The organism is Streptomyces sp. MNU76 (assembly GCF_020982545.1).
Taxonomy (GTDB): Bacteria; Actinomycetota; Actinomycetes; order Streptomycetales; family Streptomycetaceae; genus Streptomyces.
This window is the reverse complement of record NZ_JAJKLK010000023.1, coordinates 113,393-213,951: the sequence shown is the minus strand read 5'-3', so window position 1 is coordinate 213,951 and position 100,559 is coordinate 113,393. Positions and strand designations below refer to the sequence as shown.

The 100,559-nt window shown below is 69.6% G+C and carries 97 protein-coding genes, 2 tRNA genes and 12 pseudogenes (1 of these 111 cut by a window edge); 57 read left to right on the top strand and 54 right to left on the bottom strand.

Translation table 11 applies throughout. The annotated features are described in order from the left end of the window. Window positions 1-230, top strand: a 230-nt coding sequence (locus E4N62_RS38440) for a hypothetical protein (protein WP_230222070.1), incomplete at its 5' end; no start/stop codon positions are given. Beyond that, window positions 227-625 carry a hypothetical protein gene (locus E4N62_RS38435; protein WP_230222068.1) on the top strand — a complete coding sequence of 133 codons (399 nt, stop codon included), beginning with the start codon at window positions 227-229 and terminating at the stop codon, window positions 623-625. The genes E4N62_RS38440 and E4N62_RS38435, both read left to right, overlap by 4 nt. Before the next feature lie 291 nt (window positions 626-916). On the opposite strand, the gene E4N62_RS38430 is transcribed toward E4N62_RS38435, so the two are convergent. Then, window positions 917-1,606, bottom strand: a complete 690-nt coding sequence (locus tag E4N62_RS38430) for a DUF4386 domain-containing protein (RefSeq protein ID WP_230211609.1) — start codon at window positions 1,604-1,606, stop codon at window positions 917-919. Between the two features lie 89 nt (window positions 1,607-1,695). Here E4N62_RS38430 and E4N62_RS38425 point away from each other — a divergent pair, with 89 nt between their 5' ends. After that, a complete protein-coding gene (locus tag E4N62_RS38425; protein WP_230211610.1) occupies window positions 1,696-2,379 on the top strand; it encodes a TetR/AcrR family transcriptional regulator in 684 nt (227 codons plus the stop codon). A gap of 251 nt (window positions 2,380-2,630) precedes the next feature. On the opposite strand, the gene E4N62_RS38420 is transcribed toward E4N62_RS38425, so the two are convergent. From E4N62_RS38420 to E4N62_RS38385, 8 genes are all read right to left on the bottom strand, one after another. Next, the gene (locus tag E4N62_RS38420; RefSeq protein WP_230211611.1) at window positions 2,631-3,470 is read right to left on the bottom strand and encodes a transposase family protein; all 840 of its coding nucleotides are present in this window, start codon (window positions 3,468-3,470) and stop codon (window positions 2,631-2,633) included. Between the two features lie 52 nt (window positions 3,471-3,522). After that, on the bottom strand, window positions 3,523-3,849 hold the full coding sequence (locus E4N62_RS38415; protein WP_230211612.1) for a hypothetical protein: 327 nt from the start codon (window positions 3,847-3,849) through the stop codon (window positions 3,523-3,525). 342 nt (window positions 3,850-4,191) lie between these two features. Then, window positions 4,192-5,652, bottom strand: a complete 1,461-nt coding sequence (locus E4N62_RS38410) for a cell wall metabolism sensor histidine kinase WalK (protein WP_230222066.1) — start codon at window positions 5,650-5,652, stop codon at window positions 4,192-4,194. Beyond that, entirely contained in the window at window positions 5,649-6,389 is a 741-nt protein-coding gene (locus E4N62_RS38405; RefSeq protein WP_230222064.1) for a response regulator transcription factor, read from the bottom strand. Before E4N62_RS38405 ends, E4N62_RS38410 begins: the two co-directional genes overlap by 4 nt. Before the next feature lie 180 nt (window positions 6,390-6,569). Next, complete coding sequence (locus E4N62_RS38400) at window positions 6,570-6,752, bottom strand: hypothetical protein (RefSeq protein WP_045555929.1); 183 nt, start codon at window positions 6,750-6,752, stop codon at window positions 6,570-6,572. A gap of 98 nt (window positions 6,753-6,850) precedes the next feature. Continuing rightward, complete coding sequence (locus tag E4N62_RS38395) at window positions 6,851-7,954, bottom strand: S1C family serine protease (protein ID WP_230222062.1); 1,104 nt, start codon at window positions 7,952-7,954, stop codon at window positions 6,851-6,853. Window positions 7,955-8,188: 234 nt separating this feature from the next. Next, window positions 8,189-9,211 carry a LacI family DNA-binding transcriptional regulator gene (locus E4N62_RS38390; protein ID WP_230222060.1) on the bottom strand — a complete coding sequence of 341 codons (1,023 nt, stop codon included), beginning with the start codon at window positions 9,209-9,211 and terminating at the stop codon, window positions 8,189-8,191. 94 nt (window positions 9,212-9,305) lie between these two features. Beyond that, entirely contained in the window at window positions 9,306-10,085 is a 780-nt protein-coding gene (locus E4N62_RS38385) for a response regulator transcription factor (protein WP_230222058.1), read from the bottom strand. A gap of 159 nt (window positions 10,086-10,244) precedes the next feature. On the opposite strand from E4N62_RS38385, the gene E4N62_RS38380 reads away from it, so the two are divergent. The 7 genes and pseudogenes from E4N62_RS38380 (at window position 10,245) to E4N62_RS38350 (ending at window position 15,858) form a co-directional block, all read left to right on the top strand. Continuing rightward, window positions 10,245-11,189, top strand: a complete 945-nt coding sequence (locus E4N62_RS38380) for an alpha/beta hydrolase (protein ID WP_230222056.1) — start codon at window positions 10,245-10,247, stop codon at window positions 11,187-11,189. A gap of 31 nt (window positions 11,190-11,220) precedes the next feature. Next, a complete protein-coding gene (locus E4N62_RS38375) occupies window positions 11,221-11,475 on the top strand; it encodes a MoaD/ThiS family protein (protein WP_184892340.1) in 255 nt (84 codons plus the stop codon). Between the two features lie 10 nt (window positions 11,476-11,485). Further along, window positions 11,486-12,747, top strand: a pseudogene (locus tag E4N62_RS38370) (hypothetical protein). A gap of 323 nt (window positions 12,748-13,070) precedes the next feature. Continuing rightward, complete coding sequence (locus E4N62_RS38365; protein ID WP_230222054.1) at window positions 13,071-13,805, top strand: DUF2993 domain-containing protein; 735 nt, start codon at window positions 13,071-13,073, stop codon at window positions 13,803-13,805. A gap of 456 nt (window positions 13,806-14,261) precedes the next feature. After that, complete coding sequence (locus E4N62_RS38360; protein ID WP_230222051.1) at window positions 14,262-15,101, top strand: sulfurtransferase; 840 nt, start codon at window positions 14,262-14,264, stop codon at window positions 15,099-15,101. A gap of 96 nt (window positions 15,102-15,197) precedes the next feature. Continuing rightward, complete coding sequence (locus tag E4N62_RS38355; protein ID WP_184892349.1) at window positions 15,198-15,488, top strand: DUF1416 domain-containing protein; 291 nt, start codon at window positions 15,198-15,200, stop codon at window positions 15,486-15,488. 109 nt (window positions 15,489-15,597) lie between these two features. Then, window positions 15,598-15,858, top strand: coding sequence for a DUF3099 domain-containing protein (locus E4N62_RS38350; protein WP_184892351.1), 261 nt, complete (start codon window positions 15,598-15,600; stop codon window positions 15,856-15,858). Window positions 15,859-15,930: 72 nt separating this feature from the next. On the opposite strand, the gene E4N62_RS38345 is transcribed toward E4N62_RS38350, so the two are convergent. Continuing rightward, window positions 15,931-16,293, bottom strand: a complete 363-nt coding sequence (locus E4N62_RS38345; RefSeq protein WP_184892353.1) for a DsrE family protein — start codon at window positions 16,291-16,293, stop codon at window positions 15,931-15,933. On the opposite strand from E4N62_RS38345, the gene E4N62_RS38340 reads away from it, so the two are divergent. The 5 genes from E4N62_RS38340 (at window position 16,292) to E4N62_RS38325 (ending at window position 19,975) form a co-directional block, all read left to right on the top strand. Then, window positions 16,292-17,230: a hypothetical protein gene (locus E4N62_RS38340; protein WP_230222049.1), complete on the top strand. Its 939-nt coding sequence runs from the start codon at window positions 16,292-16,294 to the stop codon at window positions 17,228-17,230. The two genes, E4N62_RS38345 and E4N62_RS38340, sit on opposite strands and share 2 nt — an antisense overlap. Before the next feature lie 266 nt (window positions 17,231-17,496). Continuing rightward, window positions 17,497-18,072, top strand: coding sequence for an FABP family protein (locus tag E4N62_RS38335; protein ID WP_230222047.1), 576 nt, complete (start codon window positions 17,497-17,499; stop codon window positions 18,070-18,072). A gap of 159 nt (window positions 18,073-18,231) precedes the next feature. Further along, complete coding sequence (locus E4N62_RS49835) at window positions 18,232-18,531, top strand: restriction endonuclease subunit S (RefSeq protein WP_374117172.1); 300 nt, start codon at window positions 18,232-18,234, stop codon at window positions 18,529-18,531. Window positions 18,532-18,561: 30 nt separating this feature from the next. After that, window positions 18,562-18,999, top strand: a complete 438-nt coding sequence (locus E4N62_RS38330) for a Fur family transcriptional regulator (RefSeq protein ID WP_230222045.1) — start codon at window positions 18,562-18,564, stop codon at window positions 18,997-18,999. A gap of 10 nt (window positions 19,000-19,009) precedes the next feature. Then, complete coding sequence (locus E4N62_RS38325; protein WP_230222043.1) at window positions 19,010-19,975, top strand: folate-binding protein YgfZ; 966 nt, start codon at window positions 19,010-19,012, stop codon at window positions 19,973-19,975. A 57-nt stretch (window positions 19,976-20,032) separates the two neighbouring features. Here E4N62_RS38325 and dtd read toward each other — a convergent pair whose 3' ends face one another. Further along, window positions 20,033-20,458: a D-aminoacyl-tRNA deacylase gene (gene dtd, locus E4N62_RS38320; RefSeq protein ID WP_230222100.1), complete on the bottom strand. Its 426-nt coding sequence runs from the start codon at window positions 20,456-20,458 to the stop codon at window positions 20,033-20,035. 216 nt (window positions 20,459-20,674) lie between these two features. Here dtd and E4N62_RS38315 point away from each other — a divergent pair, with 216 nt between their 5' ends. The 3 genes from E4N62_RS38315 to E4N62_RS38305 all read left to right on the top strand — a co-directional run bounded on the left by E4N62_RS38315 (window position 20,675) and on the right by E4N62_RS38305 (window position 23,977). Continuing rightward, window positions 20,675-21,316, top strand: a complete 642-nt coding sequence (locus E4N62_RS38315) for an AmfC protein (RefSeq protein ID WP_230222040.1) — start codon at window positions 20,675-20,677, stop codon at window positions 21,314-21,316. A gap of 160 nt (window positions 21,317-21,476) precedes the next feature. Further along, window positions 21,477-22,742: a GNAT family N-acetyltransferase gene (locus tag E4N62_RS38310; protein WP_230222038.1), complete on the top strand. Its 1,266-nt coding sequence runs from the start codon at window positions 21,477-21,479 to the stop codon at window positions 22,740-22,742. Window positions 22,743-23,134: 392 nt separating this feature from the next. Next, window positions 23,135-23,977 (top strand): winged helix-turn-helix domain-containing protein, encoded by an 843-nt coding sequence (locus E4N62_RS38305; RefSeq protein WP_230222036.1) that lies wholly within the window; start codon window positions 23,135-23,137, stop codon window positions 23,975-23,977. A gap of 84 nt (window positions 23,978-24,061) precedes the next feature. Here the strand turns inward: E4N62_RS38305 and E4N62_RS38300 are convergent, their stop codons facing one another. After that, window positions 24,062-24,253 carry a hypothetical protein gene (locus E4N62_RS38300; RefSeq protein WP_230222033.1) on the bottom strand — a complete coding sequence of 64 codons (192 nt, stop codon included), beginning with the start codon at window positions 24,251-24,253 and terminating at the stop codon, window positions 24,062-24,064. A 202-nt stretch (window positions 24,254-24,455) separates the two neighbouring features. On the opposite strand from E4N62_RS38300, the gene E4N62_RS38295 reads away from it, so the two are divergent. Together E4N62_RS38295 and E4N62_RS38290 are read left to right on the top strand one after the other, a co-directional pair. Further along, window positions 24,456-25,319 carry a GntR family transcriptional regulator gene (locus tag E4N62_RS38295; protein ID WP_230222031.1) on the top strand — a complete coding sequence of 288 codons (864 nt, stop codon included), beginning with the start codon at window positions 24,456-24,458 and terminating at the stop codon, window positions 25,317-25,319. Then, window positions 25,268-26,086, top strand: a complete 819-nt coding sequence (locus E4N62_RS38290; RefSeq protein ID WP_230222029.1) for an HAD family hydrolase — start codon at window positions 25,268-25,270, stop codon at window positions 26,084-26,086. The genes E4N62_RS38295 and E4N62_RS38290 overlap by 52 nt, the downstream gene beginning before the upstream one ends. Here E4N62_RS38290 and E4N62_RS38285 read toward each other — a convergent pair. Next, window positions 26,077-26,265: a hypothetical protein gene (locus E4N62_RS38285; RefSeq protein WP_230222027.1), complete on the bottom strand. Its 189-nt coding sequence runs from the start codon at window positions 26,263-26,265 to the stop codon at window positions 26,077-26,079. The genes E4N62_RS38290 and E4N62_RS38285 overlap by 10 nt on opposite strands. Before the next feature lie 169 nt (window positions 26,266-26,434). Between E4N62_RS38285 and E4N62_RS38280 the strand changes: the two genes are divergently transcribed. Further along, window positions 26,435-27,316 (top strand): winged helix-turn-helix domain-containing protein, encoded by an 882-nt coding sequence (locus E4N62_RS38280; RefSeq protein WP_230222025.1) that lies wholly within the window; start codon window positions 26,435-26,437, stop codon window positions 27,314-27,316. Here E4N62_RS38280 and E4N62_RS38275 read toward each other — a convergent pair. Then, window positions 27,297-28,052: an HAD family hydrolase gene (locus E4N62_RS38275; protein WP_230222023.1), complete on the bottom strand. Its 756-nt coding sequence runs from the start codon at window positions 28,050-28,052 to the stop codon at window positions 27,297-27,299. The two genes, E4N62_RS38280 and E4N62_RS38275, sit on opposite strands and share 20 nt — an antisense overlap. 176 nt (window positions 28,053-28,228) lie before the next feature. Between E4N62_RS38275 and E4N62_RS38270 the strand changes: the two genes are divergently transcribed. The 3 genes from E4N62_RS38270 to E4N62_RS38260 all read left to right on the top strand — a co-directional run bounded on the left by E4N62_RS38270 (window position 28,229) and on the right by E4N62_RS38260 (window position 32,483). After that, on the top strand, window positions 28,229-29,311 hold the full coding sequence (locus E4N62_RS38270; RefSeq protein WP_230222021.1) for an aminoglycoside phosphotransferase family protein: 1,083 nt from the start codon (window positions 28,229-28,231) through the stop codon (window positions 29,309-29,311). A 141-nt stretch (window positions 29,312-29,452) separates the two neighbouring features. Beyond that, complete coding sequence (locus E4N62_RS38265; RefSeq protein ID WP_230222019.1) at window positions 29,453-31,909, top strand: aminoglycoside phosphotransferase family protein; 2,457 nt, start codon at window positions 29,453-29,455, stop codon at window positions 31,907-31,909. Further along, window positions 31,902-32,483 (top strand): TetR/AcrR family transcriptional regulator, encoded by a 582-nt coding sequence (locus E4N62_RS38260; RefSeq protein WP_230222017.1) that lies wholly within the window; start codon window positions 31,902-31,904, stop codon window positions 32,481-32,483. Before E4N62_RS38265 ends, E4N62_RS38260 begins: the two co-directional genes overlap by 8 nt. A gap of 93 nt (window positions 32,484-32,576) precedes the next feature. Here the strand turns inward: E4N62_RS38260 and E4N62_RS38255 are convergent, their stop codons facing one another. From E4N62_RS38255 to E4N62_RS38245, 3 genes are all read right to left on the bottom strand, one after another. After that, a complete protein-coding gene (locus E4N62_RS38255) occupies window positions 32,577-33,479 on the bottom strand; it encodes a nitroreductase/quinone reductase family protein (RefSeq protein WP_230222015.1) in 903 nt (300 codons plus the stop codon). 451 nt (window positions 33,480-33,930) lie between these two features. Next, a complete protein-coding gene (locus tag E4N62_RS38250) occupies window positions 33,931-34,533 on the bottom strand; it encodes a DinB family protein (protein ID WP_230222013.1) in 603 nt (200 codons plus the stop codon). A gap of 210 nt (window positions 34,534-34,743) precedes the next feature. Then, entirely contained in the window at window positions 34,744-35,637 is an 894-nt protein-coding gene (locus E4N62_RS38245; protein ID WP_230222011.1) for a GNAT family N-acetyltransferase, read from the bottom strand. 646 nt (window positions 35,638-36,283) lie between these two features. On the opposite strand from E4N62_RS38245, the gene E4N62_RS38240 reads away from it, so the two are divergent. The 4 genes from E4N62_RS38240 to E4N62_RS38225 all read left to right on the top strand — a co-directional run bounded on the left by E4N62_RS38240 (window position 36,284) and on the right by E4N62_RS38225 (window position 39,832). Then, complete coding sequence (locus E4N62_RS38240; protein ID WP_230222008.1) at window positions 36,284-36,826, top strand: hypothetical protein; 543 nt, start codon at window positions 36,284-36,286, stop codon at window positions 36,824-36,826. A 94-nt stretch (window positions 36,827-36,920) separates the two neighbouring features. Beyond that, window positions 36,921-37,757 (top strand): DUF4097 family beta strand repeat-containing protein, encoded by an 837-nt coding sequence (locus E4N62_RS38235; RefSeq protein ID WP_230222006.1) that lies wholly within the window; start codon window positions 36,921-36,923, stop codon window positions 37,755-37,757. Between the two features lie 228 nt (window positions 37,758-37,985). After that, window positions 37,986-39,026 (top strand): ATP-binding cassette domain-containing protein, encoded by a 1,041-nt coding sequence (locus E4N62_RS38230; protein WP_230222004.1) that lies wholly within the window; start codon window positions 37,986-37,988, stop codon window positions 39,024-39,026. After that, entirely contained in the window at window positions 39,023-39,832 is an 810-nt protein-coding gene (locus tag E4N62_RS38225) for an ABC transporter permease (protein WP_230222002.1), read from the top strand. Before E4N62_RS38230 ends, E4N62_RS38225 begins: the two co-directional genes overlap by 4 nt. A 40-nt stretch (window positions 39,833-39,872) precedes the next feature. Here the strand turns inward: E4N62_RS38225 and E4N62_RS38220 are convergent, their stop codons facing one another. Then, the gene (locus E4N62_RS38220) at window positions 39,873-40,079 is read right to left on the bottom strand and encodes a hypothetical protein (protein ID WP_374117168.1); all 207 of its coding nucleotides are present in this window, start codon (window positions 40,077-40,079) and stop codon (window positions 39,873-39,875) included. A 197-nt stretch (window positions 40,080-40,276) separates the two neighbouring features. Between E4N62_RS38220 and E4N62_RS38215 the strand changes: the two are divergent. Both E4N62_RS38215 and E4N62_RS38210 read left to right on the top strand, forming a co-directional pair. Continuing rightward, a pseudogene (locus E4N62_RS38215) lies at window positions 40,277-41,690 on the top strand (NF041680 family putative transposase). Between the two features lie 69 nt (window positions 41,691-41,759). Further along, window positions 41,760-42,470, top strand: coding sequence for an IS30 family transposase (locus E4N62_RS38210; RefSeq protein ID WP_268270301.1), 711 nt, complete (start codon window positions 41,760-41,762; stop codon window positions 42,468-42,470). Here E4N62_RS38210 and E4N62_RS38205 read toward each other — a convergent pair. Then, window positions 42,377-42,850, bottom strand: a pseudogene (locus E4N62_RS38205) (transposase); the annotation flags it as partial. The gene E4N62_RS38210 and the pseudogene E4N62_RS38205 sit on opposite strands and share 94 nt — an antisense overlap. A gap of 216 nt (window positions 42,851-43,066) precedes the next feature. On the opposite strand from E4N62_RS38205, the gene E4N62_RS38200 reads away from it, so the two are divergent. The 3 genes from E4N62_RS38200 (at window position 43,067) to E4N62_RS38190 (ending at window position 44,917) form a co-directional block, all read left to right on the top strand. After that, window positions 43,067-43,615 (top strand): helix-turn-helix domain-containing protein, encoded by a 549-nt coding sequence (locus tag E4N62_RS38200; protein ID WP_230222000.1) that lies wholly within the window; start codon window positions 43,067-43,069, stop codon window positions 43,613-43,615. Window positions 43,616-43,743: 128 nt separating this feature from the next. Then, window positions 43,744-44,349 carry a hypothetical protein gene (locus tag E4N62_RS38195; protein WP_230221998.1) on the top strand — a complete coding sequence of 202 codons (606 nt, stop codon included), beginning with the start codon at window positions 43,744-43,746 and terminating at the stop codon, window positions 44,347-44,349. A gap of 223 nt (window positions 44,350-44,572) precedes the next feature. Then, window positions 44,573-44,917, top strand: a complete 345-nt coding sequence (locus E4N62_RS38190) for a DUF2516 family protein (protein WP_230222095.1) — start codon at window positions 44,573-44,575, stop codon at window positions 44,915-44,917. Window positions 44,918-44,966: 49 nt separating this feature from the next. Here the strand turns inward: E4N62_RS38190 and E4N62_RS38185 are convergent. From E4N62_RS38185 to E4N62_RS38175, 3 genes and pseudogenes are all read right to left on the bottom strand, one after another. Then, window positions 44,967-46,442, bottom strand: a pseudogene (locus E4N62_RS38185) (SpoIIE family protein phosphatase); the annotation flags it as partial. A 451-nt stretch (window positions 46,443-46,893) separates the two neighbouring features. Then, entirely contained in the window at window positions 46,894-48,009 is a 1,116-nt protein-coding gene (locus tag E4N62_RS38180) for a C40 family peptidase (protein ID WP_230221996.1), read from the bottom strand. 451 nt (window positions 48,010-48,460) lie between these two features. After that, window positions 48,461-49,362, bottom strand: a pseudogene (locus E4N62_RS38175) (class I SAM-dependent methyltransferase). A 267-nt stretch (window positions 49,363-49,629) separates the two neighbouring features. Between E4N62_RS38175 and mshA the strand changes: the two are divergent. Both mshA and E4N62_RS38165 read left to right on the top strand, forming a co-directional pair. Then, entirely contained in the window at window positions 49,630-50,970 is a 1,341-nt protein-coding gene (gene mshA, locus E4N62_RS38170; protein WP_230221994.1) for a D-inositol-3-phosphate glycosyltransferase, read from the top strand. 62 nt (window positions 50,971-51,032) lie between these two features. Beyond that, on the top strand, window positions 51,033-51,548 hold the full coding sequence (locus tag E4N62_RS38165) for a YbjN domain-containing protein (protein WP_215456404.1): 516 nt from the start codon (window positions 51,033-51,035) through the stop codon (window positions 51,546-51,548). On the opposite strand, the gene E4N62_RS38160 is transcribed toward E4N62_RS38165, so the two are convergent. Beyond that, on the bottom strand, window positions 51,493-52,353 hold the full coding sequence (locus E4N62_RS38160; protein ID WP_230221992.1) for an AraC family transcriptional regulator: 861 nt from the start codon (window positions 52,351-52,353) through the stop codon (window positions 51,493-51,495). The two genes, E4N62_RS38165 and E4N62_RS38160, sit on opposite strands and share 56 nt — an antisense overlap. A 151-nt stretch (window positions 52,354-52,504) precedes the next feature. Here E4N62_RS38160 and E4N62_RS38155 point away from each other — a divergent pair, with 151 nt between their 5' ends. Beyond that, window positions 52,505-52,963 (top strand): DUF2000 domain-containing protein, encoded by a 459-nt coding sequence (locus E4N62_RS38155; RefSeq protein WP_230222093.1) that lies wholly within the window; start codon window positions 52,505-52,507, stop codon window positions 52,961-52,963. A gap of 17 nt (window positions 52,964-52,980) precedes the next feature. Here the strand turns inward: E4N62_RS38155 and E4N62_RS38150 are convergent, their stop codons facing one another. After that, a complete protein-coding gene (locus E4N62_RS38150; protein ID WP_230221989.1) occupies window positions 52,981-54,387 on the bottom strand; it encodes an MFS transporter in 1,407 nt (468 codons plus the stop codon). A 225-nt stretch (window positions 54,388-54,612) separates the two neighbouring features. Here E4N62_RS38150 and E4N62_RS38145 point away from each other — a divergent pair, with 225 nt between their 5' ends. Then, window positions 54,613-55,374 carry a phosphoglyceromutase gene (locus E4N62_RS38145; RefSeq protein WP_184892423.1) on the top strand — a complete coding sequence of 254 codons (762 nt, stop codon included), beginning with the start codon at window positions 54,613-54,615 and terminating at the stop codon, window positions 55,372-55,374. Window positions 55,375-55,460: 86 nt separating this feature from the next. Here the strand turns inward: E4N62_RS38145 and E4N62_RS38140 are convergent, their stop codons facing one another. The 7 genes and pseudogenes from E4N62_RS38140 to E4N62_RS38110 all read right to left on the bottom strand — a co-directional run bounded on the left by E4N62_RS38140 (window position 55,461) and on the right by E4N62_RS38110 (window position 61,438). After that, window positions 55,461-55,628 (bottom strand): hypothetical protein, encoded by a 168-nt coding sequence (locus tag E4N62_RS38140; protein ID WP_230221987.1) that lies wholly within the window; start codon window positions 55,626-55,628, stop codon window positions 55,461-55,463. Window positions 55,629-56,196: 568 nt separating this feature from the next. Beyond that, window positions 56,197-57,414, bottom strand: coding sequence for a site-specific integrase (locus tag E4N62_RS38135; protein ID WP_230221985.1), 1,218 nt, complete (start codon window positions 57,412-57,414; stop codon window positions 56,197-56,199). Further along, window positions 57,414-57,650: an AlpA family transcriptional regulator gene (locus E4N62_RS38130; protein WP_230221983.1), complete on the bottom strand. Its 237-nt coding sequence runs from the start codon at window positions 57,648-57,650 to the stop codon at window positions 57,414-57,416. Before E4N62_RS38130 ends, E4N62_RS38135 begins: the two co-directional genes overlap by 1 nt. Then, entirely contained in the window at window positions 57,643-58,878 is a 1,236-nt protein-coding gene (locus E4N62_RS38125; RefSeq protein WP_230222092.1) for a replication initiator, read from the bottom strand. The genes E4N62_RS38130 and E4N62_RS38125 overlap by 8 nt, the downstream gene beginning before the upstream one ends. 10 nt (window positions 58,879-58,888) lie before the next feature. Beyond that, a pseudogene (locus tag E4N62_RS38120) lies at window positions 58,889-60,179 on the bottom strand (IS256 family transposase). Window positions 60,180-60,289: 110 nt separating this feature from the next. Next, complete coding sequence (locus E4N62_RS38115; RefSeq protein WP_230221981.1) at window positions 60,290-60,895, bottom strand: hypothetical protein; 606 nt, start codon at window positions 60,893-60,895, stop codon at window positions 60,290-60,292. Window positions 60,896-60,928: 33 nt separating this feature from the next. Then, a complete protein-coding gene (locus tag E4N62_RS38110; protein ID WP_230221979.1) occupies window positions 60,929-61,438 on the bottom strand; it encodes a matrixin family metalloprotease in 510 nt (169 codons plus the stop codon). A gap of 858 nt (window positions 61,439-62,296) precedes the next feature. Between E4N62_RS38110 and E4N62_RS38105 the strand changes: the two genes are divergently transcribed. Then, window positions 62,297-62,417, top strand: a tRNA-Arg gene (locus E4N62_RS38105). Between the two features lie 54 nt (window positions 62,418-62,471). Here the strand turns inward: E4N62_RS38105 and E4N62_RS48290 are convergent. The 3 genes and pseudogenes from E4N62_RS48290 to E4N62_RS38095 all read right to left on the bottom strand — a co-directional run. After that, window positions 62,472-62,597, bottom strand: a pseudogene (locus E4N62_RS48290) (oxidoreductase); the annotation flags it as partial. 122 nt (window positions 62,598-62,719) lie between these two features. Next, a complete protein-coding gene (locus tag E4N62_RS38100) occupies window positions 62,720-64,462 on the bottom strand; it encodes a hypothetical protein (RefSeq protein ID WP_230221976.1) in 1,743 nt (580 codons plus the stop codon). After that, window positions 64,399-64,617: pseudogene (locus tag E4N62_RS38095) on the bottom strand (NUDIX domain-containing protein); the annotation flags it as partial. The pseudogene E4N62_RS38095 and the gene E4N62_RS38100, both read right to left, overlap by 64 nt. Window positions 64,618-65,014: 397 nt before the next feature. On the opposite strand from E4N62_RS38095, the gene E4N62_RS38090 reads away from it, so the two are divergent. Continuing rightward, on the top strand, window positions 65,015-65,560 hold the full coding sequence (locus E4N62_RS38090; RefSeq protein ID WP_230221974.1) for a GIY-YIG nuclease family protein: 546 nt from the start codon (window positions 65,015-65,017) through the stop codon (window positions 65,558-65,560). A 257-nt stretch (window positions 65,561-65,817) separates the two neighbouring features. Here E4N62_RS38090 and E4N62_RS38085 read toward each other — a convergent pair whose 3' ends face one another. The 3 genes and pseudogenes from E4N62_RS38085 to phoU all read right to left on the bottom strand — a co-directional run. Then, a complete protein-coding gene (locus tag E4N62_RS38085) occupies window positions 65,818-66,117 on the bottom strand; it encodes a TPMT family class I SAM-dependent methyltransferase (protein WP_230221972.1) in 300 nt (99 codons plus the stop codon). Between the two features lie 154 nt (window positions 66,118-66,271). Further along, window positions 66,272-66,520 carry an SCO4226 family nickel-binding protein gene (locus E4N62_RS38080; protein WP_230221970.1) on the bottom strand — a complete coding sequence of 83 codons (249 nt, stop codon included), beginning with the start codon at window positions 66,518-66,520 and terminating at the stop codon, window positions 66,272-66,274. 687 nt (window positions 66,521-67,207) lie between these two features. Beyond that, window positions 67,208-67,891, bottom strand: a pseudogene (phoU, locus tag E4N62_RS38075) (phosphate signaling complex protein PhoU); the annotation flags it as partial. 299 nt (window positions 67,892-68,190) lie between these two features. On the opposite strand from phoU, the gene E4N62_RS38070 reads away from it, so the two are divergent. Beyond that, a complete protein-coding gene (locus E4N62_RS38070; protein WP_230221967.1) occupies window positions 68,191-69,507 on the top strand; it encodes a cell wall metabolism sensor histidine kinase WalK in 1,317 nt (438 codons plus the stop codon). Next, window positions 69,504-70,184, top strand: a complete 681-nt coding sequence (locus E4N62_RS38065) for a response regulator transcription factor (RefSeq protein ID WP_009340348.1) — start codon at window positions 69,504-69,506, stop codon at window positions 70,182-70,184. The genes E4N62_RS38070 and E4N62_RS38065 overlap by 4 nt, the downstream gene beginning before the upstream one ends. 133 nt (window positions 70,185-70,317) lie before the next feature. Here the strand turns inward: E4N62_RS38065 and E4N62_RS38060 are convergent, their stop codons facing one another. After that, on the bottom strand, window positions 70,318-71,010 hold the full coding sequence (locus tag E4N62_RS38060) for a copper chaperone PCu(A)C (protein WP_230221965.1): 693 nt from the start codon (window positions 71,008-71,010) through the stop codon (window positions 70,318-70,320). 104 nt (window positions 71,011-71,114) lie between these two features. Between E4N62_RS38060 and E4N62_RS38055 the strand changes: the two genes are divergently transcribed. The 7 genes and pseudogenes from E4N62_RS38055 (at window position 71,115) to E4N62_RS38025 (ending at window position 78,420) form a co-directional block, all read left to right on the top strand. Then, window positions 71,115-71,300 carry a hypothetical protein gene (locus E4N62_RS38055; protein WP_230221963.1) on the top strand — a complete coding sequence of 62 codons (186 nt, stop codon included), beginning with the start codon at window positions 71,115-71,117 and terminating at the stop codon, window positions 71,298-71,300. A gap of 339 nt (window positions 71,301-71,639) precedes the next feature. Then, window positions 71,640-72,122, top strand: coding sequence for a CarD family transcriptional regulator (locus tag E4N62_RS38050; RefSeq protein ID WP_003953493.1), 483 nt, complete (start codon window positions 71,640-71,642; stop codon window positions 72,120-72,122). A gap of 339 nt (window positions 72,123-72,461) precedes the next feature. Beyond that, window positions 72,462-73,238 (top strand): 2-C-methyl-D-erythritol 4-phosphate cytidylyltransferase, encoded by a 777-nt coding sequence (gene ispD, locus E4N62_RS38045; protein WP_184892435.1) that lies wholly within the window; start codon window positions 72,462-72,464, stop codon window positions 73,236-73,238. Window positions 73,239-73,296: 58 nt separating this feature from the next. Continuing rightward, window positions 73,297-73,790 (top strand): annotated as a pseudogene (gene ispF / locus E4N62_RS38040) (2-C-methyl-D-erythritol 2,4-cyclodiphosphate synthase). Window positions 73,791-74,044: 254 nt separating this feature from the next. After that, window positions 74,045-75,448: a cysteine--tRNA ligase gene (gene cysS / locus E4N62_RS38035; protein ID WP_230221961.1), complete on the top strand. Its 1,404-nt coding sequence runs from the start codon at window positions 74,045-74,047 to the stop codon at window positions 75,446-75,448. Between the two features lie 158 nt (window positions 75,449-75,606). Then, window positions 75,607-76,548 carry a 23S rRNA (guanosine(2251)-2'-O)-methyltransferase RlmB gene (rlmB, locus tag E4N62_RS38030; RefSeq protein ID WP_230221959.1) on the top strand — a complete coding sequence of 314 codons (942 nt, stop codon included), beginning with the start codon at window positions 75,607-75,609 and terminating at the stop codon, window positions 76,546-76,548. A 120-nt stretch (window positions 76,549-76,668) separates the two neighbouring features. Continuing rightward, window positions 76,669-78,420, top strand: a complete 1,752-nt coding sequence (locus tag E4N62_RS38025) for a DoxX family protein (protein WP_230222090.1) — start codon at window positions 76,669-76,671, stop codon at window positions 78,418-78,420. A gap of 480 nt (window positions 78,421-78,900) precedes the next feature. Here the strand turns inward: E4N62_RS38025 and E4N62_RS38020 are convergent, their stop codons facing one another. The 3 genes from E4N62_RS38020 to msiK form a co-directional block, all read right to left on the bottom strand. Next, window positions 78,901-79,632: a nucleotidyltransferase family protein gene (locus E4N62_RS38020; RefSeq protein WP_230221957.1), complete on the bottom strand. Its 732-nt coding sequence runs from the start codon at window positions 79,630-79,632 to the stop codon at window positions 78,901-78,903. A gap of 100 nt (window positions 79,633-79,732) precedes the next feature. Further along, a complete protein-coding gene (locus E4N62_RS38015) occupies window positions 79,733-80,197 on the bottom strand; it encodes a hypothetical protein (protein ID WP_230221955.1) in 465 nt (154 codons plus the stop codon). Window positions 80,198-80,438: 241 nt separating this feature from the next. Next, window positions 80,439-81,575, bottom strand: coding sequence for a diacetylchitobiose ABC transporter ATP-binding protein MsiK (gene msiK, locus E4N62_RS38010; protein ID WP_230221952.1), 1,137 nt, complete (start codon window positions 81,573-81,575; stop codon window positions 80,439-80,441). Window positions 81,576-81,808: 233 nt separating this feature from the next. Here msiK and E4N62_RS38005 point away from each other — a divergent pair. Then, window positions 81,809-81,882: transfer RNA gene (locus E4N62_RS38005), tRNA-Thr, on the top strand. Window positions 81,883-81,984: 102 nt separating this feature from the next. On the opposite strand, the gene E4N62_RS38000 is transcribed toward E4N62_RS38005, so the two are convergent. The 5 genes from E4N62_RS38000 to E4N62_RS37980 form a co-directional block, all read right to left on the bottom strand. Next, entirely contained in the window at window positions 81,985-82,539 is a 555-nt protein-coding gene (locus E4N62_RS38000) for a tyrosine-type recombinase/integrase (RefSeq protein ID WP_230221950.1), read from the bottom strand. Between the two features lie 160 nt (window positions 82,540-82,699). Continuing rightward, entirely contained in the window at window positions 82,700-82,969 is a 270-nt protein-coding gene (tatA, locus tag E4N62_RS37995) for a Sec-independent protein translocase subunit TatA (protein WP_230221948.1), read from the bottom strand. A 39-nt stretch (window positions 82,970-83,008) separates the two neighbouring features. Beyond that, window positions 83,009-83,590 (bottom strand): TerD family protein, encoded by a 582-nt coding sequence (locus E4N62_RS37990; protein ID WP_230221946.1) that lies wholly within the window; start codon window positions 83,588-83,590, stop codon window positions 83,009-83,011. A 70-nt stretch (window positions 83,591-83,660) separates the two neighbouring features. Next, window positions 83,661-84,479, bottom strand: coding sequence for a hypothetical protein (locus E4N62_RS37985; protein ID WP_230221944.1), 819 nt, complete (start codon window positions 84,477-84,479; stop codon window positions 83,661-83,663). A gap of 120 nt (window positions 84,480-84,599) precedes the next feature. Beyond that, window positions 84,600-85,175 carry a TerD family protein gene (locus E4N62_RS37980; RefSeq protein ID WP_230221942.1) on the bottom strand — a complete coding sequence of 192 codons (576 nt, stop codon included), beginning with the start codon at window positions 85,173-85,175 and terminating at the stop codon, window positions 84,600-84,602. Window positions 85,176-86,098: 923 nt separating this feature from the next. On the opposite strand from E4N62_RS37980, the gene E4N62_RS37975 reads away from it, so the two are divergent. Genes E4N62_RS37975 through E4N62_RS37965 form a run of 3 tightly spaced genes read left to right on the top strand, consistent with a single transcriptional unit; the run spans window position 86,099 to window position 87,919 of the window. Next, a complete protein-coding gene (locus tag E4N62_RS37975; protein ID WP_230221940.1) occupies window positions 86,099-86,530 on the top strand; it encodes a BlaI/MecI/CopY family transcriptional regulator in 432 nt (143 codons plus the stop codon). Window positions 86,531-86,579: 49 nt separating this feature from the next. Beyond that, window positions 86,580-86,984 (top strand): BlaI/MecI/CopY family transcriptional regulator, encoded by a 405-nt coding sequence (locus tag E4N62_RS37970; RefSeq protein ID WP_230221938.1) that lies wholly within the window; start codon window positions 86,580-86,582, stop codon window positions 86,982-86,984. A 5-nt stretch (window positions 86,985-86,989) separates the two neighbouring features. Then, window positions 86,990-87,919 carry a M56 family metallopeptidase gene (locus E4N62_RS37965; protein ID WP_230221935.1) on the top strand — a complete coding sequence of 310 codons (930 nt, stop codon included), beginning with the start codon at window positions 86,990-86,992 and terminating at the stop codon, window positions 87,917-87,919. A gap of 73 nt (window positions 87,920-87,992) precedes the next feature. Here the strand turns inward: E4N62_RS37965 and E4N62_RS37960 are convergent, their stop codons facing one another. The 4 genes from E4N62_RS37960 to E4N62_RS37945 all read right to left on the bottom strand — a co-directional run bounded on the left by E4N62_RS37960 (window position 87,993) and on the right by E4N62_RS37945 (window position 90,228). After that, window positions 87,993-88,256: a GlsB/YeaQ/YmgE family stress response membrane protein gene (locus E4N62_RS37960; protein ID WP_230221934.1), complete on the bottom strand. Its 264-nt coding sequence runs from the start codon at window positions 88,254-88,256 to the stop codon at window positions 87,993-87,995. 30 nt (window positions 88,257-88,286) lie between these two features. Further along, window positions 88,287-88,742 carry a tellurite resistance TerB family protein gene (locus E4N62_RS37955; RefSeq protein WP_230221932.1) on the bottom strand — a complete coding sequence of 152 codons (456 nt, stop codon included), beginning with the start codon at window positions 88,740-88,742 and terminating at the stop codon, window positions 88,287-88,289. 112 nt (window positions 88,743-88,854) lie between these two features. Then, entirely contained in the window at window positions 88,855-89,916 is a 1,062-nt protein-coding gene (locus E4N62_RS37950) for a sporulation protein (RefSeq protein WP_230222088.1), read from the bottom strand. 90 nt (window positions 89,917-90,006) lie between these two features. Further along, entirely contained in the window at window positions 90,007-90,228 is a 222-nt protein-coding gene (locus E4N62_RS37945) for a hypothetical protein (RefSeq protein ID WP_230221930.1), read from the bottom strand. Between the two features lie 448 nt (window positions 90,229-90,676). Between E4N62_RS37945 and E4N62_RS37940 the strand changes: the two genes are divergently transcribed. Together E4N62_RS37940 and E4N62_RS37935 are read left to right on the top strand one after the other, a co-directional pair. Then, the gene (locus tag E4N62_RS37940) at window positions 90,677-92,011 is read left to right on the top strand and encodes a hemolysin family protein (protein ID WP_230221928.1); all 1,335 of its coding nucleotides are present in this window, start codon (window positions 90,677-90,679) and stop codon (window positions 92,009-92,011) included. Next, window positions 92,008-93,033, top strand: a complete 1,026-nt coding sequence (locus E4N62_RS37935) for a hemolysin family protein (protein ID WP_230221926.1) — start codon at window positions 92,008-92,010, stop codon at window positions 93,031-93,033. Before E4N62_RS37940 ends, E4N62_RS37935 begins: the two co-directional genes overlap by 4 nt. 216 nt (window positions 93,034-93,249) lie before the next feature. On the opposite strand, the gene E4N62_RS37930 is transcribed toward E4N62_RS37935, so the two are convergent. The 3 genes from E4N62_RS37930 to E4N62_RS37920 all read right to left on the bottom strand — a co-directional run bounded on the left by E4N62_RS37930 (window position 93,250) and on the right by E4N62_RS37920 (window position 97,305). Then, window positions 93,250-94,545: a hemolysin family protein gene (locus E4N62_RS37930; protein WP_230221924.1), complete on the bottom strand. Its 1,296-nt coding sequence runs from the start codon at window positions 94,543-94,545 to the stop codon at window positions 93,250-93,252. A 38-nt stretch (window positions 94,546-94,583) separates the two neighbouring features. Beyond that, window positions 94,584-95,468, bottom strand: a complete 885-nt coding sequence (locus E4N62_RS37925; RefSeq protein WP_230221922.1) for a universal stress protein — start codon at window positions 95,466-95,468, stop codon at window positions 94,584-94,586. 805 nt (window positions 95,469-96,273) lie between these two features. Beyond that, window positions 96,274-97,305 carry a TerC family protein gene (locus tag E4N62_RS37920; RefSeq protein ID WP_230221920.1) on the bottom strand — a complete coding sequence of 344 codons (1,032 nt, stop codon included), beginning with the start codon at window positions 97,303-97,305 and terminating at the stop codon, window positions 96,274-96,276. Window positions 97,306-97,699: 394 nt separating this feature from the next. Between E4N62_RS37920 and E4N62_RS37915 the strand changes: the two are divergent. Both E4N62_RS37915 and E4N62_RS37910 read left to right on the top strand, forming a co-directional pair. Next, window positions 97,700-98,432 (top strand): annotated as a pseudogene (locus E4N62_RS37915) (ion transporter); the annotation flags it as partial. Window positions 98,433-98,873: 441 nt separating this feature from the next. After that, window positions 98,874-99,137: a hypothetical protein gene (locus tag E4N62_RS37910; protein ID WP_230221918.1), complete on the top strand. Its 264-nt coding sequence runs from the start codon at window positions 98,874-98,876 to the stop codon at window positions 99,135-99,137. Between the two features lie 25 nt (window positions 99,138-99,162). On the opposite strand, the gene E4N62_RS37905 is transcribed toward E4N62_RS37910, so the two are convergent. Then, window positions 99,163-100,041, bottom strand: a complete 879-nt coding sequence (locus tag E4N62_RS37905) for an aminoglycoside phosphotransferase family protein (RefSeq protein WP_230221916.1) — start codon at window positions 100,039-100,041, stop codon at window positions 99,163-99,165. Between the two features lie 101 nt (window positions 100,042-100,142). On the opposite strand from E4N62_RS37905, the pseudogene E4N62_RS37900 reads away from it, so the two are divergent. After that, window positions 100,143-100,559 (top strand): annotated as a pseudogene (locus tag E4N62_RS37900) (NAD(P)/FAD-dependent oxidoreductase) (its annotated part continues 263 nt past the right edge of the window); the annotation flags it as partial.

Here is a 100,559-nt window from a genome sequence, read left to right as displayed (position 1 = left end):
TGATCGACCAGCTGATCGAGCAGCTGGCCTCGGAGCAGCCGACGGCGGAGCAGATCGCGGAGCGGGTAGCCGCCACCCGCAAGGTCCTGCGTGAGCGCATGGGATGCACGCTCACCGACGAAGAGTTCGACAACGGGCCCGACGTCCTGGCCAACATCTACGCGATGGCTGCGGAGAAGATGCACTCCGGCCGACAGACGACGCGCTCCGACCAGGGGCGCGCCGCGTGATCGTCCTCGACACGGACGCGGCCCTCGCGCTCGCTCGTGGCCACGAAGCCCTGCACCGGCTCGTCGACAACGTCGCGCACACCCCCGGTGACTGGTTGCACATCCCCTCACTGTGCCTCATGCGGGCAGAGGAGAAGGACGAGGGCGTCGGGCGGGCACTGCTCGCGCTGCCGGGCGTCCAAGTGGACTCACTCGGGCAGACAGCCGCGGTCACGGTGGGCGGGATGGTCCGTGACGGATGGGGCGGAGCCGACACCTGCCACGCCCTCTACGTCGCCACGCCGCATCTGGAGACGGGAGGCATGTCCATCATCCTGACCGGACGCGAGGACGACTACCCGCCGGGCGTACTCGCCATCGACATCGACTCCCCGGGAATGCTCGGCCTCCACTGAGCCCTGTGCATCGTGAAAACTGCACGTCAATCGGCCTGGTGTGCGTAGGCATCGGGAGGCTCGGGCAGGTCCGGGGCGGCAGTCCACCGACAAGATCGTCCGTCAGCGGGCGACCTCGCGGTTCGTCAGGACCAGCAGGGTTCGCGGCAGAGCACGAGGACGATGTTGTCCTCGGCCGACTGTGTGTCGGGCAGGACACCACCGACCCGCGGGGGCTGCGTGTCATCACAGCCGTCAAGTAAGGCGGCGGCCAGCAACCACGCAGCGCACCGGAACGGTTCGTACGCGCTGTCAGGTGAGGCGGCGTAGACCGCGGAGCAGGAGCCAGCCGATCATCCAGAACTCGCCGACCGTGGCGGGCACAACGAGGAGTTCCGCAATCGGACCGGCGGACGGGGCGAGGTAGGTGACGAACACGCTCAGCAGGTAGCCGACTCCGCCGGCGACGAGGATCCAGCCCAGCGGTCGCGGTGTCCAGCCGGAGCGTAGAGCCGCGAGGCCCATGGGGATGAGCCAGAGTCCGAAGAAGACGTTGCCGACGCCCCATATGTTCTCGCTGATGAGGTACATGAGCTGGCTGGTGTCCTCGCCGACCGGGTCGAGTGCCGCGTCGAGCGCAGTGGCGAGGAACGCGGCGCTGCCGAGTATGGCCACGGCGTTGACGGTGCCGAAGACGGCGGTTGCCCCGGCGGCGAACGGGTCGACCGGCCGGAAGAGCCGGTAGAACCACAGCGCGGCCAGCACCTGGGTCACCACAATCGCCAGCTCCAGGGCGATGCCGGTCCGGGCGAGGGTCTCGTGTTCGAGGAGCTGGGTGAGTGTGCCCGCAGGGTCGTCCTGGTCGAAGAGCTGTGGGCGGATGACCAGGAAGCCAAGCATGCCGCTGATGCCGAGACCGAGGTAGAGCAGGCCGGTGACGCGAGCCGTGGCAGGGTCGGGCTGTGCTGCCGTACTCGTATCCGGGGTGGCGGTAAGAGCCATCGTATCTCCAGGTGAGAGAAGCCTTACCGTGTAAGGACACCATACGTTGTAAGGTGACGGCAAGAGGCTTGAGTGAGGAGTACGACGGCGTGACCCCGAGACCGGCGCGGAAGTCCCTGAGCCGCGAGCGTGTGCTGGCGGCGGCTATGCGGCTGGCGGACAGCGAGGGCCTGAGCGCGGTGACCATGCGCCGCCTCGCGTCCTCACTCGGAGTGGAGGCGATGTCGCTCTACCATCACCTGCCCGGCAAGGAAGGGCTGCTCGACGGGCTGGTGGAGGCAGTGGTCGCGGAGGTCCGGGCCGAGACCGTACGGGCCGGGCAGGAGGGAGGCGGCTGGCGCTCGGAGCTGCGGAGCCGGTGCCTGACCGCGCGCGAGGTGATGCTCCGTCACCCGTGGGCTCCGGGGCTCATAGGCTCGCGACGGGTCATCCCGGTCAGTCTGTACGGCTACTTCGAGGAGGTTCTGGCGACCCTGATCTGTGGCGGGTTCTCCTACCACCTCGGCCACCGGGCGCTGCACGCCCTCGGCAGCATGGTGCTCGGGTTCGCTCAGGAGCTGTTCAGCCCTGCCACGGCTGACGGCGACGTCGACACCGACGCCGCCGAGGAGGACCTCGCCGTGATGGCCGACGCATTTCCGCACCTCACGGCCATGGTGTCGGCCGAGTTGCACGATGCCGACGACCCGACGCTCGGCTGGTGTGACAGTCAGGCGGAGTTCGAGTTCACGCTCGACCTGCTCCTGGACGGCCTCGACCGCGCCCGTCGCTGACAGGGCCTGTGGCCGTGGACGGCCGCCAAGGCCCAGCCCTGTTTGTGGAGTACGCTGCAACCGGGAGCGCAGGCGCCTATGCAACCCGGTTGGCCCGCCCGTGTGCAGGTCACCGGGCCCGCGCCGCAGCCCGCACCAGCGGACTTGCTGGGCAGCCTGTTCCGCCTTCCGGGGCCATTGCCGACCATTGAGCACTGTGCTCGGGAGGCTCGTGCTGGTCGCGGGCGGATGACTTCGGTGTAGATCACCGGTCAGCGGGCAACTTCACGGTTCGTCAGTACCAACAAAGCCCTGACCAGCGTGGTCGCCCACTTCGGGTCGGTGCGGACCTTGCCCAGGACCCTCCAGTTCTTCAGGTGGGCGAAGCCGTGCTCGACCGGGGCACGGACCGCGGCCAGCGCCTTGTTGGACAGCTTCTGACCTCGGGTCAGAGGCCGGTTCCGGGCGGCCTTGTAGCCGGTGATCACCGCCGGGTCGGCGTCCGGACCGCTGTCGTCGAGGCCGACGAACCCCAGGTCGGCGATCGCACCGAGGCCGGCAGCCCGCAGGTGGGCGGTGAGCTTGCCGTGACGGCAGGCGGTGATCTCCGAGGTGCGTCCGGGACGTGCGGCGGAGACCCAGATCAGCCGGCCCTTGTCATCGGTGAGCGCGATCACGAGCAGGCCGTGGCATTTGTGCTTGCCGGAATAGTTCTTCCGGTTCGCCATGCCGGTACGGCGCCGGGTGCGTATCAGGGAGCCGTCCAGCAGTACGACTCCGCCACCCTTTCGGGCGATCTTCTTCAGCGCGCGGTCCAGGCGCGGGGCACGGGTGGCCAGCAGGCCGACGACTTCCCGCACCCACCGGGTGACGGTGGTGCGGTGGATGCCGTTGCCACCGGCCAGGTCGCCGGGCCGCTGGTCACAACGCAGGACCGCCAGCACGATGCCGGCGATCTTCCCGGCGGGCAGCGCCCGCCACCGCGAGCCGATCTTCTTCAGATGACCGCGTATCAGGTCGGCGAGCCAGTTCAAGGTCGCGCTCGACAACGGCAGGCGGGCGGTGTAAACAAGGCCGTCAGGACTCTCGGCGAGACTGTTGTTTTTCTTCACACCAAACTCAACTGCCGCCGAAGGCCCGCCAGTTACGGCCAGCCCCGCGCGGCTACGAACGTGCGGTGAACCGCCCGTCGGGACGCTTGTGCAGCCAGCCGCGGTCGGCGAGCTTGGTCATCTTCGCCCGCAACGGCTCCAGCTTGCCGCGCACCGAGGCGTCCAGGCCCAGCCGCTCGCCGACCGCCCTGACCTGCACCGGGCCGTCGGCCTCCCGCACGATCGCCAGGATCTTTCGGTAGTCGCCGGGCAGCGCGCCCTCATCGGCCGCGTCGCTGCGGTGCGGGATGAGCAGGACTGCCCGCCCGGCTACCTTCGCCGATACCGGAGCGACAGCCTCGGCGTCGGCCTGAGCCTGCTCGGCCAGGCGGTTCAACACCCGCTCCGCGATCGCCAGTTCGTCCCGCTCGACCTAGACCTCCTGAAGCTGCTTGGTCAACTCCTCGGCGAGAGCGTACGGTTCGTTCCGGCGAGCGGTGATCCACTGCCGCTCCTGCATCCCGGGCCCTCCCGCGATCTCATGGCGTGCCGACCTGCCGACGGATCGTAGGCGGGGGCAGGTCGTGGGCGCAGCCGAACCCGGCATCCCGCCGGAACCAGACTCGCCCGATGATCTACACCAAGGTCATCTGCCGCCGACCGGCGCGAGTACCCCAGTCGTCATTCACACCAGGCCCACGACCTGCGACTTCACGATGCACACCACTCACTGAGGTCAGACCTACGGCGTCCCCGGCGGAGCCGTCGGCGCCCCCGGCAACCGCACCGTCGCCAGCGTGCCGCCGCCCTCAGCTCGTGACAAGGACACCTCGCCGCCCGCCTGCTCCACCGTCCGCGCCACGATCGAGAGGCCCAGGCCCGAGCCCGGGAGGGAACGTGCCGACGGGGAGCGCCAGAAGCGGTCGAAGACGTGGGGGAGTTCGGCGGCCGGGATACCGGGGCCGTGGTCGCGGACCGTGAGGACACCCGCGTCAAGGGCGACCTCGATCGTGCCGCCCTCGGGGCTGAACTTCACCGCGTTGTCGAGGATGTTGACTATGGCCCGCTCCAGCGCGGACGGTTCGGAGCGGACGTACCAGGGGTTCAGGTCCGCCGTGATGGTCAGCTCGGGACCGCGCAGGCGAGCCCGGCGCAGGGCCGCCTCCACCGCCTCCTGGAAGTCGACGACCTGGAGGTGCCGGCCGCCCTGCTGACCCGATTCCGAGCGAGACAGCTCCTGCAGGTCACCGATCAGCGAGGCGAGTTCGGTCATCTGGGCCGTCACCGAGGCGAGCAGGGCCTTGCGGTCCTCGGCCGGGATCGGGCGGCCCGTCTCCTCGCTCCGGGTGAGGAGTTCGATGTTCGTGCGGAGGGACGTCAGGGGCGTACGGAGTTCGTGGCCCGCATCCGCGATCAGCTGTCGCTGCAGGTCGCGGGAGCTCGCCAGCGCGCTCGTCATCGAGTTGAAGGAACGGGAGAGGCGGGCGACCTCGTCCTCGCTCTCCTCCTCCACAGGGATGCGGATGCTCAGATCCTCGGTGCGCGCCACGTGCTCGACCGCCTCGGTGAGCTTGTCGACGGGGCGCAGGCCCGCCCGGGCCACGGCCAGGCCGGCCGCTCCGGCGCCGACGACTCCGATGCCGGAGACGACGAGGAGCAGCAGCGCCAGCTCGTTGAGCGTGGACTGGGTGCCCTTGAGGGGGAGGGCCACGACGTAGGCGGTGCCCGGCATCGCGTACTGGCGCTCGCCGTTGTCGAGGACGAGTGCTGTGGCCAGTACGCGCACCGGGTTGCCCTCGCTGTCGGTGCCGTTGCGGATCGTGCCGCGCTTGATCCTGGGGTTCGCGGCCTCTTCCTTGTCGCTCTCGGCGACGTTCACCACGCCCGTGGAGTTGGGGAAGACACACGTCGTGCCGTCCGTGGTCACCACCTGGGAGTAGCCCTTGTTCTTCGGCCCCCAGTACGACTGCGACGGCGCCTCGGGGCAGGCGGTGAGGACGGCGTCCTGCACCATCTGCTCGGGCAGCGCCCGGCTGGCCATGGCCTCCAGATCGTTGTTGACCTCCTCGTACAGCTTGCCCTGCACGATGAACCAGCACGTCACCGACACCGCCGCCACCGCGAACGCCACCGCCGCCGCGACCAGCATCGACAGTCGGGCGCGGATGGGCAGGGAGCGATAGCGGCTCAGCAGCCTCTTCACTCCGCGCCGCCCTGTCGCAGGACGTACCCCACGCCCCGCACGGTGTGGACGAGCCGCGGCTCACCGCCCGCCTCGGTCTTGCGGCGCAGGTACATGACGTACACGTCGAGGGAGTTGGAGGAGGGCTCGAAGTCGAAGCCCCAGACGGCCTTCAGGATCTGCTCGCGGGTGAGGACCTGGCGCGGGTGCGCCATGAACATCTCCAGGAGCGTGAACTCCGTGCGGGTCAGCTCCACGGGGCGCCCACCCCGCGTGACCTCCCGCGTCGCCAGATCCATCCGCAGGTCCGCGAAGGTGAGCGCCTCGTCCACCTCGGCGCTCTGGGCGACGGCCGCCGCGTACGAGCTGCGGCGCATCAACGCGCGGACCCGGGCGAAGAGTTCGTCCAGCTCGAACGGCTTGACCAGGTAGTCGTCCGCGCCGGCGTCGAGCCCGGTGACCCGGTCGCCGACCGTGTCGCGGGCGGTGAGCATCAGGATCGGCGTGGTGTCGCCCGCGCCGCGGATCCGGCGGGCTGCCGTCAGCCCGTCCATCCGCGGCATCTGGACGTCGAGGATCACCAGGTCCGGCCGGTACGCGGTCGCCTTCTCCAGCGCGTCCGCGCCGTCGACGGCGACCTCGGTGTCGTAGCCCTCGAAGGCGAGGCTGCGCTTGAGTGCGTCGCGTACCGCCGGCTCGTCGTCGACGATGAGGATGCGCTGGGGTTCGGGGGCGCGGGCGCCTTCGGCGGAGCTCATGTGGTCTTCGTTCCTCGGAAGCGGTGGATTGCGGGGGCCGGGGCGCCGTGGGGGGTCTCGTGCGTTGCCTGGTGCGGGTCCGGTGGGGCTTCTCGCGCAGTTCCCCGCGCCCCTGACGGGGCGCGCGCGGGTTCGCCCTAGCCTTGCACGTCCCCTGGCCGCGCAGTAGTCCGTACCGGATCAGCCGCGAACCGTGCGTCGGCGCGGGCGCGCGGCCGTGTTGCGACGGGCCGGGGCATGGGTGGCCGCCACCTCGGGGGCCCGCGTCACCGCCGGGTGAAGTTCGGCCGCCACCGCGAGGGCGAGGCCCAGCCCGGCCGGGTCGACGGCGGTTGCGACGGTGTGGGAGACCTGCGTGATCATGTCGAACTCCTTGGACTCAGCGGGACGGAGGGGAAAGACCTACTCGGAGGGGAAAAGATCTGCTCGGAGGGGAAAAGGCCTGGTCGGAGTGTCGGACCTCAGTCAGACCCGCCCGCCCGCAGCGTGCTCAGGTCGGCCTTGACCGTGTCGATCGGGATGGCGAAGCCGAGGCCGACGCTGCCGGCGCTGGAGGAGGTGGCGTCCGCGGCGGAGTACATCGCGGAGTTGATGCCGATGATGTTGCCGTTCATGTCGATGAGGGCACCGCCGGAGTTCCCGGGGTTGAGCGAGGCGTCGGTCTGGAGCGCCTTGTACGTGGTGGTCGAGGAGCCGGTGTCACCGTTGAACTGCCGACCGCCGAACTCGAACGGCCACTGCCCGCCGCCACCGCCCTGCTGCTGACCCTGGCTCTCGTCCGTCGAGACCGTGACGTCACGGTCGAGCGCGGAGACGATGCCGCTGGTCACGGTGCCGGTCAGACCCTCGGGGGAACCGATCGCCACGACCTGGTCGCCGACCTTGACCCCGGCGGAGTCGCCGAGCATGGCGGCCTTCAGCCCGGAGGCGTCCCGGAGCTTGATGAGGGCGAGGTCCTTCTTGCTGTCGGTGCCGACGACCTCGGCCGTGTAGGACTTGCCGTTGCTGGTCGTCACCTTGATCTGGGAGGCGCCGGAGATCACGTGGTTGTTGGTGACGATCTCACCGTCGCTGGTGATGATCACACCGGAACCGGTGGACTCACCCGCGTTCGAGGTGGCGTTGATCTCCACGATGCTCGGGCTGACCGCCGAGGCGACCCCGGAGACCGTGCCCTTCTGGCTGGTCGGCACCACGCTGGTGCTGGTGGAGCTGGAGGCCACGGTGTCCGTACCGGTCAGCTCCTGGATGCCGTACGCCGTACCGCCGCCGATCGCCGCCGCGACGAACGCCACGGCCGCGAGCAGTGCGATGGGGCCCCGGGTACGCCTTCTCGACGTGGGCGCGGAGGACACCGGCTCGGTGAGGAGCGCGGTGGGGGCGGCCTGCGCCGCGGTCGCGGTCGCCGGGTCGTACGCCGGCGGGGGCGGCCACTCCGGGTTCGCGGGGTTCACGGGGTTCGCCGGGTTCAGCGGGGCGGAGGCGTGCTGCTGCTCCTGGTACGGGTTCTGCTGACCCTCGTACGGGTTCTCGTACTCGCCGCTGCGGCGGAAGCTCTCGGTCATGACTCAGAGCCTGCCGCCCGACCATGAGACCTTCCTGAGTGCTCCCTGAGAACCCCGGCAGAACCTCGTTCGCCCCATATAAAGGCGCGGGGGCCCGCCGGCAAGGGAAACAGAGGGCGGCCGACGGTCATGCCACGGAACGTGGCTCCGCCGCGCGGGCCCGATCAGCCACGACGAACCCGCGTCCGACCCCGCACCCCAACCCCTACGGCGCTCTCCGCAAGCCCGGCGGAGCTACTCGCACCCGCACGACCGTCGAGCGACCAGCTTCGACGGGAACAGCTTCACCCGCTCGCGCCGGGACCCGGCCACCCGGATGCCGTCGTCCAGCACCAGGTCCACCGCGGCCCGGGCCATGCCCGTACGGTCCGTCGCGATCGTCGTCAGCGGCGGGTCCGTGAGCGCCGCCTCCTTGACGTCGTCGAACCCGGCCACGGCCAGCTCGCCCGGCACCTCGATGCGCAGCTCGCGCGCGGCCCGCAGCACCCCGATCGCCTGGTCGTCGGTGGAGCAGAAGATCGCCGGGGGCCGGGCCGGGCCCGACAGCAGCTCCAGCGCCACCTGGTACGCGTCGTAGCGGTTGTAGGGCGCCTGGAACAGCCGCCCCTCCGTGGAGATCCCCGCCTCGTCCATCGCCCGCCGCCAGCCCTCGACGTGGTCGGAGACGGGGTCGCCGACCAGCGGGGTCTCGGCGAGGCCACCCATACAGGCGACGTACGCGTACCCGTGGGAGAGCAGATGGTCGACGGCGAGCTTCGCGCCGCCGATGTCGTCGGTCACCACGGCCACGTCGTCGATCGCCTCGGGCCGCTCGTGCAGCAGCACGACCCGCGCGTCCCACGCGTCTATCTCGGCGGCGGCGTTGTCGTTGAGGGCGTGGCTGACGAGGATCAGGCCGGAGACGCGCATCCCGAGGAACGCCCGCAGATAGTGGACCTCGCGCTCGGCGACGTAGTCGGTGTTGCCGACGAGCACCATCTTTCCGCGCTCGGCGGCGGCCTGCTCCACGGCGTGGGTCATCTCGCCGAAGAAGGGCTGGCGCGCGTCCGGCACGATCATGCCTATGAGATCCGTACGCCGGGAGGCCATCGCCTGGGCGACTCGGTCCGGGCGGTACCCCAACTCCTTGATGGCGGCGAGGACACGCTCGCGCGTGGCCGGTGCGACCGGCCGGGGTCCGTTGTTGATGACGTAGCTGACGACGGCGGTCGATGTTCCCGCCAGTCTTGCCACGTCATCCCGAGTCACCTTGGCCACGCGCGGAGTCTACGCGGATGGACCGCCCCTGGGCAGGGCGTACGACGGCGCACCTGTGAGTTACCTGTGCGTACGCCGCCCGGGGTGTCCGTCACTACGCCTCGGCCGGGATCTCCACGGCGTCCAGGGGCGCCGTCTCGTCCGCATCCGCCGCCTTTGAGAGGGCGGCCTTGGCCTTCGCCTCGTCGCCGACGCGCTCCGCCTTCTCGGGCGTAACGAATCGATAACCGACGTTCCGGACGGTTCCGATCAGCGACTCGTGCTCGGGGCCGAGCTTGGCGCGCAGCCGCCGTACGTGCACGTCGACCGTCCGCGTACCGCCGAAGTAGTCGTAGCCCCAGACCTCCTGGAGCAGCTGTGCGCGGGTGAAGACGCGGCCCGGGTGCTGGGCGAGGTACTTGAGGAGCTCGAACTCCTTGAAGGTGAGGTCGAGGACGCGCCCCTTGAGCTTGGCGCTGTAGGTCGCCTCGTCCACCGAGAGGTCGCCGTTGCGGATCTCCATGGGGGAGTCGTCGTTGACGATCTGCTGCCTGCCCATGGCCAGCCGCAGGCGCGCCTCGACCTCGGCCGGGCCGGCCGTGTCGAGGAGCACGTCGTCGATGCCCCAGTCGGCGGTGACGGCTGCGAGACCGCCCTCGGTCACCACGAGGATGAGGGGGCAGCCCGGCCCGGTGGAGCGCAGCAGCTGACACAGGCTGCGGACCTGCGGCAGGTCACGGCGCCCGTCGATGAGGATGACGTCGGCACCGGGGGTGTCGACGAGAGCCGGGCCTTCCGCCGGGGCCACGCGCACGTTGTGCAGCAGCAGGCCGAGGGCTGGAAGCACCTCCGTGGAAGGCTGGAGGGCGTTGGTCAGGAGCAGCAGAGAACTCATACGTCTGGTTCCTCCTCGGTCCCTGCGAGGACGCGTGTGGCGGGCGCTCGTACAGCTGCGGTCACCTGGCGTTTTTCCGCTCGTATACAAGCTTGCCTAAAGCACGAAAGGACCCGGGGGCGACATTGCCCGAGTCCTCTGTCCAGCAGAATAGCCCACATGAGTGCTGGTCCGGCAGGCCATGTGACGCGATCTTTCGACATTCCGAACTCTGAGACGGCCGATCGAACCCTTTCGGGGCCGCCGCGAACCTCTTTGCGCAGGTTTCTACGGACTGACGACGGGGTGAATATCGAGGCCGTATACGATCCAAAATCCGTTGTATACAACGGCGCGGAAGACGCCGGAACTCCACCTTCCGGCCACCTCGCCGACCGCTTCGACCGTGCCGACCGTCCCGTGGACCAGGCCGGCGACCACCCCCTCGCCATCGTCGTCGCGCACGGCTTTACCGGGGACGCGGATCGCCCGTACGTTCGAAGGGTGGTGGAGGCGTTCGCCCGCCACGCCTCCGTCGTCACCTTCTCCTTCCGGGGCCACGGAAGATCCGGCGGCCGCTCCACGGTCGGCGACCGCGAGGTGCTCGACCTCGCGGCGGCGGTCCACTGGACCCGTGAACTCGGCCACACGCGCGTCGCCACCGTCGGCTTCTCCATGGGCGGCTCGGTCGTCCTGCGCCACGCGGCCCACCCCGACGCGGGCACCGACGCCGTCGTCTCGGTCAGCGCCCCCGCCCGCTGGTACTACCGGGGCACGGCCCCCATGCGCCGGGTCCACTGGCTCATCACCCGCCCCGAGGGCCGCCTCCTCGGCCGCTACGGCTTCCGCACCCGTATCCACCACCGCGACTGGGACCCCGTTCCCCTCTCCCCGGTGCAATCCGTGCCCCTCATCGCCCCGACGCCCCTGCTGATAGTCCACGGCGACCGCGACGGCTATTTCCCGCTCGACCACCCGGAGATGCTGGCCGCGGCGGCGGGTGACGACGGTGAACTCTGGCTGGAACGGGGCATGGGCCACGCGGAGAACGCGGCGAGCCCGGAATTGCTGGGGAGGATCGGGGAGTGGGTGGTGAAGGGGGTCGCGGTCAGGGGCGTAGCCTGACCCCGTCACGACTCATACAAGAGGAAAGCAGATGCCAAAGGGCACCGTCCGCTACTGGGCCGCAGCCAAGTCCGCAGCCGGCGTCGCCGAGGAGCCCTACGACGCGGCCACCCTCGCGGACGCCCTGGACGCGGCCCGCGACCGCCACCCCGGCGAACTCGTCCGCGTGCTGCGGCGCTGCTCGTTCCTCGTCGACGGAAACCCCGTGGGTACCCGTGCGCATGAGACGGTACGTCTGGCCGAGGGCGGCACGGTCGAGGTGCTCCCGCCGTTCGCAGGAGGGTGACCCCCACATCATGAGCAACCAGCCGCACGGGTACGAGGGCCACCAGGGGCAGCAGGGTCACCAGGGCCAGCAGGGTCAGTCGGAGCATCAGGCCCAGCAGGGGCACCAGGGTTACGACGCGTACCAGCAGCCGCATGCGCATCCCCACGCGCAGCCGCGGCCGCAGCCGCAGCCGCATTGGCAGGGGTACGACGAGAGCCAGGGCGCCCACGCCCAGCAGTACACCCAGCAGTGGGAGGGCCAGACCTGGGAGACCCAGATCCAGCCCCAGACCCCTCCCGCCGCCACCAACCTGACGGAGACGGCGTACCTGCCCCAGCAGTCGGCCGCCCCGAGCGGGCAGTACGGCGGCGGCCAGTACGCCCCTCAGGCCCAGGCGCAACACCATGCCCAGGTCCCCCATGCCCAGGCCCAACACCAACACCAGCCTCAGGTGGAGCCCCGGGGGCAGGCCGGTCCGGAGGTCGGTGCGGAACCCGCGGCCGGTTACGGTCCGCCCACCCTCACCGGCAACGCCCGGATCACCGACGCCCAGCGGGCGCGGGCCGAGGGCCGGTCGCCGATCATCGAGCCCGGGATGCAGCCGGCGCTGATCACGGCCGTCCTGGGTCTGCTGCTGGCCGGGGCCGCCGCGGTGGGGGAGTACGCCCTCGCCGTACCCCTCGTCGTCCTCCAGGCCGTGACCGCGGCGGGCTGGTTCCGGCTGAACGGCATGTGGCCGGCCCGGCAGGGCATCGTGCTGGCCTTCGCGGGCGCCCTCGCTGCGGACGCGGCCCTCTTCGCGGCCGGCCGGGAGCACGCGCCCGCCGCGATCCTCGGGACGCTCGGGGTGTGGGTGCTGCTCGGCATCGTGCTGGGGCTGCGCAGCCACGCGGACCCGGACGAGCGGATGTACGGACTGATGGCGACGGTGGCCTCGTCGGCACTGGCGATCATCGCGACCGGCTATCTGGCGGCCGTGGCGGACGCGGTGACGGTGGGCGGGGGCGCGGTCGCGGTGGCCGTCCTGGCGCGGGCGTTGCCGCTGCCGACGCCGCCTCGGTGGTGGTGTCGCTGCTGGCGGCGGCGGGGCGGGATCGCGGTCGGGAGTGCGACCGGGTTGGGTGCGGCTGGGGCGTTGCTCGGGGTGGGGCCGCGTTGTGTGCGCTCATCGGCCACCGGGTCGCCAGCTATGACTACCCCTCCCGTTTCGTGCACTTCACCGCGGGTGTGGCCCTGCCGCTGGCGGCGGCGGCCCCGGCGGTCTATCTGCTGGGCCGCGCCCTCGTCTGACCCGGCGTTTTTCGCCCCCGCCGCCCCTACCCGTCCCATCCCCAGGCTGCGCGCCCCTTCGACCCCGCGTCAAAGACTCGGGGCTCCGCCCCGGACCCCGGTCGCGCAGTTCCCCGCGCCCCTGAAAAGGGGCGCAGCCCCAGGGATGGGACGGGTAAGGGCGGCGGGGGCGAGGAAAGCCGGGAGGCGCGCCGGGGGCTCCTGTCACAGGTGATCAACAACGCGCACGAACCCACCCCTTTCCGACAGCCCCACGCTTACCCTCGGGTAGAACGGCCACCGGCCCGCGGCCGTCAAGCGGACAACGTGGGGAACACCGAGACATGCGCGCACTGCGAATACTTGTCATCGTCGTCGTGATCCTGGGCGGCCTCTTCGTCGCCGCGGACCGCCTGGCCGTCGGTTTCGCCGAGGACGAGGCGGCCCAGCAGCTGAAGGCCAGTGAGGGCCTGACGACCACCCCGGACGTGTCCATCAAGGGCTTCCCCTTCCTCACCCAGGTCGCGGGCGGCGAACTCGACGACGTCGAGGTCGGCATCGAGAACGTCGAGGCGAGCACCGGCAGGCCCGGCGAGAGCATCCGCATCGCCGACCTGCAGGCGAACATGCGCGGCGTCGCCTTCTCCAGCGACTACACCTCCGCCACGGCCGACAGCGCCACCGGCACCGCGACCATCGGATACGACGAACTCCTCAAGGCCGCCAAGTCGGAGCCCACCGACGTCGGCCTCGGCTTCACGGCCCGCGTCGTCGGCCTCTCCGACGGCGGCAAGGGCAAGATCAAGGTCAACGTCGAGATCGACCCGCCTGCCCTCGACCCCCAGACCGTCTCCGTCCTCAGCACCGTCAGCGTCAAGGGCGACACGGTCGAGGTGCAGGCCGACTCCCTGCCCAGCCTGGGCGGCGCCGGCCTCGCCGAGAACGTCGTCCGTTCCATCACCGACTTCCAGCAGGCCATTGACGACCTCCCCGGCGGCGTCAAGCTCGACAAGGTCGAGGCCGCGCCGGACGGCGTGGAGATCACGGTCAAGGGTTCGAACGTCAAGCTGGCGGGGTAGGACGAGGATCGGCTGGCCCTCGGCGGCCTGCGGCGGAACGCGCTTTTCGGACGCGGCGGCGTCCGCGGCCGCGTCCGAAAGGCGAGACGCCGCCGTCCGTACCGTAGATGTGACGACGACTACAGAGGCCCGGTCGCCCCGCCACCGCAGCCCCGACAGTCACGTCATCCCACATTCCGGACGATCGCGTCTCAGAATACGACATGCCGGTGACACGCCCGCCTGTCCGTCCCTACGATCGACACTCATGAAGCGACAGGCGGATCTCACGAAGCGGCGGGCAGTAGACCTGTGCCGCGTCGCCGCCATGCTCTGTCGCACCTTCTGAGCGACGGAATCTGCCGCCGCGTTCCCCGATGCCCGCCCTGTTCCAGCCAGGGCCCACCCCTGCGCGCCCCCGGCCGAACCGCCGGAGGCACCCGCACACCGCCGCAACTGCCCCGGAGGAGAAAGAGCATGAGCCGCAGCGACGTCCTGGTCGACGCCGACTGGGTCGAGGCCAACCTCGACGACCCGAACATCGCCATCGTCGAGGTCGACGAGGACACCACCGCGTACGAGAAGAACCACATCAAGAACGCGATCCGGATCGACTGGACCAAGGACCTCCAGGACCCGGTCCGCCGTGACTTCGTCGACCAGGAGGGCTTCGAGAAGCTCCTGTCGGAGAAGGGCATCGGCAACGACACCCTCGTCGTCCTCTACGGCGGCAACAACAACTGGTTCGCGTCCTACGCCTACTGGTACTTCAAGCTGTACGGCCACGAGAACGTCAAGCTGCTCGACGGTGGCCGCAAGAAGTGGGAGCTCGACGCCCGCGAGCTGACCGACGAGGTGCCGGTGCGCCCCGCCACCGAGTACAAGGCCAAGCCGCAGAACACCGCGATCCGCGCCTTCCGTGACGACGTCGTCGCCGCGATCGGCTCGCAGAACCTGGTCGACGTGCGCTCGCCCGACGAGTTCTCCGGCAAGCTGCTCGCCCCGGCCCACCTGCCGCAGGAGCAGTCGCAGCGTCCGGGCCACGTCCCGTCCGCCCGCAACATCCCGTGGTCGAAGAACGCCAACGACGACGGCACCTTCAAGTCGGACGACGAGCTCAAGGAGCTCTACGCCGAGGAGCAGGTGGACCTGGCGAGGGACACCATCGCCTACTGCCGCATCGGTGAGCGTTCCGCGCTGACCTGGTTCGTCCTGCACGAGCTGCTCGGTGTCGAGAACGTCAAGAACTACGACGGCTCCTGGACCGAGTACGGCAGCCTCGTCGGCGTCCCGATCGAGCTCGGCGCCAACAAGTAAGCACCACCAGCACCACCAGCACCACCAGCGGTACCCGCACACCCCCGTTCGTCCCGACCGGCCTTCCTTCCGGTCAGACCCCTTATGGAGAAAGACATGTGTGGAGCGAAGGCCGGCGGCCCGGACGCCTCGACGATCAAGCCCGGTGAGACCACGATCCAGGGTCAGGTGACCCGCGACGGCGAGCCGGTGACGGGCTACGTCCGTCTGCTGGACTCGACCGGCGAGTTCACGGCGGAGGTCCCGACCTCCGCGACGGGCCAGTTCCGCTTCTACGCGGCCGAGGGCACCTGGACCGTCCGCGCGCTGGTCCCCGGCGGCACCGCCGACCGGACCGTCGTCGTCGCCGAGAAGGGCGGCCTGGCGGAGGTCGCGATCGCCGTCTGAGACGGTCTCGCCGAACAGGCGAAACGGCCATCAGGCGAACAGACCAACAGTTGAGGGCCGCACTTCCCGGAGTGCGGCCCTCAGCCGTGCGCGGACCTACGCTGGAGACATGTACGCGCGCAGGCGCCACCAGTACTTCGCCATGATGGGCACGTGCCTGGCCCTCTTCGTCCTGGCCTGGGGCGTCGTACGCCTCTGGTCGGTCCCGGTGGCGGTCGGCATGTGCGTGGTCGCCATGGTCATCCCGCCGCTCGCCGCCGTCGTCGCCAACCGGCGCGGCCCCGACGACCGCTGGTGGGACGATCCCTCCGGCGACCCGAAGTCCGACGAGTGGTGGGACGAACTGGACGGCAAGAGACGCCGACAGTGACGCCGACCGCGATGCCGGCCGAGATGCCGACCGAGATGCCGACCGAGATCCGGGCACGGCCGACGAGCGCCCTCAGTAGACGAGCGCCTGGGTGTCGTCCGCCATGGCCTCCTGCACGAACACCTGGGCGCCGGCGATCCGTACGCCCTCGATGACGTCCTTCTCGGTGATGTCCCGGCGGGCGGCGCACTGGGTGCACAGGGTGATCCGGCCGCCCGCGAGCAGCGAGTCGATCAGATCGGGCAGCGGAGCGGCGTGCGGCAGCTCGAACTCGGCGGCGCGGCCGGGCAGCGCGAACCACGCGGACTCGCCGGTCAGCCACAGGGACACCTCGACGCCGCTGGCGACGGCCACGGCCGCCACCGTGAACGCCTGCGAGCACCGCTCAGGGGCATCGGCCCCCGCCGTCACCTTGATCACGAGCTTCTTCGCCATGGGCCGAATGGTAGTCCGAATCGTGATCATCCTCGGTGCAACGCCGAAGGCACCGGCGGCACCGGCGGCACCGGAGACGTACGACGCCCCGTCCTCGGCGGCGGACGCCGTGGAGCCGTCGGCCAAGGAGCCCCCTGCCGTCGAGCCGGCTCAGCCCCATGCCGCCCCGCCCCGCCGTGACCGGAGGGTCCTGCGGGCCCTGCTCCGGTGGACCGCGGCCGTTGTCGTCTTCGCCTCGGTGGGGACGGCCACGGCGTACGGGATCGCCGCGGCGCAGCGCACGGACGTACCCGGTCTGGCCACGGAGTCGGACGGGCGCTGGGTCTTCCCCCGGCTCGTCAGGCCGCCGCTGCCGTCCGGAAGCCCGGAGCCGTTCGCCGAGGACAACCCGGCCGGAGCCCATCACGCCGATCTGCGCGCCCTCGTCCTGCCGGCGCCCGAGGGGGCGAAGGAGGACAAGGCGCTGCGGGGCTCGGACGGCCGGCTGCCGGTGAAGGAGTATCTGGCGGAGTTCGAGGCGGAGGACCGCGAGGAACTGGGACAGAAACTCGTCGACACCGGCCTGCGGCACATCGCCGCCCGGGGCTGGACCACCCCGGACGGCACCCGGACGCGGGTCCACCTGCTCCGGTTCAACACGACGAACGTCGTGGACGCCGAGCTGGCGAGCCATGCCCTGGCCCACGTCAGCCCGACCTACCGGGTACGCGGTGCGGGCGAGGTGGAGTACGACGAGGACTTTCCGGAGGAGGCCGCCGTGACGGGGACCGCCCGGACCGCCTATGCCGAGGCGAAGCCGTACGGCGCCGAGCAGGTCCGCCAGGCCTATGTCTCGGCGGGGGACGTGTACGCGGTGATCCTGCAGTCCCGCGAGGCGGGGGCTCCGGCGGTCCCCTTCTGGCAGACCGTGGTCCTGCAGAGCCAGCTGCTGGGCTGACGGCCCCCGGGAGGCAAGGGCCGACCTCACGCCGGAGCCCGGACCCCAGCCGCGTAAGCTGGGGTCCGGCCCTGTGTGCGTACCGCACGTCTCCCGCTCAATCGAGGAGCACCTCGTGATCATCTTCTTCGAGATCCTGCTGGTTCTGGTCGCCGTCGGCGTTCTCGCCTTCACCGGCCTGGCAGTGAAGAAGCTGTACCAGGGCCAGCGCTGACCCGCGTCCGACCGACGCCCAGGACCTCCAGGACTCCCAGGAACCGCCACTCATGATCGAGATCCCGTCCGACCTCCACAAGGACCTCGTCCCCCTCGCCTTCCTGCTCGGCGACTGGGCCGGCGCGGGCGTCCATGACTTCCCCGGCTCAGAGAAGTGCAACTTCGGCCAGGAGGTCACCTTCACGCACGACGGCCGGGACTTCCTGGAGTACCACTCCCACACCTGGGTGCTGGACAAGGACGGCAACAAGGTCCGTCCGCTGGAGACGGAGTCCGGGTTCTGGCGCATCGACGCCGACCGCAGGGTCGAGATCGTCATGACCCGTGACGACGGTGTCGTCGAGGTCTGGTACGGCGAGCTGGCCAAGCAGAAGCCGCAGATCGACGTGGTCACGGACGCGGTCGCCCGTACGGCGGCCTCCGGCCCCTACAGCGGCGGCAAGCGGCTCTACGGCTATGTGAACAGCGACCTGATGTGGGTCGGCGAGAAGGCCACCCCCGACGTCGAGCTGCGCCCCTACATGTCCGCGCACCTGAAGAAGGTCGTCACCCCCGAGGACGTCGAACGCTGGGCCAAGGCCCTCCCGGACGACATGCCGGACGACGGCATCGCCTTCTTCAAGTAGCCCGAGCAGGTCGCGCGCCTCTGCGACATTTCGAGCACGCCCCCATGTCCCCGGGTCATGGGGGCGTCGTCATGAGCCAGTGGTCAACCCCGAGGGGTTAAAGAATCATCAGCCTGCCCATGCGCTTGCGGGTCGCAGGAGCGGCGCGCACGGCTCAGGCTGTCGGGGACGGGACTCGTCGAGGCCACCCATCTCGTCTCCTGTCTGGGTGCGACCACGGCACAGGACTGGGTCCGGACCCGGACTGCCGGGTCTGTCATTCCCTCGCTCAGCATCCGCACTCTGGGAGAGCTGCCCGTCGTCCTGCCACCGCTCGCCGAGCAGGACGCGATCGGTGCGACGCTCGCCGCTCTCGACGACAAGATCCAGGCGTATTCCGAGATCACCCGCGCGACCCGTGCCTATCGTGCCGTGCTCGCTGATGCCTTGATGAACGGTGTCCTCTCGGCGGACCCCTGACGCCCGTCCCGCCCGCTCTAGACTGGACCCGTGGTGAGCACCGACTGGAAGAGTGATCTCAGGCAGCGTGGCTATCGGCTGACGCCGCAGCGGCAGCTCGTGCTCGAAGCCGTGGACACCCTGGAGCACGCGACCCCCGACGACATCCTCGTGGAAGTGCGGAAGACCGCGTCGGGGGTCAACATCTCCACGGTCTACCGGACCCTTGAGCTCCTGGAGGAGCTCGGGCTGGTCAGCCACGCGCACCTGGGGCACGGGGCGCCGACGTACCACCTGGCCGACCGGCACCACCACATCCATCTGGTCTGCCGGGACTGCGAGAACGTCATCGAGGCGGACGTGGACGTGGCGGCCGCGTTCACGGCCCAGCTCCGCGAGTCCTTCGGGTTCGACACCGACCTGAAGCACTTCGCGATCTTCGGCCGGTGCGAGAACTGCACACTCAAGGCCTCAAGTACCAAGTCGTAGGCTTAGACATATGAAAAGCCCTCTGCTGTCCCTGCCCGGCGCCGTCCCCGCCGAGGGCGTGGACGAAGGCGTCGCCGCCCACTACGGCGACCTGTTCCGTGAACAGCGCGCCCTCGCCGACGGCACCGGATTCGTCGACCTCTCCCACCGGGGCGTGATCACCGTCTCCGGCGCGGACCGGCTCAGCTGGCTGCACCTGCTGCTCACCCAGCACGTCAGCGAGCTGCCCACCGGCGAGGCCACCGAGGCGCTGATCCTCTCCGCCAACGGTCACATCGAGCACGCGCTGTACCTGGTCGACGACGGCACGACCGTCTGGGCGCACATCGAGCCCGGCACCCAGGAGGCGCTGCTCGCCTACCTGGAGTCGATGAAGTTCTTCTACCGGGTCGAAGTGGCCGACCGTACGGGCGACTTCGCGGTCGTCCACCTCCCGGCCGGTTCGATCGCCGAGGTCCCTCAGGGCACGGTCGTCCGCGAGACGCCGTACGGCCGTGATCTGTTCCTCCCGCGCGCGGACCTGGAGTCGTACGCGGAGAAGGCCGGGCCCGCCGCCGGTCTGCTCGCGTACGAGGCGCTGCGGGTCGAGCACCACCGGCCCCGCCTCGGCTTCGAGACCGACCACCGCACGATCCCGCACGAGCTGGGCTGGATCGGCACGGCCGTGCACCTGCAGAAGGGCTGCTACCGGGGCCAGGAGACCGTCGCCCGGGTCCAGAACCTCGGCAAGCCCCCGCGCCGCCTCGTCTTCCTCCACCTGGACGGCAGCGAGGTGCACCTCCCGCCGCGCGGCGCGGAGATCCGGCTCGCGGACGACGGCCCCGACGGCCGCAAGCTCGGCTTCATCACCACGTCCGTACGCCACCACGAACTGGGGCCGGTGGCGCTGGCCCTGGTCAAGCGCAACCTCCCGGTCGACGCGAGGTTGATGGCCGACACCACGGCGGCGGCGCAGGAGGTCGTGGTCGAGCCGTAGGAGGCCCCCGGACGCCTCACATCTCCACCAGCACACGTCCACTTCCACCAGCGCGCGTCACATTTCCAACAGCACCGTGAACGGACCGTCGTTCGTCAGGGACATCCGCATGGACGCGCCGAACCGTCCCGTGGCCACCGTCGCCCCCAGCGCCCGCAGCTGTGCGACGACCTCGTCCACCAGCGGTTCGGCGGCGTCACCGGGCGCCGCCGCGTTCCACGTCGGCCGCCGGCCCTTGCGCGCGTCCCCGTACAGCGTGAACTGGCTGATCACCAGCAGGGGCGCGTCCACGTCGCTGCACGACTTCTCGTCGTGCAGCATCCGCACGGACCACAGTTTGCGCGCCAGCTGCGCCGCCTTCTCCTTGGTGTCGTCGTGTGTCACCCCCACCAGGACGCACAGCCCCTCGCCCTCGATCGCACCGACCGTCTCACCGTCCACGACGACGCTCGCGCCGTCGACCCTCTGCACCACCGCACGCATGCCGACCATGATGCCGCCGCCGTCCATCAGCCGTACGCGAGGGGGTCCCCCTTACGGGGGGTTTGTGATCACGGGGGTTTGAAGAGCGCTTTGCCCGGTCTTTCTCATTGATCCATTACCGACCATCTGGGGTGGATCGCGGGGACTCGGTCACAAAGCTGCCACGGAGAGTGGCACGATGCTCACACACACCGGTCGAGGGGACGGTTGAGGCGCATGAGCACATCGAGTACCGGGCAGCCCCCGGGCACTGCGACGTTTACCCGTACGACGCCGGGGCCCGGCCCCGGAGTCCGTCGGCCACCGGTTCAGCGTACGGACAGCGGACCACTGCCGCCGCCGGACCCGGCCGAGCCCGAACTGTCCCGGCTGCGGCTGCCCGCACTGCGCACCCTGCGCCGGGACGCCCAGCGGGACGAGGCCGACCTCAGCTATCTGCGGCGGCTGCTCCAGGGGCGTATCGACATCCTGCGCGCCGAACTGGCCCGCAGGGGCGGTGCGGCCGATGCCGGGGCCTCGGGCTCGGCGGAGCCCTCGGCGCTCGTCGACCGGCTCTCGGCGATCCTCACGGACGCGCCGGCCCGGCAGCGTTCCTCGGCCCGCCATGTCACCGTGGGCACGCCGCGCGGTGAGGAGTACCGGCGGCTGGCCGCCGAGATGCTGGACGAGGTGGAACTCTCCGACCTCCAGGCCCGCACCGACGAGGAACTCACGGCGGGCCTCGCCCGCCTGGTCCACCACGAGCAGCAGATCTCCGGCCGGCGCCAGCACCTGCAGCGCACGGCCGACGACTGCAGCGCGGAGATCGCCCGCCGCTACCGGGAGGGCGAGGCCCAGGTGGACGATCTGCTGACGTAGAGAGGACGTGCGGGTGCGTTGTCGGGTGCGGGTGCGTGGGGGCTGGTCGCGCAGTTCCCCGCGCCCCTGAAAAGCAGGGGCTGCGCCCCGTGCTTTTCGTAGGGGCGGCGGGGGCGAAAAACCCCGAGACAGCGCGCCGGCACCCCCCTAGCGTGACCCCATGAGCCCCTCCCACGACACAGCCGTACGCCCCGTCACCGAGGACGAGATCCCGGCCTGGCTGAACGCTCTGAACACAGGTTTCCTCCGAGCCCCGGAAACCCTGACCCCTCAGGAGCTCAAGGACCGCTCGTTCCACATAGACCCGTCCCGAACGCTCGCCGCGTTCGACCCCACCGCCCCCACCGACCAGCCTGTGGCGACCTTCCGCTCCTTTCCCCAGGAGCTCACCGCCGTCGGCGGCCGCACCGTCCCCGCCGACGCCATCTCGAACGTCACGGTCAGCCCCACCCACCGCCGCCGAGGCCTGCTCACCCGGATGATGGCCCACGACCTCGCCGCCGCGAGCGACCGCGGTGACGTCGTCGCCACCCTGATCGCCGCCGAGTACCCCATCTACGGCCGCTACGGCTTCGGCCCCGCCACCTGGACCACCGAGTGGACCATCGACGTCCCCCGCACCGGCCTGGACCCCCGCTGGTCCGGCCCGGCGGACGGCGGCCGGGTCGACCTCGTCGACGGCGCGGTCGTACGCGCCCTCGGCCCCGCCCTCCACGACCGACTGCGCGCCGCGCAACCCGGCGCGGTGAGCCGCGACGAGCGCTGGTGGCGGATCAATACCGGCGACCTGCGGTTGTCCGGCTCCTGGACCGAGCCGTTCTACGCGGTGTACCGCTCGGCGGCCGGCGAGGTCGAGGGCATGGTCTCGTACGAGGCGGACGACACCTGGCGAATGAAGCAGCCGCAGAACACGGCCGACGTCAACTGGCTGATCGCGACGAGCCCGGCCGCCGAGCGCGCCCTGTGGCACTACCTCTGCTCGATCGACTGGATCACCAAGGTCAAGTGCGGCTGGCGGGCCCCCGACGACCTCCTGCCGCACTTCTTCCCCGACCCGCGCGCCGTGAGCGTCACCTCCCACGCGGACTGGCTGTGGGTACGGATCCTGGACGTCGTACGGGCGCTGGAGGCGCGGACGTACACCGGGACCGGGACGCTGGTGCTGGAGGTCGTGGACCGGGGAGGCTTCGCGGACGGGCGGTACCGGCTGGACGCGGGCCCGGACGGGGCGAGTTGTGTGCCGACGAGCGAGGACGGCGACCTCGTCCTGGAGGTCGCGGACCTGGCGACGCTGTGGCTGGGCGACGAGTCGGCCGTACGGCTCACCGCGCTGGGCCGGGCCCGGGAACAGCGGAAGGGCGCCGCCGCCATGGCCGACGCCCTGCTGCGGACGTCCAGGCGCCCGTGGTGCCCGGACGTCTTCTGACCTTTCTGGGTGAGGGTACGTGTATCCGTAGCTGTTCAGTTGTGGCTGCGCATTCAGTTGTGGCTGAGCCATTCAGTTGTGACGGTGCGGACCGGTCGAACTCCCGGCTCCCCTCCGGAAGGGAGGTCGATCGGTCGGTCTGAGTGATCGCTCGGTCTGGGTGATGGTCGGCGGCAGTTGCCAGAGTCACCAACCATCCGAAAGTTTGACCATGTTGCGAAAGTTGGCGACCAACTTCACCTTACTTATCTCCGCTTGGAGTCGTCTCATAACCACCTTCCCACGAACTGCCCAAAGATGGCGAGAAGTTGTAGTGTTTGTGCGTGGAGCGGGAACGCACGGCCGTCGATGGGCGGAAGTCGTCACAGCGGCCCCAGAGGTCACATCACGAGGTGGCCGACGTGTTGCGCGGCCGGATCAGGTCCGGCGAGCTGCGACCGGGACAGCGCATGCCCACGCAGGCGAAGCTGGCCGACGAGTTCGGCGTCGAGCGCGGCGCCGTGCGCCAGGCCCTGCGCATCCTGCAGTCGGAGCACCTGCTCACCAACGTTTCCAAGGGCAGTCCGGCGACTGTCGCCCCACGCCTGGGCACGGCGGCCGTCGGCGGTCCGGGAGCGGCCCCGCGGCCGACGATGGTGGAGCTTGCCCCTCGCATATCCGCCGCGTTCGCGGCCCCGCACGTGAAGATCGACGCCCTCTGCCTGACCTCCGTGTCCCTCACGCTCGCCGTGAGTGAGCCGTTGCGCGAGATTCACGCGGGGCGCATAAAACCGGCCAGGGTCGATGTCCGGGTGATGCTGCCCAGCCGGGACATCCCGCTCGCCTTCCCGGCCCCGGTCGACGCGTCGGTCGACGGCCGGCTGCAGCGCCGCTGGCTGGCCCAGCGCAACGCCCAGGGCCAGGTCCTCAAGCACAACCTGCAGGCCCTGCGGTCCACGCACGGCGTGGACGTCCGTGTGTCCTTCCGCGCCCTGCCCTTCACACCGCCCGTGAAGCTGTACCTCCTCAACGGTCGGGAGGCGCTGTTCGCGTACTACACGGTGCAGCGGAAGGAGGCCGAAGTGGACAGTGAGCAACTGGAGATGTACGACGCCGAGGGCACTCAGTCCACGCTGTTCGCGTTCGAGCGGAGCGCGGTCGCCGAGCCCCGGGACACGACCTTCGTGGAGCAGTCCCGCCTCTGGTTCGACGCGCTCTGGGACACCATCAGCTCGGACCTGCTGCTCACGAGCTGACGGTCCCCGGCCACCGGCTGACGGTCCCCGGCCACCGGCTGACGGCCGCCGGCACCGGCTCCTTCTGTTCGAGAGCGCGTCGCCTCACATCGCCGGTCCGGCGAACATCACCGCGAGGATGACCGCTCCGATCGAGCTGCACGTGTGGTTGTTGGCCTTCAGTCCGATGGTGAGGAACAGCAGGCCGACGATTCCCAGGGTGCCGTAGCGCCACTCGACGAAGCGCTGGAAGGCGACGACGGCGAGAGCGGAGACGAGGGCGATGGCAGCGGGCATGGTGGTACCTCCTCCGAGGGGCCGGCACAGGCGGGGCGGTGCGAGAGCGGTGTGGGGGAGAACTCTGCCAACTTGACCAAGTTGGCAACCAACTTTGTTTAAATGGTTCCCACTTGGTCTATGTTCATAACCACCTTCCCGTGAACTCCCCAAAGATGGGTGAGAGTTGTAGCGTTTGGTCGTGACCCAGGAGAACGTTGCAGTGAACGGCAGCAGAAAGCTCTCGTCCCAGGAGATCGCCGCCACCCTGCGGGACCGCATCCGCGGCGGCGACCTCAGACCCGGCGAGCGCCTGCCCACCCAGGCCGAACTGGCGGAGGAGTTCGGCGTGGAGCGCGGCACGGTCCGTCAGGCCCTGCGCGCGTTGCAGGACGACGGGCTGCTGAGCAACGTGAGCAAGGGGAGCCCGCCCCGGGTCGCCGAGGTCGGCCACACCGCGGGCAACGAGCCCCAGCCGACGATGGTGGGCCTCGGCCCCCGTCTGGCCGAGGCCTTCTCCGCACCGCACGTACGCGTGGACGCGGCCTGTCTCACCGCCGAGACCCTGATGCTGGCCCTCGGCGAACCGGTCCGCCGTATCCACGAGGGAACGATCCGCCCGGAGTCCATCGACGTCCGGATCCTCCTGCCCTCCCGGAAGATCAACCTGGCGTTCCCGGTGCCGGTCGAGGGGCGCGGCGAGGACGACGAGGAGGATCCCGTCCACAAGCGCTGGCTCGACCAGCGCAACGCCCAGATCCGCGTCCTGCGCCACAACCTGCAGGCCCTGCGCACCTCGCACAAGCTCGACGTCCGAGTGACGTTCCGGGCCCTGCCCTTCACGCCGCCCGTCAAGCTCTACCTCCTCAACGGCCAGGAGGCCCTGATCGCCTACTACATGCTCATGAAGCGCGAGGAGCAGATGGCGGACGGCCCCCTGGAGATGTACGACGCCTTCGGCACCCAGTCCCTCCTCTTCTCCTTCGAGAAGGAGACCGGCCCCCGGGACGCCGCCTTCGTCGACCAGTCGCAGCAATGGTTCAACGCCCTCTGGGAAACCATCACGACGGACCTGACACTCTCCTAGTGACTCCTGACACGGCTGATACGGCGCAGACTGAACCGGTGACGGAAGAGACAGAGGCCACGGAGGCCCTTCGAGAACTGATCACACCCGTCCGCTTCGTGCTCTGGGACCTGGACGGGCCGATCTGTCGACTGTTCTCCGGGCACCCCGCGCACCAAGTGGCCCGAGATCTGGTGGAGTTGATCGACAGGCGTGGGCTGGGCGGTCTGCTGACGGAGCGGGAGCGGAGCACGGCCGACCCGCAGGTGGTCCTCCTGGGGCTGGGCCGGCGCCATCCGAGCAGCGACCTGATCATCGACGTGGAGAAGTGGCTCACCCAGCAGGAACTGACCGCCGCGCCCAAGGCGTACCCCACCACCTGGGCCGACCCGCTCATCCGGACCTGGTCCCGGCGGGCCAGGTTCGCCATCACCACCAACAACTCGGCGCTGGCGGCGTCCCGTTACATCGCGACCCGGGGCCTCGCCGACTGCTTCCCGTACATCTACGGCCGTACGCGCGACCTCGACCGGATGAAGCCGCACCCCCACACCCTGCGCCTGGCCCTCAACGCGATGGGCGCCGAGCCGTCCCGCGCCCTGATGCTCGGCGACGCCCCCACCGATTTCGAGGCCGCCCGCGACGCCGGCGTCCCCTTCCTGGGCTACGCGTGTACCGAGGGCAAGCTCAAGGCCCTCCTGGACGTCGGCGTCCCCCTGGCCCACACGGTGAACTCACTGAAGCCGGTCCTGGACGTCCTGCGCACCCAACTGCCGGATCAGGCCTGAACCATCAGGAGGACGAAGAAGAGGGCGGCCCACCAGTGCCAGGACAACCGTTCCCGGCCTACTCGCACGGCCACGAGCACGGTGACGAGCAGTGCCAGGCCGAGGGGGCCGAAGGCTTTCCCTGTCAGATGCCCCGCCGTGAATTGGACTGCTGCGCGGACCACTTCCCATACGACCATGCTTCCCACCCCGTCTCTATCGACCCTCCATCAACCAGTCCAATTGGCCTGCTAGTTGACTTGCCTGCTGTATGCCCGCCGCCCCTGATCCCTTAACTGTCAGTCCAGTTGGCTGGTTCACATGACTGGAACTGGTTTGCCCGGCGTCCGGAAGCGGTACGGTCGAGAGGTGGGTGAGGCGCGAACCGGCGAGGGTGGCGGCAGCAAGTTCGAGCGTGTCCTGGAGACGCTGCGGGCTCGGATTGCTGACGGCACGTATCCGGTGGGCAGCTCCCTGCCGCCGCAGCGGCAGTTGGTCGAGGAACTCGATGTCTCCCGCGACACCGTCCAGAAGGTTCTGACCAGGTTGAACGAGGAGGAATGGGTCGAGTCCCGGCGGGGGAGCGGAACTCGGGTGCTGGGTGCTCAGCAGGTGCTGTCCTCGCGGCCGTCGGCGGCATGGCGGGACGGCAGGATGACGCTGCGCTCGTTCTTCGACCACGCTTTCGAGCAGCGTGAGGTGTTGCTGGACATCCACACGCTGACGTCAGAGTCCTTGAGCACGCACATCCGACTGCAGGCCGAACGGATCCGGGACGGAGAGGTGGCTCCCGAGCGCATCGTCCTTCGCATGCTGTTGCCGCGGGAGTCGATGCCCTTGATCTACCCCACGGTCAAGGGCCATGCGGATGATCTACGGCCCCAGAAGCGCCTGCGTGACATCACGCGAATCCACGAATCCTTGCTGCGGGAGGCTCTGGAGGATCTCAGGCGAGAGGGATTCGTTCCTGATGTGGAAGTCGAGATCAGGCATGTTCCGCTGACCCCCACTTTCAAGGTCTATCTGCTTAACCGGTCCCAGGCACTGCACGGCTTCTATGTGTTGGTCGAGCGGATGATCCCGGTGGGCGACGGGGAGGAGGTCGAAGCCCGAGACGTGCTCGGACTGCGCGCCACGTTGACCCACCATATGAAGGAGGGGGATCCTTCGTCGTCAGGAGCCGTCCTGGTGGACGCCGCACAAGCCTGGTTCGACTCGGTCTGGAATCTGCTCACGGACGAGGGCGGTTGACCGGCGGAAAGGCGCAGGCGTCCACGAGCTGACGGTGCTCGTGCACTACACAGTGTGCGCCCTGCCGGCGCAGTCTCCTGGCGCGCTCGGCATCGTTCGAATAGCCCAGGAACCCCACCCCGGCGGATCTGGCCGCCTGCAGATCACTGATCTGGTCGCCGACCATGACGGCGTCGTCCGGGCTCATGTCCCCCAGGTGGCGCAGGGCGAGACGCAGCGAACGCGGGTCCGGTTTCATGCGGTGAGGCTCCTGAGGAACGCGGCCGAAGACTTCCTCGAACTTGTGGGACATGTCGTGCAGTTCGAGGAAGTTCCGTACAGGATCCGCGGCGTTGTTGGTCACGATCACCAGTCGCTTACCGAGCCCGAGGAGGGTGTCGAGAAGGGTGTGTATCTCCGGCGCCGGGACCGCCGAGGCCACGGCGTCGTTCTCGTACCGTGTGACCATGTCGTCCGCCCTGCCCAGCGTCTCCGGGTCAAGGGCACCGGCCCCGCTCCGCTCCAGCATGGCGCCCAGGAGTCGAAGGAGGCCGTGCGAGTCCTCGCACGCCTCGGCCGCGGGGTCCAGTACCTGCCAGGTCCGCCTGGCCATGGCCTTGATCTCCTGGGCGACCGGCTTGGTCGACCGGTCGGCGAAAAGATCGCAGACGGGGCCGTCGAAGTCGAAGAGAACCGCTCGTGTTCTGCCGAGGAGCGTCGGTAAGCACATACGAGTGTCGACCGGGAGTCTCGTCATGGGAGTCAGTGTGGCCCAGCGGCTCGTCGGATCCGAGAGACAGAACAGTCACCGACGACCCGGGAGACGAGAACCTGCGATTGAGTCGCTTCTGGCACGATGCGGCACCACGGAGGAGTAACGTGCCTCCACTTCTTGATTTCACCACTGGTGCGACCACGGCGAGAGAACAAGCAATGCCAGCTGATTCGGAGTCCATGGGGCGCCGCCGCGCCGGTGAGATGAGCGCCGCCCCGGACGAGGTGGAGGGACCGCTCAGCGGCTACCACCATGAGACGTACGTCTTCCGTCTGCCCGCCGAGGAGAAGGTCGGCGAGGGCGGACGCTGGAAGTGCCGCGAGCCGCGCGAGAGCCTGCTGTGGTTCGACCGGCGCTGTTTCGACTCGGAGGAGCGCCTCCTCACCGAACTGCAAGGACGTATCGACAACATCCCCGAGCTCATCGAGGTCGAGGGCACCGTCCTTCAGCGGTTCATCGAGGGCGACACCCTCGGGACTCACCACGCGTCCGACACGGCTGTCCCGGAGGAGGCGTTCGAGCAGATCCTCGACCTGTTCGGGCAACTGGTCGCCGTAAGACCCCGGACCCTTCTGGTGAAGCGGAGGTGCGAGCGGCGGGACCGCGCGGTGGAGGGCGACAGCGCGGGATTCCTCGACCGGCTGATCTGCTTCACCGAAGAACGCGTGTACGGGGCCAATTTCCCGGAGTACGGCGGACTGTTCGCGGACCTGGAGCTGGACCCCGACGCCTTCAAGCAGCTCCGAAAGCACGTGGCCGGCCTGCGGGAGCGCCCCTTCTGCCTCCTCCACGCCGACCTCCACCGCGAGAACCTCATCGTCGACCACGAGCGCCGCCTGTGGGCCATCGACTGGGAACTCGCGATGTTCGGCGATCCGCTCTACGACCTGGCCACCCACCTCTACCTGATGCACTACCCGCCGGATCAGGAACGGCGGATGACGGAACGCTGGTGCGCGCTCGTCGAGGGCGTCAGACCGGGAAGTTCGCGAGGCTGGCGGGAGGACCTGCCGAAGCTGCTCGACTTCAAGAGGGCGCAGTCGGTGTTCACCGACGTGATCCGCACCTCCCAGGCCCTGCGTCTGGAGCAGAAGGCCGACCGGAAGCTGATTCGCGAAGCAGGCTGGACGGTGTGGGACGTCCTGAGCAGGGGCGCACAGCCCCTGGGTGTCGAGCGGGTACCGAGCGTGTCGACGATCGAAGCCGCTCTGGCTCGCTGGCTTCGCGATGGCGGGGGATGACACACGCCCAGGGCGCCAGGGGCGTGTGGGATCGTAGGCGCGCGTCGAGCGCCCATACACCCCTGCGGCATGCCAGCCGACTCGTCGTTTCTTCTTCCTCGGGTGCTTCCGCCACCCGTGTCGTCCGTCCAGGAGTGTTCAGTGCCCGCAGCATCCGTACCTTCCCCGGCCGAGCGGCGCGGCCGGGTCTCCGGGTCTGTCTGTGAGGCGTTCGTCGAGCGGGCGATCCGCGACGGCGAGATGACCAGCGGCCATCACAACAGGAATTTTCTTCTGCCTCTGGACGAGGCCATGGCGCGGGAAGTGGGAGGCGAGGCAGATACGCTCGTGACCGTACGGGTCCGCAAGCCGACGGACGAGGCACTGCCGGTCGTGATCCGCACCTGGCGCGACGAGGTACGTGTCCTGGACGCCGTCGGCAGTGTCCTGCCGCATGTGCCGACGTGTGTCGCCGAGTCCTGGGGGGCGGCTGTCCACAGCTATGTGGACGGTGTCCCGCTGTCCAGGCTTTGCCCGGGGGGCCGATCCGTGGACCGGACCCTCATCGAGAAGCTGACGGCTCTGCTGGCCGAGATGTCGCGCGTGCGCGAGGAGTCGTTGCCACCGTTGCCCGACTACTGGCCGTGTGACGACGACGGTGGCCAGGCGTTCCTGCACACCCTGGCGAAGCTGGTCCACCATGACGTCTGCCTGCCCAACTGGCACAGGTTCGGCAGCCTCTTCGCGTCCCTGCGCATCCCCAGGGACGCGATGCTCCGGTACGCCGAGCACGTACCGGAGCTGACGAGTCGTCCGTACAGCCTGCTCCACGGGGATCTCCATCGGGACAACGTGATCCTGACCTACTCCGGTGAGCCGCCGCTCTTCTGCGTCGACTGGGAGCTGGCGACCTATGGCGACCCGGTACACGACCTGGCCGTCCACCTGGTCAGGATGGGGTATCCGAACGCGCAGCGGGACGACGTGATCACGGCTTGGGAGCGGGCGGTCCGGGCCGTCACACCCGCTGCGACCGAGGGTCTGGAAGCGGACCTCGACCACTACGTCGAGTTCGAGCGCGCACAGTCGGTCTACCCCGATGTGATGCGTGCGGCTCAGTCCCTGGACGGTTCGTTCGAGCAGCACGACCTGGACCGGGCGACCGGATCGATTCGCCGGGCGTTGGAGGCCGCCGCACGCCCCCTACGACTCGTCGACATGCCCTCCGGGCCGGAGATCGAGGACGCGCTCGTCGCATGGCAGAAACTGAGAGGCAGCAGACACATGAAGCTGCGTCCGCTGATCGCGATCGACTGGACTCGGCGCCCACGGCTGCCCCGAGCCGAAGGTGAACCCTCTGACGTCGTCCTGGACGAGGCGCTGGCGGCGGAGCGGCGTGCCTCCGCGGACCAGGTGCTGACCGGAACCACTCACCGCAACACGGTCGTGTGGGTGGAGGCCGCACCGCATCAGGTCGTGGTGCGCCGCAGGCGCGAGGGGGTCCACGGGAACCGGGGGAGTTTCCTGCACGAGCACGTCGTGCTGGAGGCCATCGAGCGGTCGGACATCAAGGTGTCGGCCCCGAAGGCGCTCGGGCTGGGGATGAGCGAGGGGGGCTTCCTCTTCGCCCTGCACTCGTACGTCGGCACGCCCACGTGTCCGGGCCGGCTCGACCATCCGGTGGACGGGCTGCGCCCGGACGAGGCGGACGCTCTCGTGGACCAGTTGTGCGAACTGACCAAGGTCGACAAGGGCTTGCTCGGATCGTTCGGGACGTGCCCGGACGGCGCCGATTTCTATCGTTCGCTCAGCGATCAACTGGTGGAACAAGTGGTCGAGTTGCCCCCGCTGACCCGGGAACTGGCACACCAACTCGGCCTCCCGGAAGCGGGTCGACTGCGAGAGATCCTGCACTCGTACCGGGTGACCCCCAGGAGTCAGGCACTGCTGCACGGCGACCTGAACCCGTGGAACCTCGTACGCCGCGAGGGCGAGACAGCGCCGCTGGCGGTGGTCGACTGGGAAGCCGCCATGCTGGGAGACCCGCTGTACGACCTGGTACGCCACATGCATCTGACACCGACCCCGTGGCGGATCCGTAAGCAGATGTTCGATCGGTGGCAGGAGCGGCTGGACGAGGAGTACACCTGGCGCTGGCGGAGCGACGAGCGTGTCTACCTGAGGTTGGAAAGGGTGAGGTCCGCCTATGTGGACCTCGACCGCCTGGTCACCCGCTCCAGCCTCGACGCGCCCGGTGTGAGCAGGGCCGTGGACTCGTACGCGGCGACACTGGCTCGGGCCAAGGCCGCGCTCGGACTGCGGGGGTGGCGCCGGGGAGGGGACGTCCAGCCCCTGCTGCTGCGGGCCCTTCCGTACGCCGGGCGTGGCAGGCCCCTGGCCGAGGAGGCGATGCGGTGCCTCGTCCAGCGGTTCATGGAAACGGACTGGGAGCTGCCACGCAGGACGCTGCGGACCGAACTGCGGCGGATCGGTTCCGCGGGGTCGCACGCCCTGCGCACCGTCCTGTCCTTCGCACCGCGCGGCTCGACGAGCCTTTCCGGCCAGGCCATCAGTGCGAGCGACGCGCCCGATCGTGCCCAGGCTCGGCGGCATGAGTGAGAGCGGGCTGCGGGAACGCAAGAAGCGACGGATGTACGAGAACATGTCGGAGGTCGCGATCCGGCTGTTTCTGGAGAAGGGGTTCGACGCGGTGTCCGTGGCCGAGGTGGCCGCGGCGGCGGAGATCTCCAAGCCGACGATCTTCCGGTACTTCCCGACCAAGGAGGACCTCGTCCTGTACCGGATCGCCGATCACGAGGACGAGACGGCGCGGGTGGTCACGGGCCGGGCACCGCCCGACCGCGTGGCTGTACCGGGTCTCGCGGTCGCGGCCGGTCGGCGCGTACGTGGACGCCGTATGGCCGAAGGTGCACCCGATGGGCCCGACGTCGTACGGCTGCGTCAGGCGCTCGACGAGGCCGGGATCACGGCGGGTGGGCCGGACGAACTCCGTTCGCGGGTGGCTGTGTTGGGGGCCGGTGTCGCGAAGGGTCTGGAGTACGACCATGTCGTGGTCGTCGAACCGGCGGCGATCGCGGAGGCCGAGGAACGGGGGCTGCACCGCCTGTACGTCGTCCTCACCCGGGCGGTGTCGCGCCTGGATGTGGTGCACGCCCGTGCGTTGCCGTGGTGACGTACGGGCGTGCGTTGCGGGTGACGTACAGAGGTGTGCGCCGCTCGTCGGTGCTTCACGCGGGCCGACGGGCCCGCCTCCGCGCCGCCGCCCTCACGAGGTTACGGTCTCGTCCTCGCCCTCGTGCTCCGCCGCCCACGCCTCGGGCTTCGCCGCGGCCTCAAGGACCGGGATCAACTGCTGCTCCTCGTAGGCGAGATGGGCTTCGAGCTCGTCGATGAGGCGTTCCACCTCGGGGAGTACGTCGGCGGGGGCGGCGTCCTCGGCCGTCACCACCCGGCGCAGTTCCTCGACGAGGACGGTGATGCGCTCGTGCTCCTCGTGGAGCCGGCTCAGGGTCGGGGCCAGCTCGGGGTGGCGTTCCCCCAGGAAGGGGAACAGGCCCATGGCCTCGCCGTTGTGGTGGTTGTGCAGACCCTGGCAGAAGGTGAGGCAGTTGATGCGGAGCTGGGCACCGAGGCCCGCCCTGCCACCGGTGGCGGTCAACTCCTTCTTGACCAGCCCGAGTTCGCGCCGGAAGGCATCATGGACGACCTTGAGGGCCTCGCCCATGGAGTCGGCGTTGACGTTCGGCGGGCCGGCCACGGGGACCTCGCGCAGGGCGACGACCGGGATCGTACGGTCCGTCTTCGCCTGGTACTCGGCCCACCCCGGCTCGTCCTCGACGGCTCGCGCGAAGGCCCGGTCCCGCTCTTCGCCGCCCAGTACGACGGCTTCGGCTTCGTACGTGAAGGCCCCGGTCTCCACGGTCACCCGGGGGTCGGCGGTGATGTTCCGGTACCAGTCGGGGTGCTTGGGCGAGCCCCCGGCCGACGCGATGACCAGGATCGTGCCGTCCCCGTCGGGGAGGTAGCCGAGGGGAGTGGTGTGCCGCTTGCCGGTACGCGCGCCGGTGGTGGTCAGGAGGATCAGACGGGCGCCTTCGAAATAGCCGCCGACCTCGCCGTGACGGGCGCGGAATTCGTCGATGACCTGCTGGTTGAAGGGGTTGGGCATTCTCTGCTTTCGGGGGTGATGGCGACACGGTTCGTTGGCCGCGGAATGTGGGCAGGGGTGATTGCCGCGGGGCGCGGTTCAGTGCGTTGCCGACGGAATGCGTGCGGACTGAATGCACGCCGAAGGGATTCGTGTCGACGGAATGCATGGCTGAAGGAATGTTCGCCGACGGAATATGTGCAGACAGAACGTGCGGCGAAAAGGGCGCGCAGCGGTGTGGTGAGGTGCTATGGCGCAGGGGGTTCGACGCGCGCGGCGGCAACACCGAAGGATGAGAACGGTGTTGGAGAGCAGTATCAGCGCGCGGAATTCAACGGGCGGGCTCCTGGCCCGCCCCGGCCTCACTCGGAGGCCGGGTAACCCATCCGCTCACGGCACAAGGCCGACCCGGCAGTCATGCGCCCACGATAAGGGGTGGGGGCAGGGCGGGGCAATATGCATTCCGCCGGAATTACGGAGCCTTTCCGCCGGCCTCCTCGGCCGCGCGTTCCACCCGGTTTCGGTACTCCTCCCACCACGCCGGGTCGTTGGACGGGAGGCTGGAGTTGCCCTCGTTGATGCCCGCCGCACCGTCGATGAGTTCTCGGATGATGTCGGCCTGCCCGGCGTGCCGGTGGGTGTCGGCGATCACGCGGACGACGGCGTGGCGCAGCGTCACCTCGTCCCGGTCGTCGGGCCACCACGGCACCCGGCCGACGGTGTCCAACGGCAGCGCGTCGATGGTGGCGTCCGCGTGGGCCCAGGCCCGGCGGTAGAGGCCCACGATGTCCTCGCGGGACTCGGCGGCGGTGGCCCACATGTCCGAGTTGAGCTCGGCGGCATCGGCGAGCCAGGGCAACGCCTCGCCCGACGGCCGCGCGAAGGTGTCGCCGAGATAGCCCAGTTCGATACCGGCGGCGTGCTTCAGCAGCCCGAGGAGGTTGGTGCCGGTCGGTGTCATCGGGCGGCGGGCGTCGTACTCCGACAGTCCGTCGAGTTTCCACACCAGGGCATCGCGGGCGGACTGCAGATAGCGGAGGAGGTCGGCCTTGGCTTCAGTGTCGGCGGCGGTCATGACCCCAGTCTCCCGCCCACACGATCTTTGTCCACCGTCCCTAACAGGAACGCGTACGCAAGAACGTCAGGCCGGCCGAGGACCCGCCCTTCCGGGTGGACCTGGACGGGGGGACGGTACGCATCCGACGTCCAGGTCCACCACCCGGCTCCGACACACGTGCACCGCACCCACCCGCGGGTCCGCCGCCGAAAGCCCCGTAGCGCGGCCTCAGGCAGCGGCCTCGGGTGCGGGGGACGGGAACTCGTACACCGTGAAGTCGGTGAGGCGGGCGTATCCGAGGCGCTGGTAGAGGGCGTTGCTGGTGGGGTTGCCGGGGTCCGTGAAGAGCACGACGTCCTTCGCGCCCGCGGCCAGCGCGGCGCGGCTCGCCTCGACCGTGACGGCCCCCGCGTAGCCGCGACCCCGGAGGTGGGCCGGGGTGTAGACGGGGTCCACCCTGACCATGCCGCCGACGATCGAGGTCGCGGCCGCCATGGAGACGGGCGTGCCGTCCGGGGTCTGCCAGAACGTGAAGTTCCTGTCGCCGAAGCGCGAGTCGTCCCAGGCGCCCGCGTCGATCAGGTCGATGGAGTACTGCTCTCCGACCTCGACACAGAACTCGCGGCACCACCGGACGAGTTGCTCACGGTCCTGCTCTCCCGCGAGGTGGCCCCGGCCCTCCGGGAAGGGGTCCTGCGGGGTGAGCGTGCCGAGGCGGTAGAGGTGCAGCCGCGTGGTGACCACCGGCTCCGCGCCCGTCCGCCGCTCCCAGGCCTCGGCGAAGGCGGTCGACGCGTCGTGGTCCGCGCTGACGCCGGGGACGGGGCGTCCCAGGTCGGCCAGGCGGGCGGCGAGCGCGTCGGCCTGGCCGGGGGCCATGGAGGTGAGGCTCAGGTAGCCGGTCGGGGTGCGCTGGTAGAAGCCGGCGCGGACCTCGCCGTCGCGCTCCAACCGGCCGAACACGGGTGTTTCGGCGGGGTTCGCGGACACCCCGTTCACCCGGTGCTTCTCGGTCACCGTCAGGTGCATGGTGTGCAGGGCGGGGCGCGAACGCAGGAAGTCCCCGGCTCGGGAGAGGAACTCGTGGACGTCTTCGGTGAGGTGCCAGTCATCCGGGCGCATGCCTCATGATTTCGCGCGCCGCCCGGGTGCCTCGCGCTTTTCCGCCAGGACGAGGCAGCGGGGCTGCCCGTGGCAGGCGAGGCCCGGCGCGGCCTTCGGCGGTGCGGGGGACGCGAGTGCGGGGGAGGCCCCTGCCGAGATCGTTGTCCGGAAGACGTCGGCGCGGCCTGCGGTGGTGACAACTCGTGCGGCACCCTGGCGACCTGCAGCATGCTGGCGCCTCGTGACACCCTGGCGTCTCGCAGCGCTCAGCTCCCTGGCGTCTCGCCGAAACCGGCTCCCTGGCGTCTCGCCGTATCCAGCTGTTCCCTGTCGGCTCGTGGCGCCACGTCGGTGTTCTGTGACGCCATCGAGAGTCACGTCCCGCCACGCCGCGCCATGTGGCGCCCTGTGGTGCCGCACTGGCGTCGCATGCGGTGTCACGCCGCGCCAAGCGGTGCCACGCGGCGCCACGTGGTGCCATCCTGTGCTGCCCGCAACGGCTGGTGTCTCGCTCAGGGCCTGCTGACGCCACCTCTGGCGTACGTCTCGAAAGAGTTCCTGACCTAGGGAAACTTGCCCAATGGAGTCCGAGTCGCCCACCCGCGTGCGTCGGCTTGCGTCAACCCGGCTTCACGTGGCGCCATTGATGTGCCATGATGGCGTCATGGACCTCACCCCGTATGTCGACCGCCTCCGCCAGGAGCTCGTCGTCGCCGCCGAGGCCGGCGGCGACGAGGCCCGTGCGCTGGCCGAACGGCTCGTCGCACCTCTGGACTCCGCCACCCGCCTGACCCTCCTCACCGCCCTCTCGGCGGCGATGAGCGAGGTCACTCGGGAGCTGGCACCCGGCTCGGTCGACGTACGACTCCGTGGCGCCGACCCGGAGTTCGTGGTGACCCTGCCGGCCACCCCGGTCCAGGACGTGACCGCGCCCTGGGCCGAGGCGCCCGCTCCGCCCCCCGCGCCGGAGGGCGACGACGGCGCCTCGGCCCGCATCAACTTCCGTCTCCCGGCCCACCTCAAGACCCGTGTGGAGGAGGCGGCCGGCAGCGAGGGCCTCTCGGTCAATGCCTGGCTGGTCCGCGCCACCTCCGCCGCGCTCACCCCGGGGCCCGGCCCCGGACCGGGCACCCGTCCGGGGCCGCCCCCCGCCTCCGCGCCGAACCGCGCGACCGGCGACCGGAACTTCACCGGCTGGGTCCGCTGAACCACCGGGCCGGAGCCTCGTCTCCGCCCGCCCGTGCGCCCGACCGCCCCACATCACCGTCACCCACCCCTCCAGAGAGGACGGGAGATCCGTCATGCCTTCCTACGAAACCCCCGAGGCGATCACCGCCATCGTCGAGTACGCGATCGGCAACGCCCGGATCATCGCCACCGACGGCACCGAGACGTTCGTCGACGTCCAGCCCTCCAACCCGTCCTCCGAAGCGGACCTCAAGGCCGTCAAGCAGACGAAGGTGAACTGCTCCGGCGGTGTCCTCACCGTGAAGGGCCCGCGCAAGAGCACGCCCTTCGGGAAGATCGGCGGCATCGACATCACCGTCTCCCTGCCGTTCGGCTCCACCCTGGAGGGCACCACCCAGGTCGGCGACTTCCACTGCTCCGGACGCCTCGGCGAGACCCGGCTGAAGACCTCGGTCGGCGACCTCCACGTCGAGGAGACCACCACCGCCCGGCTGAAGAGCGAGCTCGGCATGGTCCACCTGGACCGCGCCACCGCCTCGGTCGAGATCATCGCGGCCGGCCGCGTGACCGTCGGCACGGTGGAGGGCGGCCTGATCGTCAAGAACGGCAACGGGGACACCGAACTCGCCGAGATCACCGGCACGTTGGAGGCCTCCGCCGCGAACGGGCGTATCGATGTCGGCACCGCCCACTCCGATGTGGAGGCCAAGTCGGCCAACGGAGGTATCCGACTGGGCCGGGTCACTCGGGGCCGGGTCACCCTCCGCGGCTCCGTCGGTGACCTGGAGGTCGGCATCCCGGAGACCACCGCCGCCTGGCTCGACGTCCACACCGACGTCGGTGTCCTGCGCAGCGCCCTCGGCACCGCCGAAGGCCCCGGCGACGCCACGGACACGGTGGAGGTCACCGCCCGCACCGCCGTCGGCGACATCCACATCCGCCGCGCCTGACCGGCGGGGCGTACGCCCGTAGCTCCGCCCCCCGCCCCCACCCGACCCCCACCCCACCCTCGCCCTTCCCTCTCCGCCGGGCCCGTTGCGAAGCTGGCGCTCGTCGCTCTGCTGTGGCTCGGCTTCCGTCGGCACTCAACGCGCAGCCCGCGCTCGTATCCCCGTAGAGCGGCCCCTCTTCTCCCCTTCCACGCGCTCTCCCTCCTCTCCGCCAAGGAGCTATCTGTCATGCCCACATCAAAGTCGCCCATCTCGAAGTCGCCCACGCCAAAGTCGTCCGGCGCGTCAGATGCCACCAGTGCCCCGCGCCCCCACCGCACCTCGGTCGCCGCTGCCGGTCTCACCGCCACCGGCCTCACCAAGTCGTACGGCGACAAGCAGGTCCTGCGCGGTATCGACCTCGACATCCCGGGCGGCACCGTCTTCGCCCTGCTCGGCCCCAACGGCGCGGGCAAGACCACGACCGTCCAGATCCTGTCGACGCTCATCGCCGCCGACTCCGGAACCGCCCGCCTCGCCGGTCACGACCTGGACCGCGAAGCCGACGCCGTACGCAAACTCATCGGTGTCACGGGCCAGTTCGCCGCCGTCGACAACCTCCTCAACGCCGAGGAGAACCTGATGCTCATGGCGGACCTGCACCATCTGTCCCGCCGCGAGGGCCGGCGCCGCGCCGCCGACCTGCTCGCCCGCTTCGACCTCACCGAGGCCTCCCGCAAGCCCGTCGCCACCTACTCCGGCGGGATGCGCCGCAAGCTCGACCTGGCGATGACGCTGGTCGGCGACCCGCGGATCATCTTCCTCGACGAGCCCACGACCGGCCTGGACCCGCGCTCCCGCCGCACCATGTGGGAGATCATCCGCTCCCTGGTCGACGAGGACGGCGTGACGATCTTCCTCACCACCCAGTACCTGGAGGAGGCCGACCAACTGGCCGACCGCATCGCCGTGCTCGACGGCGGAAAGCTGGTCGCCGAAGGTACGGCGGAGGAGCTGAAGCGGCTGATCCCCGGCGGTCACATCTCGCTCAGGTTCGCCGATCCCGAGGCTCTGGAACTGGCCGCCTCCCACTTCGCCGCGACCGCCCGCGACGACGAGGAACTCACCCTTCAGATCCCCTCCGACGGCACCGTCCTCACCCTCCGCGCGGTCCTGGACATCCTCGACGGCGCCGGCGTCACCCCGGAGGCGCTCTCGCAGCACACCCCGGACCTCGACGACGTCTTCCTCACCCTGACCGGCGACAAGCAGCAGGAGATCTCCCGATGAGCAGCATCAGCTACGCGGCCCGTGACTCCGTCACCATGTTCCGCCGCAACATGAAGCGGGCGATCCGCTATCCGTCCATCGTCATCACCATCGTGATGATGCCGGTCCTCTTCCTGCTCCTGTTCAACTACGCCTTCGGCGGCGCGCTCGGCGCCGGTATCCAGGGCCCGCAGGCGGCACAAGGCGGGCAGGGCGGCGACATCGACTACATCGACTACGTCGCACCCGGCATCATCCTGATGACCGTCGCCACCGGCTGTATCGGAGCCGCCCTCAGCGTGTGCATGGACATGACCGAGGGCATCGTGAACCGCTTCCGCACCATGTCGATCTCCCGGGCCTCGTTCCTCACCGGGCACGTCCTGGGCAATCTGGTCCAGACCGTCGTCGGTACCGTCGCCGTCACCGGTGTGGCCCTGGCCATCGGCTTCCGGCCGAACGCCACCGCCGTGGAGTGGCTCGCCGCCGCCGGCCTGCTGACCGTGCTGGCCCTGGCCCTGACCTGGCTCGCGGCCGGCATGGGCCTGGTCGCCAAGACCATCGAGTCCGCCAGCAACATGCCGATGCCCATCACCTTCCTTCCGTTCCTGGGCAGCGCCATCGTCCCCACCGACTCCATGCCGACCGGCTTGCGCTGGTTCGCCGAGCACCAGCCCTTCACCCCCATCAACGAAACTCTCCGCGGCCTGCTGATGGGCACCGAGATCGGCAACAGCGGCTGGACAGCCCTGACCTGGTGCGTGGCCATCGGCCTCACCGGCTACCTCTGGTCCAAGTCCGCCTTCAGGCGAGGCGTCCGCAGCTGACCACGATTGACCCGCTCCGCCCCGGCCGAGGCGGAGCGGGTCAATCGTGGTCGGGCCCGGCACCCTGGCCAGGGGGTCTCTCGATCGCTGAGCCGGACTGCGCGGCCATGAACGCGAGATACCGGCTGAAGGCCGCGTGGCTGTCGGGGGTGAAGCGCCACTCCTGCAGGGCCGACCGCAGCTCCCGCTCCGTCAGCCAGCCATGCCAGGCGACCTCATCGGGATCGGGGACCGCGGCATCCGGCACCACGGCTTCGTGCACACCGAGCCAGTGAGGGCTCAGCTTGGTGTTTAACCTCGGCCGTTCACCTGACCTGCTGATCTTGGCTCGTTCCCGAGACAGCAGGGCGGCCGTTCTTCACGCTTCGAGGTGTCGAGCAACGTCGCGTGAAGGAACGGCCGCTGGTGAAGAGTCTCGCCGCTGAACAGTCCGCTGACGCCGCGTTGGGTGTCCTGTCCCACTTTCGTGTCGAGTTCTACGACTGCCTCTACACCCGGGCGGATGCGCTCTTCGAGCTCACCGACGCGGTGCTGTGCTCGGACGGCCCGGTCACCTCGCTGGTCGAGTTGACGCTCACGGCCGAGCACCGGCGCGGGCACGGAGCAATGTACGACGCCGTCAACCACGGCTGGCTGGAACCGCGCCGCCTGCGCAGGCTGCTGGCCTCCACGCCGCTGCCGCGAGCCGCCGACGGGCGGATCGTGCTCGCGGTGGACGTGAGCAACTGGCTGCGACCCGACGCCCCCACCAGCCCGGAGTTGCTGTTCTGCCACGTCTACGGGCGGGGTCGCAGTGCGGATCAGTTCATCCCCGGCTGGCCCTACTCCTTCGTCGCCGCACTGGAGACGGGACGCACGTCCTGGACTGCCGTGCTGGACGCGATGCGGCTCGGGCCGGCCGACGATGCCACCGCGGTGACCGCCACCCAGCTGCGGGAGGTGGTCACCCGGCTGGTGCATGCCGGGCAGTGGCGGCCGGGCGACGCGGACATCCTCGTCGTCATGGACACCGGCTACGACGTCACCCGCCTCGCCTACGTCCTGGCCGACCTGCCCGTCGAGCTGATCGGCCGGCTCCGCTCGGACCGCGTCATGCTCCGGGACGCCGGCCCACGCCGCTCCACCCCACGCGGCGGACAGCCCCGCAAGCACGGCGGCGTCCTCACCTTCTCCAAGCCGGAGTCCTGGCACACCCCTGAACAGGCCACGACGTGCGACACCACCCGCTACGGCCAGGCCGAAGCCCTCGCCTGGGACCGGATGCACCCCCCGCTTGCAGGCCCGTGGCCCCTGGCTCGACCACTGCGGTGAACTCCCTTTAATCCACGGCACGTTGATCCGGCTGAAGGTCGGGCACCTGCCCGGCGACCGCGACCCCAAGCCGGTGTGGCTGTGGTCCTCACGCACCGGAATGACCGGACAGGACGTCGACCTGCGGTGGCAGGCGTTCCTCCGCAGATTCGATCTTGAACACACCTTCCGGCTGTTCAAACAGACCCTGGGCTGGACCGTCCCCAAGGTCCGCGATCCACACACGGCCGACCTGTGGACCTGGCTGATCATCGCCGCCCACACCCAACTCCGCCTCGCCCGGCCCCTCGCCGAGGACCTCCGCCGACCCTGGGAACGGCCTGCCGAGCCGCGCCGACTTACCCCCGCCCGGGTCCGCCGGGGGTTTCGCCACCTCCGCGTGAAGACAGCCCGTCCCGCCGACGTGCCCAGACCCTCCAAGCCCGGCCCCGGACGCCCACCCGGCTCGAAGAACCGCAGGCCAGCCCCGCGTCACGAGCCGGGGAAGACCGTGAAACGAATCGAAACCCTCACCGAACACGTCCGCCTGAAACAGCAGCGAGGTTAATGATCAAGCTCAGTGGCTGTTGTCGTTCCGATCTTGAGTGGTGTGCGTCGAACGGGAGTGGGTCTGTAGCTGCGTACCCGCAGGACGCGCCGCAAGAAGCAGCGCCGGGGCATACCCTCCAAGAACGCCATCCCGAACATGAGGCCGGTCCACACCCGCCCTCGAGAGGCCGAGGGCCGCCGGCAGGCAGGGCACTGGGAGGGAGACCTGATCGTCGGCAAGGGCCAGGGATCCGCGATCGGCACGCTGGTCGACCGCGCCACCCGCTACGTCCGGCTCATCCATCTGCCCGGCGGCTGGAAGGCCCCGCAGGTCCGCGATGCGCTCGTGGAGCAGACCGGCGACTGGCCCGCTTCCCTGCGGCGCACGCTCACCTGGGACCAAGGCCGAGAGCTCCACCACCACGAGGAAATAGAGCACCTCACCGGCTTCCGGATCTACTTCTGCGATCCACACGCACCCTGGCAGCGCGGCACCAACGAGAACACCAACGGGCTGCTGCGGGAGTACTTCCCCAAGGGCACCAGCCTCGCTCACTACACTCTCCGTGACCTCACGCAAGTCGAACGGGAACTCAACGAACGTCCCCGCCACGTCCTCGGAGACCGCACCCCGGCCGAGGCCATGAGACGCTGGTCGAGAGAGCTCGCTTACCGCTCATTCGCAACGATCAGTGGAAACCGCCCACGGTCGAGCGGGCGGCTCTGCCATTCCGCCATGCCGGCCATCACGCTGTCGGTGATCGTGGAGATCGTCGTCCTCGACGCCTCGATGCCGTAGATCACCCGCAGGTGAGCGCTGATCTCACCATGGGTGAGGCCCTTCGCGGACAGCGACAGGACGATCTCGTCGATCCCGCCCAGCCTGCGCTGACGCTTCTTCACGATCTGCGGCTCGAAGCTGCCCGCCCGGTCCCGGGGGGCCGCGGTGCGGACCGGGCCGGAATCGGCGTTCACGGTCTTCTCGCCGTGTCCGTTGCGGTAGTTCTTCCTGCCGCCCTCGGCCCGCTCGCCCTTCTCATGGCCCAGGTGAGCGGTGAGTTCGCCCTCCAGGGCCGATTCCAGGAACACCTTCGTCAGCTGTTGCAGCAGACCGCCCTCGCCGGTCAGCTCCAGCCCCTGCGAACGGGCCTGCTCCATCAGCCGGCCCACCAGCTCCATGTCCAGTCCGGCCGCTGCCGCCTCCGCCTTCTCGGTGACGCCGGGCTCAGCTCGTTCTTGTCCATCACGGTAGGCATCAACTCTCCCAGTAGGAACGGGAGTTACACGGCTCACCGTACAGACCCTGCTCAGGCTCACTCGTCCCCCGCAGTGGTGTAGCGCACTTTTGCAAGCGGGTGCTTGCAATAGTTAGCGGGGGTGGGGCATGGTGGAGGCATGGCATCGCTCAACGTCGGCAATCTCGGTGAGTACCTGCGTGAACAGCGGCGAAACGCGCAGCTGTCGCTCAGGCAGCTCGCCGACGCCGCCGGGGTGTCCAATCCGTATCTGAGCCAGATCGAGCGCGGGCTGCGCAAGCCGAGCGCGGAGGTGCTGCAGCAGGTCGCCAAGGCGCTGCGGATCTCCGCCGAGACGCTGTACGTGCGGGCCGGCATCCTCGACGCCGAGCGGGACCGGGACGAGGTCGAGACGCGCGCTGTCATCCTCGCCGATCCCACGCTGAACGAGCGGCAGAAGCAGGTGCTGCTCCAGATCTACGAGTCCTTCCGCAAGGAGAACGGATTCGAGATCGGGGTCGAGGTGGGATCCGAGGCCGGATCCGAGGTCGAGGCCGCGGCGAAGAGTGACATACGGATCGACGCCGAAACAGCTGCCACAGCGACGACGGCGACGGGGACGGACATCGCGGGCGTCGAAGACGCCCCGGCCCCCGGCTCTCACAAGGCCGACGGCGGCGACGCCGGTCCGCGGCGGACGGCGAGCTGACCACGCCTACCGCGAAGCCGAAGTCCAAGCCGAAGCCCAGACCGGAGTCGGAGCCCACGCCGAAGCCGTCGAAGCGGACCGGAACGACCACCAACCCTCAGCAGTTAGCAACCCGGAGGACCCTCACCATGGCCATCACCGACGACATCCGCAAGGCCGTCAGCGACCCGACCCCCCTCTACTTCGCCGCCGGCACCGCCGACCTCGCCCTCCAGCAGGCGAAGAAGGTCCCCGGCCTCGTCGAGCAGCTGCGCGCCGAGGCGCCGGCCAAGATCGACGCCGTACGCCAGACGGACCCGAAGGCCGTGCAGGAGAAGGCGACCGCCCGCGTCAAGGAGACCCAGGAGAACCTCCAGACCAAGGTCACCGAGATCATCGGCACCCTCGACACCGACCTGAAGAAGCTCGGCGAGACCGCCCAGGACCTCGCGCTGCGCAGCGTCGGCGTCGCCGCCGAGTACGCGGTCAAGGCCCGCGAGACGTACGAGCGCGTCGCCGAGCACGGTGAGCAGGCCGTGCGCACCTGGCGCGGTGAGGCCGCGGAGGAGATCGAGGAGCTTGCGATCGCCGTCGAGCCGAAGTCCCAGCCGGTCGAGGTCAAGGACGAGCCGGCGGCCGCGAAGCCGGTCCCGGCCCAGGCCGCGCCCGCCCCCGCCGCGAAGAAGGCCGCGCCGAAGAAGGCTCCGGCGCGCAAGACGACGACCGCCAAGAAGACCACCCCGCCCGCCAAGTAAGCGGCAGGGCGAGCCGCCGAGTGGGCGACATAGCCGACGACGGAGTCGGTGACAGAGCGAGGGGTACGCGTGCAGGTACGTGCGTAGTGCCTCTCAGTACCTCGCGGTACGGAGACGGGCCGGGCACCTTTGGGGTGGCCGGCCCGTTCTACGGGTACGGTGGCCGCGTGGGAGAGACGGTCGGTATTCGGATGCGTGAACGGAACGGGCGGTGGTGGGCACCATGCTGATGAACGGCTTCGCGGGGTTCATGGGGCTGTTGCAGCTCGCTGTGATCGCACTCGCCGCGTTCGCGCTGATCGACGCCACCTTCCGGCGGGAGGACGCGTTCCGCGCGACGGACAAGCAGACCAAGGTCTTCTGGCTGGTCATCCTCGGGATCGCGCTCGTCGTCAGCCTGCTCTTCCCGCTGCTGTCGTTCCTCCCGATCATCGGCCTCATCGCCAGCATCGTGTACATCGTCGACGTACGCCCCGCAGTGCGGCAGATCTCCGGCGGCGGTGGCCGCGGCGGCAACCGGGGCTCCAGCAGCGACGGCCCGTACGGCCCCTACAACGGCGGCCGCTGACCTCCTTCGAGGTCGGGCCTCGTCCGGCCTCGTCCGAGCCCGAGCCTGCTCAGGCCTCCCGGTCCAGCAGGAGGACCGCCACATCGTCGGTCAGTTCGCCGCCGTTGAGGTCGCGGACCTCGTTCACGGCGGCGCGCAGCAGCTCCTCACCGCGCAGACCCTCGGCGAGCTGGCGGCGGACCATCTCCACCATGCCGTCCTGGCCCAGCCGTTCCTTGCCCTGGCCGATCCGGCCCTCGATCAGGCCGTCGGTGTAGAGCATCAGACTCCACGCGGCGCCCAGTTCGATCTGGGTGCGCGGCCAGCGGGCGTTCGGCAGCAGACCGAGGGCCGGGCCGCCGTTGTCGTACGGCAGCAGCTCCGCCGGCGGGGTCGGTCGGCCGCCCTGGCCGTGGCGGACGATCAGCGGTGCCGGGTGCCCCGCGAGGCAGAGGCCCGCGCGGCGGCCGTCGGGGGCGATGTCGACCGTGCAGAGCGTCGCGAAGATCTCGTCGCTCTCGCGCTCGTGCTCCAGGACGCGCTGGAGCGTGGACAGCAGCTCGTCGCCGCAGAGCCCCGCGAAGGTCAGCGCCCGCCAGGCGATGCGCAGCTCCACGCCGAGCGCCGCCTCGTCCGGGCCGTGCCCGCAGACGTCGCCGATCATCACGTGCACGGTGCCGTCCGGGGTGCGGACGGTGTCGTAGAAGTCGCCGCCGAGCAGCGCGCGGGAACGGCCCGGCCGGTAGCGGGCGGCGAACCGCAGGGACGAGCCCTCCAGGAGGGGGGTCGGCAGCAGGCCGCGTTCCAGGCGGGCGTTCTCCTGGGCGCGCAGCTTGGACTCGGTGAGTCGGCGCTCGGCCGTGTCGGACCGCTTGCGCTCCACCGCGTAACGGATCGCGCGGCTCAGCAGCCGGCCGTCCACTTCGTCCCGGAACAGGTAGTCCTGTGCGCCCACTCGAACCGCCTCCGTGCCGCGTTCGGCGTCGCCGGAGTCGGTGAGGGCCAGGACGGCGTGGCGGGGAGCCAGGTTCAGGACGTATTTGAGGACGGCGAGTTCGTCGTCGAGGGCGTCGGCCGACTCGGTGTCCGGGTCGGTGGGGCGGGGCGGGGCCGGGAGTGCCAGGTCCAGGAGGATGCAGTTGACGTCGTCGGTCAGCAGCCGCTGGGCCTCGGTCAGGTTGCGGGCGGTGCGGACACGGATCGGCTTGCCCGCCGAGTCGAGCAGTTCGGGCACGTTGAGGGAACCCGCCGGGTCGTCCTCTATGAGGAGGACCGTGAGGTTGGTGGGGCCGGGCTGGGGGCCGGGCCCGTGGCACCGGGGCCGGCGGCGTGGGGGCCGGGCTGGTTTGTGGAGTTGTCTGTCGGGGCCAGGGCCGAGGCGTTCATGGCAGCCCCCTCTCCGGACGGTCCGCCGGCCGCGGACGCGGCGTGCGCCTGACCACTCTCCGCGGCCGGGATCGCTCTCTGCCGCGGTACGGGTACGGGCATCGTGTTGGGTTTCCTTCCCTCCCCCCGAGGGCACGGCGGGCGAGGGACCTCGACCCACCGACGGGGACCTTAGCGCCAGGCGCCGTCGCAACGGAATGGGAGACGGGGCGTCGGGTGGTAAACAGCCGACGTCATATGCCGCATCCCGTACCGCACTTGGACATGGCAGGGCTTTCCCCTGGGATGACGAATGTCACGCGACGGAGGTTGAGCCGGGTGGCGAAGGTGTCGAGAGTCACGTGGGGTGGCTCACGGCGGGGTGTGGTGGGCGTGGGCGGACGGTGCGGTGTGGGTGGGGTGCGGTGGTTTGGTGCGGTACGGGGTGTGTTGGAAGCCGGGGTGTTGAGGTGCGGTGTGACGCGGGAGTGGTGGCGGGGCCGGTTCGGTGCGGTGTGACGCGGGGTGTCGCCGGGGTGCGGTTCGGGTGCGACCGTCGGGGTCGCACCCTCAGCCTCCGGCCCCAGCCGGTCGGCTCAGCCCTCCTCGTCCCTCCTCGTCGGCCCGTCAGCTCACGCGTCCGGGCGTACGACGCCCAGGATCCGCATCGTGCCCGCGCCCGCGATCGACACCTTCCGGTTCGGACGGGGCGCGTGGACGATGGAGCCGTCGCCCAGGTACATGGCGACGTGGCTGGCATCGGCGTTGTAGATGATGAGGTCGCCGGGCCGCATGTCCTGGATGTCGATGTGCTTGAGCTGACGCCACTGCTCCTGGGAGGTGCGGGGGATGGTCAGCCCGGCGGCGGCCCACGCCTCGCTGGTGAGACCGGAGCAGTCGTAGGTGTCGGGCCCTTCGGTGCCCCATTCGTACCACTTGCCTATTTGGTTCGTGGCGAACTCGACGGCCTTCTTCCCCTGCGGCGTCGCCTTGCCGTTGATCTCGGCGAGTATTCCGGAGTCCAGCCACGCCGCCTGTGACTTCTGCGCGGCCTCCTCCTCCAACTGCGCCAACCGCTCCCGCTCGTCGTCCTCCAGCTGGGCTTCCAGCTCCTCGGCGGCGGCGATCTGCTTCTTGATCTTCTTCTTGGCCTTCTCCTTGGCCTTGCGGTTGGTCTCCAACTTCTCCCAGCGCGCGGAGGCGTCCTTGGAGTACTGCTCCAAGTCCTGCTGGGTCCGGGTCATTTCGGCGAGCAGACCCTTCGTCGCGAGCTGGCCCTGACGCAGGCGGTCCGCCCCCTCCAGGAAGTCCTGGGGGTTCTCGCTCAGCCACAGCCGCACCTCGGCCGGGAGGCCGGCGCCCCGGTACTGGGCGCGGGCCGCGGCGCCGATGAGGTCCTGCAACTTGTCCAGCTTCTGCTGGCCCTTGACGACCTCGTGGGCCAGATCGACGAGCTCCTCGGACTGCTTGTCGGCCTGCTCCTCGGCCGCGTTGTACGCGTCCGTGGCGACCGCGGCGTCGTGGTAGAGGCCCTCCAGCTTGGTGCGGACGCGCTCCAACTCCTCGTTCGTCACCGGAGTCGAGCCGGGCGAAGGCGAGGACGAGGACGAGGGTGTCGGTGTCGGACTCGGGGTCGGCTCGGCCGGTTTCGTCTGGCTCGCGTACGCGGTGACCGGCGCGCCCAGGACGGTCATCGCGCAGACCACGGCCACGGCCACCATGGTCAGCTTCCGCTTGCCGACTCCCATACCTCTTGCCCCCAACCCCAATGGATACAGAACTGATTAACCGTCAGTAACTTGCCGGTGCCCGGGTGATCGTGTCACGACGTCGCGGAATGCGACAGAGGTGGGCAAGAACTCGCTTCTGCCCGCCGCCTCTTCCTCCCTCCCCTGCTCCCACCTGCGTGACACCGCCCTCGACTGTCCGACGAACGGCCCGCGGCGATCGTTCCCGTGCGTCACGAAAATGTTGCTCTGCGTAATCGAGAGTGGTGGGCGCCGGGCGCGCGGCCACGAGGATGTGCGGAGGCGAGGGCGTACGGGGGCGACGACGCGCGGAGACGAGAACGCGCGGAGACAAGAGTGTGCGGAGGCAAGAGTGTGCGGAGACAAGAGTGTGCGGAGGCAAGAGTGTGCGGAGACGAGGGTGTGCGGAGGCGAGGGTGTACGAAGATGAGGAGGCGGGCGGGGCTCTCGGCTAATGGCGGGGCCGCGGCGCCAACGCCTCCCACGCCACAGTGACTTCGCCCTGGCGCCAGCGCGAGACCCCGTCCCGTACCGGCCAGTCCGCGCTGAGCGTGCGGATCGTGCGGATCCAGCGCTGCCGGGCTCCGTACGAGGCGTAGGGCGCCGCGGCCGCCCAGGCGCGGTCGAAATCGCGGAGGAACGCGTGCACCGGTTCGCCGGGGACGTTGCGGTGGATGAGTGCCTTGGGGAGGCGTTCGGCGAGATCGGAGGGGCGGTCCAGGGAGCCGAGCCGGGTGGCGAAGGTGACCGTACGGGGGCCCTCCGGGCCGAGGGCGACCCAGACGTGCCGGCGGCCGATCTCGTCGCAGGTGCCCTCGACGAGCAGACCCCCGGAGGGGTACGAGGCGGTGGGGAGTGGGGGCTCGCGGCGCGGAGGTCCGTGGTGCGAGGGCCTGGGGTGTGCGCGCCTGGAGTGGGATGGGGCGGGCGGGGAGAGGGCGGTGCGGCCGGTTCGAGGCGGGCGCACAGGCGTTCCCAGACGGCGGCGACCTCGTCCTCGTCGTACTGCCGGAGCACGTTCGCCGCCCGGATGAGGGTGGGGCGGCCCGGCACCGGTACCTCGAAGCCGCCGTGCCGGAAGGTCAGACCCTCGCACGCATAGGGCTGGGCCGCGGTGACCCTGGCCGGGTCGATCTCGATGCCGACGACTTGAGTGCGGGGTGCCGCCGTGCGGAGGCGGCGGAGCAGTTCGACGGCGGTCCAAGGGGCGGCGCCGTAACCGAGGTCGACGGCGAGGGGGGCGGTGGCGCGGCGGAGTGCGGCACCGTGCGTCGCCGCGATCCAGCGGTCCATGCGACGCAGCCGGTTGGGGTTGGTGGTGCCACGCGTCACGGTGCCGACTGGTCTGGCCATGAGGTGAGCGTATGTCCGCCTCCCGGGGGGGCGTGCCCCCACTCCCAGCGAGCTCAGCTCATGCCACCACGCTCCCACGCCCCTCCCGCGCCCAGGCCGCCACACCCCGGCCGCCACGCCCCCACGCACTCAGGTACTCGAACGGTTGAGCGAAGCTAGGTAATAATTGCGCAAAGGGGAAATGGAACGGCCTCCTCCGGTGTTCCCCCTCCCGAGAGGGACCCCACGCCCTCCCGACGGCATGCCCGGAGCGAGGAGGAACGCCACGTGAGCCACTACGTCAGCAGGCTCGGGCGACGTTCCCCGGCCGGCGCGGGGCGGCTTCGGCTGCACCGCAGGCCGCGCCGGGTCGCGATGCTCTCGGTGCACACGTCACCGCTGCACCAGCCCGGCACGGGCGACGCGGGCGGGATGAACGTCTACATCGTGGAGCTGGCGCAGCGGCTGGCCGCCCAGGGCATCGAGGTGGAGATCTTCACCCGGGCCACCACCGGCGCCCTGCCCCCCGCGGTCGAGCTGGCGCCCGGCGTCCTGGTCCGGCATGTCGACGCGGGCCCGTACGAGGGGCTGGCCAAGGAGGAGCTGCCGGCCCAGCTCTGCGCTTTCACGCACGGCGTGATGCAGGCGTGGGCGGGCCACCGCCCCGGCCACTACGACCTGGTCCACTCGCACTACTGGCTCTCCGGCCACGTCGGCTGGCTCGCCGCCCAGCGCTGGGGCGTCCCCCTGGTGCACGCCATGCACACGATGGCCAAGGTCAAGAACGCCGCGCTCGCCGCCGGCGACACCCCCGAACCCGCCGCACGCGTCATCGGCGAGACCCAGATCGTCCGCGCCGCCGACCGCCTCATAGCCAACACGGCCGAGGAGGCCGACGAACTCGTACGCCACTACGAGGCCGACCCGGCCAAGGTCGCCGTCGTCCACCCGGGCGTCAACCTCGACCGTTTCCGTCCCGCCGACGGCCGCGCCGCGGCCCGGGCCCGCCTCGGTCTGCCCCAGGACGCCCTGATCCCGCTCTTCGCCGGCCGTATCCAGCCCCTGAAGGCCCCCGACGTCCTGCTCCGCGCCGTCGCCGTCCTCCTCGCCGAGCGCCCCGAGCTGCGGTCGAGGATCGTCGTACCGGTGGTCGGCGGGCCGAGCGGCAGCGGGCTCGCCAAGCCGGAGGGCTTGCAGAAGCTGGCCGCGCGGCTCGGCATCGCCGATGTCGTACGGTTCCGGCCGCCCGTCGGGCAGGAGCAGCTCGCGGACTGGTTCCGGGCGGCGTCCGTGCTGGTCATGCCGTCGTACAGCGAGTCCTTCGGGCTGGTCGCCATCGAGGCGCAGGCGGCCGGTACGCCGGTGCTGGCGGCCTCGGTGGGCGGTCTACCGGTCGCCGTGCGGGACACGGAGACGGGCTTCCTGGTCCAGGGCCACGATCCCGCCGCGTACGCGCGCGTGCTCCGCGATTTCGCCGACGCCCCCGAGCTGACCGCCCGCATGGGCGCGGCCGCCGCCCGCCACGCCGAGTCCTTCGGCTGGGACACCTCGGCCGCCGCCACCGCGGACGTGTACACGGCGGCCATGCACGACTACCGCCGCCCCCGGGCCAGGGGCCACCACGGGTGAGCCCCGGGGCCCGGCCGCGGCTCCGCAGTCGACCCCCGCGTACCGGCGGGTACCCTCGCCCCATGGCTGACGAAGCGTCGATCATCGAGCAGGTCCTCAACGAGGCCGAGCTGGAGTGGGAGAGCCCGGACCCGGGTTCCTACGTCGTGAAACTCCCCGGCACCCGCAAGCTCTCCACGACCGTCTCCCTGATCGTCGGTCGGCACTCCCTCTCCCTCAACGCCTTCGTGATCCGCCACCCCGACGAGAACGAGGCGGGCGTCCACCGCTGGCTCCTGGAGCGCAACCTCAAGCTGTACGGCGTGAGTTACGCCGTCGACCCGCTCGGCGACATCTACGTCACCGCCCGGCTGCCGCTCGCCGCCGTCACCCCCGAGGGCATCGACGGCCTCCTCGGCCAGGTCCTGGAAGCGGCCGACGGCGCCTTCAACACCCTCCTGGAGCTGGGCTTCGCCTCCGCGATCCGCAGGGAGTACGCCTGGCGCGTCTCCCGGGGCGAACCGACCCGCAATCTGGACGCGTTCAGCCATCTGACCCGGGACGTGGCGGGCGACCGTTCCGATAGCGACCAGGGGTGACCCCCACCCACCGCCTGAAGTGCCGCGTCAGGTGCGCCTGGTCGTAGAACCCGGCCATCGCCGCCGCCTCGCCCGGCCGCACACCCTCCAACAGCAGCCGCCTGGCCCGCTCGACCCGCCGGGACATTAGGTACTGGTGCGGCGCGATGCCGAAGGCTGCGCCGAACGCCCGTACGAGATGCGAGGGGTGGGCCTGGACCGTTCCCGCGGCCTCCTCCAGCGTGATCCCGTCCGTGACCCGCTCGTCGAGAAGCTCACGGAGCCGATGCGCGACGGCACGCCCGGCGGGAGCGGTCCCCGCCACACCCCCCGCCGGAGCCGCCGGCCGCAGATGCCCCCGCAACCGTTCCCCGACCAGCGCCAGCCGGCTCTCCGCCTCCAACTCGTCGCCGGGCCGCGCGAGCGCCGCGTGCAACTGCCCCACCCGCCGCCGCAGTACGGGATCTGGCAGGTCCGGCCCGTCCACCGCCGCCCCGACGAGGCTCGCGTCCAGCGCGGCCAGGGGCGCGTCCGGATCCAGGTACAGCACCCGCTTGCGGAAGCCCCGCTCCGTCACCGGCGCGCCGTTGTGCGGCACGAACGGCGGCAACAACGACACCGTGTCGTGGGGCGTCCCGTGTTCATGCCGGTCCAACTCGTAGCGCACGGCCCCGTCGTCCACGATCAACAGCGTCCACACGTCGTGCACATGCATGGGGTACGCGTACTCGGTGTAGTGCGCGTGGAAGACCTCGACGACACCGGGCACGCGCGGCCGCCAGGCGGTGACGTCACGCCGGGGGGAACCGGGCCGCTGGGTACCCATGCAAAGAACGTACAAGACGGGGCTGCCCGGCGATCGGCAGTCTCATCCCATGAACAGCGAGCCCTCCGAAGAGCGCTCCGAAGAGCCCTTCGACGAGCCCCTTGAGGCGACCTCCGTGCCCTCCGCGACCTCCGTGCCCTCTATGACTGCCATGTCCTCCGTGTCGACCGCGGCCCCCGCGAGTACGCCGCCGCCCACCACCCGTTGCGACACCAAGATCGCCGTCCTCCTCCGCGACGACCTCGCGACCTGGCAGCGCCTCAACGTCACGTCCTTCCTGGTCAGCGGCATCGGCCCGACCATCCCCGAGGTGATCGGCGAGCCGTACGAGGACGCCGACAAGGTGGCCTACCTCCCGATGTTCCGGCAGCCGGTCCTCGTCTTCGAGGCGACGAAGGAGGTCCTGAAGGCGGCGCACGCGCGCGTACTGTCCCGCGCCCTCCCCCGCGCGCTCTTCACGTCCGACCTGTTCGCCACCGGCAACGACCACGACAACCGGGCAGCCGTACGGTCCGTGGCGACGGGGGAGCTGGACCTGGTGGGGTTGGCGGTGTACGGCCCGCGCAACGGGGTGGACAAGGTGGTGAAGGGGGCGCGGATGCACCCGTGAGACCGTGCCGGAGGTCCTCAGACCGCGTCGGCGACCTCCCCCACGGCGGCTCGCCCGCCACCCGGCTTCTCACCGCCCGGCTTCTCGCCGCCCGGCTTCTGACCGCCCGGCTGCCCAGGGACCCGCTGTCCAGGGGCCGGCTGTCCAGGGACCGGCTCCCCGCCGCAGGGCTGCTGCTCCACCGGTACGGCGGCAGGCGCCGCGGCTCCGTCCTCCGATGCCGGCATCCGACGCATGAGCGCCCAGTACCCGACCCCCGCCACGGTCCCGATCACCGCGCACAGCCCCCACAGCCACTCCGCGCCCCACCGGTCGATGACGACACCGGACATGAGCGGAGCGACCAGCGCGGCGACGGACCACGACATCGTGTACATGCCCTGGTAACGGCCACGCCCCTGTGCGGGCGAGAGGCGGACGACGACCCCGGTCTGGGTCGGTGCGTTGACGATCTCGGCGAGGGTCCAGACGCACACGGTGAGGGCGAAGACCCCGATCGACCCGGCGAAGGCGGTGAGGCCGAAGCCGTACCCGGCGAGCACGGACGAGACGACGAGGAGCCGTCCCGGGTCCCGGTGCTCGATGAACCGGGTGACCGGGATCTGCAGGGCGACGATCAGCACCCCGTTGACGGCGATGGCGAGACCGTAGTCCGCCGGAGTGAAGCCCGCCTCGCCCATCGCGACCGGCAGCCCCACGGACCCCTGCTGGAAGATCAGTGCGACGAGGAAGGACAGCCCGACGACACCCATGAACCGCCCGTCGCGCACCACGGTCCCGAGCCCGACCGCGTCCGTGACGCCGGCTTTCCCCGCCGCCGTCCCGCTCTCCGGCCGCGACTCCGGCAGCTTCAGGAAGACGAGGATCGCGCAGGTCAGCGTCATCCCGGCCTCGATCAGGAACCCGGCGCGATAACTGACCTCGGCGATGAAACCGGCGGCCATGGAGGAGACGGCGAAGCCGAGGTTGATGGCCCAGTAGTTGAGGGAGAACGCGCGGACGCGGTCCTCGGGCCGGACGATGTCGGCCATCATCGCCTGGACGGCCGGGCGGGACGCGTTGCTGGCGGCGCCGACGAGGAAGGCGACGGCGGCGATCGCGACGGGGTCCTGGACGAAGCCGAGGAGTGCGACGGACAGGGCCGTCGAGACCTGTGCGACGAGCAGGGTTGGCCGCCGCCCGAGCCGGTCGGCCATGACCCCACCGCCGAGTGACGAGACGACGCCGCCGAGCCCGTGCAGCGAGGCGACGAGTCCGGCGTAGGAGGCGGAGTACCCACGGTCCAGGGTCAGGTACAGCGCCATGAAGGTCGCGACGAAGGCGCCGAGGCGGTTCACCAGGGTGCTGGTCCACAGCCACCAGAACTCGCGGGGAAGCCCCGACACCGTTTCCCGGACAGCACGTCTGGCGGCGACGAGTGGCATGCGGTTCCCCCACGGACGTAAGCGGCTAAAGCAGTGAACACAACTTACGAACGCGAACGAGAGACGAGCCACCCAATTAACAACCCCAGTCAACTGTCGGGGGCGTAAGCCGACGGGTAGGGGAACCGGACAGAGCGGAACCCGGTCCCCCCCCCCACGTGTCGGCCCTGTCCGCCTGTCGGCCACCCGTGTGGTGGTTCCCGGCCGTCGATTACGCTCGGGGCCATGGCCGACGCACCGTACAAGCTGATCCTCCTCCGCCACGGCGAGAGCGAGTGGAACGAGAAGAACCTGTTCACCGGCTGGGTGGACGTCAACCTCACTCCGAAGGGCGAGAAGGAGGCGACGCGCGGCGGTGAGCTGCTGAAGGACGCCGGCCTGCTCCCGGACGTGCTGCACACCTCCCTCCAGCGACGCGCCATCCGCACCGCGCAGCTGGCCCTCGAGTCCGCCGACCGCCACTGGATCCCGGTCCACCGCAGCTGGCGCCTGAACGAGCGCCACTACGGGGCCCTCCAGGGCAAGGACAAGGCGCAGACCCTGGCCGAGTTCGGCGAGGAGCAGTTCATGCTGTGGCGCCGCTCGTACGACACCCCGCCGCCGCCGCTCGCGGACGACTCGGAGTTCTCCCAGGCGTCGGACGCGCGCTACGCGACCATCCCGCCGGAGCTGCGCCCCCGCACGGAGTGCCTCAAGGACGTCGTCACCCGCATGCTGCCGTACTGGTACGACGGCATCGTCCCCGACCTCCTGGCCGGCCGCACGGTCCTCGTCGCCGCCCACGGCAACAGCCTCCGCGCCCTGGTCAAGCACCTCGACGGCATCTCGGACGCCGACATCGCGGGCCTCAACATCCCGACCGGCATCCCCCTCGCCTACGAACTCGACGCCGACTTCAAGCCCCTGAACCCCGGCGGCACCTACCTCGACCCGGAAGCAGCAGCGGCCGCAATCGAGGCAGTCAAGAACCAGGGCAAGAAGAAGTAACCAGAGCTGATCAAGCCCCCTACCTGCGGGTTGTCCGCTGGTAGGGGGCTCGTTGTTGTGCTGGGGCCGTCTCTGGGCCGTCGGGCTCAGATGCGGTGGAGTCTCACCCTGACCGACACGAGGAAGGCCAGTGGGAGGACAGCGACGGGTTCGGCGCCGACCCACACGGCGAGCGTTGCGCCGCCGAGGCCGATGAGGCCCAGAGGCAGTTCACGCGGGATGAGGTCGATACGCAGTCCGCGTCGTGGCACCATGGGCCTCTCCGTAGGTGGCATTGCTTCTCCTATTGTGCTGGTGAACAAATGTGCCGACGGGCGAGGGGCCGCTCATGCCCGTGAGCGGCCCTTCTCTTGTTCTCTCGACGGCTGGGTGGACTTTAGCGGCCTAATGAGTGCCGCTACAAATCCGCAGCTAAAACCGTCAGCGTGGTCGTACGTTTCTCCGTTGGAGCGATACGGGCTCGTGCGAGGAGGGAGATGAGTTGCTGAAAAACCCAGGTCTAACTGCTGGGTGGGAGTGGTCCATCAGGTCACCTAGCCGCGCACTCGCCCGCTCGTCAGGGGCTACCGGTCGGCAGGGATGAACCTGGACTTTGGCATGTCCTTGCGTGTACAGCGTTCACGTGTGGTGATTCCAAATGCTAGCTTCGGTAATTCCGCTGCGTGTACAGCATTCACGTGTGGTGATTCCAAATGCTAGCTTCGGTAATTCCGCTGCGTGTACAGCATTCACGTGTGGTGATTCCAAATGCTAGCTCCCGTATTGCGGGCTGAGGAATTGTTCACTGGCGGTTGGTCTGAGGCTCTTTCCCGGTATGCCGCATCAGGTGAATACGGCAGCTATCGCCTTGCGGGTGCGCTCCTGGCTGGACGGCATGAGGTGCGCGTACACACGCAGAGTGAGGCCGGGGTCGGAGTGCCCCAGGTACTCGGCGAGAGCCTTGATGTTCTCGCCAGCGTCCAGGAGCACCGAGGCGTAGAAGTGCCGGAGCGCGTGCATGCCGTTCTCGCGGGACTCGGCGTAGGGCTGGCCGCGCTGCCGGACCGGGATGACCCCGGCAGCGGCGAGCGCTGGTTTCCACGCTTCCTCGTTGAGCGACGTGCGCCAGACATGCCCGCCACGAGGCCCGGTGAAGATCAGCCGCTTGCTCACCGCAGGCCCGTCCGCCACCTTCCACGGCAAGGTGATCTCGACCGGCGGGAACCGCTTCATTTGCTCCCGGAGCGCATCAGCGACAGGCCCAGGAAGCGGCACATCCCGCAGCTTGCCGCCCTTGGGCGGAGCGAACACCGCCTTGCTCCGGCTCAGCTTCAGTTGCTGGACCACGTGAAGCGTGTCCGACTCGAAGTCGATCGCGTCGACGGCGACGCCAAGGATCTCCCCCTGGCGGAGCCCGCAGCCGCCACCCAGGTCGACCATGGCTTGGTACCGCTCAGGCATGGCGGCCCGCACGGCGAAGACCCGTTCCGGCGTCCAGGGAGCGACGCGCTTGACGTCCACCGTCGGCGGCCGGACCGAGCGGGCAGCACACGGATTCCGGGGGAGATGCCCGTCGTCCACGGCCGCACTCAGCGCGGCACGCACGTTGGAGTAGATCGTCCGGGCGTACGAACCCCGGACACCGTTCTCTTGCAGCTTCCCGACCCAGTCACGGATGTGAGCAGGCTGGAAGGAGCCGAGCGGACGCGAGCCCAGGTAGGGGAAGGCGTGTAGCCGAAGCTGTGACTCCATCGACGCCTGGGTGTTCGGATCCGGCGCGTGAGTCACCCACTTCTCGGCGTACTGCTCGAAGGTGATCCGAGCCGCACGCGGGTCGATGTACTGCCCGCGCGCCATGTCGGCCTCAGTGTGCGCCAGCCACTGATCAGCGAGCCGCTTCTGCCGGTCGGGGAAGCTCTTGGACTTCTCGGTACCGTCCGGCCCGATGTACCGGGCCCGGTAACGGGACCCAGTGCCGTACCGCTCCGTCTTGACCTTGCGAGCCTTCCCGTCCGGCCCGGTCTCCGTCCTGTACCAGCGGTCTTGGATGTGCCCGGCCATCAGGCAGCAGCCCCTTCCATCAGGGACTCGACCCAGGCCCGCACGTCCACGGGGTCGTAGCGCAGATGCCGGCCAACCCGGAAGCCACGCGGCCCAGTGCGCTTCCGCCGCCACTGGTAGACCGTCTCGACCGGCACGCCCAGGATCTCGGCAACGTCCAGAGGAGTCAGGTACCGCGAAGGCAGAGCGTGCGGTTCGGCTGCCGCTTCTACAACGGCGAGATGGCGCTTAGCCATGGGTCGGCTCTCCTTCTGTTCCGGGGGCGGGTTCGAGCGATGAGGCAAGCCAGGCTTCGGTGTCGGAGAGTCCGGTTCCGGCGAAGACCCAGTGCGCGAGGACGTACGTCGTGTCGGGCGCGGGTCCGTTGGCCGTTGCGGCTTGGGCGCGGCGCCATTCGGCGCGGGCGTGACGGAGGGCGCCGAGGGTGGTGGAGTAGCGGCGGGACTTGGTGGAGAAGTGGCCGCGGAAGCCGAGCATGTGGGCCCAGGCGCGCAGGCGGAGGTGTTCGAGATCCTTGCGTGCGCCGAGGAACCAGGCGGTTCGGATGAGTCGGCGGGCGTGGTCGCTGATGTCGAGCTGGGCCAGCTCGGCGGCGAACTTCAACGGCCGGTCGAGAGCTCCCGTGGCGGTCTCGGCGCCCTTGGTGGCGTACTTGGCGATGTACGCGGCGACCGCGCGTTCGGTCAGCTCCTGGCCGTCGTTGAAGTCGGCGGAGCGGATGGCGCGGACGTCGAGTTGGCGGCCGAAGGTGAAGGTGTGGGCGCGTCCGTCGATGACCGGGCCGTCGACTCGGACCTTGGCCGCCGCTGTTTCGATGGCGTCGGTGAGCAGTTCGGCGGTGGCCCAGGCCGGGGGTGGGGTGTCGCCGCCGGTGGGGCCGTCGATGCGGATGACGGCGTGGAAGTGGAAGGCGCCGCGCTTTTGGTACTCGGCGACCTTGGCGAAGGAGACGCGGGCGTGGTCGCGAAACCGGCGTTGTGACAGGCCAGCGCGCTTGGCGACCTCTCGGCGCAGGTAGGTGGAGAAGCGTCGCCAGAGCGGACCGGCGTGGGCGTTCCAGAGAACGGCCGCTTCGTAGTCGTAAGTGTCTGGGGCGAGCGCGGTGCCGAGTTGGGCGTCGTCCTGGTCGTGGCGGGTGCCGCAGCGGCAGGGCCGTCCGCTGGAGGGCCGGTTGTGGACCGGTCCGAAGCTCGGTGCGGTGAAGGTGGCGAAGACGCGGGGGTGGGTGGCGACGTGTTCGGGGGTGCCCTTGCCGCCGCGCAGGCCGGAGGTGATCAGGTGGAAGGTGTCGCGCCGGTAGACCTCGGAGCAGGCCGCGCACCGAGTCGTACGGCGGTTGTTGCAGCGGACGAGGAGTTGGCCGGCCGGGAGGTCGGTGGAGTCGAGGTGGTGGAGGACGCGGCCGATCTCGCCGGTCGTGGTGTCGACGTCGTGCGGGTCTGTGTAGCGAACGGTGGAACTCAGTCGGTTTTGTTCAGCGGCGTCCGGCGGTGAGCCGGCCGTCGAAGGTGATGTCGAAGGCTTGGAGTGCGGCCTTCCAGCGCATGGTCCAGCGTTTGCGTCCGGTGCCGGTCGGGTCCAGGCTCATGACGGCCAGGTAGACGCACTTGAGAGCGGCCTGGTCGGTTGGGAAGTGCCCTCGGGCCCGGACGGCCTTGCGGATCCGCGCGTTGATGCTCTCGATCGCGTTCGTGGTGCAGACGATCTTGCGGATCTCCACATCGAACCGGAGGAAAGGCACGAACTCCGCCCAGGCCGCCTCCCAGAGCCGGACGATCGCCGGATACTTCCCGCCCCAGGTGTCAGTGAACTCCACGAACCGCTCCAGCGCGGCCTCCTCGGTCGGCGCGGTATAGACGGGCCTGAGCGCCTTCGCGATCTTCTCCCAGTCCTGCCGGGCCGCGTAACGAAAGCTGTTCCTCAATAGGTGAACGACACAGGTCTGGACGATCGTCGCAGGCCAGACCGTATTCACGGCGTCCGGGAGGCCGGTCAGACCGTCGCAGACCAGCATCAGGACATCGGCCGCGCCGCGGTTCTTGACCTCGGTCAGGACCTGAAGCCAGTACTTTGCACCTTCACCGCCGTCGCCGATCCACAGGCCCAGGATGTCCCGGTGTCCCTCGGCGGTGACCGCCACCGCCATGTAGACGGGCCGGTTGGCGACCTGCCCGTCCCTGACCTTCACGTTCACACAGTCGATGAAGACGACCGGGTAGACGCTGTCCAGGGGACGGTTCTGCCATTCCGTCATGCCGGCCATCACGCTGTCGGTGATCGTGGAGATGGTGGACTTGGAGATCTCCGCGCCGTACACCTCGGCGAGATGCGCGGAGATCTCCCCGTGCGTGAGCCCTTTCGCCGACAGCGACAGGACCATCTCGTCCACCCCGCCCAGACGCCGCTGCCGCTTCTTGACCAGCTGCGGCTCGAACGACCCGGCCCGGTCCCGCGGCACCGCGATCTCGACCGGCCCCGACTCGGTGATCACCGTCTTGGGCCGGTGCCCGTTGCGGTAGTTCTCCCGGCCGCCCCCCGGCCCGCTCACCGAACTCGTGCCCCAGATGATCGGTGAGTTCGCCTTCCAGCGCGGACTCCAGCACCCGCTTCGTCAGCTGCTGCAGCAGGCCGCCCTCCCCGGTGAGCTTCACCCCACCGGCCCGGGCCCGGGCCACCAGCTCGGCGACCAGCCCGTCATCCACGGCGCCCGCCCCACTCACAACGGCCTCCCCGGCCCCGATATCACTCGCCACGTCAGTCATCAACTGTCGCTTCCAGCTCGGGAGTTACACCGCTCACCGTACAGACCCCTTCAGGTGCTCGATTTCGGAACACGTGGGCAGGGGCGGATCTCCGGGTTTTGCGGCGGCTGCCGTCAGGGACTGGCTTTCGGCGTCGGGTCCTCGTCCGGCTCCTCGGTCGGCTCAACCTCCGGGGGTGCGGAGGAGAGGTCATTCTGGTTCTTGACCGCTGCCGTCCACCGGTCCGACATAGTGGACTGCCCGTCGCCGTCAGCGTCTGGCGCGCCAGGGGCCGGGGCCTCGGTATCAGGGATCAACTGGTCGCCATAAACAGGAATCAGCGTGTTGAATCGCTGCTCCTCGTGGTAGTTCGTGGCGAACAGGTAACGCTTTCCCACTTGCAGTAGCTTGTCGCCCTCAGGAAGGACAACGGTTCCTTCATCGGTGGTGCCACCCTGCTGGTTGACGACGATGGTGCCGGTGACATCTCCCTTGAAGACGCGCTGCACTGCGACCGCGAACTGGGTCTCGGGACCCATGCCAAGGTCCTTCTGGCCCTTCAGAGCCGTGACCTTTCCGTAGAAGAGATCCTGGGCGCCGCCTGCAAGGTTCTCGTCTACGGAGAAATCGACGTCGTACGTCAGATGCATCTCCCCGGTCTCGGGAATGTCTGGCTCGTATTCGTTCCAGTAGACGGTGGCGCCGATGCCGCACGCACCTAGAATCACGGCTGCGGTCACGGACATGAGGATGGTCTTTTTCTTTGTCATTGATCAGTCCCAGAGGTCGTGGTATGCCTTGCGGTCAGTTGCGGTCGGCCGGGCGTTTGCGGGGATGTAGCCGATGGTCTTTGACATGAGTGTTCCGTTGACCTTGTGGTTGAAGCCGAGTGCATGGCCGAGTTCGTGCGCAGCTGCTTTCCGGCGCCAACCCTTCTTGCCGTACTTCTTTCCCGTGTCGAGAAAGTGCTTGTTCAGGTAGATTCTGTCCGCGCCCGGTAGTCCACCCCAGGCGCCAACCCATCTGACATCGCTGCGGTTCTCGTCGCGCCACTCAAGGTCGGTGATGGTGTCCCATTCATCCGGAGCGATCTTGATGGTTGTCAGGTTGTACTTCTTATTGTTCCAGGCGGTATGTGCCCATTTCCGAGCGTCATCGAATTTCGTCTCGTCCTCCCAGCGGATCTCTTTATTGTCCACTGATGAATTGCCCCGGGAGTCGGCGGTGGCGGTGGTGGCGTGACCGAGGAGTGTGAGTGTGGCGACAGTGATGCAGAGCACCACTGCATGAACAGGGGTCCTGCTTGTTCTGGCCCGACGTGCCCTGTCCAGCCTTCTTAGAATGTGGTGTCTCATGTGATTTCCCCCTTCACTTCAACTGCGTCAACAATCCCGCATTCCGAGAGTGAGTGAAGTGAATATTTGGTATTGATTCCAGTGAACCGTGTTGCGTGAAGTAGTGTGCGATCCTTGGGGAGGCGCGTAAAGTTTCAGGCTCTCCATGCGTCTGATGGTTCCGTTCTGGACGCCGACCCCTCGTGTGCGGACCGCACTCCCTGGCGATTCCTTCTTGTCGCAGTCCTTTACGTGGAATGCGCGTCCATCCGGTGATCAGCGCTCTACGCCCCCCTTGCGTGTGCAGCTGGTGGCCCCGGCCCATCCGTGGACGTTTCGCTGATCGCGGTCGCGCTGTCCTTGGCGTGCCCCTCACTGATCGTGAACGAGGGCTGCCGCAACTCTATGTCGCAGGGATGTCCCCAGCCACGGAATTCAGCTGTGGTCAGGGTCACGTCAAGCGGATCTCTTTGTCAACCTGGCACCTGCACAGGTCAGTTGTACAGGCTGCCTGTAGTCGGGTCGCCCGGGGGAATCTCACCCCCGGGCGACCCGACTACAAGGACCGCGTTCCAGCATCCGCAGGACTAATCTTCCCAAGCTGAGGGCTCAGGCACCGTCGTTACGGGACGGCCGTCGCGGCTTGCTCTGGTCGACGACAGCGGCAGCGTGGCGGAGGGCGGTGGGGGTGCAGCGAGGCATACGCGCGCCTGGTCGGCCGGCGCACCCGCCGTCGTGGCTGGCTGTCGTCGGCTGAGGTTCGTGCCACTGCCGTGTCAGATGCAGCGGTCAGTCACGGTCAACGAGGGTGTCTAGCGGTCGAGTTGCTGGGCATCTCACCAGTCATCGAAGCCCCAGGTCATCGGCACGACGCCCCAGCCTCTCTCCTAAAGCGGGTGTCGCAGGTTCGAATCCTGCCGAGGCACCAGCGCAAAGGCCCAGACCGATCATGATCCGGGGCCTTTGACATCCACTTTTGACATCAACGAGGACGGTCACTCACAACCGGCCGCCGCTTGAGCAGCCGATCCATGTGGCTGATTGCCTCGCGCTGAGTGTCCTGCACGCCGTGCGCGTCCACGTCCATGGTGATGCTGATCTGGCTGTGATGGGAGTTGGGTGAGCTGTGCGGCGACTGCCAGGCGGTAGTAGATCTACCAGGCAACGAGGCCGAAAGTCGTTGGCCAGTGCCATCGTTGGCGAGTCATGTGCACCGATGAACGCCAGCGTTCACCAGGGTGACGGGTTGCCGGCCGCCAGCCACAGAACCTGGGAGGCGTAACGTTCAGCTTCGTCTGTGTATCGCTCGCATGTGTCTTCGTCCGCAGCCACTACGTCTGGCATTCGTTCACTGATCAAGGCCAAGACGAAGGTGGTCGGGACCCAGTCTGGCAGACGGTCGATTCGAGACGACGGTCCTCTTATCACTCCTCCCCGACCATCGTCGAATGGCTCACTCCACTGCGCCACGCCAGCGAGCAACAGCGGCAACAAATCAGCATCTTGCTCAAGAGCCGACTCCAGGGTCATACGTACCCGGCTGGGGTCACTGAACTGTGCGGTCCAGTGCAGCAGATGCAGGACATATGCCTGATTTGCCTCCCAGACTTCCACATCTTGCCACTGCTCAGCCAGCAAAATCTGCCGGACTTTCTCGTGCGCTGCGTCGCGGATTTCACCACGGTCAGTTTCTCCGGCCATGATGGCCAAGTGCTTCAGAAGAAATCCCGCAACAGCCAAAGGACGGATTTCGCCAGCCCGATCGATTAGCACCCGCAGGGTAGAGTCATCAACGTTGCGCGCCACTCCCGCGGCGAGTCGCGTGGTCGTTTCCAGGCCCACAGGCAATAGCGATAGCAACTGCGGCAGATGGGCCACGTTGCCTGCCGCACACACGAGTTCTTCATAGAGGTCAGCATCGAACTGTCGGTGCGTCACTCTGCTCCACGGCTTGGCCCGGTCAAGCAGTTCGCGATGCAGCCGCGCCTCACGCGCAAGATCAGTCTCGTCGTCCTGGGATTGAAGCAATGTCAGCGATAGTGGGGGCTCAGTAACGTCGTCCCCGCGCCAGGCACCGGCAAGCATCTGCGCCGCCCGGGTCAACTCCATCGCCGCCTCTGACGGCACCTTGCCGTCAGGCTCAGGGGGGTTCTCCCAGCGACCAACTGCGTGGGTGAGCTGCCGCGCTGCCTGCTCTACCCAGTTGCACCAGGGGCCCAGCTTCGGGCTGGCAGCTTGCACAGCGTGCAGTTCGGCAACGAGTAGAACCATGTAATCCTGCAGGGCCGCCCGTGCCCCGTTCAAGGAATCCAGCAGAGCCGCCCTTATCGGGTCAGTCTCGATTCGTGGCGGCTCAACTCGCAGCCGCTCACCATTCTGGTCGAACACGGGCATCGTTCGAGTCGCCCGGTCGCGCACAGCATTCCATGCGTCCACAACTTCGGAAGCCTGCAGACGCCGCGAACGAGCCGTCTCTACCATCAGTCCTGAACAACGGACTGCACCGATCACCGCACCCGAACCAGCATGCGTGATCCCGGCCTGGCGAGGGTCGAAAGATACCGCCGAGATCTCCTCTGCCTGTGCGTCGTTCACCGGCCACGAGCGATTCAGGTTTCGGTACTCCTGCAACTGCTCACTCTTCCACTCTCGAAGCAGATCTGCCGGATAGTGTTCTGGAGTATCGTCAATCTCGGCGGCGTGATCATTGCAGAGTGGAAGCAGATTCGATGCACGCTGATTCTCCGACGCGGACATTTCTGGGGCCCATCGCGGACCGCCCTCGCTGCGGGCATGAATGTGGGCGACGCTGCTGTTGAGGAGCCACTCTCCAGTGTCGTCATTCATCCGATAGAGCGGTCTCAGACAGCCGGGCTTCGCGCACCGGAACGCTGTCCCGTACAGCTGCTTCACCGTCGTCGGGGTTGGCTTCGGATGAACGAGCGGCTTCCGCCGCGGCTGCTGCTCTGCCACCGGGCCATTCTGCGCCCTCGCGCTGACAACGACAACGTCCGCAGCTGGAGCCCATACTCGCTCGCCGGGCCGATCGTGGCACCGATCTCTTCCATCACCTCACGGCGTAGAGCCGCTTCGAGATAGGCATCCTCAGCTTCGACGCCCCCACCGACGGTCGTGTAGGAGGTGCCGCCCGGCCATCCTCAGCGCAGGAACACCAGCTGACCGCCATCGAGCAGAACCGCACGTACGTTGTGACGGACCTTCATATGCCCGACGGTAGTGCGCTCACCTCGGCGAGAAGGCCTGAACCGAGCGGGCCGGACTATGGATGGGCCCGGTGCGCACCACTAGCGCACCAGAACGAGCGGGGAACAACGGGGAACCACGGTGAAAGCAGCCGCGCCCCGCCAAGGCCGCTCCCCCACCCTTCGTCCAGCTCAGCGCCCGGAACGGCCACCAAATGCCCGCAGCTTCCCAAGCTGATGTCACGCAGCTACGCAGGCGAGGGACGCTGTCAGCGGCGACCAGTAGCCTGCGACGATCAGCCGTCGCGCGCCTGGAGATGCCGTGGAAGCTACCGCTCTCGTCAGTCCCCATCAGTTGTGGTCGGCGCAGGAGGTCTTGGTACGTCCGAGTCCTGTACCGGCGGCAGCAGGGGTCTACGGGTGGCACTTCGAGCAGCCGCCCCACCCCGACCTGGACGCTGCCCGCCTGCTGTACGTCGGTATAGCCCCGCGGTTCATGGCGAACCGGACCAGCACGCAGAACCTGCGCAAGCGGGTGCGCTACCACTACCGGGGCAACGCGGCCGGCTCGACACTGCGGCTCACCCTCGGATGCCTGCTCGGCCTTGAGCTGCGCCGCGTGGGCAGCGGCAAGCGGATGACCTTCGGCAAGGCCGGCGAAGCCACCCTGAGCCAGTGGATGGCGGACAACGCGCGGGTGTGCTGGATCGAGCAGAGCGAACCGTGGGACCTGGAGTCACAGCTCATCTCCCAGCTCGACCTCCCACTGAACCTCGACCAGAACCGCCACAACGCGTTCCACAGTCGCCTGAAGGAGATACGAGCCCAAGCACGCCAGCGAGCACGAGAGTTGCCCATCAGCTCGTAGGCCGCCGAACGGGCCGTTGCCTGGGCCGTCCCTGGGCCGTCCGAGGACGCTCAACAGTGGCCAACAACGACCAACGACCACCACCAGGCGCACGAGCCCACCGCCCCTGACCAGCAAAAACCCAGCTCACCAAGATCCCCGGCAAGACCCAGGGCAAGAAGAAGTAAGCAGAGCAGAGAAGTAACCCGAGTAGTGCAGGCCCCCTACCTGCGGCTTCTTCGCAGGTGGGGGCATTTGTCGTCGTGGAGCGTGTCGGGTTATGCCGCTCCCTCGATGGTCGGTGCGACGAAGCGGCGGTGGAGGGGGCTGAAGGTGGTGTGGGGGGTGCCCTGGAGGCCCGCTTTTTCGAGTACGGGGGCCAGACGCTCGGCGAAGAACGCTTCGAACGCCTGCTGGGACTCCCACACGTCGACGACATGCATCCCCTGGTCGTCGAACCAGGCCACGTGGATCTGGCCCCCGGCCGCCGGTACCCCCTCCCAGTCGACCGCGTCCCGCACGGTGTCGTACTGCTCCGGGGTCACCTCTGGCCAGTGCATCGACATCACTACGGACATGTGCAGTACCCCCTTGTTCCCGCCGGTCCCGGCCGGTTCCGGCATGGGGATGGTTCCACCCGGCTAGTGTCGTCGGACAGAGCGCGCGGAGGCGAACGCCGCTGACCCAGCGCTTGCGCGCGCTCGTTGCGCCGGCTCGTCCGCGCCGTACCGCCTAGATCATCAGGGGAACCGGATGGATCTCGTCCGCCTTGTGGCCCGCGCGTTCGTGGATGCGCTGGACCGCGTCGGCGGAGGGGGCCTCCGAGAGGCAGTACACGGTGCCCGACGTGGGGTCGGCCCAGGCGCGTTCGAAGTGGACGTTCTCGTCCTTCTCGATGTCGAGGTCGGCGTTGTGCGCCGCACGCAGCTGGTCCTCCGTGATGCCCTTCATGTTGTGGTGGACGTCCATGAACTTGGTCATCACCCGCACCTCCTCAGTGCCTGGTGCCTGCCTGTGCCTTGTGCTCCCTCCCCTCCTCATGCTGCGCCCTTACGGCCGTACGGGCGACTCCGCAGCCGCAGCCGAAATGTCGATGTCGATGTCGATGTCGACATCGGCGCCGGCGCCGGACATGAGTGAAGGGGCCCGTTGTCAGAGACAGGCCCCTTCACTCGCCCACCGCGCAGACGCGCCCGCGGCTGGTCGGCGTCAGCCGCACTGGCACGGATTGCCGGACTGGCACCCGCACCCGCATCCGGACCCGCATCCGCAGGCACCGAAGAGAGGCAGGATCTTGCGGTCGACGGGCTGATGGGTGTCCCGGACCTGTGTCGGGTCCGGCGTGCTGGGGCTGGCGGGGGATTCGGCCATGGTCCCTCCTCGAAGGGATGGAAGGCGAAGCACGGAAGGCGAGGCACGGAAGACAAGGAAGCGCAGGGAACGGGCTCTTTCTTGCCTGCCCCTTGCCTGCCCTATTCCAAGCCCGTTCAGCCGGGCGCATCAACGGCGCACAGAGGCGTCCACACGCCCTGCCCCATGTTCGAGCGCCGGAGCCCCGCTACCGCGGCGCGCCGGATACCGCGGCCCCGGCGCACCCGCTGCTCTCGGCGGCCTCCCCACGGCCACCACCGCCGCTCCGCAGCTCCGCCGCCCCTTACGCCCCTCCACCCCCGCGACCGGCTGCACCGGCTGGATGTCCGCCTGGAGTTCGTCCGCGTGTTCGCCCGTCACCAGGTACACCACCCGCTTCGCGACCGACACCGCGTGGTCGGCGAAGCGCTCGTAGTAGCGGCCGAGGAGGGTGACGTCGACGGCGGTCTCGATGCCGTGCTTCCAGCGGTCGTCCATGAGGTGCTGGAAGAGGGTGCGGTGGAGCAGGTCCATCGCGTCGTCGTCGCTCTCCAGCTGGAGCGCCAGGTCGACGTCCTTGGTGATGATGACCTCGGCTGCCTTCGCCATCAGCCGCTGCGCGAGCTGGCCCATCTCCAGGATCGTGGCGTGCAGGTCGCGCGGGACCGCGCGCTCGGGGAAGCGCAGCCGGGTCAGCTTGGCCACGTGCTGGGCGAGGTCGCCCGAGCGCTCCAGGTCGGCCGACATCCGCAGCGACGTCACGACGATACGAAGATCTGTCGCCACCGGCTGCTGCCGGGCCAGCAGGGCTATCGCGCGGGCCTCCAGGTCGTGCTGGAGGTCGTCGACCTTCTTGTCGGCCTCGATCACGCTCTCGGCCAGCTTCAGGTCGGCGTCGAGCATCGCCGTCGTGGCGCGACCGATCGCCGACCCCACCAGTCGGGCCATCTCGACCAGGCCCTCACCGATCGAGTCAAGTTCCTCGTGGTACGCGTCCCGCATCAGGGTGTCCCTCTCTTACGTACGTCTGCTCGTGGGTAACCAGGAAAGCCGTTCCGGAAGCCGACCCGCCAGGCCGGGCCGGTACGGTCGTACCCCGACCACCGCGTGGAACGGCGACGGCGAACGGTGACCGGGAGTCCCGGACGATTCCCACGCTCCCACGTTCCGGCCCTTACGCGTCCGTTTCCGCCACCCCAAATGAACCAATACTGGCTCCAAGGTGAACTCTGGGCGACGAGTGTTCGAGGTCGCCCTCCGATCGCTGTGGGGATGTCCGACCTCGTGCCTAACCTGGATGCATGGACGTGAACGCGGCGGTCGCCGCAGCGGCAGCGATCGCCGGAGTGCTCACCGGCGTCATCGCCATGCTGGCGTTCCGCTTCAGCGAGCGCGAGCAGAAGCGTCCGACCCGAACCTCCCTGCACACCGACCTGGTGCTGCCGCCCGGCGTCGACACCGTGCTGTCCGTGCTCCGCTCCTCCGCCGTCGTGCTCGACGAGTCGGACGCCGTCGTCAAGGCCAGCTCCGCCGCTTACGCCCTCGGGCTGGTGCGGGGCGGCAAGCTCTCCATCGAGCCGATGCTCAAGATGGCCCGCGACACCCGCCGTGACGGCGAGATACGGCAGGTCGAGCTGGACCTGCCCCGGCGCGGCACGGGTCGCGGCGAGGCCCTCGCCGTCTCCGCGCGCGTCGCGCCGCTCGGCTCCCGGCTCGTACTGCTCCTGGTCGAGGACCTCACCGAGGCCCGCCGGATAGAGGCCGTGCGGCGGGACTTCGTCGCGAACGTCAGCCATGAGCTGAAGACGCCCGTCGGCGCGCTCTCCCTCCTCTCCGAGGCCGTCATGGGGGCCTCGGACGACCCCGAGGCGGTGGAACGCTTCGCCGGGCGTATGCAGATCGAGGCCACCCGGCTCACCAACCTCGTGCAGGAGCTGATCGACCTCTCCCGGGTGCAGAACGACGACCCGCTGGAGGACGCCGAGCCCGTTCGGGTGGACGAGCTGGTCGCCGAGGCCGTCGACCGCTGCCGCCACCAGGCCGGCACCAAGCAGATCACCATGGCCTCGAATACAGGGGCGCCCGAAGGGCTCGAACAGGGTGGCGGCGGGCGACGGGCGGGCGGCACGGCCGAGCTGCGCGTCTGGGGCAACCGCGGTCAGCTGGCCGCCGCGCTCGGCAACCTCGTGGAGAACGCTGTCAACTACTCCCCGGCCCGCACCCGCGTCGGCATAGCCGCACGCCGGGTGACCGCCCCCGGTGGGGACCACATCGAGATCGCCGTGACCGACCAGGGCATCGGCATCTCGGACAAGGACAAGGAGCGCATCTTCGAGCGCTTCTACCGCGTGGACCCGGCCCGCTCCCGCCAGACCGGCGGTACGGGCCTCGGTCTCGCGATCGTCAAGCACGTGGCCGCCTCGCACGGCGGGGAGGTCACGGTGTGGAGCTCGGAGGGACAGGGCTCCACGTTCACGCTCAGGCTGCCGGAGGCGGGCAAGTCCCGTGACCGCGCCGCCCAGTACCCGGACCTCGACGACGAGGACGGACAGCCTCACACCGACAGATCCCCGTACGAACCGTACGGACCGCTTCCCGCCCCGGAGGTCCTTCCGTGACCCGAGTGCTCGTCGTCGAGGACGAGGAGTCCTTCTCCGACGCCCTGTCCTACATGCTCCGCAAAGAGGGCTTCGAGGTCGCCATCGCGACCACCGGGCCCGACGGCCTCGACGAGTTCGAGCGCAATGGAGCCGACCTCGTCCTGCTCGACCTGATGCTGCCCGGGCTGCCGGGTACCGAGGTCTGCCGTCAGCTGCGCGGCCGTTCAAATGTCCCGGTGATCATGGTGACCGCCAAGGACAGCGAGATCGACAAGGTCGTGGGCCTGGAAATAGGAGCCGATGACTATGTCACCAAGCCCTTCTCCTCCCGCGAGCTCGTCGCCCGCATCCGGGCCGTACTGCGCCGCCGCGGCGAGCCCGAGGAGGTCACCCCGGCCGCGCTGGAGGCCGGTCCCGTCCGGATGGACGTCGACCGTCACGTGGTCACTGTCTCGGGCTCCAAGGTCGACCTCCCCCTCAAGGAGTTCGACCTGCTCGAAATGCTGCTGCGGAACGCCGGCCGCGTCCTGACCCGAATGCAGCTCATCGACCGCGTCTGGGGCGCCGACTACGTGGGCGACACCAAGACCCTCGACGTCCACGTCAAGCGCCTGCGCGCCAAGATCGAGCCGGACCCCGGCGCGCCGCGATACCTGGTGACGGTGCGCGGACTGGGGTACAAGTTCGAGCCGTAGGCCGAGGGACGCACACGGGACCCCACGGCCCCGGGCCCCACGGACACCGAACGGACACGCATACGCCGAAGGGCGGCACCCCTGGAGGGGTGCCGCCCTTCGGCGTATGTACTCGGGGTGACCCCTGGCGGCCTCAGCGGCCCGTGGTCTCCTCGGCGGCCGAGGTGGACGGCGAGGCCGTCGAACCGGCGGCGGTGCCCTCCTCGGCGGCCGTGCCGTCCGGGGACGGCGAGCCCGTGCCGTCAGGAGACGGGGAGCCGGTGGTCTCCTCCGACGGGGAGGCGCTGGCGGCGGGAGCCTCGGGGATGTCCGTCGGGCCCCACTTCTCGAAGTAGTGCTCGGCGGGGACCACGAAGGCGCGCAGGGCGACCTGGCCGGTCTCGCTGAACTCGAAGGTGACCTTCTGGGCGTTGCCGTCCTTGACCGCGTCGGTGACGTCCGACAGGACGGCGGAGGCGTTGCCCTCGCCGCCCAGGATCACGGAGCCGCCGGCCGGGACGACGACCTTGCCGCCCTTGCCCTTGCCCTTCGCCGGGGTGAGCTCGACGGTGCCGGCGCCCTCGACGGTGACGGAGTCCAGCGTCTGGTCGGTCGAGGCGGCGTTGAAGAGCGTCGCGGAGACGACGGCGGGGCCCTCGGTCTCGGTGCCGGGCTGGGTGACCACGATGGCGTTCTGGATCTTGATGTCGCCGACGCTGGTGGCGGCGTTGTCCGGCTTGATCTCCAGCGTCTGGGCGTTGCTGCCGGCGGCGCACGCGGCGAGTGAGGCGATCGAGAACGCGATGGCGGCGGCGGCGAGGGCGCCGCGTCGAAGGCTGCTGCTCACGGCGGCGGCAACTCCTAGAACGTGGGCGGTACGTGGTCTGTAGCGGCCTTAGGTTACCGAGCCGTCCCGTCGCCGCCGCACCCGACCCTCCCCAAGTCCCCGACATGTCACCGGAAGCAATTGACGGACACGTCACGGCCGTCCCGGTCGGCATTCGCAAAACCACCCTCGATCTCGTCGGCGCCGCGTCCTGGAAATCCGCCCAGGAATGTGTGCCGCCACGAAAAATCGATCAACTGCCAGAACACCGCCAGAACACCGCCGGAACGCGCAAGAACACGATCCGGTAACGGCGGAAGAGGGCCCGTGGATCGAACTCCTTGATCAATTCCGGAATCGTCTTGTACCCGACTCCACACACCGAACGGAGTAGCGGAAGTCGCACATCTGGAGCCGGACAAAGCGGGACGTTAGGATGCCCCCGGCGTCCTCCGGATGCGTGTAACGTACGCGTTTCACTCCGCCCGGAGAGCCGCTCCCACCTGCGAATACCCTCTCCCGTTCGGGTCCCGAAGCACGTTCCTGTTGCAGTTGTCAAGCCCCGAGATATGCCCTGACCTGCGAAAACGCCATTCAGAACCCGCCGTATCCGTGTTACCCTGGATAGCCACGGAAGGGGTACCTGTCACATGACGTTCAAGGTTGGCGACACCGTGGTCTATCCCCATCACGGGGCCGCGCTGATCGAGGCCATCGAAACTCGCCAGATCAAAGGCGTGGACAAGACCTACTTGGTGCTCAAGGTCGCTCAGGGCGACCTGACGGTGCGTGTGCCAGCGGACAATGCGGAGTTCGTCGGCGTACGTGATGTGGTCGGTCAGGACGGCCTGGACCGGGTCTTCGAGGTGCTGCGCGCACCGTATGCCGAGGAGCCCACGAACTGGTCGCGTCGCTACAAGGCAAACCTGGAGAAGCTCGCCTCCGGCGATGTCATCAAGGTCGCGGAAGTCGTGCGTGACCTGTGGCGTCGTGAGCGCGAGCGCGGACTGTCCGCCGGTGAGAAGCGCATGCTCGCCAAGGCCCGCCAGATCCTGGTGAGCGAGCTCGCCCTCGCGGAGAACACCAACGAGGACAAGGCCGAGGCTCTGCTCGACGAGGTTCTCGCGTCCTGAACTGACTGCGTTACCGAACTGACCTGAGGCAGGCAGCCAGCCCGCTCAGTGGTTCAGTGCAGCAGCACATCGAAATGCCGCGGTGCCCGATGACGTAGGTGATGTCGCCGGGCGCTGCGGCATGTTCGTACCCGGATGTCGTACGCCTGAAGAGGTCCCTGATACTTGGCGATACCTGGCGTGCCCCGGTGCTCATGAGTACGCCGTACTCGTACTTGGCGTGCCGGGCCCGGGCAGCTGGCTCGACCAGATGTCACGGAAGGGTCCGGTCAAGGTGTCGCGCCCGGCACGCTGTGGCCATACCCACGTAGGCCGAGCACACAAACCTGACAGGAACCGATGTCTGACGATTCGCGCCCTTCGCCTTCCGGAACCGGTACCGCAGCCCGTGCGGCAACCCGTACGGCGGCTGTGATCCCGGCCGCCGGCCGGGGCGTACGCCTCGGCCCGGGCGCCCCCAAAGCGCTGCGTGCGCTGAACGGCACCCCGATGCTGATCCACGCGGTGCGGGCCATGGCCGCGTCCCGTGCCGTCTCCCTGGTCATCGTGGTGGCGCCGCCCGACGGCGCCCCCGAGGTCAAGACCCTCCTCGACGCGCACGCGCTGCCCGAGCGGACGGACTTCCTCGTCGTGCCCGGGGGTGAGTCGCGCCAGGAGTCGGTGAAGCTCGGCCTGGACGCGCTGCCGCCCGGCTACGACACCGTCCTCGTCCACGACGCGGCCCGTCCGCTGGTGCCCGTCGACACGGTCGACGCGGTCATCGAGGCCGTACGGGACGGGGCGCCGGCCGTCGTTCCCGCGCTGCCGCTCGCGGACACGGTCAAGGAGGTCGAGCCGGCGGACGCGCCGGGGGCGCCGGAGCCGGTCGTCGCCACGCCCGAGCGGGCGCGGCTGCGCGCCGTGCAGACGCCGCAGGGATTCCACCGGGAGACCCTCGTGCGGGCGCACGAGACGGTCACCGGGGAGGTCACCGACGACGCGAGCATGGTGGAGCGGCTCGGGCTCGGCGTCGTGGTCGTGCCGGGGCACGAGGAGGCGTTCAAGGTGACCAGGCCGCTGGACCTGGTGCTCGCGGAGGCGGTTCTGGCGCGCAGGAGGCTCGACGGTGGGTTCTGAGGGTTCGACGGGGGCTACGGGTTCGTCGGTGGCTGCTGAGGATTCCGGGGCGACGCCGGTGTCGTTGCCGGGTTCCGTGGTGTTGCCGCAGGTCGGGATCGGTACTGACATCCACGCCTTCGAGGAGGGGCGGGAGCTGTGGTGCGCCGGGCTGAAGTGGGAGGGGAGGGCCGGGGCTGGCCGGGCACTCCGACGCGGACGTCGTGGCGCACGCGGCGTGCAACGCGTTGTTCTCCGCGGCCGGGATGGGGATCTGGGGCAGCATTTCGGGACCGGGCGGCCGGAGTGGTCCGGGGCGTCCGGGGTGACGTTGCTGGCGGAGGCGGCGCGGATCGTGCGGGCCGGGGGTTCGTCATCGGGAACGTGGCGGTGCAGGTGGTGGGGGCCCGGCCGAAGATCGGGAAGCGGCGGGACGAGGCGCAGCGGGTGCTGTCGGAGGTTGTGGGGGCGCCGGTGTCGGTGTCGGGGGCGACGACGGACGGGCTGGGGTTTCCCGGGCGGGGTGAGGGGTTGATGGCGGTGGCCACGGCGTTGGTCGTGCGGGTGGGGTGAACCCGGGTTTCTCGCCCCTGCCGCCCCTACCCGTCCCTTCCCCAGGGGCTGCGCCCTTCGACCCCTTTCGCGCTCCGCGCGGGGTGGGTGGGGACGTGCGGGTTCGGTGGGGGCTGGTCGCGCAGTTCCCCACGCCCCTTTTTGGGCCTGCGGCCCGTCGAGGAGTGCCGGCGCCGGTGGGCATACGTCACGAATCTGTCGTCCTCGGGGTGAAGGGCTCGGGGCATGGGTGGTGGGCCACTACGCTTGGGTGCGTGACTATTCGCCTGTACGACACCAGCGCCCGGCAGATCCGTGACTTCGCCCCGCTCACGCCGGGTTGCGTCTCGATCTACCTGTGTGGCGCCACGGTGCAGGCGGCCCCGCACATCGGGCACATCCGGTCGGGGCTCAACTTCGACATCATGCGCCGGTGGTTCGAGTACCGCGGGTACGACGTGACCTTCATCCGGAACGTCACGGACATCGACGACAAGATCATCACGAAGGCGGCCGACCAGGGCCGGCCGTGGTGGTCGATCGGGTACGAGAACGAGCGCGCGTTCAACGACGGGTACGGCGTGCTCGGTTGCCTGCCGCCGACCTACGAGCCCCGTGCCACCGGGCACGTGACCGAGATGGTCGAGATGATGCGCGGGCTGATCGAGCGCGGACACGCGTACGAGGCCGACGGGAACGTCTACTTCGACGTGCGGTCCTTCCCCGGGTATCTGCAGCTGTCCAACCAGGAGCTCGACAATCTGCTCCAGCCCTCGGGCGAGGGCGAGACCGGCAAGCGCGACCCGCGGGACTTCGCCATGTGGAAGTCGGCGAAGCCGGGGGAGCCGACCTGGGAGACGCCCTGGGGGCGGGGGCGGCCGGGGTGGCACCTGGAGTGCTCGGCCATGGCCCACAAGTACCTGGGCAGCGCCTTCGACATCCACGGCGGCGGCCTCGACCTGATCTTCCCGCACCACGAGAACGAGATCGCGCAGGCCAAGGCCTTCGGCGACGACTTCGCCACGTACTGGGTGCACAACGCCTGGGTCACCATGAGCGGCGAGAAGATGTCCAAGTCGCTGGGGAACAGCGTCCTCGTCTCCGAGATGGTCAAGCACTGGCGGCCCATCGTGCTCCGGTACTACCTGGGCACCCCGCACTACCGGTCGATGATCGAGTACAGCGAGGACGCCCTGCGCGAGGCCGAGTCGGCGTTCGCGCGGATCGAGGGGTTCGTACAGCGGGTCGTCGAGAAGGCCGGCGGGATCGTCGAGCCCGCGTCCGAGGTGCCGTCGGCGTTCGCCGAGGCGATGGACGACGACCTCGGGGTGCCGCAGGCGCTCGCCATCGTGCACACCACGGTCCGGCAGGGCAACAGCGCGCTGGCCGCCGACGACAAGGAAGAGGCGGTGGCACGGCTCGCCGAGGTGCGGGCCATGCTCGGTGTGCTGGGCCTCGACCCGCTGGACGCGCACTGGGCCGGTGACGGCGGCGAGCGCGGCGAGGACCTGCACGGAGTCGTCGACAGCCTCGTCGGGCTGGTCCTGCAGCAGCGGGAGGCGGCGCGCGCTCGTAAGGACTGGGCCACCGCCGACGCCATCCGTGACCAGCTCAACCAGTCCGGTCTGGTCATCGAGGACAGCCCGGACGGCCCGCGCTGGACGCTCGGCCCGCGCTGAGCGGACGTCCGGTCACCTTGATCGATTGTGCCGCCCGGGCCTCCGGGCGGCACACTGCATTGAGCACACCATGCTTGGTGAGCACACCGCGTCGAGCACACACGCTCATGCGCATACAGATTCGTACACACGCACGCTTCTCAGGAGACGGGTAGGTCATGGCCGCTAACAACCGCCGCATGTCCGGCAAGAAGGGCGCGCAGGTCGGCAGTGGCGGCCAGCGGCGCAAGGGTCTCGAGGGCAAGGGTCCGACGCCGCCCGCCGAGATGCGCAAGAAGCACAAGGCGAACCGCATCGCCAACGCCAAGGCGAGGCAGGCCGCGCGCCGCCCCGCGCCGCGTGGCCGGGGCGGCAAGGGCACGTCCGAGATGGTCGTGGGCCGCAACCCGGTCGTCGAGGCACTGCGCGAGGGCGTGCCCGCCTCGACGCTCTACGTCCAGCAGTTCATCGACAACGACGAGCGGGTGCGCGAGGCGCTCCAGCTCGCGGCCGAGCGCGGTGGCATCAACCTCATGGAGGCCCCCCGCCCCGAGCTGGACCGCATGACCAACGGGCTCAACCACCAGGGGCTCGTCCTCCAGGTGCCGCCCTACGAGTACGCGCACCCCGAGGACCTGGTGGCCGCCGCGTACGACGAGGGCGAGGACCCGCTGATCGTCGCCCTCGACGGGGTGACCGACCCGCGCAACCTCGGTGCCGTCGTCCGGTCCGTCTCCGCGTTCGGCGGCCACGGTGTCGTCGTGCCCGAGCGGCGCGCGGCCGGGATGACCGCCGGTGCGTGGAAGACGTCCGCCGGTACGGCCGCCCGTACGCCCGTCGCGCGCGCCACCAACCTCACGCGCGCCCTGGAGGCGTACAAGAAGGCCGGTGTCGTCGTGGTCGGGCTCGCCGCCGACGGCGAGGCCGAGGTGGGGGAACTGGAGGCCCTGGAGGGGCCCGTCGTGATCGTCGTCGGCAGCGAGGGCAAGGGCCTGTCCCGCCTCGTCGGCGAGACGTGCGACTTCCGGGTGCGGATCCCCATGCCGGGTGGCGCCGAGTCGCTGAACGCCGGTGTGGCGGCGGGAGTTGTGCTGTACGAGGCGGCGCGGCGCAGGGCCTGAGACAGGGCCGAAACGGCCCTAGCTGGGGGTTCGGGATGTTCTGGATCACCTTGACGGGGTCCGGACAGATCGGGGCGGTCAAAGCAGTGTCCTAACGACACGTCACTCGGTTAGATGAGTGTGGACACCAGAACACCCCGCACACCCACGGGGGACCGTTCGTCGAAATTCGACTCGGGATTCGACGACGCTCCCGCGCTGAGCATGGTGAAGGTGCCGAGCGATCCGGCGCAGGTCATCGTCAACCACGCGAGCTTCCGCGTGCAGTTGGGCGCCTCCACGCGGGCGTCCCCGCGTATCGCACGGCACCTGAGCGTCACCGAGGACACCACGCGCATCCCCGTCGTGGGCACGGCGGGGCGTTCCGGTGCGCCCGCCGCCGGGCGCCGGCGCGCGCCGGTCGTCTGGAGCGGGAAGTCCGCGCCCGACGACACCGGAGCCCACCGGCTCCTCCAGGCGGTGCGCGGCGCGGGCGTCGGTCTCCCCGACCCGCTGGGCGACACGGGCTCGACCCAGGTCATCCCCCGCGTCGACGGCACGGGCGGCGCCGGCTACGACACCGGGGGCCGGCGCTACGGCTCCGAAAGTGGGCGGTACGGCGCCGACTTGACCGTGGAGACGGTGGAGACGCCCATCGTCGGCAGCCAGCGCACGCACGGCGACCACGCCGCCGGCGACGGCACCCGGCTGCTCCCCGCGATGCGCACGGTCGACAGCGCCTACGACGAGGCCCGCTACGGCCAGGCGGGTCACGGACCCGGCCAAGGCGCCTACGGGGACGACGACTTCACGGACCCGTACGACGACCGGGCCGACGGCGAGGAAGGGCGGAGCGGGCGCCGGACCGGCAACGAGCCCGTCCGGCACGCCTATTACCCCGGTCGCCGGATGAACCTCGGCGTGGTGCTGCTGCCGCTGCGGGTCTTCCTCGGTTTCATCTCCATCTACGCCGGCATGGGCAAGCTCTGCGACCCGCACTACTTCGACGGCGGCAAGCGCGGTTCCATGGTGAAGTGGCTGAACACGCTGCACCCGTGGGAAGTCGCCGAGCCGCTGCGGCAGTTCGCCCTCGAACACCCGGTGGGCTCGGGGCTGGTCATCGCCTTCGCCCAGGTCATCGTCGGCGTGCTGACCGTCTTCGGACTGTGGCAGCGGGTCGCGGCCGGAGTCGGGGCGCTGCTGTCGGCCGCGCTGCTCGTCACCGTCAGCTGGAAGACCGTCCCCGTCTACGAGACGCCCGACATCATCTACCTCGCCGCCTGGTCCCCGCTGATCATCGCGGGTGCGCCGGTGTACTCGGTCGACGGACGGCTCGCGGGCGGCGCCTGGCGCACGCTCGGGCCGCGCGCCGACATCTGGGAGCTGCGGCGGTACGTACTGCGCCGGGGCGCGCTCGTGACCGCGATCGTCGTCGGGCTGACGCTGCTCGTCGGGTCCCTGCTCGGCGGGGCCGTGCGGGACGCCGACCGGATCGTCGTTCCCGGGCCCGGGGAGGCGCCGCGCAACGAGCTGCCGGGGTCACCGCTGCCGGGTGAGCCGAGTGCGCGGCGCGAGAACAGCCCGTCCGCGTCCAACTCGCCGAGCGCGGGCGCCACGTCCGCGAAGCCTTCGCAGGAGGCGACCACGCCGGGGGCCACGCGGTCCACCGGGGCGGTCACCGGGGGGCAGCCGAGCCAGACGCAGGGGACGGCCGGGCAGGCGCCGCCGCAGCAGTCGGCGCCGGTGGAGCAGGTGCCGAGTACGACGGCGGGGCCCAGTTCGAGCGGTGCCTCCGGCGATGCGACCGGTGGGGCGACGTCCTCCGGAGGGTCTACCGGGGGGAGCTCTTCCGGTGGGCAGCAGCCTGGGCTGGTCGGGGGGTTGCTCGGGTAGGTCGGCCGGGTCGGTCGGCTGTGGTGATGTGAATGATGTGGTGATGGGCCCCGCGTGGAGTTCTGCGTGGGGCCCGTTGGCGTTGGCGTTGGCGGTTGTGTGTTTCGTGCGGGTCGTCATCGGGGTGCCTAGGAGCCGGGGAGCGGTTTGGGGGCGGGTGAGGGTTGGGTGCGGGTTGGGTGGGGCTGGTCGCGCGGTTCCCCGCCCCTGACGGGCGCTGGGCCTGGGCCCCGGCTTTGAAAGCTGCCCTCACCGACCCGCACCGACCCGCGCCGCCGCTCAGTCTCAGCGCCGCTCAGCCCACTGCTCAGTCTCAGCGCCGCTCACCGCCGTCACCGAGCCTCACCCGCCGCTCAGCGCCCCGCACCGACCCTGAGGGCCCCCTCATCGCCGCACCGACCCTCAGCGGTGCTCAGCGCTCGGCACAGCTGCTCACCGGGCACGAACCCTCAGCGCCCCTCCCCGGCCCTGAGCGGCCGTCTAGCGGGTCTGGGACGCCAGTTCCTTTGCTGCCTCTGTGAGGTCCTTTGCCGTGTCGATGGCTCGCCAGTAGGCGCCCTGGGGGAGGGGGAAGCCCGCGAGGCGGCGCTCTCGGGCGAGACGGGGGAACGTGGTGCGTTCGTGGTCGCCCCGGGCCGGGAGGAGGTCGGTGAACTCCGGGGAGAACACGTAGACGCCGGCGTTGATCTCGTACGTGGTGGGCGGGGCCTCGATGAAGTCCGTGACGCGGCCGAAGCCGTCCGTCTTCACGGCGCCCCAGGGGATGCGCGGGCGCGCCAGGGCGAGCGTGGCGACGGCGTCCCGTTCGGTGTGGAAGTCCGCCATGTCGCGGAGCGAGAAGCGGGTCCAGATGTCGCCGTTCGTGGCGTACCAGGGCTGGTCGGGGTGCGGGAGGTGCGCGGCGGCGTACTTGAGGCCCCCGCCTCGGCCCAGGGGCTCCGTCTCGACGACCGTGGTGACGCGGACCGGCAGGTCGGCGGAGTCCAGCCACTTCTGCAGGACGTCGGCGAGATGGCCGCAGGAGACGACCACGTCGGTCACGCCCTCCTCGGCGAGCCAGGCGAGCTGATGGCCGATGATCGGCGTGCCCGTACCGGGGATCTCGACCATGGGCTTGGGCCGGTCGTCGGTGTACGGACGCAGCCGGGAGCCCTGGCCACCGGCGAGGACCACGGCTTGAACGGGGCGCGACGCGGCGTTCGGATCGGTCATGACCCGAACTGTACGTGGCACCCCGTTCGCGGGAGCACGGCCCTGGGATCGGCGCGGAGGGGGGCACCGGGTGGGGTGCCCCGGTGGATCGCCGGGGTGGTCAGGCGAACTGGGCGGCCACTCCGGTCGCGTACGAGGTGTCGCAGACGGGACGGGCGAAGCCCTGGGCCCGGGTGGGGCCGTAGGCGCGGACGGCGGCGCGGCCGAGGGCACGGGCGATGGCGGTGCAGTGCTTCGCGAGCGACGGGCGCTCGTTCACCGCTTCCTGGAGGTGGGTGAGGGCGACTCCCGGGTCCTCGTCCTGGAGCTCCATCAGGAGTTTGTCCTGGAGCACCTCGTGCGGGGCGCGGGGCTTGGCGCGCTCGGTGGAGTCCAGCTCGGCCACGTCCGAGGCGGCGAGGACCGATTGGTCGGGGTCCGTGGTGGTCCATTGGACCTTGGTGACCGCGAGGGTGCCGGAGAGGACCAGGACGACGGGCAGGACCAGGGCCAGCGAACGGCCGATCCGGCGGGCGGGGCCGGGGCCGCGCCGCGTCCGTTGGGTGTAGGTGTGGGTGTGCTTCACGCGAGTGAGGGTAGCGCGGGGTAGTGATATGGCGACATTAGGTCACCGATACGGGGGATGTCGCAGCGCCGGTTCCAGGGTGGCGTGTTGACGCACGGCGGTCGAAAAGGGCTGATTTGCCGGGGTAGTTGTCGACGTGAAAAAGGGCCCCGCGGAAATCCGCGGGGCCCTCTTCGTCAACCTGGGTGATTTATCCCGGGTCGGTGGTTTCGCGAACGGCCGCGCCCACCCTGTCGGGAGGTCAGTCGGTGAGGCGCTCGCCTGTCGAGGTCGAGAACACGTGGGTCTCGCCCGGACGCGGGACGACGTGCAGCGTCGCGCCCTTCTCGGGGACCTGACGGCCGTTGACGCGGACCACGAGGTCCTTGGTCTCGCCGCCGACCTCGGCGGTGCCGTAGACGTAACCGTCGGCGCCGAGCTCCTCGACGACGTTGACGGAGACGGCGAGGCCGGCCGGGGCGTCCTCGGCGTCCTTCGACAGGGCGGAGGCGGCGGCGCCGTTGTGCTCCACGATGTCGAAGTGCTCCGGGCGGACACCGACGGTGACCGTGGTGTCACCCTTGTCGGAGGCGGCCTTCAGGGCGTCACGGTTGACCGGGACGACGCTGTTGCCGAACTTCACGCCACCGTCGGTGATCGGGACCTCGACCAGGTTCATGGCCGGGGAGCCGATGAAGCCGGCGACGAAGAGGTTGGCCGGGCGGTCGTACATGTTGCGCGGCGAGTCGACCTGCTGGAGGAGGCCGTCCTTGAGGACCGCCACGCGGTCGCCCATCGTCATGGCCTCGACCTGGTCGTGGGTGACGTACACCGTGGTGATGCCCAGACGGCGCTGGAGCGAGGCGATCTGCGTACGGGTCGAGACGCGGAGCTTGGCGTCGAGGTTCGACAGCGGCTCGTCCATGAGGAAGACCTGGGGCTCACGCACGATGGCGCGGCCCATCGCGACACGCTGGCGCTGACCGCCGGAGAGGGCCTTCGGCTTGCGGTCCAGGTACTCGGTGAGGTCGAGGATCTTCGCGGCCTCTTCGACCTTCTGCCGGATCTCGGCCTTGTTGACGCCGGCGATCTTCAGGGCGAAGCCCATGTTGTCGGCGACGGTCATGTGCGGGTAGAGCGCGTAGTTCTGGAACACCATGGCGATGTCCCGGTCCTTCGGCGGCAGGTGCGTGACGTCGCGGTCACCGATGCGGATGGCGCCGCCGTTGACGTCCTCGAGCCCCGCGAGCATGCGGAGCGAGGTGGACTTGCCGCAACCGGACGGGCCGACCAGAACGAGGAACTCGCCGTCCTCGATCTCGATGTCGAGACCGTCCACGGCGGGCTTCGTGGAACCCGGGTAGATCCGGGTCGCCTTGTCGAACGTAACTGTGGCCATGGGTCGTAGGCCCCCTTCACCGGCAGGAACGTGCCGGACGATCCGTTGTAAAGGTGGTGATCCACCACGGCCGTGCCGCGGTGGTGTAGTCCACGGGAGTGGATTGGGTCAGGACGGTACCTGCCGTTCACCGGGTCTGTCAGTACCCGGGCCCCTGTGAACTTCGCGGAAATTTTCGACGATCACACCCTGCGACCTGGGTACACTGCACGGGCGTCCCCGCGAGGGACCACGCCTCCTTAGCTCAGCTGGCCAGAGCAACGCACTTGTAATGCGTAGGTCGTCGGTTCGAATCCGACAGGGGGCTCTGCCGCATAAAGGCTGGTCAACGGCCCAATGGGTCGACCCCCTAGCAAGATCATCACTAGGGGGTCGTACACATTAGTACTAGTACACGTCACTTTGATCGCTAAGCGTCGGTGAGCGACGCATCCGCCAAGGCAGGTGCGACCTGCCGCCCGGCATCGAGTGTGTCCGCCACCTCGTCAAGCCGGTCGGGCCACAAGTGCGAGTACGTGTTCGGCGTCATCGCCGCATCCTTGTGCCCGAGCATCGTCTGTACGACCTTCACGTCGGCGCCGGCCGCGATGCTCAGGGAGGCCGCGGTGTACCGCAGCTTGTGCGGCGTGACGCCCATACCCTCCAGGCCCGCCTCCTTCACGGCCGGGTCGAACACCCTCGCCCGGAAGTTGGCGTACCGCAGCGGTCCGCCCTCGGGGGCGGTGAACAGAAGGCCGTCAGCCGACTTCCCGTGGCCGAGGGTGCCCAACTCGTCGGCGAACGACCGAGGGAGCGGCACGGACCGCTTCTCGTGGTTCTTCACCGGCCCCAGGGCCAGCACGCCCTTGACGTCGGTGTAGTTCTGCACGATCCGTATCCGACGCTTGGGCACCGACAGACGGCCGGCCTTCACTGCGGACGCCTCCGCCCACCGGATGCCGCAGTACTCGAGGGTGAGGATCAACAGCCGGTACTCACCCGCGGCAAGGGCCGGCCGCTCCAGTTGGTCATAGGTGAGGTAGGCGTGCTCGTCTGGGCATATGAAAGGCCCCGTCCTCGACGATCTCGACGTGGTCGCTGGGTTGAACGTGATGATCTGCCGGCCGATGGCGTCGTTCAGGGCGTCAGGTCCGCGGTGTGTCGTTGCCCGGCTGATCCGCGGGACGACCGGGGGTGTCACCTGGTGCGGCCCGGATGATGCGCGGGGCCGCGGCCTCGTCCGACGCCGCCTCCGGTGTGGTGGGCGGCGTCTGGTCGGACTTCATCGCCTTGGCCTCGCTCTTGAGAATGCGGGCCGACTTGCCCATGGAGCGGGCGAGTTCGGGGAGCTTCTTGGCACCGAAGATCAATATGACGATGATGAGGATGATGGCGATTTCGCTGAGGCCGAACATGGGTGTTCGTCTTCTCCTCGGTGGCGGGCGGCAGGTTGGCTAGAGGTGGCTGGCGATGGTGGGCAGCAGGTCCTGGAAGGTGCGGCCGTTGGCCGGTTCCCCGATGGCGGACATGTTCCATCCGCCGCTGGAGCGGTGGACCTTGGCCATGATCTGGGCGGTGTAGGAGCCCCCGCCGGAGAGGGTGTAGCGGGCCAGTTCCTGGCCGGTGTTCTCGTCGATGAGGCGGCAGAAGGCGTTCTGCACCTCGGCGAAGGTCTGGCCGGTGAAGGAGTTGACGGTGAAGACGATCTGGTCGACGTGGGCGGGAAGGCGCAGCAGGTCGACGAGGATCGATTCGTCGTCGCCGCCCTGGCCGGCGCCACCGACGAGGTTGTCGCCGGTGTGGCGGACCGAGCCGTCGTCGCTGACCAGGTGCTGGAAGAAGACGACGTCGACCGGCTCGTTGCCGGCGAAGAGCACCGCGGAGGCGTCGAGGTCGATCTCGCGTGCGGTCAGCCTGGCGAGGAAGCCTTTACGGGGGGCAGCCTGCCAGCCCAGTCCCATCCGTACGACGCTGAGTGGTTGACCGCCGCTCTTCTCCAGGCTGATCTGCTGGCCCTTGGTCAGCGTGATTCCCACCGGTTTCCTCCTGGTGATCGGGGTCCGAAGTGCGCAGCCCCAGCGGTGCGTTGGGGTGGCCCACATGAATCTACAGCACTGTAGAAATGGTGGGCAGGGGCGCGCCCGGCCCTGGCGGATACGGCCATTCGCGCGGCGGAACCGTTTCGGCCTGCGTGCCCACCCACGGGGGCGGTGTCAGTCCCGGAAGGGAGGGTGGGGCCGGTGAAGTCCGGGCTGCTGTAGCCGGGGCGAGCGCGCTGTGCGGGAGGCGAAGCGGGCGGGGCTGCGGCGCGGCGGCGGGCGGCTGGTGCAGCTGGTGGCGCAGGAACGGGAGCAGCCCGCGCTCCAGCAGGGCACGCCGCCACGCCGCGTGGGCCTGGGTGAGGGCGGCGGCGTCCGGCTGCGGGTGGCGGGACGTGGCGCGGTGCCGGGCCGCGGTGATCACGAGTGCCGTGCCCGCTGCTGCGGCGGCGAGCACCGCTATGGCCCCGGTGATCCAGCCGGTCCGGATCAGTGCGATGGCGAGGGGCTGCTGAGCGCCGGCCAGCTGGATGCCGTACCCGAGGAGAAGGAATATGGCCGCCGCCGCTGCGGACAGGAGTGGAGTGAGTACGGCCAGCGCCGCCAGCAGTCCGTCCCCGACGGTCGCGTGCGCGGGCTGCTGGGGCCGGCCGCCGCGGGCCGGGGCGGGTGTGGTCCGCAGCCGCAGCAGGGCGGCGTACTCGGTGGAGGCTTCGGCAGCGATGGTGTCGGCCGCGGCCAGTGCCCTGGCGTGCAGCTGCTCGGCGGTGACCTGTGCGCACGGCTGCTGCAGGGCCTCACGGATGTCAGGGGCGCCCAGTGCCTCGTGCAGCGTGTGTTCGAAGTCGGCTCTGTCGACGGCTTCGAGGCGGCCGGGCTCGTTCATGAAGGTCCCCGATGTGCGGGCCGGCGCCGATCCGTGGCGGGCATCCGGCGGCGGATGTGCTCGTCGCGGGCGGGACGGACGTACCGGTCCGGGGTCCGCCCGCGGACGCGTGGCGGTGAGTCAGACGTTGACGCCGAAGTCGGCGGCGATGCCCGCCAGGCCGGAGGCGTAGCCCTGACCGACGGCGCGGAACTTCCACTCCGCGCCGCTGCGGTAGAGCTCGCCGAAGACCATCGCGGTCTCGGTCGCGGCGTCCTCGGACAGGTCGTAGCGGGCCAGCTCGGAGCCGCCCGCCTGGTTGACGACGCGGATGAAGGCCCCCCGGACCTGTCCGAAGCTGTGGCCGCGGTTCTCGGCGTCGTGGATGGAGACGGGGAAGATGATCCGGGCGACGTCGGCGGGGACGGTGGTCAGGTTGACCTTGATGACCTCGTCGTCCCCCTCGCCTTCGCCGGTGAGGTTGTCACCGGTGTGTTCCACCGAGCCGTCGGGGCTCTTCAGGTTGTTGAAGAAGACGAAGTGCCGGTCGGAAAGCACCTTGCCGGACTCGTTGACCAGCAGGGCGCTGGCGTCGAGGTCGTAGTCGGTGCCCGTGGTCGTGCGGACGTCCCACCCGAGGCCGACCAGGACGGCTGTCAGGCCCGGCGCCTCCTTGCTCAGCGAGACATTGCCGCCCTTGGAGAGGCTCACACCCATGTCGTATCCCTTCCGTGTCCCATGGCCGGGCGTGTGAGCCCGGCGTTGAGTGACCGAACCTGAAATCTACAACACTGTAGAACTTGATGGAGTGTTTGTAAGGAGTGTTGTTGAGAAGGAGTGTTGTTGAGTCTGTCCGTGCCGCTGCCCGATCAGGGGTCGGCAACTGCTGGCCTAGGAGCGCGCATAAGGCCGCTTTGACTCGATCGTGTGATGGTCGGCTTCCTGGCTTGCGGCGCCCTGGGCGGTCCGGGTTGACGTGATCGCGCGATCATGGGACGCCGGATATGGCGCCAGCGTGCGGGGCTCTTGCTCCACCGGAGAGATGGTTCGGGGCCTCCCCGTCGCCGCTGGCCGTATCCACTTGGCCAGGTCGCACACCGGCCTCCCGGGATCGGACCACGCACAGGATGCGTGTCGCTGCCTCGGGGTTGAGTACGCCAGGGACCAGTGCGCTCAAGACCGTTCGGGGCGTGCGGCTGAGTCAGGTTCACTCCTGCTCAGTTTTCAGGAACGGTGTGGTGGTTCCGGGCTGGTCAGCCGCGCAGGCCGGGGCGGCCGGAGCCGATGGTGAGGGGCGCCTCCCGGGCGTGGCGGCCGGGTCCTGATCGGTGGTGACGGAGACGGAGGTCGTGAGGCGGGCGCTCAGCGAATGTGCCCGCTGTCCGAGGCCGGGCGGGCAGGTGGCGGTGGTCTGTCCCGGGCGTGCTGCCGGTGCCGATGACGTTCATGGCGGCCGGTCACGCGCAGCGGTTCGCCTGCCTGAGCGGCCCTGCCGGGTGTGCCGTAGCCGTTGGGGGCCCGGTGTCCTTGGGGTCGGGCATCGGGCCCGCGGGGTGCGCGGGTGCGCGGGGTGCGCGGGGTGCGCGCCAGGCTGTCTGTCCACGTACCTCTTCCTCTCGTCCGCCGGTCCGGCGGCCGGTGTGCCGGCCGCCCTGGTCGGGGCGCCGGGGCCGGTGACGGCCGGCTGGGTACGCGAACAGGTCGACCCCGCCCTCGCCTGCACCACGGTCGTGACCACGCTGACGCGGTCGCACGGCAGGCAGGTCGTGGTTCGTCGCCGCGAGGGGCGCTCCTCCGTGTGGGGTGCCGTCGTCGACGCGGCGGGGCCGGCTGCCCGGTGCATGCACCAGGTCCTCGACGAGGAGAGTGACCGGGGCGCCCTGCTCAGCCGGTTCGTCGCCGAACCGTCCCCGGACGAGGAACGGTCGCTGCGGCTGAGACTGGGCCCACCACAAGCACGGGCACCGGCAGTTGACGGCCCGCCCTGCCGGGGCGGGCCCCGTACCCGGCTCGTGGAAGTGGACATCTGGGAAACGGCGTCGGGCGGGCGGGCGGCGGGCTCAGTACGATGAACCGCTCCCGCGGCGGCAGGCGGGTGCGGGAGACGGGGAGGTTGACGGTATGACGGACCAGAACAGGGGCGGTACCGAGCAGTCCCCGCGTCGGCGCGGCCAGGGGGAGCTGGAGGGGCAGGTGCTCGCCGTGCTGGGTCAGGCTCCCGGGGCGGTTCCCGTGGCCTGGGTCCAGGAGCGCCTTGGCGGCACCCTCGCCTACACCACGGTGATCACCATCCTGACCCGGCTGCACGCCAAGGGCGCGGTCGCCCGTCGGCGGGCGGGCCGTTCGTTCGAGTGGACCGCCGTCGCCGACGCCGCCGGGCTGGCCGCGTTGCGGATGCGGAGGGTCCTGGACGCCGAGAGCGACCGGGAGGCGGTCCTGGCCCGCTTCCTGACCAGCCTGACGCCGGGGGACGAACAGGTGCTGCGCGAACTCCTGGCCCAGGGTTCCGAACGGGAGGATGACTAACTGCCATGGGGGTCTTCGTCTTCCTGCCGCTGGTGCTGCCGTTAACGGCCTGGCCCATCGCCCGCCTTGCCGAACAGCATCTGCACCCCAGGGCGGCGACCTGGCTGCTGTCGGCCGTCGCCGGAGTGCTCGCGGTGTGCAGCACCCTGTGCCTGGCCCTGCTGATGGTGGTCGGCACCGCGCAGCTGCCCGGCAACCCGCTGCCCGACGGCTGGTCCGACCCAGAGGTCCGCGAGGCGCTGCCCTACGACGAGATCGCGGGCAAGGCCGCCATCCCCGCCCTGATCGCGGTGCTCGCCGCCTGTACGCGGACGGCGTGGCGCCACCACCGTGTGCGCCGCCGAGCCGAACGCTCCCTCGCGGGCCTGCCGGGCACGCCGGTGGCGGTGCTGCCCGACGAACTGCCTTACGCCTACGCGCTCCCCGGCAGGCGGAACCGCATCGTGGTCACCACCGGAATGCTGGCCGGGCTCAGTTCGGCCGAGCGCCGCGCCCTGTTCGCCCACGAGCGCGCACATCTCGCCCGCCGCCACCACCGCTTCCTGCTCACCGTGCAGCTCGCCGCACGGGCCAACCCGTTCCTGCGGCCGCTGCGGACCGCCGTCACGTACTCCGCGGAACGGTGGGCGGACGAGGAGGCGGCCACCGCCGTGGGCAGCCGGCGCACCGTGGCACTGGCGATCGGCAAGTCCGCGCTGATCTCCCGGGGTGCGCCCATCGCCACGCTCGCGCACTTCGCGGCCCCCGGTCCGGTGCCGCGTCGGGTCGCCGCCCTGCTCGGACCGGCTCCCGCCGCACGGATCTGGCCGCCTGTCTTCACCACGGTGGGCCTGGCCGCCTGGACAGCCGCCGCGGGCACCACCGTATCGGCGCTGTCCTCGGCGAACGCGGCCGTCACCCTGTTCCTCATCCTGCACGCCGCCACCCCGATGTAGCCGGAGGCGGCCGTGCATGGCGAGAAGGGGTGCCGCCGCCCGTCCGGCGGCAGCGCCCCGTCCGGCTGCGAGGTCAGTGGCGGGCTTTGAAGCGTTCGAGAGCGGCCACGCCCACGGCGGCGAGTCCGATCTGGATGAGCCATTCGATCCAGTCGACGCCCTTGGTGTCCGCGACTCCCAGGCCCGCGGCGATGCCGGTGCCGACGAAGGCCGCGGCGATACCGACGCCGATCGTCCACAGCACGCCGATGCGCTGACGGCCCGGCAGAGCCAGTCGGCCCAGCGTGCCCACGATGACGCCGATCACGAGGGCACTGATGATCCCGGAGATCTCCATACTCGTCCCCTTCCCTGCCCCGTCTGGGGCTTAGAGGTCGAACTCGTGCGGCGGCAGATCAAGGGTGAAGCACGCCTCACGGACGATCGCCTGCTCGGTCTTGTCGAAGTCGCCGTCGGCGCCGCCGATGACGATGCCGATCTGGATCACGGCGCGGGCCTCGGCGGGCTTCTTCTTCGCCTTGGCGATCTCCTGGAGCACGCTGACCTTGCCGAAGTCGAAGTCGGCCGTCAGCTTGTTCAGATTGTCCTCGAAGCGACGCTGGAGGTCCATGGCGTCGAAGTTCTGCAGCACTTCGTTGGTGGCGATCAGCTGTGCCACCCGGCGGCGCTCGGCCGGGTCGATCGTGCCGTCCGCGGCGGCGACCAGCGCGCACATCGCCATGGAAGCGTCACGGAAGGCGCCGCTCTTGAGGTCGTTCTTCTTCGCGTTCAGTTGGGTCTGCATCGTCGATGCGGACTCCTTGATGCGGTCCCACAGGGCCATGCCAACTCCACACGTCTCAGGGCAGACCGGGCCGAGACGGGGTACGGCCCGGACAACCGCTTCTTCTACATTGATGTAGAAGCTATCAGGATGGCAAGGGCGCGAGGGCTCCTCAGCCCTCGTCGTCCCCTTCGTCCTCGTCGTCGCCCTCGAAGAAGTCACCGACCTCGTCCACGACTTCGGCCGCGACCATGCCGCCGACCACACCGACGGCGAGGCCCGCCGCGCCGGCCGCTACCACGGTTCCCATGCCGGGCCCCGAGCGGTGTCCGTGGCCCTCGCCATGACCGTGTTCGTCCTTGTGGGGGTGGCTGCCGTGGGCGGCGTAGGGGGCGCCGTGGCCGTAGTGGCCGCCGTGGTGCGACTCGCCGTGCCCGTACGAGCCGTGAGAACCGTAGGAGGCGCGGTGCTCGACCATCTGGCGGACCCAGCCGTCGACTTCGGCGCTCCAGTCGATCTGCTCGACGCCCTGGTGGCTGACGGTGAAACGGGACACCGTGTCGTGGCTGCCGGAGAAGAGTCCGCCGCGCTTGTCGGCCTCCAGGACCACCTCCACGCCGGCCGGACCGGCCAGGAAGGTCACCTCGATCTCGTTCATCTGGTGCGCGTACTGCGGCGCCGGGGTGAGCTCGATCTCCTGGTAGAAGGGCAGTTGTTGGCCGGTGCCGCCGATGCGCCCCAGCTCCAGGTCCGCGGACTTGAAGCCGAAACCGAGCTGCCCGAGCGCCTCCAGGATCGCCTCCTGGGCGGGGAGCGGGCGCACCGCGAGCTGGTCGAGGTCGCCCTTGTCCTTCGCGCCCGCCACCGCCAGCTCGGTGCGCACCCCGAGCACGATGCCCAGACCCTGCCCGTACAGCTCGGTGATGGGGGTCTCCCACGGCAGCATCACACTGAAGGGCACGCTGTGCAGTTCGCCGGCGGCGAGGCGGAAGCTGCCGCCGACGGTGAACCGCTCGAAGACGACCGCGCCCTCGGACTCCCCGCCGTCGTGCTCGGCCTCGACGCGGGCCACCAGCTCCAGGGTGATGTGCTCGATCGTGAAGTCCGCGTCACCGCCCCTGAGGTGGACCTGCCCGCTCAGGGTCCCGCCGGGAAGCACCGCGCCCGGATCCAGGACCGTGTCCACCGTGGGCCCGCCCACGCCGAGCGAGCCGAGCAGCCGCTTGAACACCATCGTGGCGTTCACTCCTTCATGTGTACGTACGGTTCTTGGCCCCACCGGGCGGCAGACCCTGAGAGGGGGTCCGCCGCCCGGCGGAGTGGGTTACTTGGCGGAGGTGTCGAGTGCGGCCAGGGCCTGCGCCCAGCGCGCGTACTTCAGCTCGGCCAGATCGGCGACCGTCTTGATGCCGAACGCCTCCTGCAGGAGGTCGCCCTGCCGGTCCGAGACCCCCTTCAGGGCGGAGACCGGCGCGGCGAGTATCTCCGGCAGGCTCTTGTCCGCCCACGCCTTGTCCAGCACCTTGTCCAGGTCGATCGAAGCCACGACAGCCCTCCCAGGGGAAACATCAATGGATGTGCCGGACGACGTGCCGCCGGGGTGGCCATGACCTGCGGATGACGTGTTGCTCAAACCGGTGCGCGCCCCTCCAGTCCCTGCCCGTCGCCCGCAGGGCGGCCCGGGAACATCCGACCCGCCCCTCGCGTTATCTACACGCATGTAGAAGCATAGGGGTGAGGTGGCCCGCACGGACGACATCCCGGCGGAACGTCCGAAAACCACCCGTGCGGGCGGCGGAAGCCGTCCCCGCAGGGCGACTTTGCCGCCCCTTTACCATGGGGGTCCGGGCGTAGCCGCCTCACCGAACCGCACCAGGATCCGCCCGATCCGATGAGTCAAGAAGGAGCAGCAGACCCGCCATGGGTGAACCTCCCAGTCCCAGCCGTGCCATTGCCCGCCCGCCGCACATCTGTGAGGGGTCGGGGGTGGCACGGTGACCGAAGTCCTGCTCCTGCTCCTGGCCCTGGCGCTCACCTTGGCGTGTGCGGTGTTCGTCGCGGCCGAGTTCTCCCTGACCACGATCGAGCGCGGTGAGCTGGAGCGCGCCGCCGCGGCCGGTGAGCGCGGTGCCGAGGGAGCCCTGAAGGCCGTACGCACGCTGACCTTCCAGCTTTCCGGCGCCCAGTTGGGCATCACGGTGACCTCGCTGGTGATCGGCATGCTCGCCGAGCCGTCGCTGGCCGCGCTGCTGCGCGGCCCGCTTCAGGCGGCCGGCCTGCCGGCCGGCGCGGTCTCCACGGTCTCGACGCTGCTGGGCGTCACGATCGCCACGGTCGTGCTGATGGTGGTCGGTGAGCTGGTCCCGAAGAACTGGGCGATCTCCAGCCCGTTGACCGTCGCCAAGGCGGTGGCCGGCCCGCAGCGCGGCTTCACCGCCGCGTTCGCCCCGCTGATCCGCCATCTGAACAACACCGCGAACCGTCTGGTGCGCCGCTTCGGGCTGGAACCGCAGGAGGAGCTCGCCTCCGCCCGCACCCCGGAGGAACTGGTCGCACTCGCCCGGCACTCCGCCCGTGAGGGAGCGATCGAGGCGGACTCGGCCGAGCTGTTCGTGCGCACCCTGCACCTGTCCGAGCTGACCGCCGAGAACGTCATGACCCCGCGCGTGGACGTGAAGGCCCTGGAAGCCCACGCCACCGCGGCGGACGCGGCGAACCTCACCCTGGCCACCGGCCTGTCCCGCTTCCCCGTCTACCGCGACAGCCTCGACGAGGTCATCGGGACCGTCCACATCCGCGATGTCCTCGCCCTGGAGGAGGGCAAGCGGGCCGTCACCGCGGTCACCGAGCTGGCCACCGAGCCGCTGCGGGTGCCCCACTCGCTGCCGGTCGACAAGCTGCTGGGACGGCTGCGCGCCTCCCGCACCATGGCCGTGATCATCGACGAGTACGGCGGCACCGCGGGCGTCGCCACGGTCGAGGACATCGTCGAGGAGGTCGTCGGCGAGGTCCGCGACGAACACGACCCGCACCAGCAGCCCGACCTGATGCCCGTCGCCGCGTCCCCGGACGGCCGTCCGGTGTGGGAGGCCGACGGCAGCGTCCGCCTGGACGAACTGGAGGAGATCGGCTTCGCCGCACCCGACGGCCCGTACGAGACGCTGGCCGGACTGGTCGCCACCCGCCTGGAGCGCATCCCGGCCCTGACCGACCGCATAGACGTGGACGGCTGGCAGCTGGCCGTCCTGGACATCGAGCACCACCGGGCCGACCGGGTCCGCATCACCGCCCCGGCCGCCGCCCGGACGAGCACGGAGGACGCCCGATGACCACGATCCAGCTGCTGATCGGCGCACTCACCCTGGTCACCAACGCGTTCTTCGTCGGCGCCGAGTTCGCGCTCATCTCGGTGCGACGCAGCCAGATCGAACCGGCCGCGCTGCAAGGCAACCGGCGGGCGAAGAGCACCCTGTGGGGCATCGAGCACCTGTCCGCGCTGATGGCCACCGCCCAGCTCGGCATCACCGTCTCCTCCCTGGTGCTGGGCGCGGTCGCCGAACCCGCCATCGCCCATCTGCTGGAACCGCCCTTCCACGCCGTCGGCGTGCCCGAGGCGCTGATCCACCCGATCGCCTTCGTCATCGCGCTCACCGCGGCGACCTATCTGCACATGCTGATCGGCGAGATGGTGCCGAAGAACATCGCCCTCGCCGCACCCGCGCCGACCGCACTGCTGCTCGGCCCGCCGCTGGTGGCCCTCACCCGGGCGCTGAAGCCGGTCATCTTCGGCATCAACACCTTCGCCAACACGCTGCTGCGGCTGCTGAAGGTCGAGCCGAAGGACGAGGTCGCCTCCGTCTTCACCGACGACGAACTCGCCCGTCTGGTCAAGGACTCCAGCGAAGCGGGGCTGCTGGACCCCGCCGACGTCGAACGCCTCAAGGACGCCCTGGAGCTGGGCACCCGCCCGGTCGGCGAGGTGCTGGTGCCGCTGAACAAGACGGTCACCGTGGGCCACGAGACCACCCCGCAGCAGTTGGAACGCGCCGCCGCGGCCTCCGGGTTCTCGCGCCTGCCGGTCACCGGCCCCGCCGACGAGGTGCTGGGCTACCTCCACATCAAGGACGCCCTGGGCGTCGCCGAGCGCACCCGGCCCTTCCCGCGCAGCGCCCTGCACCCGGTCATCCAGGTCGAGATCGACACTCCGCTGGACGACACCATGACCGCCATGCGCGCGGCCGGCACCCACCTGGCCGCTGTCACCGGCGAGAAGGGCACCGTCATCGGCTTCGTCACCATGGAGGACGTTCTGGAGGAGCTGGTGGGCCCCAGCCCGTCCGCAGCGGCCTGAGCCGCCCCCGCGGCCGGAATGGTCAGCCTGCTGGCCAGACCACTGTGGCAAGGACAGACCTGACCGGCCGGGCGCGGCTGAACGGGGCCGCGCCCCGGACTCCTTCGCCGGCAGGGTGTCGAAGCCGCCTCGGCTCGGGTGTCGCTGCAGCTTCCGAGCGCTCTCCCGCCCGGGCGATCCGGCGCTTCGGCTCTCAGGCGGGACGCGTCGGACGTCTCACGGCGCCCCGGTCTGGTCGGTGGCGTGCCGGCGCAGCCGGACAGTGCTGATGGCGTGGTGGGCGATGGCGGTGACTTCGATGTCCCAGTCGGCGGCCCGGACATGGTCGCCGGGGTACTGGGGCAGGTGTCCGAGCCGGGCCAGGACGAGACCGGCGACGGTGGTGTAGGGGCCATGGGCGAGGTCGCCGACATCCACGCCGATGTCGGGCAGATCGTGGACGGGGAAGCCGCCGGGCACGAGCAGGGATCCGTCGGGCTGGGCGCGGGCGGTCATCTCGTCGCGGTCGGTCTCGTCGTAGATCTCTCCGACGATCTCTTCCAGGAGGTCTTCGAGGGTGACGATGCCCTCGACGGAGCCGTGTTCGTCGACGACGAGCGCGAACTGCTGGTGCGTGCTCATGAAGCGCCTCAGCGCTTCGGAGAGTTTCATGAAGTCGGGGAAATGAGTGGCGGGGCGGGCCAGTTCGGCGACCGGTGCGGCCTGGTCGCCCGTGGTCAGGTCGCGCAGGTGCACCACGCCGAGGACCTCGTCGAAGCGTCCGGCGGGTACGACCGGCGCCCGCGAGTGCCCCGAACCGGCCAGCGCGATACGGGCCTGGCCGGCCGACATGTCGGCCGGGACGGTGAACACGGCACGGCGTGGTACGAGGACGGCGCGCAGGGGGCGCTCGTGGATCTCCAGGGCGCTGGAGATGATGGTGCGCTGCTCGGCGGTCAGTCCACGGTGACCGGTCACCAGGTCCCGCAGTTCCTCGGGGGTCGGAGGCTGCTTGCCTGCTCCGGGATCGCCCCCGAGCAGGCGGACAGTCAGGTCGGTGGCCCGGCCCAGGGCCCAGACGGCAGGCCGGGAGACGACGGCCAGAAGGTCCAGAGGCTTGGCTGCCCGCAGTGCCCATGGTTCGGCGAACTGCATGGCCAGCCGTTTGGGCGCCAGCTCACCCACGACCAGGGTGACGAAAGTCAGCGCCAAGGTCACCAGGGCGACAGCCACCGGTTCGGCGGCCCGTCCGGCGAAGCCGAGCACAGGGACCAGGAGCTCGGCCAGCGACACGGCCGCCGTGGCCGAGGCGAGGAATCCGGCCAGGGTGATGCCGATCTGGATGGTGGCCAGGAACCGGTTCGGATCCTGAGCCAGCCGGGCCAACCGGACCGCGCGCGCCCCGCCGCGACGGCGCAGGCGCCGCAGCTGGCTCTCCCGCAGCGAGATCAGCGCGATCTCGCTGCCGGCGAGCAGCGCGTTGATCATGATTAGTGCCGCGATGAGTACAAGGTCGAACACGTGGCTGTCCATGACGTCAGGTTGCCGCCCTCTCTCGCTGCTCTGCCCGGTCAGGGCAGGTCGGACCGGACGACGATGACGGGGCAGTGCGCGTGGTGCAGGAGGGCCTGGCTGACCGAGCCCAGCAGCAGCCCCGCGAAGCCGCCCCGGCCCCGCGCCCCGACGACGACGAGCTGGGCGCTCTCGCTCGCCTCGATCAGCGCCGGACGGGCGCGGTCGTGCACCAGGCGGCGGCGGATCGTGACGTCGGGGTACCGGGGGAGGTGACCGGACAGCGCCTCGGCCAGCAGCTGCTCCTCCTCGCCGCGGAGCCGGTCCACGTCGTACAGCACGGTGGGCGGCGGGTTCCCGGGGCCGTGGTGCACACGCTCGGTCCAGGTGCTCCACGCGTGGAGAGCGAGAAGAGGCGCACCCCGTAGCGAAGCCTCGGCGAAGGCGAAGTCGACCGCCCTCTCCCCGGCGGGGGAGCCGTCGACGGCCAGCAGCACGGGGCCGGTGGGATCCGGCCGACCCCGTACGACCATGACCGGACAGTGCCCGTGAGCGGCCAGGTGCACGGCCACCGACCCCAGCAGCAGACTGTTGAACGTGCCCAGCCCCCGGCTGCCGACCACGACCAGTGCCGCCGCACGCGACTGCGCCGCCAGCACCCCTACCGGCTCACCGCCGATCACGGCGTGGGAGACGTTCACCTCCGGGGCCACAGCACGGGCCCGCTCGACCGCTTCCGCCACCGTGCGTCCGACCAGCTGGTGCAGCTCGCCCCCGGCCGGCCCCAGGGGCGACGACCCGAGCGGTGCGTGCAGGCCCGGCCAGACGAACGCGTGCACCACCCGCAGCCCGATCCCGCGGATCGATGCCGCGCCCGCCGCGGCCTCCGCTGCGGCCAGACTCGACTCCGAGCCGTCCACACCCACCACGACGGGTCCGCTCATATGTCCTCTCCCATCCCGCACAGAGCACGGCACAGCATCTCCAGACTCATGCAGGTTCCCGGCCGTCGCCACAGGCCTGGCGGCCGTCACGCATGCCGCCCGGCTCCGGTCGGCCGGTGTGACCGCGATGTCGCGGAACCAGTTCGACCAGCACCTCAGCACCCGGAGCAGTGGAATCCGGCGCCATTCCTGGGCGACACTCGGGTCGTCGGCCTGCGCAGCCTCAGTCCACAGCACGAAGACGGTCCACCGACTCCGTCGGCGGACCGTCACGCACCTTCGAGGTCAGGCTCGATGTCACAGGCTGGCTTCGTTGTTCGTGGTCCCTCGGACGGCTCCGCGGCCGACCCGCATTCATCCGGCGAGCCGTGAGGGTCGGCTGCCCTGCCGGCTGTGACGGACGCCGCCGACCTCAGGCGAGGTCCGCAGGCCGCGGGTGCCCGTCGGGCCCGAATCCACTGCTGCCGTGCGCCTGTGCGCAACCGTCGCGCATCGACCCATGGGCATCGGCCTCCGTGCGTTCTGGGCAGGGTGTCAGCGGCTTTCGGGCTTCCCGAGCTCGGGCTTCTCCAGATACTCGGGGCAGTCAGGGTTGCGGCAGGGGCCAGGGGCCCAGACAGGTACAAAGATCCCGAGGGTCTTGTGCCGCTTTTTGATGATCATGGGCAGGGGGTTCTCGCAGACCGGGCACGCAAGTACCCCTCGCGGGCCGGCCTCGTGCTCGGCTTTGCTCATTCTTTAACAATAGGGCGCTTCGGTAGCAAAGGCCATCGTCTGCCCGATTGTTCCGGCAGGCGCGGCGCGGTCAGCCCTCGTCGGAGGGATCGACGTGCCGCGGAGGTTCGGCAGTCTCATCCGGCCTTCGGTCTGCGCCCTCCTGCTGAGCATCAGGGCCGGGACGGGGCGGCGCGGGGCGCAGCAGGCTGAGTGTGACGGAGGCGGCCAGGACGACGACGATGACCGCCAGACTGACCGGTGAAGGTATTTCCGGGATGCTGGGGCTGATCATTTTGTGGGACGCCTGGAGGATGAGCTTGACGCCGATGAAGGCCAGAATGATCGCGAGGCCCTTGCTGAGGTAGTGGAAGCGGTCCAGCAGGCCCGCGAGCATGAAATACAGGGCCCGCAGGCCCAGGATGGCGAAGGCGTTGCTGGTGTAGACGATGAAGGCGTCGTCGCTGACGGCGAGGACGGCGGGCACGCTGTCGACGGCGAAGACCAGGTCGGCCGCCTCGATCGCGGCGACCACCGCGAGGAGCGGGGTGGCGACGCGTTTTCCGCCCTCTTTGACGAAGAACTTCATGCCCGCGTACTCGTCCCGGACAGGGATGATCTTGCGGAGCAGCCGCAGGGCGATGCTCCTGCTCGGGTCGAAGCTCTCCTCGTCGCCCTTGAGAAGCTTGTAGGTGCTGTAGAAGAGGACTGCTGCGAAGGCGAACAGCACCGCGGTGAAGCGGCTGACAACGGCGACCCCCAGGGACAGGAAGATCCCGCGGAAGACGAGAGCACCCATCACGCCGAAGAACAGGACCCGGTGCTGGTAGGCGCGGGGTACCTTGAAGTAGGCGAAGATCACCGCGAAGACGAAGAGGTTGTCCACCGACAGGCTCTTCTCCAGCAGCCACGCGGTGGTGTACTCGGTGCCGGCGGTCGTTCCGACCACCAGGAAGACGACGGCACCGAAAACGATCGCCAGTCCCACCCATACCCCGCTCCAGGCGGCGGCCTCCCGGAACTCGATGACATGCGCCCGCCGGTGCGCGAGCAGATCGACGGCCAACGACACGATCACGGTGACGGCGAACGTCATCCACAGCCACAGCGGCACATCATGCACGGTCGGACCCCTCACGCGAGCGACCAGGCAACCCTGATTCGAGTCTGGAACATTCGTCGACGCTTGTCTCCCCGTCGACGGTGGCACCCCGTCGACAAACGCGACGGTGAGTGACTCCCACGGCCGTCCGCTCGGGACGCGAGGGCATCGTCCGCGAAAGCTCCCGGACGGACACGGCATGCGCCGCTGCGGCTACCGAGGACGACCTGCAGCACGTCCTCACGTCGATCGCCGGGAGGGCCGAGTGCCTCAGCGGCCCGCCGCCGGCCGCTGATCTCGGTCGGGGCAGGAGCGGCCCGATCCCACCCGGCGCAGTCGGGCCCGGCGTCAACACCCTTTAAGATCCACACCTGTCGGAGTGCCAGAACAGGTCTGCGAGGAACCGAATCACCCCATGTCCGAACGGACCGCCGCACAGTTACGGCACGCCCTCGCCGACCGCAGCCGCCGCCTCGTGGACTCGGCGGCGTTCACCACCGCCGTCTTCTGCCTCATCGCGGGCAATGCCGCGCTGCTGGGCATCGAAACCTACGCCGGCATCGTGGACGAATGGCACAGCGTCCTTCACGCCGCAGAGCTTGCCTTCCTCGCCGCGTTCGCCGCCGAGATTCTGCTGCGGGCCGCCGCCCACGCCGACCGCCCCAAGGACTTCCTCCGCGATCCGTGGAACGTCTTCGACCTGCTCGTCGTCACCGCGGCCTTCCTCCCCTTCGCCCGCGAGAACGCGACTGTGCTGCGGCTGATCCGGCTGGCCAGGGTGGCACGCGCGGCGCGCTTCCTGCCCCAACTGCGGATCGTGATCGTGGCCGTCGGCAAGAGCCTGCCGGGAACCTTGAGTTTCCTGCTGGTCGGGACGCTGCTGCTGTATGTGTACGCCATGGTCGGCTGGGTGTTCTTCGCCGACGACGACCCCGAGCACTACGGCTCGCTGGGCCGCGCCGTTCTCACCCTCTTCCTGCTCATCACCCTCGACGGTCTCGGCGACGCCGTCCGCGCGGGCCTGGAAATCTCCCGCTGGACCATCCTCTACTTCGCCTCCTACGTCCTGCTCGGCTCCTTCGTTCTGGTCAACCTCCTCATCGGCGTCGTCCTCAACTCTCTCGAAGAAGCCCGCGAAGTCGAGGCACCAGCCCGGCAGTCCCAGGAACGATCCTCCACACCCGAGGCCCAGCGCCTGCACGAGCGCATAGCCACAGCCCGCCGGGCACTCGACGCTCTGGAAGCCGAACTGGCCGCCCTGGCCACACCCGCCCCCGTGAGGAGGCGGCCCCCACCGCAGCGGCCACCGCGCCCCCGCTTCGACCGGACACCGACTGAAACGTGCCGCCGCAGGCGGCTCCCCCTGCAGTGGGCTGAGAGCGGCGGCGTACTCCGGTGGGGCGGTGCCGCGGAGAATCCACACGGCAGGAATTCCGACGGCGCGTCAGGCACGAGTTCGGGACTCGCCACGAACGCGCGTCCGCTGCCAGTGGGGCTCGGTGACACCGTCCTTCTCCAGGGCGCCGACTCCGACCTCGACGACTCTGGCCGTCTGCCACTGCGGAGCGGGGTCGGAGGCCGGTGAGGACGTGTGCTTCGTCAGGTTCGGTGCCGTACGCCCCGGTCCGGACGGAGCGGAGCGATTCGAACGGCTGCTGGACGCGTGCGAGCAACTGGCCGTCGAGAAGGGCCTGGGGCAGTTGGACGCCGGGATGAATCTGGCCCGCGAGGATGCCTGTCGGCGCATGGCCGACCGCGGGTTCCGTCCCTGGCCGCAAGGCGTGACCATGCACAGGCCCAACGAACCCGGCTACAGCCGTCCGGACGCCTGGGTGATCGACGACTGGCGCTGAGTCCACCCCGCTCGGCTGGGACGGGTCAGCGGAGGCGGCGGCCCAGTTCCAGGTCTTCGGGATCGAGGGAGCGGTTTTCCTCGATCTCCCAGATCGCGTTCTGGAGGAAGCGGGCGAGGGTCCAGGACCTCGCCCGTTCGCGGTTCAGGTTCAGGACCTCCGTCATCGCGTCGAAGCGCCAGTGGACGTCGGACGGGTCGAAGCGGTTGTCGAGGGCCGGCCAGAGGTCGAAGCCGGGGTCGCCGGACAGGGGCTTGGGGTCGATGGCCAGCCAGGGGGAGCGGTCGGCGCCCAGGACGTTGTCGAAGTGCAGGTCCCAGTGGAGGAGGCGGTCACCGGGCTCGGCCATGACCTCGCGGAGCGCCGCCGCGCAGTCCGCGATCAGACGGCGGTCCGTGGGGTCCTGGATACGGGCCAGGACCGCGGGGGTGCGCTCCAGCATGTCCGTCGCGATGTCGGAGAGGCGGCGTACGGCCGGTGGGGCCGGGGTGGCGGTCAGGTGGGCCAGGAGGCGGGCGATGACTTCGACGGCCCGGTGGGTGTCCGGCTCGTGGGAGAGCATGCGGGCCGGGTCGAGGCGTTCGAGCAGCATCGTGCCCGTGTCGGGGTCGTGGTCCAGGAGCCGTACCGCCCCGTCGCCGTTCCAGACGCGCAGGGCGATCGGTTCGCCCTCGCTCTCGTCGTCGAGGATCTGGAGCTTCACCACCGCAGGGGTGCCGTCGGCCGTGCGGACCACCGGCAGGATCAGCGCGCACATGCCGTGCATGGGGCGGCCGTCGAGGCGCAGGCCCCAGCGGTCCAGGAAGTCGGCGGCCAGGCGCGGGAGGTTCGCGATGAATCTGCGGCCCGTCTCTCCGTTGATCTCTTCCTGAGTCTCGGCCAGTTCCTCCGGAACATCGATCATGCTGCCGACCCTACGCGCGCCCCCGCCCGGAGTCCTTTGGATTTCCGGCCTCCAGAGGCCCGTACACCACGGAATCCGTAGAGGACAGGGCCCGCCGGCAGGGGTTCACGGCGAACCTCAAGGGGCAGCTGCGGACCTGGCTGCCGATGAACTCCTCGATGATCGCCACCGCGCCGCTGACCGCCGGGCAGTGGGCGGAGATCGGCTGGGAGGGGCGCGAGACGCTCGGCGACATGGCGCACGCCTATATGTACGCCCAGCGCACCGCCGACGACCGGATCGCGCTCGGCGGGCGCGGGGTGCCGTACCGGTTCGGGTCGCGGACCGACAACGACGGGCGTACGCAGCCCGCGACGATCGAGGCGCTCCACGAGATCCTGGTGCGCTTCTTCCCCTCGCTGACCGGGGTGCGCGTCGAGCACGCCTGGTCGGGGGTGCTGGGGTGCCGCGCGACTGGTGCGCGACGGTCACGCTGGACCGGGCCACGGGGCTCGGCTGGGCGGGCGGTTACGTCGGCT

Bases quoted from the DNA above. Each gene is read 5' to 3' on its own strand.
- E4N62_RS38430 (WP_230211609.1), bottom strand. From the start codon at position 1,606: ATGGCTCTTACCGCCACCCCGGATACGAGTACGGCAGCACAGCCCGAC.
- E4N62_RS38405 (WP_230222064.1), bottom strand. From the start codon at position 6,389: ATGAGCTCCGCCGAAGGCGCCCGCGCCCCCGAACCCCAGCGCATCCTC.
- E4N62_RS38400 (WP_045555929.1), bottom strand. From the start codon at position 6,752: ATGATCACGCAGGTCTCCCACACCGTCGCAACCGCCGTCGACCCGGCC.
- E4N62_RS38395 (WP_230222062.1), bottom strand. From the start codon at position 7,954: ATGACCGAGAGCTTCCGCCGCAGCGGCGAGTACGAGAACCCGTACGAG.
- E4N62_RS38385 (WP_230222058.1), bottom strand. From the start codon at position 10,085: ATGAGTTCTCTGCTGCTCCTGACCAACGCCCTCCAGCCTTCCACGGAG.
- E4N62_RS38380 (WP_230222056.1), top strand. From the start codon at position 10,245: ATGAGTGCTGGTCCGGCAGGCCATGTGACGCGATCTTTCGACATTCCG.
- E4N62_RS38375 (WP_184892340.1), top strand. From the start codon at position 11,221: ATGCCAAAGGGCACCGTCCGCTACTGGGCCGCAGCCAAGTCCGCAGCC.
- E4N62_RS38365 (WP_230222054.1), top strand. From the start codon at position 13,071: ATGCGCGCACTGCGAATACTTGTCATCGTCGTCGTGATCCTGGGCGGC.
- E4N62_RS38360 (WP_230222051.1), top strand. From the start codon at position 14,262: ATGAGCCGCAGCGACGTCCTGGTCGACGCCGACTGGGTCGAGGCCAAC.
- E4N62_RS38355 (WP_184892349.1), top strand. From the start codon at position 15,198: ATGTGTGGAGCGAAGGCCGGCGGCCCGGACGCCTCGACGATCAAGCCC.
- E4N62_RS38350 (WP_184892351.1), top strand. From the start codon at position 15,598: ATGTACGCGCGCAGGCGCCACCAGTACTTCGCCATGATGGGCACGTGC.
- E4N62_RS38340 (WP_230222049.1), top strand. From the start codon at position 16,292: ATGGGCCGAATGGTAGTCCGAATCGTGATCATCCTCGGTGCAACGCCG.
- E4N62_RS38345 (WP_184892353.1), bottom strand. From the start codon at position 16,293: ATGGCGAAGAAGCTCGTGATCAAGGTGACGGCGGGGGCCGATGCCCCT.
- E4N62_RS38335 (WP_230222047.1), top strand. From the start codon at position 17,497: ATGATCGAGATCCCGTCCGACCTCCACAAGGACCTCGTCCCCCTCGCC.
- E4N62_RS38325 (WP_230222043.1), top strand. From the start codon at position 19,010: ATGAAAAGCCCTCTGCTGTCCCTGCCCGGCGCCGTCCCCGCCGAGGGC.
- dtd (WP_230222100.1), bottom strand. From the start codon at position 20,458: ATGCGTGCGGTGGTGCAGAGGGTCGACGGCGCGAGCGTCGTCGTGGAC.
- E4N62_RS38315 (WP_230222040.1), top strand. From the start codon at position 20,675: ATGAGCACATCGAGTACCGGGCAGCCCCCGGGCACTGCGACGTTTACC.
- E4N62_RS38310 (WP_230222038.1), top strand. From the start codon at position 21,477: ATGAGCCCCTCCCACGACACAGCCGTACGCCCCGTCACCGAGGACGAG.
- E4N62_RS38300 (WP_230222033.1), bottom strand. From the start codon at position 24,253: ATGCCCGCTGCCATCGCCCTCGTCTCCGCTCTCGCCGTCGTCGCCTTC.
- E4N62_RS38290 (WP_230222029.1), top strand. From the start codon at position 25,268: ATGGTTCAACGCCCTCTGGGAAACCATCACGACGGACCTGACACTCTC.
- E4N62_RS38285 (WP_230222027.1), bottom strand. From the start codon at position 26,265: ATGGTCGTATGGGAAGTGGTCCGCGCAGCAGTCCAATTCACGGCGGGG.
- E4N62_RS38275 (WP_230222023.1), bottom strand. From the start codon at position 28,052: ATGACGAGACTCCCGGTCGACACTCGTATGTGCTTACCGACGCTCCTC.
- E4N62_RS38270 (WP_230222021.1), top strand. From the start codon at position 28,229: ATGCCAGCTGATTCGGAGTCCATGGGGCGCCGCCGCGCCGGTGAGATG.
- E4N62_RS38260 (WP_230222017.1), top strand. From the start codon at position 31,902: ATGAGTGAGAGCGGGCTGCGGGAACGCAAGAAGCGACGGATGTACGAG.
- E4N62_RS38255 (WP_230222015.1), bottom strand. From the start codon at position 33,479: ATGCCCAACCCCTTCAACCAGCAGGTCATCGACGAATTCCGCGCCCGT.
- E4N62_RS38250 (WP_230222013.1), bottom strand. From the start codon at position 34,533: ATGACCGCCGCCGACACTGAAGCCAAGGCCGACCTCCTCCGCTATCTG.
- E4N62_RS38245 (WP_230222011.1), bottom strand. From the start codon at position 35,637: ATGCGCCCGGATGACTGGCACCTCACCGAAGACGTCCACGAGTTCCTC.
- E4N62_RS38240 (WP_230222008.1), top strand. From the start codon at position 36,284: ATGGACCTCACCCCGTATGTCGACCGCCTCCGCCAGGAGCTCGTCGTC.
- E4N62_RS38235 (WP_230222006.1), top strand. From the start codon at position 36,921: ATGCCTTCCTACGAAACCCCCGAGGCGATCACCGCCATCGTCGAGTAC.
- E4N62_RS38230 (WP_230222004.1), top strand. From the start codon at position 37,986: ATGCCCACATCAAAGTCGCCCATCTCGAAGTCGCCCACGCCAAAGTCG.
- E4N62_RS38225 (WP_230222002.1), top strand. From the start codon at position 39,023: ATGAGCAGCATCAGCTACGCGGCCCGTGACTCCGTCACCATGTTCCGC.
- E4N62_RS38200 (WP_230222000.1), top strand. From the start codon at position 43,067: ATGGCATCGCTCAACGTCGGCAATCTCGGTGAGTACCTGCGTGAACAG.
- E4N62_RS38195 (WP_230221998.1), top strand. From the start codon at position 43,744: ATGGCCATCACCGACGACATCCGCAAGGCCGTCAGCGACCCGACCCCC.
- E4N62_RS38190 (WP_230222095.1), top strand. From the start codon at position 44,573: ATGCTGATGAACGGCTTCGCGGGGTTCATGGGGCTGTTGCAGCTCGCT.
- E4N62_RS38180 (WP_230221996.1), bottom strand. From the start codon at position 48,009: ATGGGAGTCGGCAAGCGGAAGCTGACCATGGTGGCCGTGGCCGTGGTC.
- E4N62_RS38165 (WP_215456404.1), top strand. From the start codon at position 51,033: ATGGCTGACGAAGCGTCGATCATCGAGCAGGTCCTCAACGAGGCCGAG.
- E4N62_RS38160 (WP_230221992.1), bottom strand. From the start codon at position 52,353: ATGGGTACCCAGCGGCCCGGTTCCCCCCGGCGTGACGTCACCGCCTGG.
- E4N62_RS38155 (WP_230222093.1), top strand. From the start codon at position 52,505: ATGTCCTCCGTGTCGACCGCGGCCCCCGCGAGTACGCCGCCGCCCACC.
- E4N62_RS38150 (WP_230221989.1), bottom strand. From the start codon at position 54,387: ATGCCACTCGTCGCCGCCAGACGTGCTGTCCGGGAAACGGTGTCGGGG.
- E4N62_RS38145 (WP_184892423.1), top strand. From the start codon at position 54,613: ATGGCCGACGCACCGTACAAGCTGATCCTCCTCCGCCACGGCGAGAGC.
- E4N62_RS38140 (WP_230221987.1), bottom strand. From the start codon at position 55,628: ATGGTGCCACGACGCGGACTGCGTATCGACCTCATCCCGCGTGAACTG.
- E4N62_RS38135 (WP_230221985.1), bottom strand. From the start codon at position 57,414: ATGGCCGGGCACATCCAAGACCGCTGGTACAGGACGGAGACCGGGCCG.
- E4N62_RS38130 (WP_230221983.1), bottom strand. From the start codon at position 57,650: ATGGCTAAGCGCCATCTCGCCGTTGTAGAAGCGGCAGCCGAACCGCAC.
- E4N62_RS38085 (WP_230221972.1), bottom strand. From the start codon at position 66,117: ATGTCCGTAGTGATGTCGATGCACTGGCCAGAGGTGACCCCGGAGCAG.
- E4N62_RS38080 (WP_230221970.1), bottom strand. From the start codon at position 66,520: ATGACCAAGTTCATGGACGTCCACCACAACATGAAGGGCATCACGGAG.
- E4N62_RS38070 (WP_230221967.1), top strand. From the start codon at position 68,191: ATGGACGTGAACGCGGCGGTCGCCGCAGCGGCAGCGATCGCCGGAGTG.
- E4N62_RS38055 (WP_230221963.1), top strand. From the start codon at position 71,115: ATGTCACCGGAAGCAATTGACGGACACGTCACGGCCGTCCCGGTCGGC.
- E4N62_RS38050 (WP_003953493.1), top strand. From the start codon at position 71,640: ATGACGTTCAAGGTTGGCGACACCGTGGTCTATCCCCATCACGGGGCC.
- ispD (WP_184892435.1), top strand. From the start codon at position 72,462: ATGTCTGACGATTCGCGCCCTTCGCCTTCCGGAACCGGTACCGCAGCC.
- rlmB (WP_230221959.1), top strand. From the start codon at position 75,607: ATGGCCGCTAACAACCGCCGCATGTCCGGCAAGAAGGGCGCGCAGGTC.
- E4N62_RS38020 (WP_230221957.1), bottom strand. From the start codon at position 79,632: ATGACCGATCCGAACGCCGCGTCGCGCCCCGTTCAAGCCGTGGTCCTC.
- msiK (WP_230221952.1), bottom strand. From the start codon at position 81,575: ATGGCCACAGTTACGTTCGACAAGGCGACCCGGATCTACCCGGGTTCC.
- tatA (WP_230221948.1), bottom strand. From the start codon at position 82,969: ATGTTCGGCCTCAGCGAAATCGCCATCATCCTCATCATCGTCATATTG.
- E4N62_RS37985 (WP_230221944.1), bottom strand. From the start codon at position 84,479: ATGAACGAGCCCGGCCGCCTCGAAGCCGTCGACAGAGCCGACTTCGAA.
- E4N62_RS37980 (WP_230221942.1), bottom strand. From the start codon at position 85,175: ATGGGTGTGAGCCTCTCCAAGGGCGGCAATGTCTCGCTGAGCAAGGAG.
- E4N62_RS37970 (WP_230221938.1), top strand. From the start codon at position 86,580: ATGACGGACCAGAACAGGGGCGGTACCGAGCAGTCCCCGCGTCGGCGC.
- E4N62_RS37965 (WP_230221935.1), top strand. From the start codon at position 86,990: ATGGGGGTCTTCGTCTTCCTGCCGCTGGTGCTGCCGTTAACGGCCTGG.
- E4N62_RS37960 (WP_230221934.1), bottom strand. From the start codon at position 88,256: ATGGAGATCTCCGGGATCATCAGTGCCCTCGTGATCGGCGTCATCGTG.
- E4N62_RS37955 (WP_230221932.1), bottom strand. From the start codon at position 88,742: ATGGCCCTGTGGGACCGCATCAAGGAGTCCGCATCGACGATGCAGACC.
- E4N62_RS37950 (WP_230222088.1), bottom strand. From the start codon at position 89,916: ATGGTGTTCAAGCGGCTGCTCGGCTCGCTCGGCGTGGGCGGGCCCACG.
- E4N62_RS37935 (WP_230221926.1), top strand. From the start codon at position 92,008: ATGACCACGATCCAGCTGCTGATCGGCGCACTCACCCTGGTCACCAAC.
- E4N62_RS37930 (WP_230221924.1), bottom strand. From the start codon at position 94,545: ATGGACAGCCACGTGTTCGACCTTGTACTCATCGCGGCACTAATCATG.
- E4N62_RS37925 (WP_230221922.1), bottom strand. From the start codon at position 95,468: ATGAGCGGACCCGTCGTGGTGGGTGTGGACGGCTCGGAGTCGAGTCTG.
- E4N62_RS37905 (WP_230221916.1), bottom strand. From the start codon at position 100,041: ATGATCGATGTTCCGGAGGAACTGGCCGAGACTCAGGAAGAGATCAAC.